The following is an 86,123-nucleotide window of genomic DNA, read 5'->3' as shown; positions in this document are numbered from 1 at the left end:
CCCGGTCCCGACTGCGGCGCTGAACGAAGGCAACAACGATGTGCAGGTGATGGTCACCGGCGTGGATGCCGCTGGTAACACGGCGATTGCGGTGGAGCATAAAAATGTGGTGCTCGACACCCATGCCGATGCCAACATCTCCATTGACGCAGTCACCAAAGATAACGTCCTGAATCACGATGAGCTGGCGGCTAAAACCCAGTTTATTCACGGTGTTGTGGATGGCGATGCGAAACTTCACGACCGTGTGGATATAGAAATTAAAGGCAATCATTTCAACGGCGAAGTGATTGATCTTGGCAACGGGAAACTGGGTTACAACATTGCGGTCGATCCGCGCGTTTTCAGCAACAACAAAGGTGAGGTTGACGGCTCGGTCAATGTGCACGCTACCATTACCTCTCATGATGATGCGGGCAACGAAGTGATCGCGACTCAGGATCGCCTGGTAAAAATCGACAACCACGCCAATGCCACCATCTCCATTGACGCCGTCACCAAAGATAACATCCTGAATCACGATGAGCTGGCGGCTAAAACCCAGTTTGTTCACGGTAACGTTGGCGGCGACGCACGCGTGGGTGATGTGGTTGATCTTGAAATTCGCGGCAATCATTTCACCGGCAATGTCGTTGATTTCGGCAACGGCAACTTAGGCTACAACATCGAAGTGAACCCCGCGGCGTTTAGCCGCAACAAAGGCGAAATCGACGGTGACGTCAACATCCGCGCTACCATCAAATCCCACGATGGCGCGGGCAACGTGGTGGTGCAGACCGCTGACCATTCAGTTCATATTGATAACCACGCCGATGCCTCTATCACAGTTGATCGTGTCACCAAAGACAATGTTCTGAACCACAGCGAACTGGCTAATCCAACCGTTTCCATCCATGGAACCGTTGGCGGTGACGCCGCTATTGGCGATAAAGTTGATATCAACATTCACGATCAGCACTTCCTTGGCGAAGTGATTGATCTGGGCGGCGGCAACCTGGGTTACCGCATTGATGTTAATACCCGCGCATTCAGCAACAACAAAGGCGAGGTGGACAAAAATGTCGATTTCACCGCGTCAGTGACTTCCCATGACCATGTCGGAAACGTGGTGACGGTTACCACCGACCACACTGTGCATATTGATAACCACGCCAATAATGGCCTGACTATCGACACCGTTGCGGGCGAAGATTGGGTCAGTAATGCGGAATCCAAAAACCCGATCGTTATTCGCGGCGATGTCACAGGCAAAGATGCGCGCGAGCACGATCCGATAGTGGTTAATGTGAATAATCATAACTACACGGGGGAGGTTCATGCTGATGCCAGTGGGCATTTGTACTATGAAGTGTCACTTCCTGTTGGGGCGCTAAAAGAAGGTCAGAATGATGTGAAAGTGGCAGTGACCAGCCACGACAAAGCGGGGAACGTTGTCGAAAATTCACTCATTCACTATGTCGCGGTGGATACCCATGCAGACGCGACCATCAAAATTGAGCAAATGACCGATGACAATGTACTGAATCGTGATGAACTGGCTTCGCATGATCAAATCGTCACCGGCAAGGTGGGCGGCGATGCTCGTGTAGATGATGAGGTCGTCATTGAGATCAACAATCGCACGTACTCGGGTGTGGTCGAAGTTTTGAATGACGGATCCCTGGGCTACAAAATCCCTGTTCCTACCTGGGAATTCCATGATCCTAAGGTGGAACTTGACGACAAATTTGTCACCTTCCACGCGTCCGTGACGTCACATGACATCCTGGGTAACGAAGTCACGGAAACGACCGAACACACTGTTCATATTGATAACTTTGCCAGTAGTACCGTATCCATTGATAACAATCTTGCCGGTGGCGATAACACGGTTAACGCCGTTGAATCCGTTGCGCCTACGATGGTCACCGGAGATGTCGGTGGTGATGCGCGCGAAGGCGATCATGTTTTGGTTCTTGTTAACCAGCAGAAATTTGAAGGTAACGTCGTCAAGGACGCTGATGGCCATCTGCGCTATGAAGTCCCTTTACCGGCCGGAACCCTGCATTTAGGTAATAACTTCGTGCAGGTGTTGGTGACCAGTTTTGACAAAGCCGGGAATGACGTCACCTCGGTTGCGAACACCAACATCACGATGGATACCCAGGCTGATGCCAGCATCGCTATTAATAATGTCACTCCGGACAATATTCTGAGCCACGCAGAACTGGATCATGCGAAACAGGTTATCACTGGCACAGTAGGCGGCGATGCCAAACTTCATGATGTTGTAGACATTCTGATTAATAACCAACACTTCTATGGGGAAGTTATCGATCTTGGCCACGGGCAGCTCGGACATGGGCAGCTTGGCTATCGTATCCCTGTGGATTCTTCAATCTTTGGCAATAACCACGATAAGATCGACACTGATGTAACATTCACCGCTTCCGTCACCTCGCATGATGCTGCGGGCAACGAAGTTACCGTCACCACCGATCACAAGGTTGATATTGATAACTTTGCGGTCAACGATTTCACCATCGATACCGTTGCGGGCGAAGATTGGGTCAGCAAAATTGAGGCCCGTAGTAACACCATCATTCGTGGAGCCGTCACGGGGGATGATGCGAAAAATGGCGATGCAGTCACCGTACGTGTATCGGGAGTTGATGAACACGGCAATCCTGCACATGATGATTATCCAGGCGTGGTTCACACTGATTTAAATGGCCATCTATATTACGAAGTGCCGGTGCCACCGGGCGGGCTTTATGAAGGTCTGGACACGGTAGAAGTTTCTATCACCAGCCATGATGAAATCGGTAACGTCGTCACGACTTCTCATACGCATGATATTGCGGTCGATACCCATGCCGATGCCACTATTGGTATCGATAAAGTCACTGCTGACGACGTGCTTAACTACAATGACTTAGAACAGCCTAAAGTGACGATCACCGGTGACGTGGGTGGCGATGCTAAAGTTGGCGATCACGTAGTGATTACGATCAATGGGGCTGATTATCCAGGGAATGTGATAGTTCTGGATAACGGTCACTTAGGCTATAAGATCGATGTTGATTCTTATGCTTTCGGCAACAATCATCAGAAGGCTGATCATAAATCTGACGATTTAAGTGACCGCAATAAAATCGACACCGATGTGAAATTTACCGCCTCCGTCACCTCTCATGACGAACTGCACAACGTTGTTACTGTTACCACTGAACACACTGTTCATATTGATAACCACGCCGATGGCATTCTCACTGTGGGCCAGGTGACTGGCGATAACATCATTAACCACCACGAATCACGAGAGCACACCACCAAAGTCACCGGCACCGTGAGCGGCACATCGAGCGGTGAGATTAATGAAGGCGATAGAGTCACCATTACCGTTAATCATCACTCATATGAAACTACCGTTATCAAGCTGCCTTATCAGCATGGCGCTTTAGGTTATAGCGTAGATGTGTTGACCAAAGATCTGCTGGCCGACCCGGACCCGATTGCCCATGTTGTGGCGCACGACGCCGCCGGTAACGCAGATCATATCGATATCTCTCACCATATTGATATTGATCTGGAAGCGACGGCGAGCATCACTATCGATCCTGTCACCGGCGACGATATGATCAATGGTAAAGAGTCGGATAAAGAATTAACCACGGTTTCAGGCACCGTCGGCGGCGACGCGAAAGAAGGCGACGTTGTTCACCTGGTGATTAATGGCAATGAGCTGACGACAGAAGTCACTAAAGATTCTCAGGGCAACCTGGTCTGGAACAAACAGGTGAGTACCCACGACCTGATGGTCGACCATCACTTTACGGCAAGCGTGATCGCCACCGATAACGCCAACAACACGGCAACTGCTGAAGCAGACAGGACTGTTGTTGTTGATCTGAAAGTTGAAGCTGAAATTACGGTTGATTACGTTACGCCTGATAACGCCCTGAACGCCGATGAACTCAAGCAGGGGCATACTCTGGTTAGTGGCACGGTTAAAGGGGAAATGCATGCAGGCGACCCTCTGACGTTAACCATCAATGGTCATGACTATCAAGGGTTTGTAGAAGATCAGGGTAATGGAAAGATGGGGTACCATATTTCCGTCAGTACGGCAGATCTTCAGGCCAATCCGCATATTCATGCCAGCATCAGCGTCACGGATCAGGCACAAAATAGCACCGTAGCTACTGCCCATCACGACGTCATTATTGATGATCATGCTAATGCATCAGTGACGATCAACGTGGTTTCTGGCGACGATATCCTTAATCACCTTGATCAAAAGCACCCAACCACCAACATTAACGGCACCGTCGGTGGCGATGTTCATGAAGGGGATATCGTTCATGTTTGGGTCAATGGAATTGATTACCGTGCGACGGTAGAACCACTGGCATATCTCAAGGGTGGCCTGGGTTATTCCGTTGACGTGAGAACCGACGCGCTGTTAGCCAATCCATATATTCATGCCACTGTTACGGCTGTCGATCTGCATGGCAACAGCGTTTCGGTTTACGCGTCACACGATGTCTCCAGAGATGACAGCGCAAACGCGACGATTTCTATTGGTACTGTTTCGGGTGATGACTGGATCAATAATGTAGATGCTCATCAGGAACACACCACTATTACTGGAAAAGTCACCGGTGATGTTCATATCGGTGACACCGTTGATCTTGAGGTCAACAATCAGCATTACTTCGGAAAAGTCGTTTCTGAAGGCACGGGCCACGGCCTGGGTTACAGCATTGATGTGAGTACCACAGATCTGCTTTCCGGTGGCGATAAACCGATTCTTCATGCATCAGTAACCGGCTACGATGCGGCGGGGAACACCGTGCTGGCAACGGCCGATCACGCCGTGGGGATTGATACACGGGCCGATGCGCAATTAGACTTCAGCGTCGATATTGTAGGTGATCATTATCTGTTCATGGGGGCTGTTGGCGGTGATGTGAAAGCAGGAGATACCGTTACTTTCACTACTGAAGGTCATACCTACAGCACGACCGTTGAAATCCGCACTGACTCTTCCGATGGCAAGCCTTATCTAGGTTTTCGCACTGAGATTGTAAAAGACGTTAGTTCAGGGCTGGAGACTACGGTATTACGTGCTGATAAAAACCAGTATATTTTTGCTGAAGTCACAGGTACCGATCACTACGGTAATAGTCAGACGGCAATAGATCAAGTTGTTGCACCGGGTAAAAACGATAGCTCTGCGCAGACGCCATATGTAGATCCATCGAACGCTGGTCAAACCCCACATGCCGAAATCACCATCAGCCCGGTTGCGGGTAATGATGTGATCAATAAAGCCGAATCAGAAGCGGGCAAGACCTTAATTCGCGGTACGGTTTCAGGGGATGTTCTTCCTGGTGATGAAGTGACGCTACATATCGGTAGAGATTCCTATACCGGTAAAGTCGTTGAATTGCCAAATCTCCCAGGTGAGTACGGATATGAAATTCCGGTTGATACAGCAAGCCTGATGAACAGTCCGGCTGTGACAGCACTCGTCACGTCGCACAACGGCAACCAAGTGTTTACGGCATCTCAAGAACTGAGCGTAGATACTGAGGCTAAGGCCGAAATTCACCTCGATAATATTGCTGGCGATAATGTGATCAACATTGCCGAAGCGGGTGCGGGAACGACCGCCATCAGCGGCATCGTCAAAGGTGATGGTATTCATGACGGCAGTAACGTCACCATCATGGTGAATGGAAATCCTGTTACCACTCAGGTCTTTACCGATTCCGAAGGTGTGATGCGTTTTAGCAAAGACGTCAGCGTTGACGATCTGCGCCATACCCCCACCATCACCGTGAGCGTGACCGGGCAAGACGATCAGGGGAATACATTTACGGCAACGGACGGTAAAAATATTACTGTTGATACGGACATTAGCGCTGGTATCACTATTAACACTGTCGCGGGCGATAACATTATCAATTCGAATGAAAGTACAGCGGCTACCACGCAAATCACCGGTAAGGTATCGGGTGACGTGCAGCCAGGCGATCACGTAACGCTGACCGCCAATGGCCATGAATATCGCGATGTAGAAGTGGCTCAAGACGGGACTTACAAAGTTGATGTACAAATCAGTGATTTAGTTGACGGCAAACCGATCATCGTAGCAGTGACTGGGCATGATGAGCATGGTAATACCCTCGTAGCCCAAGCGACTCAGAATATTACCGTTGATACCGAGGCCCATGCGGGTATCAAAATGAATATCGTGTCCGGTGATGACATCCTTTCGGCGAAAGATCTCAGCGCAGAACACACGAAGATCACCGGCACGGTAGATGGCGATGCAGCGGTCGGCGACAAAGTTACGATCATGCTCAATGGCGTTGTGAAGAGCGGGCTTGTTGAAGTGGATGCTGTGACCGGGAAGCTGGTCTATACGGTGAACGTTGACTCCGCCGATCTCAAAGCTGAAGCGCAATACCAGCACACCGATAAACCAACGATCGTCGTGACGGTAAATGGCGAAGACAGCTCCGGTAACCACTTTACTCAAAGTCAGAGCAGAGTTGTGACCATTGACGATCATGCCGATGTGAAGCTGACGTTTGATCCGGTGGCAAAAGACAACATCCTGAACATCGAAGAAAGTCAGCATTCAACCACGCAGATTAGCGGCACAGTGACCGGCGATGTGAAAGACGGTAGCACTGTTATTCTTACCATTAATGGCAATGAGCGCCCTGTAACCATCCATGGCGATGATACACATGGGTACACCTTTAAACTGGATGTCCCGACTTCCGATCTGCTTGCCGATCAGACGATTACCTATAAAGTGACCGGCGTCGATGCTGTCGGCAACACCTTAACCGTCACCGAAACAAACACCATTACCATCGACCACGATGCAGCAAACACGGTGAAAATTGATACTGTTGCTGGTGATAATCGAGTGAATATTAATGAATCCCACAATGCCAATACTATTGTGCATGGCGTCATTACGGGTGATGTTGTCAACGGCAAGATAACCATCGATTTGAACGGCACGAATATCACTGTTGATATTAAAGACGTTGTCGTCGCTGATGACGGTGTGCATAAGACTTTTGCTATTCCGGTTTCAACCGATGCGTTAATTGAAGGCGATAACACGGTCACTATCACCATCAATGGGGAAGACAACGCTGGCAACCCTGCAACCTCTACCGATACTCATCACATTAAGCTCGATACCACAATTGATGCGTCGATTAATATCGACCCAGTGGCGGTAGGAAATGTGGTTAACGGCAAGGCACCCGCACAAATTCATGTTACAGGAATGGTTGATGGGGACGCTCGTGATGGTGACATCGTGACGCTGAACGTTAACAACCATGAAATCCGGACCAAAGTTGTCCCCGTTGGCGACCATCTTGGTTACGACGTTCGGATGGATAAAACCTGGCTGCATGAAGGTGATAACAACGTCACCGTTAATGTGCAGGTAACCGATGATGCTGGAAATAGACTGATACCTGCTTATAACCAGGTTGTTACGCTGGACTCCCATGCTGATGCGACGATTACCGTCAATTCGCTGACAGCTGATAACACGATTAATGCGCTCGAATCGAAACGTATTTCTGTGACGGGCCAGGTTGATGGCGATGCGAAAGCGGGCGATACGGTGACACTGGAAGTTAATGGTCATACCGCGACGGCTGAAGTAAAAATGATGGGGAACCATCTTGGCTATGAGTTTGATGTTAAAAAGGATTGGGTGCAGGAAGGCCACAACGATCTGAGTGTAAGCGTCAGCGTTACTGATAATGCAGGTAACCACTTAACGACTCCACCAGTCATCCATCCGGTTTACGTTGATACAAAAATTGATGCGACGATCGCCCTCGATCCAGTCACACCAAATCACGTGATCAATGCCAGCGCGCCTGAGACTATTTCTGTCACCGGCCAGGTGGGTGGTGATGTGCAAGAGGGTGATCATGTGGAATTTGAAATCAATCACCACACCTTCTCTGCTGATGTTGAATTGCTCAATGGCCAGTTAGTTTATAAGGCTGATATTGAGAAAAAATGGTTGAACGACGGTGACAATATCCTGAAAGCCAAAGTGACCACTCAGGATCATGCAGGGAATGTCATCACTAAAGAGACCACCCAGCATATCCAGTTGGACACCCATGCCGATGCCAAAATCACTATCAATAATGTCACCGACGATAACCACATCGACTCGCAGGAAGCACGTCACCATCTGACTCATATCACCGGCCAGATTGACAGCGCCGATGTGCATGACAATGAACATATCAATGTCACCATCAACCACAAGCATTATGACGTGGTACTGCACGAAGAGAATGGCCATCTGACATATGACGTTCCGGTTAATACCCATGAACTGAATGTCGGTAAAAATAGCGTGAATGTTTCAGTGATTGCTCACGACGATCATGGCAACAGCAACGTTATCCATCAACAGTCAGATTTCACAATGGATGATCTATCCCATCGTGGTAAGCATGACGTTGATACTTCGGGTAAAACACATCACGCGACGCACGGCCATGATCATGGTTTAAGTAACCTGTTCGATGACAGCCATGAAACCTTGTCGTTTAATCTTCACCCTGATGCCAAAGCTCATTCGGGCCGTGACGACGCTAAAGTCTTTACCGGAAAAGATGACAGCAACGAAGCGAAACACGATCTCAGCAGCCTGGCGAAAGAACTGCACGAGAACCCGGACATTACGCACCACATCAGAGGCGGTGATGATCACGGCCAAGGCAAAGGCCTGGCGTCTGCAGCGACACACTTACCGGGTGCTCCGCACGCGGGTGACGCTGGAACGATGCACGACTCAGGTGGTTCATCGCACTACTCGCTGGATCACTTGATTGCCAAGCCAGAACATTACTCACACTAAATGATAATCACCGCCCTTCACCGGGCGGTGATTTCACATGCCGTACTGGCAATAAAAGAAAGGTACTGGAAATGTATTACGTTCAACGTAATGAAGAAGGGCAACTGACACGGGTTGAGAACGAGCCGTTTACCGGAATGACAGGTGAAGTCTTCACGCAGACGCCTGAAATCACCGCCTGGAATAACGCCCGCAACGTGGTGGATGAAAGCCTGCAACATAAAGAATTACTGCAACGCAGTGACCTTGAAATGGTCCGCGTTCTGGACGACCTGATTTTCCTGCTGATTCAAAAAGGGGTGATTACGATCACCGACCTGCCGCCAATGGCGCAGGTGAAGCTGATGAATCGTGCGCAGGCGCGCCAGGGGTTGGGTGGGTTAGAGGATTTATTGAACAGCGACGATCAAGGGATCTTCTGAGTCGGATGACGCTGCCGCTTATCCGATCTACGAAACACGAGTAGGGTGGATAAGCGGCAGCGTCATCCACCATTTTTCATCAATCAGAACGGTGCTGGCTCACCCAACAACTGCCCCATCGCGCCATAAATCCCCACTTCTTGCAGCACGCGCAGCTCCCCTTCGGTTTCAACACGCTCGGCAATCAGCGGCAGGTCAATATTGTTGGTTGCGCTGTGTAACACGTCGATAAACAAGCGTTTATCGCTCTCAATATCAATGTGGCGGATATAGCTGGAATCAATTTTCAGGTACGCCAGGCCCCATTGCGACAGGTGCCCAATCATATCGAAGCGGCTACCGAAGTGTTGCAGGCCAAGGCGGCAACCAAATTGGTTCAGCGATTTGATAAACACTTCCATTTGCTCAGGTTCCGGCAGTTGGTTCTCATCCAGCTCCAGAATTAAACGACCGGCAAGCTGCGGGTTCGTCTTCAGTGGGTTAAGCAACTGCTTGATAGTGGCGTCATTTGCCAGAGAACTTCCTGACAGGCTGAGCGCCAGATAACCCGGATAGTTTTTCAACTGCTTCAACGTCAGACTCAACATCACCTGATCAAGGCGCTGGCTCCAGCCAAACCGGTGGATCCACGGCAGGAAACGACCGGCAGGAATGCTGTTGCCTTTTTCATCAATGATGCGCGACAGCACTTTGTAATGAATCACTTTTTGTATGTTTTTGCAGTCCACAACCGGCTGGAAGAACAACTGGAACTGCTCTTTGCTCAGTGCATTCTCAAGGCGCGTAAACCACAGATGCTGGTCTTCATTGGCTGCATCAGTTTGAACCACAGGGAACAGGTTGGTCTGATGCGTGGTATGGGTTTCGGCTTCCATCAATGCGCGGTCGGCCTGAACAATCAGCGACTGCGGGGAATCCCCATAACTAAACGGCACCATTCCCGTATGCGCGACCGGGTTAATGTCAGACATGCCGGTTGCGTAGAAGGCGGCAAGTTGCTGATTGAGCGAGTTCTGCAAAGTCAGCATTTCATTGTGCGTTACGCCTGGGCAAAGCAGGGCAAATTCGCCACCGCGAATACGGGCAAGAATGCTGTCGGCATTGGCATGTTGGTTCTTCACGACATTCATCATATCGGCAACATGCTTCAGCAAGTTATCGGTATGCGGGCCGCCAAAACGCTGGTTCAGGCCACCGAGATCCTGAATGCGCAATAACAGCAAATAGCCAGATGCCGATTCTTCATCGCTTAAGCGGGTCTGCATCTGCAAGTCGAAAGCGCGACGGTTAGCGATACCGGTTTGGCTATCGAGATAGGCCTCATTGTGCAGACGTTCGCTGTGCTCGGCCTGATCTTCAAACAGGGATTTAAGTTTAGCGACCATCAGGTTCATGGCCTCCACAACGCGGCGCAACTCCGGCGTTTTCGGTAAGTCGAGCTGAGTGAGATATTCGCGGCGGGTAATCGCCTGGGATTGTTTCACCATATAATTGAGCGGGCGTAACTGGCGGCGCAAAAGTGCGGCACCCGCCAGAATACAAACCACGGAACAGGCCAGCATCCACAGCAGGTTTGCCAGCGTGCTTTCCCATAAGCGCTTGATAGCAAACACCGGGTTGCTCAGGACTTCGACGCGCGCCGCCTGCTGCCAGCCCCGCATAATCGTCGCTTCACCGGCTTGCGGTTTCACATTGACCAGGGCGACAAACCAGCCCGGCACTTCGGGAATAGACAACGACGCGCTGCGCTCAAGAATCGTTTTGCCGCTCGACTGATCGATGACACGGATGGCATCGTAGTAGCCGCTATCGAAAATTGAACTGACCATTAACTCGATCATCGCGGGATCGTCAACGTGCGGGGTGAGCGAAAGGCCCAATGCGGTCGCGGCATCCTGCGCGTGAGAAAGCAGCTGGTTATTGTATTGCTCCCGGGAACTTTCGAGATTCACAATAAAACTACCGCTGAAGATGATCAGCATAAATAGAAAGATAGCTATTAGAAGCTGTTTGAAAAGTGACACAGGTTTATCCTATTCATCAATCGGGAATCCTTCTTCCCGCATTTTTTTCAACACATCCTGCCATCGAGAAAGACGCTTACTATCCCCGACACGTTTATTATTCTGACTTCCTGGCAACCACAACCCGCTATCATTAAAGGAATAAACAGGCAATAAATCCGAGCGCTGTGTTGCAGGTAAAATGTTATCCGTCAGACTATCAAGAACGATGGGAATCGCATCCGGTGACGAGTACCAGGTTAATACCATATGCGCCCGATTCAGACGTAATGCTTTAACGTAGGTAATACGTAACTTTTCTCCTGAAACACCTAAGTGACGTAATGTGAAATATTTAGCGATAGCATAATCTTCGCAATCTGCTTCGCCTTTGCGCAGCGATTCTACGGGCGTTGCCCAATAATCAGTGCTATTCCAGATTTCAATATCTTCACGGTAATGCAATTGCTGGTTAAAAAAACGATTCACCGCATTTAATTGTGCGAGTTCAGTTTGGCTCCGTTGGTTCAATAACAGTTGCTGCCACGCATTTATACGCAGCTCGCCATCCTTTGTTGCCTGGCCATAGAGTTGATCGGCACGTTGTTGAATGGTCGTGAAATCCCAGGCTGCACGTAAAGAGCCTCCCGCCAATAGTAACAACAGCACACCAGAAAAAATCAGAGGCGCTAATAACCTGGTGCGAAAAAATAACCTGACTGAGTTCAATTACACATCCGAATAGAGCCAATAACTGTTTAGTTTCGCTGTAGGTTTTTCGGCATCACTTTTTGTGTCAGCCACTTGTGAGTCAACTGAGTATTGACGGGTGATTCAAAGATGCGCCCAAGTGTCTTATCTACAAAAGCAACAAACTGTGGGTCTTCCTTCCTCATCATAATGGCATATTTCATTTTTTCACCCACAACGTCCTGGGAAACAGAGAAATCTTCAGGATGCTCATTTTGATTGATAATAGGATACGCCAGGATGTCATCGAGAATGATCGCGGCAGTACGTTTTTGCGCCATCATATCAAACGCATCTTGCACGGTATCTGAAGTGATTATCGAGATACTCAGATGTTTCTCACGGTTCACTCGATTGAACTCTAACAAATCTTTAGAACCGCGTGGCACGCTGACGGTACGGCCTTTTAAGTCTTCAAGCGTATGGATATTATTCTGGCGCAGCGAAATAATACGCATATGGGCGACAAAATAATCAACAGAGAAGGAGACGCTTTTCTTCCGCTCTGGCGCATCGGTGTTAACGCTGCAATCCAAATCTATTTTACCAGAGTTAAGTGAGTTCACGCGTTCGGTAAATAGAGTAGGAATGTAATGAACGGCGAGATTCTTTTTACCCAGAGAAATACGCAATTCATCAGCAATCATATTGCATAGGGAGATGGTGTACCCGGTCACTTTGCCGCTCACATCCCGAAAAGAGAAAGGCTCAAGTTGACGATAACCAATGTTTAACGCATTACTTTCTTTAATATGATCAAGCGTGGCAGAAGTGCCATCGGCCCTGAGATAATTGGGAGCCATTATCAGAGGTAACAATGCCAACGCCCTCAGAAGAACCTTGAGCCCGGTGTTAAATGACTTTTTCATGTTAGTACGCATAGAGTGTTGTAGATGTTGTGAGTTTTTTAAGTTCCGCCGACATTGGAATATTTAGATTAATAGCGTTCGGTGGAATAGGAGACTGGAACCATCGTTGGTACAGTTTCTGAAAATCTTTGCCGGTAATAAGTGTTTTGAGCGTGTTATCGAGAAAATTTTTGAATTCACTGTCATCAAGCGGCAGCAACAAGCCTGCGGGAATCGGTGGGCTTAACGTCTGATCTGATATTTCAAACTCATCAGGCGTCGGGGACATCGCGATCATACCTTTCAGAATCGCCGTACTTGAAATCAAAGCCGGTAACTCACCGCTTTGAAGTTCCTGGAATGCACCTTTGTTATTGTTATCAAGCTCAATATTTAAATTGAGATCGTTCGTTCTATTGATGGTGTGGATTTGCTCGACATAAATAGTGCCGCTTTTAACCAGGACACTGTGCCCGGCTAAGTCGTCAATGGTATCGGTATGGTTATTTTTGCGAGTAATGAAACGCGTGCTGGAGAAGAAAAATGGGAATGAGAATTCGGCTTTTTGATGACGCAATTCAGAATAAAAACCAGGGATGCACATGATATCAGTAGCATGATTTTTAATGAGCACGAACTGTGACGCGGTACTGCTTTTTATCCAGCGAACTTTAAGGTCTTTTAGCTTCAGTTTTACTTTGATTGCATCAACGAGTTTATTGCATATATCAATGGAGTAACCCGTCGGTCGCTGCCCCTCAATGTATGAAAAGGGAAATGCATCATCTTGATAACCCAGCGTAATTGTCTTTGTCTCGGCTATCTTATCCAGTGTGTTTTTACTGTGTACGCCATGTGCGTGGCATACCGGACTACTGAGCAAAAATAGTGCCAAAAACCAGATGACTGACAGGTTTGTAGGGTGGATAAGCGTATGCGTCATCCACCATTTCGGTGAATGGTGTCGGATGGCGTTACACTTATCCGACCGACGAAATAGCCCAGCAAATAGGGTTTTAGCAGACATCGCAGATTTCCCCGTCGATGACTTTATTGCCAAACGTCGGCTCCAGATCTTTCTCAGGCAATGGGCGGCTGTAATAGTAACCCTGTACATTCTGGCAAGAAATTCGGCGCAAAATGGTCCGCTGCTGCTCCGTTTCAACCCCTTCTGCCGTCACGCTCATGCCATATTTCTGGGCAAATTGAATCAGCATCACGACCAGGTACTGGCTCGCACTTTCTTGCTCCAGTTTCATAATCAGGGTACGGGCGATTTTAATGCGAGTGAACGGATAAATAAGCAGGTAATCCAACGCCGCATATCCGGTTCCCAAATCATCCATCGCAATAGAAATACCCATTTCACGAATTTTTCTGAATACCGGCAACGCAATAGACTGATCCAGCTTTTCTGATTCAGTGACTTCAATTTCCAGACGGTTAGCCGCCAGGCCACTTTGTTTTAACGCATCAACAATAATGTCTATCAGGCCAGGGCCATGTAATTGATAGGCCGAAATATTCACCGCGACTTTAGTGGACTCAGGCCACTTCGCCGCAGCCATACAGGATTGTCGGATAATCCATTCGCCCAAACGAATAATCAGGCCGGATTCTTCCGCAATATTAATGAAGTAATCCGGGAATATCAGTCCCTTAGTAGGATGATTCCACCGGATAAGCGATTCATAACCACAAACCGTTTCATTTTCCAGATCGATAATCGGCTGGTAGTGCAGCACGAACTCATTATTATCAATGCCGTTAATGATTTCCTGATTCACGAACACACTGTTGGTGTGCTTCATCATCATGCCGTCTTCAAAGAAGTGGTAGCAACCGCGTCCGCTATGTTTTGACGCGTACAATGCCAGGTCAGCATTGATCATCAGCGTCGTGGCACTGTTGCCCTGAGAAGGGGCGGTGACAATACCCACGCTACAACTGATGGCGAAAGAGTGGCTGCCGTAGGTAAACGGAATACTCAAAGCACGAACGATTTTTTGCGACAGTGCTCCAGCTTCCTGGCAATTGTCTTCCCGCACACTCTGCAAAATAGCAAATTCATCGCCGCCTAACCGCGCAGCAAAGTCCATCGGGCCGAGCAACAATGACAGGCGCTGTGCGACACCGATCAGAACTTCATCGCCCGCCGAGTGGCCGAAGGTGTCGTTGACCGGTTTAAAGTTATCAAGATCGATCAGCAACAAGTTGAAAGACTGCCCGTTTTGATTCATTTCGCGAATACATTTATCCAGTGCCTGGCTAAAAGAAGCGCGGTTCGGGAAGCCGGTCAGCGAATCATGGTGAGCCATGTACTCCATTTTTTGCGACATATCCTGCATTCTTTGCAGGTAATCGCGTTCAACCATCGCAATACGGAGTTTTTCAATCGCTGCTGCTAATTTGCCGATTTCGTCATCCTGATCTAAATAAGGGGTAATAAGGTCGGTTTGCTCGTGGGCAATGCGGGTCAGGGAGTTGATGAGCAACGGTACCGGGCGGAACAGGCGGCGCATAAACAGCGTCACCAGAGCCAGCGTACCTAACAAAATTAGCGCCAGAATGATCAGTGTTTTCTTCAGCATCGCGTCATAGGCGGCATAGAGCTGTTTTTTATTGCCGATGCTGCTGACTAAACTACCCAGAATTTCGCCTGATGGAGTCAGAATAGGCACGGCGCTGATAAAGCAATCCTGGCCGTTAATCGAGGCAAAACCAATGTAGTAATTCCCCAGGGCGTCAGTGGCTCTTTGTCCTTTGAAGCTGATTTTTTCTTCTGTTGATTCTGAATTATTGCTGATGCCCTGGAAGCCTTTTTCTGGCGTATAAAGGAAAAGCCACGTCGGGTTACGGGTTTGCACCGCGGCCAGAGCTAATACATCGACAGGGTTATAACCGGTTTGAATCACTGAGTCCGGGTCGCCGATTTTGTGCTCCGACACAATGCGTGTGATTTGGCCGGTCGAACTGGTTCCCACCGCGACGTTGGTATAAACATTGCGGACGATATAGGTAATGATTTGCGCATTCGCTTCAGCCTGATGTACCCACTGTTGGTACGAAAAGCTATCAATCAGACCCCAACCCGCGCAAGCACCTGCCCCGAAAGCAATAAGGATACCCGCCAGCAAAAACTGGGTTATTTTCCCGGCGATAGAATGGTGCCAACCTTTTACGCTTTTAAGCGAGAAAAAACTTTTAGCCACAGATTGTCGGTTTCCTAATGAATACGAATTGCTCATGCATTAATGATTTGAAATTAATGCATTGAAATATATTGTCTGGCTGTTGCTGTTATGTGAGTTTTTTATGAAGAGTGTCAGACGTTGCGTCACCAATAACAAACTATTATGTAACATTAATGATGAGGAAATAAATAAAGGCAAAACACGCGGCGGGACTATAGATAACCTGGATAACCAAGTCAATCACAAAAAATAGTGATTAAACGCTAATTTCGCGATTCATTGATTCTCTTTAAGCTTTTCATCAAATAAAGACGTTAGTGACACAGCGACTTTATCTTTCAATTACCATTTTAACGCAATATTATACAATTCTTTATTGATTTTATTTCGATGTTAATCAGTAGGTTATGTGTATTTTTCGTTTGTTGTTGAACAGGCTTTTATTATTAACTAATGTCCATTTTTACCTATAAGTAGCAGTTCTTTTTTGAGTGCAAAATGAATACAATTAAAAAGGATTTGAGAATGCCAGCGCGATTTCTTGTTTGTTAATAATTTAAATCATTTAAAATAACCAATGGCGCTTGTTAATTAATTGTTCGTATTTGTTTTGATTTTAATACGTGCGGGATCTTCTTAATATCGTTGTAAATGTTAATTAATTATAACGTTTTTTCTATTCCATTATGTCTTCTGCAAGAATTTTTCCATTAATCAATATACTCACCATGCTACCTAAATAGCACACTAAGCATAAGCAACGGGTTAAATACTTGGACTCTACAGCCAGCAACAGCACAGCGTATACCAATAAACGGTGGGTTTTCCCGCTGGTTCTCCCGTTCCTGCTTTACTCACTGGCCCAATTGCTCAGTAGCCACCTTATTGTCGATGGACGAGTTCTGGTGGTTTATGACCTGGAACTGGCGGCTATCTCTGCGGTATTGGTGCTATTTGGTTACAGAGCCGTACCCGGCCTGATTCTTCTCTCTGTATTTTCCCTGCTGTTCCGTTCTTCAACCGAATCCTACGAGCTGCTTGGTTACCTGATTGCCGCATTCATCAGTTACTTCTTCTACACCAGGTATACAGGCTGGCGCAGTGCATCAAGTTTTGGGCGGATTTCACTCACGACCCAGCGAATTATCTGGCTCTGTCTGTGCAATGCGGTGCTCAATACGCTTTTTAGTGAAGTGATTTGCCTGCTGACCACGCCGCATACGGGTTCAGGAATGGTCTGCGATTACATTTTTAACGCGGAAACCCTGGTCAGAATCCAGGGGGTGATGAATGGCTGTATCACGGGCATTCCTTTGTTTTACACCGCGTTAAGGATTATCTGCCGCCCGAAATACGCCGCAGTCTGCCAGAAGTCAGTTTTGGCCCAGCTATCAGAAAACGTCGGTTACACTCGCTTTTCCGCATGGGCCTTATCGCTACTCATCCTGATGGTTTGTCTGAATATTCCCTTCAAAGACAATATCTTCTTCACCTTCTACAGCCTGGTACTGATATTCCCGCTGATGCTGTGGAGCTCGGTGCGCATTGGCTATATTTTCACGGCTCCCGTCTGGACCGTGATGATGATTGTGCTGGCGAAGAATAATGTGAATTACATCGCAGTCAATGATGACTTCATGTTGCATCAGGTGCTGGTCTCGACGGCTATTTTTATCTTCACGCTCACCATCGTGATCATGGGCGTGCTTGCCCGTTTCAACACCCTACGCATTGAGCAATTGCTGAATATGGGTCTGACGGACCCGATGACCAATATGCCCAATTTGCGGGCATTGAAAGCGGATATTCAGGCGTCTCCAGACTCCACGGTATGCCTGATTCAGGTGCCGGAAATGGAGCTTTTTTCGCGTCGCTACGGGCTGCACTTTCGCGCCAGATACCAGAAAAAACTGGCCGAGCATCTGCGCCTTAAGCTCAATGTTGATGAGAAAGTCTATTACCACGCGGGCTATGGGCTGCTGCTCAAGCTGGAGCAACCTAGCTGGGGAAGACTGAGCATTTTGTACAAATCGGCGAATACCTTTCGCTATTCTCATAACAATCAGCAGCTCGGGTTTCGCAGTGGTCTGGGATATTGCCGGGCCACGCAGTTCTGTAACGATGTCTACAGCCTGACCGGGAAACTGGGCATTGTTTCCGGGCTTTCGCTGGTCAACGGTAAGCCGGAAAACCTCGAGGCGCAGTCCAGCCGTATTCATGAAAGCTATATTGTTGGGCGCACTGATATTCGTACCGTATTGCAGAAAACGCTGGATAACGACGCATTTGTATTAATGGCGCAGCCGATCGTCAGCACCTGTGGCGAGCCGCGTTACCACGAAATTCTGCTGCGTATGTTAGATGAAGAAGGTCGGTTTATTCCGCCGGATCGTTTCTTACCGGTGGCAACCGAAGCGGGGCTTGCGCCTGATATCGACTTATGGGTGATCAGAAATACGCTGAAAACCATGCAGTTGCATCCGGAACACTGTTTTTCTATCAATCTGGCTCCGGTTACTGTGTGTCGCGCCAGTTTCGTTCATCACGTTCAGTTACTGCTGACGGAGTTCGGCGTCGATCCGCATCGCATTATCTTTGAAATCACGGAAGCGGATGCGCTGTCAGATACCGAACAGTCACAAAATACGGTGCGTTCGCTCAAAAGCCTGGGTTGCCGTGTGGCGATTGATGACTTCGGCACGGGCTTTTCGAGCCATGCTCGCCTGATGGATGTCAGCGCCGATATTCTGAAAATAGACGGCTCGTTTATTCGTGAAATTACCGATAACGAAGTCAGTCATTACATTGTTGAGTCATTTTGCCATGTTGCAAAAATGAAAAATATGCAGGTCGTCGCTGAATATGTTGAGAATGAAAAAATTCAACGCTGCCTGGAAAATATGAATGTTGACTGGCTTCAGGGATATCACATTGGTAAGCCAGTGCCGTTGCTGACGTTGATATAACGACACGCATAAACAAATTCTTTAATTAAGCATTCATTTCACATTATTTAGATAACTGGAAACCCATGCGTAAATTTTTAACAATACAGCGCCCCTCAGATGTGGAAGAAACCAAGGGCAGCGAAAATTTTCTGACATCCTGGCTGCATAAATTACATGTGGGGGTGGCGATGAAGCTAGGGCTGATGCTGGTTGCCTGCATCGCCGTGCTGCTGATTGGCGCATCGTTCCTGTTGTCATCGTATTTAGCTAAACAACTGCAGGATAACGCCCTGGAAGTTTTGCGTTCAAATACGCGTATCTTCCATAACAATATTATTACTGAATATAAACGAGTTACCCGAGACGCTGAACGTTACAGCAATGTTTATATTAATAACTACCAGAATATGTCTCCGGTGCCGCTGCGTTCATTAGGGACTGAAGAGTTAAAAGCCTTATTAAGCGATACGCGTATTAATGCGCATTTCACCGAATTAACCAGCGTATTTGCCTCGACCTTTATTCGTGAAGGCGAGCAATTTGTTCGTGTCTCCACCACTCTCCAGGGCAAAGAAGGCAAAATAGCGACATCCACCGTTCTGAGCCATGACAACCCGGCGTTAGCGGGGCTGATTAAAAATAAACCTTATTCAGGTGTGGTGACGATATATGGCAAACAATTCATCAGCCACTACGAACCTATTACCGATAAATTCGGCCAGGTGGTGGGGGCTGTTGCGATTGGTTTTGACGTTAAACTGGCGCTGCAGCCAGTTATTAAAGAGTTACTAGCGGTTCACATTGGCGAAGGCGGCTATGCGTACGTGCTGGATGCGGGGTTCAGCCCCGGCATGATGGTGGCGCACCCAACGCTTGCTAACCAGCATGTAGAAAACATTACCGACGCCCATGGCTACAAGCGTTATGCCGATATTATGGCGCTTAAAAATGGCACGGTTTATTACGAAACCGTGAGCGGTTACGGTGCGGCACCGCGCAAACGTGTTGCGGTATTTGAATATATAGATGGCATTAACTGGATTATTTCCACCACCAGTTATGTCGACGATGTTGCCCGCAGCAGCAATCTGGTGCGTAACAGTTTGCTGATGTTCAGCGTGCTGTTAATGCCGGTGATTTTGATTTTGATTGCCGCCACCAGCCGTATTCTGATTTCACGCCGTTTAAATAAAGTGCTGCGAATTTCGCAATCTATTGCTCAGGGCGACCTGACCGTGAATGTGCAGGTCGATCACAACGATGAAATCGGTGATTTGCTCAGTGCGAACGAAAAGATGCGTCAGTCGTTGCACGCGTTGGTGGGCGGAGTGGTTTCACATGCCCGCCGCGTTCATGAAGCGGCTTTAAATATCACCGAAGCGGTGGATGGCCAGGCCTCGACCAGCGTGGAAACTTCATCTTCAGTGGCAGAAATCACCTCGACGATGGAAGAACTTTCGGCCTCCTCAACGCAAATTGCCGAGCATTCTCGTGCGGTGGTGGATATCGCCAATGTCACGCTTGATGACTGCAACAAAGGCTCTGATTCGATGGGCGAACTGCTCACTCGTATGGCTGATATCGACAGTGACAACCAGCAAAGCATGCGTGAAATCATGATGCTGGGTAACAAGTCCAAAGAGATTAGCCGCGTGATGATTATCATCAATAACGTTGCGGACCAAACCAAACTCATCGCGTTTAACGCAGCCCTTGAAGCGGCAAGTGCGGGTGAATCGGGTAAACGTTTCTCGGTGGTTGCCGCAGAAATCCGTCGCCTCGCGGACTCCGTAACGGAATCGACTTTCGAGATTGAGAACAAAATCAGCGAAATTCAGAACTCGATTAACCGCCTGGTGCTCAATGCCGAGAAAGGCAGTAACAGCATTAAAGCGGGTACTAAAGCCTGCAAAGTCAGCGCCGATCGCCTGCATGATATCGTTGCGACCGCCGAGCAAACTTCTACCGCCGCCATGCAGATTTCACTCTCTACGCAGCAGCAGAAAACGGCAAGCAATCAGGTGGTTATGGCGCTGCGTGAGATCGTGGTGGCCAGTAATTACACCTCGCAATCGATTAAAGACATTCTGTCTATCAGCCAGGATATGACTCAGCTTTCCAATGAGCTAAATCAGGCCTCACAGTCTTTCAAACTGACGGACGGCTCTGATGTGCAGGCCTAAAATCCGCGTGCTGATCGTCGATCATGGCGGCTCGTCGCGCAATGATTTGATTCGACAGCTTGAGATTAATAAAAGCATTGAAGTGGTGGGGCAATCCGTTCATCGCGAACAAGCGGCGAGCCTGGTGCAAAAGATGGCTCCGCAGCTTCTGGTGCTGACGTTAGGTGCGCCGGGTCGTGAAAATGTCGAAACCGTGGAAACGATTATGGCGACCTGCGCCATTCCAATCATGGTGATGCGTTATTACGCCGATGCGCAGTGGGATGCGGAATTTATCACCCGCGGCGCGTTGGCGGTGGTCTGCAACCCTGGCGAGTCGGTGCAGGCGACGAAAGCGTTACATCGTCAGGTGGAAATGCTGGTGGAAGTGAAGGTGATACGCCACATTCAGGGGCTACGGCATCATGCAGAAGGGGCGGTGAAAACCGCGCCGATCCCTGAAATCGCTCAACCGCAGCATCACGAATGGCCGTTTGTGCTGGCGATTGCCTGTTCCACGGGCGGCCCGCAGGCACTGAGCAAATTGTTACAGGCGCTACCGGGCATTTTCCCATGCCCGATTATTATCGCGCAGCATATTGCCGACGGTTTCGCCACCAGCATGGTGCAATGGCTGGATGGCATTACCGAGCTGCAAGTGCAACTGGCGCAAGTGAATGACGTTTTAACCGCAGGACGGGTCTACATTCTGCCGCCTGAGCAGCATCTGGTGGTGAAAAAAAACCATCGTCTAGCGGCTGTCGCACGCCAGGCCAGCGACGTGTACCACCCAAGCTGCAACCTGCTGCTGGAGTCCGTGGCTGAGGTTTATCGTGAAAAAGCGGTCGGCCTCATTATGACGGGCATGGGCAGTGATGGTTGCCGGGGAATCGAAGCGATTTTCCACAAAGGCGGTAAAACGCTGGCTCAGGACGAGGTGACGTCGGTGGTGTTTGGTATGAATAAATTCGCCATTGATAAGAACGTTATCCACAAAATCTTACCGCTGGAGCAGCTCGCCGCGACGTTACTGGCGATGACCCATCCCCGGTATTTTGAAGGTAAACGCTTATGATCCCCAATATTGCAGCCTTTAAAGATCTTATTAAAGACCGTGTCGGCCTGCATTTTTACAACGGCATGGAAGGGTTGCTGAATGCCGCTTTGCATCAGCGCATCTCCGAGCGGGGAAAAGAAAGTAGCGCTGAATATTACGAGAAACTTTGCGTCTCGAGCGTCGAATTCGACAAGCTGTTAAGTCTGCTCACCATCAATGAAACTTACTTTTTCCGCGAGCCGGAAGTGTTGGATATCGTCTGTGAAAAGCTGGTGCCGCGCATGCTTGAGCAGAAGGGCGGCCCGGTACGCATTCTGAGTGCAGGCTGTTCATCTGGCGAAGAAGCCTACTCGTTGGCAATAAAGCTCCACCAGAAATATCACGATAAATTTGCCAGAAGCGTGGAAATTCACGGCTGCGATATCGACGTTAAAATTCTCGAGAAAGCCCGCGCGGCGAGTTATTCCAGCTACTCGTTTCGCGGCGTTGACCCGCTATTGCAGCAAACGTATTTCACGCGCCACGGGAATCAATTTCAGTTACACGATGTGATCCGCGAAAAAGTGACGTTCCATCGCTCGAATATTGTTAAAGAACAACTCCAACCCCAATTCGACATTATCTTGCTGCGCAACGTCTCCATTTACTTTGATGTCGAAACGCGGCGACTGCTGCATTTTAATTTGCTGAACATTCTGCAACCCGATGGCGCGCTGTTCTTTGGGAATGCGGAAACGCTAGCCAATAATTTTGGCATCTTAAAACTCAAACAAGAGAGCGGGCATTTCTATTTCTGCCAGCCGAAAACATCGCGCCTTCAGCCTCCGGCGGCAAGCGTCGCACCCAGGATCATCACTCCGGTGATTCCGGCCCAGGCCCCTTTTGTGGCCGCATCGGTTCCCTCCGTGCAGCAGTGCGATAGCTGGATTAAAAAGGCGCTCGCGTGTGTGGCTGACAAACGTTTTGTCGAAGCAGAAGAGTGGATTAGCCAGGTGCTCGATAGCGATATTGATAACCAGGAAGCCTTGGTGATTAAAGGCGCGATTGCGCTGGAAAAATGCGAGTTCGAACAAACCGCGCTCAGTGCGCAGCATGTCCTCGAACTTGATGAATGGTCAGCGGAAGCGAAGATGCTGCTGGGGTTGGCCATGATGTGGCAGCACCACACACAACAGGCGATTGCCTGGTTTAAACAGGTGGTTTATCAACAGCCTGGGTATTGGCCCGCGCATTACTACCTGGCGGAAATGTATCGGCAAAGTGAACTGCATCGCCCCGCGCAGCGAACCTACCGCATCACACTGCAATTACTCAACGCGGAAATGAACAATACGACGGCCAACGCCAGTTCGTTGCGGCTGCCCTTGTCGTTCCCGAGTAATTCGTTTCGTTTTCTTTGTGAACATCAGTTGGCGCAGTTCACCAGTCAGGATGGGATTTAGAGAACCGTATGGCAATCGATCTTAAAAAATTTGTGCTGCGCTTTATTGATGAAGCAAACGGCCATTTGCAGACCGTGAAAGAAGGGGCGTTTTCGCTCTCATCGGGTGAAAATGTTGATGCACAAATCGGTGAGATGTTCCGTGCAGCCCATACCCTGAAAGGGGGCGCGCGTATGCTGAAACTGCAAAGCATCGCCGATGTCACCCATCAGCTTGAAGAGATCTTAAGTGAGCTGCGCGATAAGAAACTCGAACCCGACCAAAACCTCGGCACGCTGATTCTGCAGGCCACGGATGACATCTCCAGGCAACTCGACCAGTTGACCGCCAGCGAAGGCACTAACAACTTGCCCCCGGCAGACGCACAATTATGCGAGCGTCTGGCGCGTGCCAGCCGTGGCGAAATGGGCGACGAACCGGTGCAGGCAAAAGTCGTACCGGCGGAGAAACCCGTTGTGGCGCTCGATATCGCAGAAAGCGGACTCAAACAAGCCGGTTCGGTGCGCGTCAAACTCGAAAAACTCGATGACCTGATTAATATTCTCGGCGAAGTGGTTGCCAGCCATGACCGCCTGGAGCAGCAGGTTCAAAGCCTGTCGAACATTGGGCCGCGCCTGGCCCATATGGATGCCGACCAACTCCGCCAGGAAATCCTGCAATTTAGCCGCCAGCTAAAAGAAGATTTCCAGGTTCAGCATCTCCAGATGTACGAACTGTATGACGTCGCCACCACGATTCGCATGCTCCCGGTTTCCATGCTGTTCGAGCCTGTTTCACAGCAGGTGCGTGAACTTGCGGCTTCGCTCAATAAGCAGGTGGACTGCCGGATTCTGGGCGGCGAAGTAGAAATTGACCGGCAATTAATCGACCGACTTTCTGAGCCGTTAACGCATCTGCTGCGCAACGCAGTCGATCACGGGCTTTGCGAAGCGCCAGAGCGGCTGGCTGCCGGGAAATCGGCGCGCGGCACTATCACATTGACCACGCAGCAAGACGGACGCGGTATTTTGTTGCGCGTCGAAGATGACGGGCGCGGCCTGGATTACCCGGCGATTCGTGCCAAGGCGGTTGCTCGCGGCCTGGTGAGCGCCGATGTGGTTGACCAGCTTTCAGAGCTGGAATGTAACGAGCTGATTTTCCACCCCGGTTTTTCGACCAGCAAAATTGTCACGGAGCTTTCGGGACGCGGCGTAGGGCTGGATATCGTTCGCAAAACTATCGTCACCGATTTGCAAGGCACGCTTCAGGTTCACAGCCGCCCAGGCCAGGGCACCACCTTTATTATCAGGTTGCCGATTTCACTGGCGATGATGCGCATTTTGCAGTTTGAACAGCAAAACCACCTGTTTGGCCTTGCGGCGCAATATGTGGTCGAAGTGGTGAAATGTTCTCGCGAAGAGATTCGCGATATTGCTGACCGCCCGGCCATCATTCTGCATAACGAGTTTATTCCGGTGATTTCCGCCGCCGAGATCCTGCGTATTAATGACCGACACGGCAGCCAGACCCCTACGCCCGTGGCGACCAGTTTGCTGCTGATCATTATTCAGAATCAGTTCGGCAAGATGGCGATGCTGGTGGATAACCTGCTCGACGAACGCAACATGATGATAAAACCCCTGCCGAAACACATGCAGCACCAGGCTCTGGTTTCCGGCATGGTGCTCACCGCGGATAACCAACTGGTGAGCGTTTTGCAGGTACCGGTGCTGATGGAAATGGCGCAAAAGCAGGGGCAACCAAGGGCGGCCGCGCATAAGCCAGAGGTTCGACAAAACTCCTGGCATGTGTTGATCGTCGATGACTCCCTGAACACCCGTGAAATTGAGAAAAACGTGCTGGAAGCGCACGGTTATCAAGTCACGCTCGCTGAAGATGGATTCTCAGGTTTACAAAAAGCGCGCTTAACGCAATTTGACGCCGTTCTGACGGATGTCGAAATGCCAGTAATGGATGGATTCTCACTGACTAAAGCACTTCGCGCTGAAGAAAATTATCAACATATTCCGATAATTATCGTCACCTCCAGGGCAAAAGAAGAAGACCGCCGCCGGGGCATTCAGGTCGGCGCGGATGCTTACATCGCCAAGGGTGATTTTGAGCAAGATAGTCTTATAGAAACATTAAAGATGCTGTTGTGCTGACGGCGCTAAGTGAGAAAAAAATGCGTGTTTTATTAGTAGATGACGATTTGTTTTCGGCGGAGTTGGCTTCGGTATTTCTGGAAATGAGCGGTTATGAAGTGATTATTGCCGAAAGTGCGATGACGGCGTTAGCCAATCTGGACTCAGACAGCGAAATCAGTCTGATCATAAGCGATTTCCATATGCCGGATATTACCGGCCTGGACTTGTTAGAGATGCTGCGTGCCAACGGCTGGAAAAAACCGTTCATTTTACTCAGCGCCAGCGAGATGACCGACATTACTATCATCCCTGATTGCTGGGTGAAGAAAGACGAGAATATGGCAGAAAGATTAGTGGCCGTAGTGAATGAAATTCTCAACCCAGACGTAGCTGCTCAATAAATTAAAAAATCATGATGAATCAACAATTGACGCAAAATACGATGAACACCGCGCAGGATAAAATCGCTCGTTTACGCCAGCGATTTTTGCAGCGCATTCCCGAAATGCTGAAACAAGCGGACGCTCTGCTGGCGAAGTTGACGGCTGCACCTGTGGATGCGGACAATAAACAATTACACCTTTTACTGCACAGCATCCACGGCACCAGCGCTTCGTTTGGCTTCACCAAAATAGCCAGTCTTGCGGCGGAAGGTGAGCATATGTTGGTGAGCAATACGCTTCCCGACTCGCTTTACCACAAGCTAAAAGAGCTGGTTCAGCAGCTCTACGCCTTAACCGAAGAGCAGGCGGAAAGCGCACGGCGCGGCGGGGATTCACTTGTGAAATTCCCGATAGCCGCTTCAAGCCAGGACGAAGTGGCGATTAACCGCACCATTAAGCCGGTTTACCTGTGTGACGATGAAAGCGAGCAGGCCGAGCTGCTGGCGACGCAACTGCGCTGCTTTGGCTTTATTTGTTATGTGTTTACCAACACCGCTGATTTCACCAAGGCCGTTATCTCGCAGCCGCCTTCGGTGGTGATTATGGATGTGAGTTTCCCGGAACACGCCTACGGTGGCCCGCTGGCGATGTCAGATTTAAAAAAGAAAGTCGGCACACCGTTTCCGGTGCTTTATCTTTCCTGCCACAGCCATTTCCATGCCCGCATCAATGCCATTAAAGCCGGGTGCGACGGCTATTATGTTAAGCCCGCCTCCACCACCGATTTAGTCCAGGAACTGCATCGATTAACGCAGCCTTCGCTGAAAAAACCGTATCAGGTTTTGTTGATTGATGACGAGCCGGAAGTCGCGCAATACAACGCTGAAATGCTGCGCATGGCTGGCATGGAAGTGCATGTTCTGACACAAATCCCTCATTTGCTGAACGTGCTGAACACCCATCCGATTGATATCGTGCTGATGGATTTCCACATGCCGGATTACAGCGGCGAAGAGTTGACGAAACTTATCCGTCAAATCCCGCAGCATATCGGTTTGCCGATTGCGTATTTGTCGAGCGAAACCAATAAAACGACTCAGTTCGGGGCGATGAGCACCGGCGCTGAAGATTTTATTATCAAGCAGGCCGACCCGCAGGAGTTGATAAATGCGGTGTCGATTCGTGCGGAAAGAATGCGTACCCTGCGGGCGCGTATGTCGCAGGACAGCCTGACCGGGTTGTATAACCACTCGACCACCACGCATTATCTTGAAAGCGCTATTACCGAGTCTAATTACAGCGGTATTCCCTTTAGCCTGGTGATGGTCGATTTGGATCACTTCAAAAATATCAATGACACTTACGGCCACGTGGCGGGCGATCAGGTTATTTTGGGGATTTCGCAGCTGTTTTCTCATCGCTTACGCAGCACGGATATTGTCGGGCGTTACGGCGGGGAAGAGTTCGCGATAATTATGCCTGCGACCACCAAAGAGCAAGCGGCGGCAGTTGTTGAAAGACTGCGTCAGGGCTTTGAAAAAATACACTTCTCGGTGAACCAGACCCGTTTTAGCAATACCTTCAGCGCAGGCATTGCCTCCTGGCAGCCGGGCGACAAAATCGAAAGTATCCGTGAGCGTGCCGACCAGGCTCTGTATTGCGCGAAGCAGCATGGGCGCAATCGCTATTGCCTCGCCAATGATAAGGACGTCGCATGAGCGAGCAATTGGAACACATTTTAAGTCACTATCAAGACGAAAACCGCGAAATCACCAACGTTGATGAACCGCAATGCAGCCTGGTGTTATTCAAACTGGCGGAGAAGAAATTCGCGTTTTACGGCTCGCAAATCAAAGAAATTATGGCAGAACGCCCGGTTTCGTGGGTGCCTGGTTGCCCGCCTTCTCTGGAAGGGGTGATTAATTACCGGGGACGCGTTGAATCTGTGATTAATATTAATCAGCTGCTCGACACACCTGCAACGGACGCGGGTAAACGCACCATTCTGATTGGCCGTGGCCAGAAAATGCAAAGCGGTATTCTGGTCGATAAGTTAATTGATGTGCTGGAAGTTGCCGAGAGCCAGATTCACCCGGCAGCGGATAACTTATCGGCCACTATGCAGAAAATCGTGGTCGGCATTGTGCCTGTCGGTTCCGAATATTTTGCGTTACTGGATCTGGATTTAGTCTTCGCACGTTACCTGGAAACCAGCGGCTATGACTCAAGGGCTTAGTCTTGCGGCGGTGCGCATCACGCTGGGAAACCAGCGCTTCTATATTCCTGCTACTCAGGTGCAGCGCTGTTCATTGGTTGTTTATGAAGCCGAAGACATTCCGCGCTTAAGCCAATGGTTAGGGTTGCCTGACGAACCCGAAGAAGGGATGCATCTGCATCTGATTGTTCCAGCAAGCAATGTGGAGCAGGGGTGGTATTTGTGGGGGAAACTGGAGAATGTGCAGTTATCGCCGGGAGATATTTATCCTTTGCCTGAATTATTAAAGCCGTGCTGCCAGCTACCGGCGCTCAGGGCTTTGGTGTGGGATGAGGGATTTAGTGGGTTATTGAGTTGGCCTGTGGGATCGTCCCTGGGGAATCTATAAGTCTTGTTGTTTTCCGTCCACCTGTACGTTATTCGATCCCACATAAATCTGCGAACGGTGAACGTGCCAGGTGGATAACGACATCCCCCTGGCGACCCCGTCGCCCGGTGATTAAATTGCCGCTGCGCGGTAAACCCCAGCTTACCCCCAACGTTCAGGGTTGTTCGCGAATGTTGGGTGAAAAACGGTGTTTACCGCTTGCGGCGATTGATTTGCCGGGAGTCCGGGTTCTTAGGGTGGCGACGGTGGCCACCCTAAGTCGTTCACCGTTCATTGATCTATATAGGATCTGAGAACTTTCGGGTGAACGGAATATCACCATACCGCCATAGTTGCCCCCTCAAATGCCATAAATGGCAGCGGAACTCACATCCAAAATATGTTAAAAGTGCACATCTAAGATCGCCTCCCTGGGTTAACGAAAAATGTCTGACAATCTTATCGAGCGCATTTCCACCGCGTTAGAATCTGAATATACGCTTGAAGGACTTGTCCGACAGTTGCTTGAGATGCTCGAATTGGTGACCAATATGGAGTCCACTTACCTGACTCGTATTGAACCGGATGGCAGTTTTCAGCACATTCTTTTTGCCCGAAATACCCGCCAGATGCAGATTCCTGAAGGCCTTTCAGTGCCGTGGGGCGATACGCTTTGCAAGCGTGCATTGGATGAAGGCAAGCGTTATACCAGCGATGTGGCAAAAGTCTGGGGGGATTCGCAGGCGGCGAAAGCATTGGGGATCACGACGTATGTCAGCACCCCGGTGACGCTCGCGGATGGATCTTTATATGGCACGCTGTGCGCGGCCAGTTCTGAGCATCGTATTTTGACTGACCGCAGTGAGCAAGTGTTGCAACTCTTTGCGCAGCTGATTGCGCAACAGATTCAGAATGAACAGCTTTTGCAGCAGTTACAGCAGGCCAATGCCGCGCTCACGACCGCCAGTTACACGGATGAGCTGACCGGTTTGCCCAACCGCCGCGCGGTGTTTGAACAGTTACCCAAACTCTTTTCACAGGCCCGCGACGACGCCCGATTTGTGCTGCTGGCATTTGCTGATCTGGATGATTTTAAAGAGATTAACGATATCCACGGCCATGAAGCTGGGGACGACTTCTTGTGTGAAATAGGCCAGCGTTTGCAAAAGGGAACGCGCCCTGACGAGATCATCGGACGCGTCGGCGGTGATGAATTTATCGTGGCGGGATTTGGGCCGTCAAATACTGACGAAGCACAACATGCTGCGCAGGCATTCAAAATTCGCCTCTCGAACTTGCTGACCGGCGAGTTTCAGCTACATTCCAGTGTGATTAATTATGCAGGCCCGAGTATCGGTGTCGTCGCGGTCAATCCGGCTGAGACTGACCACGATACGGCTTTGCGTGAAGCCGATACGGCGATGTATGTCGAAAAGGCGCATCGTCGGGGCTTTTAAACATTCCTGGTTAGCAGTCAAACGTTGCGGAGAAAACAATGAAAGATGTCGTCATCGTGGGAGCGGCACGCACGCCCATCGGCTGCTTTCAGGGGGCGCTTTCCCCGCGCAGCGCCTCGGAGCTGGGAAGTGCAGTAGTGAAAGCCTTGCTTGAACGCAGCGGTGTGAGCGAGCAGGAAGTCGATGAAGTTATTCTTGGGCAGGTTTTGACGGCAGGCGCCGGGCAAAATCCGGCACGACAGACCGCACTGAACAGCGGTTTACCCTGGTCTGTTTCCGCCATCACCATCAATGACGTGTGCGGATCTGGCCTGAAAGCGCTGCATCTTGCGACGCAGGCTATTCAATGCGGTGAGGCGGATGTAGTGATTGCGGGCGGGCAGGAAAACATGAGCCGCGCGCCACATGTTTTGGCCGATAGCCGAAACGGCGCGGGGTTAGGCAATTCCCAACTCATCGACAGCCTGGTTCACGATGGCTTGTGGGACGCGTTCAATGATTACCACATGGGCGTCACCGCTGAAAACCTCGCTCGCGAATACGGTATTAGCCGTGAAAGCCAGGATGCTTACGCGTTGGCATCACAACACAAAGCGCGGGCGGCAATTGATGCCGGGCGTTTTAAAGATGAAATCGTCCCGGTGGCGTTTGAGTCGAATAGCGGAAAACTGGTGATTGTTGATACTGACGAACAGCCACGTACCGATGCCAGTGCCGAAGCCCTGGCGCAATTACGACCAACCTTCGATATTCAGGGAAGCGTGACAGCAGGAAATGCCTCTTCAATTAATGACGGCGCCGCAGCGGTGTTAATGATGAGTGCCAGCAAAGCCGAAGAGCTGAATTTACCGGTTCTGGCACGCATTCGGGCTTTCGCCAGCGTTGGAGTGGATCCCGCCTATATGGGGATTGCGCCAGTGACGGCGACTCAGCGTTGCCTTGAGCGAGCAGGCTGGACGCTGGAAGAGCTTGATCTTATTGAAGCCAACGAAGCCTTTGCGGCCCAGGCGCTTTCAGTAGGTAAAATGCTGGAATGGGACGAGCGCAAAGTGAATGTTAACGGTGGTGCGCTAGCCCTGGGGCACCCAATCGGTGCGTCGGGCTGCCGAATCCTGGTGTCTCTGGTGCATGAAATGATCAAGCGAGACGCCAAAAAAGGACTGGCGACGTTGTGTATTGGCGGCGGGCAGGGTGTTGCCCTGGCAATTGAACGAGATTAACAGTACCCATCATTCTTAAAGCGCAAGCGTAGGTCGTACAGCAGCGTCATCCGACAAAACTAACCAGCGTAAATTAAAGCCTTCCCAGCGGAAGGCTTTTTTCTTGTATATAGATCACACTCTCACCCCTTTTTATTTAACTGCGTCACATATTTTTATTCATTTCTTAATTTTATTATTAAGAAATCCGGCGATTTAATTTTATTTAAGTCTGGTTGTATTGCTGTGTAAATAAACTTAAACATCGTTGAAATGCTTTTTTAAAAGTGTTTTTGGCACTTTTAATGTGATGCCTGTCGTCAAATGTCAGGCTTTGATGTTTGTTTTGTTGATAGTCGTCACGAATATTGCCATGTGTGTATTTTGACATAAACATTTACGATCCCGATCACTAAAATATTGTTCATTTAAAAATAAAATCCAGTTTCATAATAATGAAACGATATTTCAATGAGGGATTAGAAACATGTTGAAGAAAACTCTGGGTCTGGCAATGTTGATTGGTGCTTCTTTTGCAGCACAGGCTGTAACCGTCGACTTACGCCATGAATACATTGACGGTGGTAAGACGGATAAAACCAACGCTGACCGCGTCTCAGTTTCGCATCGTTTTGCAAATGGTTTTGGTTTCTCTGTTGAAGCGAAATGGAAATCAGGCGGTGATAATACCGATCAGCCATTTGCTGATTTCATCGGTAATGGACATGAAGAAGCGATTAGCTGGCAATGGAAAGCCAATAAAAACTTCTCGTTAACACCAGGTTTTAATATTGAAAGTAACGACAGTCGTACTATTTATAAGCCAAACTTGCGCGCACAATATAGCTTCGACAATGGTTTCTATGTCGCAGTCCGCTACCGTTATGACTACACCCGTTACCCGGCAAGCGCGAATAAAGAAGATGATAAAGTGAACCGTGGTGATGCGTGGGCTGGTTTTGTGATGGGTGACTGGCGTACAGAGCTGAACTACGTTTATGCGCGTAGTGAAGAAGGTAACGCACGTAATAATAACAAACCTTATTCTCAAGAATATAATGTGAAGTTAGCTTACAAACTGGATAAAAATTGGGCTCCATATGGTGAAGTCGGCAACGTCGGTGTGAATGACCGTGACGATCGCCAGACCCGTTTACGTGTCGGTGTGGCATACAGCTTCTAATAGTGCATTAATAACTTCATTCATTAATACCCTTTCAAACAGCCTCCGCCTTTGCGGGGGCTTTTTTATATCTTAATTATGTTGGGTGTTAATTGAAGTACAAATAATATAAAAAAGCCCTCTCTTTATGAGAGGGCAAGGCCTACACAGGACACACTATATTTCTATCAGGCGGGAATTAATTCTGGGTTCGCAGGCATTTTTGCAATATACAGTGCCGGTTTACCGTCTTTATCTGAGCTAAACAATATTGCGCTGTCGTCTGGTGTAAAGGAAGGATGCGGGTGCGTTACCTGGCGGCTATTAGCAAATGTCGCCCAGGATGTATCGTGGCGAGCAACGCGGAAATAAGCTTTCTTCGCCACGTCGAATGCATACAAATAAGGATCGTTATCAATGGTATAACCGCTGGTATCTTTAACATCGACCGGCGTACCTGAGCCATCGCCTACCAGTAGCGTGCCGTCAAAGTTGCTCATCAAATGAGAACATGCAGGCATCTGCATCACTTCTTCGTTAATTCCGTTGTCCGGGTTGTAGCTATAAATAGTTCGGCCTTGCTGGCCTTTCAAATAAGAAACGTACATCAGCGATGAGCCGTTTGGTACCCAGAATTCATGGGTGCAGCTTTCGCCTTCTGCGTGTTCTTTAACTTTACGCACATTGCTGCCGTCTTCGTTGACCATCCACATCCGCGCATCGACCAAATCATGCGGGCCTTCGTGGCAGAACGCGACAGTGTTGTCATCGAACGGGCGATAAATCGGGTGACCGAGCCAGTTTTTTTCCTGATGAATAACGGCGCTTTCGCCGGTTTGCAAATCAACGCGCAGTAAGCGGCAATTTGGGCCTTTGTGGAAGAAGTCATGGAAGATTTTCCAGTCGTTCAACGGAACCCAATCGTCTTTGGAAATTTCGATACCGACTAATTTGGTGCAATCGCTGTTTGCCACCCAGGTGCCGTAACCCACCCAATCTTCCGGTACGCGATACACTTCGCGTTCAACCAATGTTTCAAGATTGACTTCCAGTAGCGTGCGCTCGTTCTTCACATAATAGAGGGATTTGTCATCCGGAGAGAGGAAGCCACCAAACGTGTTGTCGCCCATTCCTTCAGTCAGTTGCACCGCTTCGGCGGCTGCGATATCCAGCAGATAGTAGTTCCAGTTGCCGTCAAATTCGCCAGCAAACAGGAGTTTACTGCCATCCTGAGTAAAGCATTTTTGATAGAAGTAATTACGATGACACGTTACTTCCGGTGGCGTTAAGCGGGTGACTTCGACGCCTGTGTCTGGGTCCTGGCTCACTTCATAAACCAGTTTAACCCGCATACCTTTAGCCATGATGCTCTCCTTTAAATGGCAATTCATATCTGCCGAAAATTTATGTTCGAACTTCTGGTGTTAATTTATCAAAACATTGTTTCAATATGTGTGATTGCATTCACTAAACGGTGACAACATTCACAATACTTTTATCAGACTGATGGATCAGGCGGGAAAAATGGCGGGTAACCGTGATCGGAATATCAAATTTGAAAACTATCTCTCAAAAGTTGAAACATCGTTTCATTTATAATTGAAAAGAGGTTTCAACAAGATTAGTATTACTCCATCAAAGATTACGGAACACTGTTTTTACCGTAAGTGATTTATGAATGGCGCAGTTAGCGCAGACAAATTTTCCCCGAGATGCTTGCGCTAACAGCAAGCCCGTATAAAAAAGGAAACCTACATGATTTTGGATTCGTTCTCCCTGGAAGGTAAAGTTGCTGTTGTGACAGGTTGTGATACTGGCCTGGGCCAGGGTATGGCTATCGGTCTGGCAGAAGCGGGCTGTGACATCGTGGGTATCAACATTGTTGAGCCAACTGAAACCATCGAGCGCGTGACCGCGATGGGCCGTCGCTTCCTGAGCCTGACTGCTGACCTGCGTCAGATTGATGGTATTCCGTCGCTGCTGGAGCGTGCGGTTGCTGAGTTCGGCCAAATCGACATCCTGGTGAACAATGCGGGTCTTATTCGTCGCGAAGACGCGATCAACTTCAGCGAAAAAGACTGGGACGACGTGATGAACCTGAACATCAAGAGCGTGTTCTTTATGTCTCAGGCTGTGGCTCGCCAGTTCATTGCTCAGGGCAAAGGCGGCAAAATCATCAACATCGCTTCTATGCTTTCTTACCAGGGCGGTATCCGCGTTCCTTCTTACACCGCATCTAAGAGCGCGGTGATGGGCGTGACCCGTCTGCTGGCGAACGAGTGGGCGCAACACGGTATCAACGTGAATGCTATCGCCCCGGGTTATATGGCGACCAACAATACTCAGCAACTGCGTGCTGACGAAGAGCGTAGCGCGGCAATCCTTGAGCGTATCCCAGCGGGTCGTTGGGGTCTGCCAGAAGATCTGAAAGGTCCAATCGTGTTCCTGGCATCAACCGCTTCTGATTACATCAACGGTTACACCGTTGCGGTTGATGGCGGCTGGTTAGCGCGTTAATTTAGGATTGATGTAAACGGTGGATGGCGCTGGCGCTTATCCACCCTACAAAATCCAATCCTTTCGGTAGGTCGGGCAAGCGTAGCGCCCCCGACAAACGCAAGCGAAGTAGAAACCTCCTGATTTTCAGGAGGTTTTTTTATATCTATACCCTCGCTAAATACAACGCAGGCATGCCTTCTTCGTCGGAGGTGTAGAGCACCCATTGGTTATCCGGGCTAAATGACGGATGTGGATGCGTCACCTGACGGTCGCCATCCAACACTTTCCAGGAGGTGTTGTGGCTACAAACCGCTTTCTGCGTTCCTTTCTTAAGATCGAACACCCAAATGAAGGGATCGTTAAGATCGATATTTCCCGTTTTATGCGGTGCGCCGTCTCCGACAACCAGCGAGCCGTCGTGGTTGCTCATTAAATGTGAGCATGGCGGAATGGTACGCAGTTGACGATTCTCCAGCGTTTGCGGGTCGGCGCTGCACAAATAGCGGTGCGCGTCGCCTTCTTTATGCGCGACGTAATAGAGAGCAGACCCGTCCGGTACCCAGAATTCATGAGTAAAACTCTCACCTTCCTGATGCTGGCGAACTTTACGCAGATTGCTGCCATCCTGGTTAATCAGCCACATGCGGGCATCAATAGCATCGCGCGGACCTTCATGACAAAACGCGACGGTTTCGTCGTCGAACGGACGGTAAATCGGATGGCCCAGCCAGCGTTTTTCTTGCAGGATGACTTGCTGCTCGCCGCTGTTTAAATCAATACGAATCAAACGGCATTCCGGATTCGTGAAATAGAAATCACGGAATTTTTGCCAGGTGGTGAGCGGTGACCAGTCGCTCTTTTTGATTTCAATCCCCACCAGTTGGCTGCAATCAGAATTCGCCACCCAGGTGCCGTAAGCCACCCATTCGTCATCGACTTCATACACGACGTATTCTTCGAGCGACTCCAGATCGACGCGGCGTAGTTCGCGGGTGTTTTTCACATACCACAGTGACCGGTCGTCAGCCGACAAAAATCCGCCGAAGGTGTTGTCGCCTTCGCCTTCCGTTAGCTGCGTGGCAATTTGTTTCTCTAAATCCAGCGCATAATAATTCCAGTGCCCTTCGAACGCGCCGCCGAAAATCAGCCGCTGCCCGTCGTGACTAAAACATTTTTGATAGAAATAATTGCGGTGACAAATGATGTGCGGGGGCGTTAAACGAAGCACTTCCGTACCGGTTTCCTTGTCGCGTCGGGCGCGGAAGGAAAGTTGAATTTTCTTACCCTTAGCCATAACGATTCTCCTGAGAATCTAAAAAAAATGCCCCGCCACGCGATGAAACGGGCAGGGCATGAATTTCAATACTTAGGCTGAATAATTAGCGCATTGCGCGTTTCAGAATACGATTACCCTGGCGTTCAAATTCAGCAGCCGTTTCTTCTACGGATTTCTGGCCATAGTCGATGTACTGCAAAGAAGTCCCGAACAGCGAAACAATCTGCGGATCGTCAAAGTATGGCGATGTCGACAGTTTGTTTGGCAGCGATTGTGCCAGTTTCAGGCCCGCAACCGCCGGGTCGTTATCTTTGATCACGCCATCGGCCGTTAATTGTGTCACTGCTGCTTTGCTCAATGGAACACCACGCTCCAGACCCAGCGCTTCAACGCCTGCTTTTTCGTTCAGCAGGAAGTTGATCAGCATCGCGGCTTCTTTTGGATGCTTAGTCGTTTTGCTGATTGAGAACATCTGCGCAGGTTTGAAGAACAGACCGGCATCAGTTGCACCTGGCAACATTGGGTAAGAACCCAGCTCAAGTTTTGCTGGTGGTTTCAGGTTGTCGGAATACTTGTTAATGGTGGAGTTCCACATGTAAGTCCCCGCCCATTCGCCTTCAATCCACGGCTTCATTTCGTACATGTTGCTCTTACCAAATGACGCATAGTATTTGGTGTCAGGCATCACGTGGCTATCAATGAGTTTTTTGTACATGCCAAAGAACTCGACCCACTGTTCTTTGCTGTAGCCAAACTGCTTTTTCGCCGTGTCGATTTCAGGAATGTTGTATTTCTGGACCATGTAAGAGCGCAGCAGAGAAAGCGTATCCTGGTGTTCTAACACCACCGGGAAGTACTGTTTGCCCAGTTTGCTTTCAAAAGTTTTGCCCGCAGCCATCAACTCTTCCCAGGTTTTAGGGTATGAGATGCCGGCCTTTTTCCAGGTTTCGTCGTTGAAATAGAACACGCGCGCGGTCACGGAAATTGGGATCCCGTTCAGCTTGCCGTCAACCGTGGTGGATTGCAGTTCTTTCGGATCAAATTGCGCCAGATCCAAATCGCCCTTCACGGTATTCAGGTCGTAGAAGCCGGTGCCGGTTTTAGAGAAAATGGGCAGCCAGTTCCAGTTCGTTTGCATGACGTCAGGCTCGGTACCGCCAGCAATCTGAGTAGTCAGACGCGAAAGGTGGCCGTCCCAACCGGTGTATTCCGATTTCACTTTAATATTCGGATGTTGTTTCTGGAACTCTTCCACCGCTTTCAGTGTGACCTGATGGCGGCCATTACCGCCCCACCAGGACATACGTAAATCAACATCATCTGCCGCGAATGCAGAGCCGGCAGCCATTGCTAAGGTAGAGGTAATCAGGGTACTTAACAGCACTTTTTTCATTATCATAGACTCCTGTCAGAGTGAGATGTTTTGTTCTGTTTTAGCGTCGAAAATATGACATTTTTCCATGTCAAACTTGAAATACACCTTGCGGTGAAGGCCTTTCTCAATCATTGGCTTAGCTTCATCGGAAGGGATGCGGCAGGTCATTTCAAAATCAGCTACTTTCAGGTAGATGAAGAATTCGTGGCCCATATTCTCTACACGCACCATTTCACCGCTTGAATGGCTTTCAGCGAACGGTTCATCAGAGATTGAAATAAACTCAGGACGGATGCCGAAGAAAATGTCCTGATCTTTGTACTCCGCACAGCGCTTCTGCTGGCGCTCGTTCAATGCCAGCGTATCGTTGCCGACGCTAATTTGCAGACGGCCTTCTTTCTCGATCAGTTTGCTCGGGCGAATGTTCATTTCTGGCGCACCGATAAAGCCTGCCACGAACATGTTTTTCGGGTAGTGATAAAGATTATCTGGCGTATCCACCTGCATGATGTGGCCCAGTTTCATCACGCAGATACGGTCGCCCATGGTCATCGCTTCGGTCTGATCGTGGGTAACGTAAACGGTGGTCGCGGGTTTGCCGCTCTTCTTGAGCTGTTTGTGCAGGTCGGAGATACGAATACGCATCGACGCACGCAGCTTGGCATCCAGGTTGGATAACGGTTCGTCAAATAAGAACACATCCGGTTTTTTCACAATCGCACGGCCAACGGCCACACGTTGTGCCTGGCCGCCAGAAAGCTGACGCGGCAGGCGGTCCATCAGCTCATCCAGCTCAAGGATTTTCGCTGCTTCATTTACCTGGGACTCGATTTGCTGTTTTGGCAGCTTGCTCAGTTTCAGGCCGAACGCCAGGTTTTCGCGCACCGTCATGTGTGGATAGAGCGCGTAGTTCTGGAACACCATCGCAATCCCACGAGATTTAGGAGCCAGGTTGTTCACCACGCGGTCGCCGATTCTGACTTCACCGCCGCTGATGGTTTCAAGACCCGCCAGCATACGCAGGGTGGTTGATTTCGCGCAGCCAGATGGGCCGACGATAACCATAAATTCACCGTCTTCAATTTTCAGGTCGATACCATGAACCGCCTGGAAGCCGTTGGAGTAAACTTTTTGCAATTTGTTGAAAATAACTTCAGCCATGATATTCCCTCACTTAACCTTTAATTCCGCTGCTGGTCACGCCTTGTACGAAGTAGCGTTGAGCCAGGAAGAAGATGATGATCGATGGCAGAATGGAGATGCTCGCCATTGCCAGAATTTCGTTCCATGGAGCGCCTTCAGTCACGTCGATAGACATTTTGAGCGCCAGTGCAATTGGGTATTTGTCTACGCTGTACACATAAATCAGCGGCCCGATAAAGTCGTTCATTGACCACATGAACTGGAACAGGGCGACAGAGATAATGGCCGGTTTCAGAATCGGCACTACCACATACCACAGCACCTGGAAGGAGTTACAGCCGTCAATTTGCGCGGCTTCTTCCATATCACGTGGCACGCCACGCAGGAACTGGATCAACATGAAGACAAAGAATCCCTGGGTTGCGAATGCCATTGGCAGCCACAGCGGCAGATAGCTATTCAACATGCCCATTTCACGGAACATCAGGTATTGCGGGATTAACAGCACGGTGCTTGGCAGCAGCATGGTGGTAATCAACGTTGCAAACCAAAACTTCTTAAACGGGATATCAAAACGGGCGAAGCCGTAAGCGACAATCGTTGAAGAGATAATGGTCAGCAGCACTTTGGGAATCACATACTGCATGGTGTTCCACATGTAGTGGCCAAAGGTGTACTCAGTACCGGTTTTCCAGCCGTTGACGAAGCCGTCGCTGGTTGGGTTTGACGGCCACAGACCGAGCGTGGTGAAGATCTCATGGTTCGGTTTAAACGCCGCAGAGAACATCCACACCAACGGGTAGAGCATCAACAGACCGACAATAATCAGCACGATATAACGGATGGTGCGGCTGATTTTTTCACGGCGCAAAGTCTGCGCGATCTCTTCTTCTGCAAGGTCCGTCGCATTTTTAGCCGCTAGCTGGCTTGGTTGGATATCAGCCATTTTTGCCTCCCTTATCTGCGGAGTAGAACACCCAGTATTTCGATGACTTAAAGGCGATGGAGGCAAAGACCGCCACGACCAGGAACAGTACCCACGCCAGTGCTGCGCCATAACCCATATCGAAGTATTTGAACGCTGTGTCGTAGATGTAGAGCGAGAACAAGTAGGTGTAGTGAGTCGGGCCGCCACCGGTGATGATGTACGGTGCGGTAAACTCCTGGAACGCCTGCGTGGTCTGCATGATGAAGTTGAAGAAGATGACTGGCGTAATCAAAGGCACGGTCACTTTCATGAACATCTGCCATTTAGACGCACCGTCGATCATCGCGGCTTCATACTGTGATTGCGGAACGTTTTGCAGTGCCGCCAGGAAGATAACCATCGCAGAACCGAACTGCCAGACACGCAGCAGCGTAACGGACATCAGCGCCAGTGAAGGTTCACCCAGCCAATTCACCGGGTCCAGACCGAACACACCAATAAAGCTGTTCAGCAAGCCGTCGATAGCAAACAGTGCGCGCCACAAAACAGCAATGGCGACAGAGCTACCAAGAATTGACGGAATGTAATACGCAGTACGGAAGAAACCGATGCCGCGCAGTTTAAAGTTCAGAACAAATGCGATGCCGAGTGCGAATGCGAGTTTTAACGGAATGGTTAAAAACACATACGCAAAAGTCACACCCATGGATTTCCAGAAGAGCGAATCTTCGGTCAACATGTAGCGATAGTTCTCGATACCGTTAAATACCGGCGGGTTCATCAAATCGTACTCAGTAAAACTGAGGAAGAAAGATGAAACAAACGGGAAGGCAGTAAAGACTAACAACCCTATTATGTAGGGTGAAATCCATGCCAATCCCAGCATTCTGTTTTCATTCATACATATTCATTCCCTGGTAATTGATTGATATTAAAATATTAAATCACCGTTACAGTTGCTCATTATCCATATCGTTTTATAGATTTCATAAACATCCGAACCGTGGTTCCTGATTTGTAAAACAGCGTTTTAAATAATCTTATTACGATTTGTAACTGAGTCATTCGATTCATGAAGGAAATGTGATCAAAGTCGAAACACTGTTTTGAATATGTGAAGGGAACGAGGTTTTGCAGCGGAACGGTAAAAGAGAACACGATTTTTGCGAATTTAAAAACTGCAAGAGTTGGTGGTTGTCTTTCAGACAATTCTTGTTAATAATGGCGCTTCAAAGAAGGGCTTCATATTTGGGTGTGAATTTGTTTCTTTGTTATCTGAATGTTACGTATTAGTCGGGTTGTTGTCTGCTGTGGGTATTCGCCCCGACAATGACACGAATAAGGAACAGAAATACCTACTTTCTCGCCGTTTAAATCTTACTTGCTTACCAAAAATATGACGTAGGTAATGCACTCACTGGTGTGAGTATCGAAAGCGGGTCTTTTTCTTAATATTTTAAAAACTGGCTAGTTATGTCTTCCATAGAAATGAAATCCAATCTTTTAGAAAATACGTCATCTTATCCACTCGTGGCACCACAGCATGAAGAGATAGACTTATTGAGCCTATTATCGACTCTTTACGCCGCGAAAAAGCAGATAGTCACGATTACGCTTCTGTTCGCATTGTGCGGATTGGCCGCCAGTTTCCTGCTTCCACAAAAATGGACCAGCGAGGCGGTTATCACGCCACCTGAAAATAGCAATATTATTGAATTACGCCGTGCGGTGGTTGATTTGACAGTGCTTGGTGTCGAAACCAATCTTGATGCTAGTCGCCTCTATAATAAATTTTTAAAGAAATTTGATTCTCAGGAAGTGCGCGAAAAATTCCTTGCTCAATCTCCTTATGTACAGACTCTGCTGAAAAACCCAAATGTAGATAAGAGCGACTTGTACCGTGCGATCGTCAATGTTTCAGCAAAATTTAAGGCGCTCGACAACAGTGACCCTAAAAAAAGCGAAAATCTTCCCTACACTTCATGGACTCTCAGCTTTACCGCGCCTGACGCAGATGATGCCCAGCAATTGCTGAAAAGTTATATTGATTTTGTTTCTGCTGAAGTGAATAAAGACGTTATTACCAATGTGAAAAATGCAATCGAACTCAAAGTTGCATTTGAAAAAAATAAGTTGGCTCTCGACCGTGTTAACCTCCAGAACCAACATAACGTTAACCTGGAGCGCCTGGGATACTCATTGCAGGTGGCGAACGCTGCGGGCCTGGAAAAACCGGTATACAGCAACGGTCAGGCGGTAAAAGATGATCCTGATTACTCTGTTTCCCTTGGTTCTAAAGGGCTGACCGAGAAGTTGAAGATTGAGCAGTCGATTAAAGATGTTGCGCAGATGAATGCATCACTACAAAACCGTGAGCATGCACTGAGCCAATTAGAATCCATTAATCTTGGCAATGTTGATTTCACGCCTTATCAATTGCAAATGCAGCCATCATATCCACTCAAAAAAGACGGGCCGGGTAAAGCACTCATTATTATACTGGCGGGATTGGTGGGGGTGATTGTTGCATCTGGTTTGGTTTTGGTGCGTGGGGCTTTGGCATCACGTATGCGTATTGAAGAAATCTAATCGCGTATTTCGCTTCACAAAAACGGCTTCCTGAAAAGAAGCCGTTTTTGTTTGTCCGTTACTTCAGAAAATCTTCGCGCATTGGGGTGAAGGTATCAAGCAGAGTACCCGCTTCCAGGCAAACGCAGCCGTGCATCACATGCGGTTCTTTATACAGTGTGTCGCCTGCGGTAACGCGATGAGTTTCTTCGCCAATGGTGAATTCAAATTCACCTGACAGCACATAAGTTAGCTGTTCATGCGGGTGGTTGTGCATCGGGCCGATAGCGCCTTTTTCAAAATTAACCTGTACCGCCATCATTTTACCGTCATGCGCCAGAATACGGCGGCTCACGCCCGCACCTAAATCTTCCAGTTGAGTATCTTTAATAAAGGTGAACATTTCTTGATCCTTAGTTATGTGAAACATTGTTTCATTTAAATAATCGTATCCTGAAAAGTTCAATTGCGATAGTTCACCCCCGTGTTTTGTAAGGCCGATCACGCTTTCACGTTTTGTCGTCTCTCTGATATAACCAATGGAATAAATACGAACAGGTGAAACGTGATGAAAACAATTGGCTTGCTGGGAGGGATGAGTTGGGAATCGACTATCCCTTATTATCGTCTGATTAATGAAGGGGTTAAAAACCGTTTAGGGGGCTTACACTCCGCAAAGATCGTGCTGCACAGCGTTGATTTTCATGAAATCGAAGCCTGCCAGGCCAGTGGTGAATGGGATCGGGCGGGGGATATGCTGGCGCAAGCGGCACTGGGCCTGCAAAAAGCGGGTGCTGAAGGCATCGTGCTGTGTACCAACACCATGCACAAGGTGGCGCATCATATTGAATCACAGTGTGCGCTGCCGTTTTTACATATCGCAGATGCGACGGGCCGTGCCATTACGGCACAAGGCGTGAATCGGGTTGCGCTACTCGGCACGAAATACACCATGGAGCAGGATTTCTACCGGGGTCGCCTGACGGCTGAGTTTGGTATCGAATCCTTAATCCCTGATGAACCGCAGCGTTTGCGTATTAACCAGATAATTTTTGAAGAGCTGTGCCTGGGCAAAATCACCGCCGAGTCGAAGCAGTATTATCAGCAAGTTATTACCCAACTTCAGGAACAGGGCGCGCAGGGCGTGATTTTCGGTTGCACTGAAATCGGCTTGTTGCTTAATCAACAAGATTGCCCGCTCCCTGTATTCGATACCGCGGCTATTCACGCCGCTGATGCGGTCAATTTCATGTTGGCTGAGTAATATTTTTTTAGTTCATATTTCAAGTAATCTGGCGGCTGAGTTCACTCTCCCGCCTTTTGTTATTTCTGCAATCTGGAGTCAATCCCATGCCTGTTTCCTTACTCGCGCTGGCGATGAGTGCGTTTGCCATCGGCACGACGGAGTTCGTTATTATGGGCCTGTTGCCCGACGTAGCGGGGGATCTGTCGATTTCTATTCCTGCGGCGGGATGGCTGATTAGTGGCTATGCGCTTGGCGTGGCAATTGGCGCACCGATCATGGCGCTGCTCACGGCAAAATTACCGCGCAAACTCTCACTCATCTTGCTGATGGTGATTTTCATCGTCGGTAACATTCTGTGCGCGCTGGCGCTGAATTATCACTTCCTGATGCTGGCTCGCATTATTACCGCCCTTTGTCACGGTGCTTTCTTTGGCATCGGCGCAGTTGTGGCAGCAAGCCTGGTGGCACCAAATCGCAAAGCCTCGGCGGTGGCACTGATGTTCACAGGCCTGACGTTGGCCAACGTGCTGGGCGTGCCGATTGGCACATGGTTTGGGCAATTGTACGGCTGGCGCTCAACGTTCTGGGGCGTGGCTATCATTGGCGTGGTGGCGTTTATTGCGCTGATTGTCAGTTTGCCATCGCAAAAGGAGGAAACTCCGCCAAACCTGAAACGCGAAGTCAGCGCGCTGGTGAACGGCAAACTGTGGCTTTCACTGGCAATGACGGTCTTTTTTGCCGCCGCGATGTTTGCTCTGTTTAGTTACATTGCGCCAATGCTTTTGCAGGTGACGGGCGTGACTCATCAAGGCGTAAGCTGGACGCTTTTCCTGATAGGTGCGGGTCTGACGGTGGGGAATATTTTGGGCGGGCGCCTGGCAGACTGGAAAGTTTCTTTCAGTTTGATCCTGAGTTTCAGCCTGATTGCTATTTTCTCACTGCTGTTCCGCTGGACCAGCCACGGCCTGTGGTTGGCTGAAATTACGCTGTTTCTCTGGGCGATGGCGGCATTTGCGACGGTTCCCGCGCTGCAAATCAACGTGGTTCTGCACGGCAAAGATGCGCCAAATTTAGTTTCGACGCTCAATATTGCCGCATTTAACGTTGGCAACGCATTCGGTGCCTGGGTTGGCGGCTCGGTTATTGCGCACGGTTTTGGGCTGACGGCGGTTCCTGTCGCGGCAGCAGGGCTTGCGGTAATTGGCCTGGTTATCTGCTTGATTAACTTCAGCAATGGCACCGGGCATCAGCACCCGGCGACAGAACACTAAATCAGGCATCCAGCAGCGCATTTAGCGGTTCGATATAAATCTGCATATTGGTTTGTAAGTGCTCGCTAAAAGCGCTGACCAGCGCGGAAGCAGGGCGGTGCAGGGGGCGAATCAGGCTCACGGTAAACGGCACCGCCACGCTAAAACGTCGCGCAACAACGCCGCTTGAGGCGTAATCCAGAGCCGTCAACGGATTGACGATCGACACGCCCACTCCGGCCCGCACCATCGCACAAACCGAGGCTGCGCTGTGTGTCTCCATCACCATACGCCGCTTGACGTCGTGTTCCTGAAACAGTGAATCCAGCAATTGGCGATAGCTGTCAGTGCGCGAAAGGCTGATGTAGTTTTCCCCGGCAAAATCTTGCGGCGTGAGCACTTTTTTATGGGCGAGGGGATGGCTTGCGGGCAACACGCAGACTTCGTTTAGCGTCAGTAACGTCTGGCGTTCGGTTCCAGCGGGCGTCACGGTATTTTCGGTCAACCCTAAATCGTGGCGCTGGGCAGAAAGCCACTCTTCTAACAGCGGTGATTCCTGCGGCACGATATTGAGACTCAACTCAGGGTAACGCGCCAGAAACGGCTGCACTAACACCGGCAGAAAAGATTGTGAAAACACCGGCAGGCAGGCAATCGACAATTCGCCCTGGCGGAATTCACGCAGGCTTTCGGCGGCATTCAGAATTCTGTCCAGGCCATACCAGGAGCGCTGCACTTCTTCAAACAAGCGTAAGCCCTGCACGGTGGGATGTAACCGCCCGCGGCTACGTTCAAATAATTGCAGGCCAATCAGCTTTTCAAACCGCGCCAGCTCACGGCTGACGGTCGGCTGCGACGTATGCAGCAGCCCTGCCGCTTCAGTCAGATTGCCGGCTGTCATCACCGCGTGGAAAATTTCGATATGGCGTAAGGTTATTGAGGGCATAACGTTCTCCTGTTTCCATATCAGTTTTGCATAGACTCCAGAGAAAACGATATTTTTTCTTCACTTCGCGGTATGGCGTAATACAAAAAAATGAAATGTTGCCGGAGCCACCATGCCACGCCCACTCAATAACACCGACACCGCGCTGAATGCGCAAAACCTGCTGGCATTGCCCGCGGAATTTGGCTGCCCGGTCTGGGTTTATGATGCTGAGATTATTCGCCAGCAGATTGCCCAATTGCGCCAGTTTGATGTGATCCGTTTTGCGCAAAAAGCGTGTTCTAACATTCACATTCTGCGTCTGATGCGCGAGCAGGGCGTGAAAGTGGATTCGGTTTCAGAGGGTGAAATTGTCCGCGCTTTGGCGGCGGGCTATAACCCGGTTGAAAACAAAGACGATATCGTATTCACCGCCGATATGATTGACCTATCGACGCTGGCGCTGGTGGCTGAACAGCAGATTCCGGTGAACGCGGGTTCCGTGGATATGCTGCAACAGCTTGGTGAAGTGTCGCCGGGCCATCGCGTCTGGCTGCGCGTTAATCCTGGTTTCGGTCACGGCCACAGCCAGAAAACCAACACCGGGGGGGAAAACAGTAAGCACGGCATCTGGCATGCAGATTTGCCGCAGGCGTTAGAGGTTATCCAGCGCTACAAACTGCACCTGGTGGGCATTCACATGCACATTGGTTCTGGTGTGGATTATGGTCACCTCGAACGCGTTTGTGGCGCGATGGTGCAGCAGGTGATTGATTTTGGTCAGGATCTGGAAGCGATCTCCGCAGGTGGTGGTTTGTCCATTCCGTATCGTGAAGGCGAAGAAACCATCGACACTAATCACTATTACGGCTTGTGGAATGCGGCGCGTGAGAAAATCGCCCAGCGTCTGGGACACCCGGTGAAACTGGAAATCGAACCAGGCCGTTTCCTGGTGGCAGAATCCGGCGTTCTGGTCGCGCAGGTGCGCTCGGTTAAAAATATGGGTTCGCGCCACTTCGTGCTGATTGACGCCGGGTTTAACGATTTGATGCGTCCGTCAATGTACGGCAGCTATCACCATATTTCCGCTCTGGCAGGAGACGGACGTGAACTCGCTTCACTTCCAACAGTAGAAACCGTCGTGGCCGGGCCATTGTGCGAATCGGGCGATGTGTTTACTCAGCAAGAGGGCGGCAAAGTGGAAACGCGTGCGCTGCCGCCGGTGCAGGTCGGTGACTATTTAGTGCTGCATGACACCGGCGCGTATGGCGCTTCGATGTCATCTAATTACAATAGCCGCCCATTGTTGCCTGAAGTGTTATTTGATAATGGTGTGGCGCGACTGATTCGCCGCCGTCAGACCATTCAGGAATTGCTGGCGTTGGAAATGTAATACGGGCCAGGGCCGACTGACTCGCGTAACACCAGTTTGCCGACAAACGGCGGGATAGCTTTAAGCGGCTCGCCGTTTGCCAGTTTTATCGCCTGATCGATTGCCGTGGTGATCATGCTGTCGATAGGCAGATAAACGCTGGATAACGCGGGTTCAAGCCACTGCGCGCTCGGCGCATCATCAAATCCAAACAACGAAATATCCTGCGGAATCCGCACTCCAGCCTGATGCAGCGCCTTTGAAGCGCCCAGCGCCATATCATCGTTACAGGCAAACAGGGCGCTAAATGGCACCTGGCTTTCCAGTAATTCCTGACACAATTTATGGCCAAGCACCATGCTTGAATCGCCATATTTCACTCGGTCTTCGTTAAAAGCGATGCCATGTTTTTGCAATGCTTTTCTGTAACCCATCAGACGTGCCTGGCCGGTTGGCGTAGAAATAGGCACGGTAATGCAGGCGATATCTCGATGACCTTGCTCAATGAGATAATCGGTCGCCTGAAACGCAGCATCTTGCTGTTCAAAGAAAACGCAGCGATCGCGCGCCTGGCTAACATCGCGGTTAATCACGACCAGCGGGACTTTAATGCTGTTCATTAGCGACAATAAAGTCCGCTCGTTCATAAAACGGGTGTACAGCACGATGGCATCACAATGGCGATCGACCAGCATTTGCACGGCTTCCAGTTCTTTTTGCGGCGTATCGTGTCCATCGGTGACAATCAATTGCTTGCCCCAGACTTCCGTTTGCCGTGAGGCTTGTTGTAACAGGCGGCCAAAGTAGAACCCGTCAAAAGTCGACACCACCAAACCGACGCTATTACTGCTACGGTTCGCCAGCGATCGCGCCAGAAAATTAGGGCGATAGCCCAGTTCTTCCATGGCGGTAAACACCTGCTCGCGGGTGCTCTCTTTGACTTGCCCAATTCCGTTAAGCACGCGTGATACCGTTGCTTTGGAAACGCCTGCGCGTAGCGCGACATCCAGCATTGTTACCATCAATTCATTCCTGATTAAGACGCTTGCCGCGTGGTCGCATAATGGCGCTAGTTTATCACGCTGTGATGATGAAACATGGCGCTAGCAGCAATTGTCGTGCCGGATCACGCTTTTGAATGATTCATGCAACTTATATTTATTTGGTATACCAGATTATTCACATTGGAATTCCAATATAACAATGTGGGACGTTTATCACGGAAATGTTAATGAGTTGGTTCTATTTTTGGTATACCAAATCGGTCGTCTTCCATCGCTTTGAATAATAAAAAAACGACAACACTGAGGTATACCCTATGGCTTTGCAGGAAAAGTTAATCGACTCTCTGGGAAGTTTTGCCACTAAATTCAATAGCTACCGCTATATTATGGCGATCAAAGCTTCCTTCATTACACTAATGCCGGTGATTATCGTCGGGGCATTCTCGGTCCTCATCTCGAATATGGTGTTGGATCCTAAAAACGGCCTCGCCAGTTTTTCTGCACTGTCATTTCTCGCCCAACTCAAGCCGATTACCGCGGCGATTAACTACGCCACGCTTAACTTTTTAAACATTGGCGCGGTGTTCCTGATTGGTATCGAATTAGGCAGAATCAACGGCATCAAAAGTCTGTTCCCTGGCTTGCTGGCGGTTATCTGCTTTATTTGCGTGACGCCAACCACCATCGAAATGATGGTCGATGGGCAAATGCATATGGTGAAAGACATTCTGGCGCGCCAATTTTCTGACACCCGCAGCCTGTTCCTTGGCATGTTTATCGCTATTTTGTCGGTGGAAATTTACTGCTGGCTGGAAAAGCGCGAAGGGCTGAAGATCAAAATGCCTGATACCGTTCCGCCTAATGTTTCTGCCTCTTTCTCAGCACTGCTCCCTTCGATCATTACCGTTACCGCCATCGCGACCTTCGGTTTTGTTTTCCACCAAACTACCGGCATGTACCTGTATGACGCTGTGTATCAGGTGGTGCAGCAACCGCTGGAAAAAGTGGTGCAAAGCCTGCCGGGGATTTTGCTGCTGATGTTTGTCGCACAGCTGTTTTGGGTTATCGGTATTCACGGTAATCAGATGATCAAACCTATCCGTGAGCCGCTGCTGCTCGGGGCGATTACCGTCAACATGAGCGCGTTTGAGCAAGGTAAAGAGATCCCTAACATCATCACCATGCCGTTCTGGGATGTGTATATGAGTATTGGCGGTTCCGGTTTAACGATTGGGCTGCTGATTGCGGTGATGATTGCGACGAAGCGCAAAGAGATGAAAGAAATCGCCAAACTCTCTTTCGGCCCTGGGATCTTCAACATTAATGAGCCAGTGATTTTTGGTATGCCGATTATGCTCAACCCTATTCTGGCTATTCCTTTCATTATTACGCCGCTGGTTACCGGCACTATTGGCTACTTCGCAACGGCAATGGGTTTTGCCGGTAAAGCCGTTGTGATGGTGCCATGGACCACGCCGCCGCTGATTAACGCCTGGCTTTCTACCGCCGGTTCGATGGGCGCGGTCGTCACGCAACTGGGCTGTATTCTGGTTTCGGTTCTGATTTACCTGCCGTTTGTGAAAATAGCCTCTCGCCGTGCTGAACAAGCGCAGTTACAGGCCGAACAGCAACAACTTGCCAAAAACGTGTGAGGAAGGCATGAGCAACGTAAAAATCACTATTCCAGCAGATTTTATACTCGGTGCTGCGGCATCGGCCTGGCAAACCGAAGGCTGGAGCGGCAAAAAAGAAGGGCAGGATTCCTGGCTTGACGCCTGGTACAAAAACGACAGACATGTATGGCATGAAGGCTACGGCCCGGCGGTCGCGACGGATTTTATCAATCGCTATCGCGAAGATGTGGCGTTGATGAAACAGGCGGGATTAACGCACTACCGCACCTCTATCAACTGGTCGCGCTTTTTCACAGACTATGAAAAGGGCGTAATTGACGAGGAATATGCGCAGTATTACGACAACTTAATCGACGAAATGCGCCGCAACGGCATCGAACCGATGATTTGTCTTGAGCACTATGAATTGCCAGCCGTTTTATTTGAAACCTACGGCGGCTGGGCATCGAAGAAAGTGGTCGAGCTTTTTGTCTTGTACGCTGAAAAAGTGTTTGCCCGTTATGCGCATAAAGTGAATCGTTGGTTTACGTTCAACGAGCCGATTGTGGTGCAAACCCGCGTTTATCTTGATGCGTTGCGCTGGCCGTATGAGCAAAACACCCATAAATGGATGCAGTGGAACCACCACAAAAACCTCGCCACGGCGAAAGTGGTGAAGCTTTTCCGCGAAAAAGGCTATAGCGGAACCGTCGGCTGTATTCTTAATCCAGAAGTGACTTATGCGCGCTCCAGTGCTGCTCATGACCAGCAAGCGGCGCAGATATACGATCTGTTTTACAACCGCGTATTTTTAGACCCGCTGGTGCACGGCGAGTATCCGCAGCAGCTTATCGAACTACTGAAAAAACATGATATTAAGTGGGATTACACCGAACAAGAGCTGGCGATTATCCGGGAAAATACCGTCGATGAACTGGGTATCAACTTATATTATCCACATCGCGTAAAAGCGCCGTCCCGAGCCTGGAATCCGGAGACGCCATTCCATCCAGCATATTATTACGAGCCGTTTGAGTTGCCAGGGCGGCGAATGAATAAGTCACGGGGTTGGGAAATCTACCCCCGTATCGTTTATGACATGGCGATGCGGATAAAAACGGAGTATCGCAATATTGCGTGGTTTGTCGCAGAAAGCGGGATGGGAACAGAAAACGAGGCGCAATTCCGCAATGCTGACGGCGTGATTGAAGATGATTATCGTATCGCGTTTATCAGCGAGCATTTGTACCAGACGCTGCGCGCTCGCGAAGATGGCGCTAACTGCCAGGGTTATATGCTTTGGGCGTTTACCGACAACGTATCGCCGATGAACGCCTTCAAAAATCGCTATGGATTGATTGAAATTAACCTGCAAAACAATCGTGAGCGACGGGCGAAAAAATCTGCGCATTGGTATCGGACGCTGGGTGAAACTCACACGTTGCAGCTCAACGTTGATGATGAATGGAAATAATTGGGTACAGAATTTGATAAGCTAGCGGGCATAAATCAGCGTCAGAACATAATGGCGCTGAGAATCAACAAATGCGGGTGATATCGTGGACAAGGTAGTGCTTTCGACAGAAAAAAAACAATACCAGGAAATTGGTGAGGATCTGCGCGCGCAAATAATGCAGGGATTGTACCCAGTCGGTTCACGTTTGCCGCCTGAACGTAATATTGCTGAAACCTATGGCGTCAGCCGCACGATTGTTCGTGAAGCGTTGCTGATGCTCGAACTGCAAGGCACAGTCGATATTCGCCAGGGTTCCGGTGTTTATGTCATGCGCGTTCCGGCAGAAAATGAAGCGGAAGAAGAAGCCTTTTTCAGCAGCGATATTGGCCCGTTTGAAATGCTCCAGGCGCGTCAGTTGCTGGAAAGTAATATTGCGGCATTCGCCGCAAAAATGGCGACCAAAGCGGACATCGACAACCTTAAGCGAATTCTCGAGCAAGAGCAGCGCGCGATCGCGATAAACGATCTGAGTCAGGATAACTGCAAGATGTTCCACCTGGTTCTGGCGGGCGCTTCGCAAAACCAGATGTTGCTGGCGACGGTGGAAAGTATCTGGCGCCATTTAGACAGCAGCCCAATGTGGCAGCAATTGCGGGCGCATATTGATACACGCAGCTATCGCCTGAAGTGGCTCGGCGACCTGCAAACTATTCTGGCGGCACTGCGCCGCCGCGATGTCATGGGTTCATGGCAGGCGATGTGGCAGCATTTAGAAAACGTTAAAAATAGCCTGCTCGAGCAATCTGATTCCGATGCGCCCGATTTCGACGGCTATCTTTTCGAGTCCGTTCCCATCTTTCAGGGGAAGCTGATGTGAAAATTCTCCCGCTGTATGCGATGCCGCAATATGCCGGGCAGGTTACAGACTGGATATGGCAGGCATTTGGCACTTCTGACAGCCGGGACTTTTTCGCTTCAATTGTGGTGACCAGCCAGCGGGAAGGGCAGTTGCCTTTAACTTTTGTGGCGGTTGAAGGTGAGAAACTGGTTGGAACGGTTGGGTTATGGCGCTGCGATTTAATTAGCCGCCAGGATCTTTATCCGTGGTTAGCAGCGTTATATATCGATGAAAACCAGCGCGGACGTGGGCTTGGGGCAAAGCTGCAACAGCACGTTATTGAACACGCTCGCGCGCTGGGTTATCCGCAGCTTTATCTCTATTCAGCGTGCAAAGATTATTACGAGCGTTTTGGCTGGGAATATATCGGCGACGGGCTGGATTACCCGGATAAGGTGGTTCATCTTTATAAATACGTGCTTTAAACATTTACCACACACTAATTAAGGTTTAGAAACAATAGTTTTGCAGATTTCTGGCTTACTGGCGTAATACAGTCCAGGAACGTCCCCTTCCTCGTCACATAACGTGTAATCTAACGCCATTAATCCCAGAGGGATTATCCATGATATGACCATGAAAAACACGAAACATGCAAGGCTAAACAATCCCCAGATATTACCAATGAGCGTTCCTTTTTTTAGTCGCTCAACGCCTTTTTGCAAAATTGTGCGGAATGAGAAAAAGAATACGTAAATGTAAGTTGGTATCCCTCCAATGGCGGTAATTATTCTTCCGTCATAAATAATAGTATTATCCAGCGTAATAAGGGAGTAGAGTCGATACTCCTCAATAAAAAACATAGAGTAATATACCATAATCAAAGATACGGCCATCAAAAAAATACCAGCAAATTTAAAGCCTACCCATTGTAATTTGGTATATGGTCGCATTTTAGAAACCTCTTTCATGTAGTGGTTTTGAAAATGGAGCCAAATGTTGATAATCCCATTCGCTCATTTTTTGCTGCTCAATGATAGCGTCACGAATTTTGTTTTTTAGATCTGTAGATAGCCCCATTTCGTTATCAAGATGATTTAATTGATTATTTAATATAATGCCTATTCCAATGATAAACCCAGCAATAATTACAACTGGAAAGCTGAAAAATGTCATCACCCCACCGACAATCCCGATCGCTACGCTTGACACAATTATTTTTGCTATATCCATTGGAATATCAACCAAAAAATCAACAAGGTGATAATCAGACTTAAATATCAGTTCAACACCTCGCAACGCTAACGAGGCATAAATACAAAATTTCATTCCTTTTATAAGGGCGGTTCCAAAACCGCGCATCCCAATAGCCATTTCAAGCATTTGTGGGTTTGTTGCCCCGTAACGGGTGCCTGTAAGTATGCGGCGCACGCCAGCATAACCAGTGATTTTTATATATGCCTTGCCATTAATTACGTACTCTACGGCTTTTATTTTTAGATAATTAAAGTTAAAAACTAATTTTCCCGTAGGGCTGTAGTAAGTTGTTAATTTGCTGAGGGTGCGAAATCCATCCAGGCCATCTTTGATGTTTCCTGGCCCTAGTTTGTATGAAAAGAAATAATCTAAATTACCAAGTAATTCATCTGATACCCCCTGCGCTTCCTCAATAGTTAGCAACATGATGTATCGGCTTTCAGTAATAAAATCACCATTGATAGCCGCCATATCACGCAACACTGGATTCATACTTGGATAGGTTTGAAATTGATGTTCGTCGCGCAAGTAATCATGTGGCTTATTCTTTGAATTTCTTAATTCAGACATGACAACCTCCTTATTTATCAAAACTAATATTTAAAATACGCGATCATTCCACAGACTATACGCACTGGTCCCTGCATCACAATGTTCCCAGGTTATCGTTTCATAGCTGAAGGTGATTTTTTCCTGGGGTTCGGCTCCGTTATCCAGAAGATTGTGAGGTACAATGAATTCATTATGCGAAATTCGAGCTCCGGTAAGTTTGACTTTATAATAAAGGTTATTCATCCCAACCCGGTTGGTACGGTATAAATCCAGATCGCAGACTAGCATTTCATTATCATTAATCGCTTTGGCTAATAAAGGTGAAGCTTTATCAATCGGCTTAATGATCACCATTTCATGATGATTGACGTTTTGTGCACGGGACATTGAATGAGTGACGGCATAAACCATAATCTGGTCAATGTGAGCGATTTGTGCTTTGTTACCAATAGAATTTAATGATGAGCATCCAGCAGAGATCAGGCCCTGTGTTTGACCATTTATGGTTAAATAGGCTAAGTTTGACATATCATTCCATTAATATCATTGATGTGATTTATATGATAAAGATTTGCAAGTTTATTAACCTGAAATCCTGGTCTCAATATAAATAAAATGCAATCATAATATTTTGGAAGGTTTTTCTACTTTATTTCGCTTTGTTATATATTTTATTAATTAATAATTAATCTGGTATTTAAAGTGCGAATGGATAAGGTTGCTTGTTATTTGCAGCCAGATTTTTTTATCTGGCTGATTTCATTTTCTTTACTCGCCCGAATAGGCAATCACCGAATGCCGCCGCACAAGTGTTGGGCTAAACATATGCGTGATTTCGGGTAATTCACGTTTTTCAGCAAGTGCCAAAGCCAGTTCCGCGGCCTGTTCTGCCATGGTAATGATCGGGTAACGCACCGTTGTCAGACGTGGGCGAACGTAGCGTGAAATCAACACGTCATCAAAGCCAATCAGTGAAATCTCTTTCGGGACATCAATGCCGTTATCATTAAGAACACCCATTGCACCTGCGGCCATGGAATCGTTGTAACAGGCAATCGCGCTAAAGTTCTTTCCGCGCCCCAGCAGTTCCGTCATTGCCTGCTCACCACCGCTTTCATCCGGTTCACCATAAGTCACTAAGCGATCATTAATCGGCAAGCCGTGTTCGGTTAGCGCGTCGTAATAACCTTGCAAACGATCTTCGGCATCGGAAATTTGATGGTTGGAACACAAGTAGCCAATTTTAGTATGGCCTTGTTGAATCAGGTGGCGGGTTGCAAGCCACGCGCCATAGCGGTCATCGAGCGCCACACAGCGCTGCTCAAAACCCGGCAAAATTCGGTTGATTACCACCATGCCGGGCATTTGTTTCATTAAAGAAATGAGTTCTTCGTCAGGTATTTTTTTCGCATGAACGACCAGGGCCGCGCAGCGGTGGCGAATAAGTTGTTCAATCGCCTGTCGCTCTTTTTGTTCGTTGTGATAACCGTTACCGATCAGCAAAAAATTGCCGGTGCGATAGGCGACTTGTTCTACGGCTTTTACCATCGCGCCAAAAAATGGATCGGAGACATCGCCCACAATCAGGCCAATGGTTTCAGTGGTTTGCTGCGCAAGTGCGCGCGCATTCGCATTAGGATGGTAATTCAGCTCTTCCATCGCGCTGCTTACCGCCAGGCGTGATGCATCACTGGCTTTGGGGGAATCATTTATGACACGTGATACTGTGGCGACAGAAACGCCTGCCAGTTTTGCTACATCCTTAATTGTCGCCATCGAAGATTTTCCTGAGTGGGTAAGCGTTTACACAGTTTTAAGTGTTACGGAAAAGCCGCGTTACTTCAAGGGCGCAACTGTCGTCAGCGTCGCAAACCTCTCTAAAAAGAAACCAAATTCAGTGTAATCGTTACACATACCAGCACCACGAAAATCAAGCGTAGCGGTAGAAGGTGGCATGTTATGGATTTTTAAAGATTTCAGAGTAAATTTTTGCTTACAGTTTGCATCGCGCTGTTGCTATTTCGCCATGGCGAAAAGTGACCAGGCACTGCTACATTTGAAGTCCCAGAGGTATTGATAGGTGATGTCAGCATCTAATGCTGATCACATGAATTACACCAACCTGCGCGGATGCGCAGGTTTTTTTTGTCCAAAAAATGGCAGCCTGTAACAAGACGCGATGTTTTAAACAACTGGTTGCACTTTCCGCTAATTCCCTTGCTTTTTCTCACTGGTAGCCTTGCGCTGACTGCGCCACAATTCAAGTCCCAGAGGTATTGATTGGTGAGAATTCTAGTTACGTTGTTAAGTAAATTCTTTGCACCGACCTGCGCAGATGCGCAGGTTTTTTTTGCCTTTTTTTCAGACTTTGCATTCACCCAAACTATCGCTCCTTTTCATTTAGTCATGTAATCTCCCACTACACTTAAGTACCTGCGGCTTATTCATGACAAAGGGAGTTGCTATGCTATTTGGTTTTTTCCGTGCACTTTTTCGTATTCTGTTCAGAGTGCGGCTATATGGCTCGCAGCAATCTCTTTCTCAGCCGCGCGTCCTGATTGTTCCAAACCACGTTTCCTTTATTGACGGTATTTTGCTGGCGCTGTTTTTACCTGGCCGGCCAGTGTTTGCTGTCTATTCATCTATTAGTCAGCAGTGGTACATGCGCTGGTTAAAATCGTTGATAGATTTCGTGCCGCTTGACCCAACCAAACCGATGTCGATTAAACATCTGGTGCGGCTGGTGGAGCAGGGCCGTCCGGTGGTTATTTTCCCTGAAGGGCGAATTTCTGTGACTGGCTCATTGATGAAAATTTATGAAGGTGCCGGGTTTGTTGCCGCAAAATCAAACGCGACCGTTATTCCCATCCGTATTGATGGCGCTGAGCTGACATTTTTCAGCCGCCTGAAAGGCCTGGTAAAGCGGCGTTTGTTCCCGCGTATCAGCCTGCATATTCTGCCGCCGACATCCGTTCCGATGCCAGAAGCTCCACGCGCGCGTGAACGCCGGAAAATGGCAGGGGAAATGCTGCATCAGATAATGATGGAAGCACGAATGGCAGTACGCCCGCGTGAAACATTGTATGAGGCATTGCTTGCTGCGCAATATCGTTACGGTGAGCGAAAAAACTGTATCGAAGATATCAATTTCAAACCGGATACTTATCGCAGTCTGCTGACCAAGACCTTGTTTGTCGGGCGTATTTTGAATAAATACAGTGCGCCGGGCGAAACAATTGGCCTGATGCTGCCCAATGCGGCTATCAGCGCGGCGGTGATTTTTGGTGCGTCGTCCCGTGGGCGAATTCCGGCGATGATGAACTACACCGCGGGCGTGAAAGGGCTGACCAGTGCGATTACAGCCGCACAGCTCAAGACGATATTTACTTCGCGTCAGTTCCTCGACAAAGGCAAATTATGGCATCTTCCCGAGCAGCTCACGCAGGTTCGTTGGGTCTTTCTGGAAGACTTAAAAGCCGATGTCACGTTGGCAGATAAGCTCTGGATCTTCGCTCATTTACTGATGCCGCATCTGGCCCAGGTAAAACAACAGCCAGACGACGCCGCAATGGTGCTGTTTACTTCCGGCTCAGAAGGCAATCCAAAAGGTGTGGTCCACAGCCATAAAAGTTTGCTGGCGAACGTGGAGCAAATTCGCACGATTGCTGATTTTACGGCGAACGATCGCTTTATGTCGGCGCTGCCGTTGTTCCACTCTTTCGGCCTGACTGTGGGGTTATTTACGCCGCTGCTGACGGGTGCCGAAGTGTTTCTCTACCCAAGTCCGTTGCACTATCGCATTGTGCCTGAGCTGGTTTACGACCGTAATTGCACCGTGTTGTTTGGCACCTCGACATTTCTTGGCAACTATGCGCGTTTTGCAAATCCTTACGACTTCTTCCGCCTGCGTTATGTGGTGGCGGGTGCGGAAAAACTTCAGGAAAGCACCAAACAACTTTGGCAGGATAAATTTGGACTGCGCGTGCTGGAAGGCTACGGCGTGACTGAGTGCGCGCCCGTGGTTTCTATCAACGTTCCTATGGCCGCAAAAGTCGGCACCGTCGGGCGCATTCTGCCAGCGATGGATGCCAGATTGTTGTCAGTACCGGGAATTGAAGAAGGTGGGCGGTTGCAACTGAAAGGGCCGAACATCATGAAGGGCTACTTGCGAGTGGAAAACCCGGGTGTTCTGGAAGCACCGAGCGCCGAAAATGAACAAGGCGAGGTGGAGCAGGGCTGGTACGACACGGGCGATATCGTCAGTTTCGATGAGCACGGTTTTTGTGTGATTCAGGGGCGCGCAAAACGCTTTGCCAAAATTGCCGGTGAGATGGTTTCGCTGGAAATGGTAGAGCAACTGGCGCTCGGCGTTTCACCAGAGAAAATGCACGCTACGGTCATTAAAAGCGATGTGGCAAAAGGTGAGGCGCTGGTGATGTTCACCACGGACAGCGAACTGAATCGTGAAAAACTGCTGCAATATGCGCGCGCGAATGGGATCCCAGAACTGGCGGTGCCGCGTGATATTCGTTTCATGAAACAGTTGCCGGTTCTTGGGAGCGGCAAACCTGATTTTGTCAGTCTGAAAACGCTGGTAGACCAGCCGGAGACAGAGCATGCGTGATAATGCCGTAAACGATACCTCCATTTGGTCCAGAGGTATGATGGCAGTAACCTGCGCGCAATTTTTATCAGCGTTTGGTGATAACGCGTTGCTGTTTGCCACGTTGGCAGTGCTGAAACAGCAGTTTTACCCCGACTGGAGCCAGCCTGTTTTGCAGATGGTTTTTGTTGGCGCTTATATTTTATTTGCCCCGTTTGTCGGACAGGTCGCAGACAGTTTTTCCAAAGGGCGAGTGATGATGTTTGCCAACAGTCTCAAACTGGCTGGCGCAGCGTTGATCTGTTTTGGCTTTAATCCCTTCGTCGGCTATACGCTGGTGGGGATTGGCGCAGCATCCTATTCGCCAGCTAAATACGGGATTTTAGGTGAACTCACCACGGGCGATCGTCTGGTGAAGGCGAATGGACTGATGGAAGCCTCGACCATTGCCGCGATTTTGCTGGGCTCAATGGCAGGTGGCGTGCTGGCCGACTGGCATATTGTGGCTGCGCTTGGCATTTGTGTGTTGGTGTATGCCGGGGCGGTTGTCGCCAACATATTTATTCCAAAACTTGCTCCTGCTCGCCCTGGTCAGTCATGGCGCTTTACCCCGATGACGCGCAGTTTTTTCACGGCTTGCCGCACGCTTTGGCAAAACGGTGAAACTCGCTTCTCGTTAGTCGGCACCAGCTTGTTTTGGGGGGCGGGCGTCACGCTGCGCTTCTTGTTAGTGTTGTGGGTACCGGTTGCGCTGGGTATTACTGACAACGCGACGCCAACGTATCTGAATGCCATGGTTGCGGTAGGGATTGTGGTGGGGGCAGGGGCTGCAGCGAAACTTGTGACGCTCAAAACCGTCGCACGTTGTATGCCTGCCGGGATCTTAATTGGTGTCGGCGTGTTGTTCTTCTCGCTGCAACACGCACTGCTGCCGTCTTATATGTTGTTGGTGCTGATTGGTGTTCTGGGCGGGTTCTTTGTGGTTCCGCTCAATGCGCTGCTTCAGGAACGCGGCAAACATTCCGTCGGCGCAGGGAATGCGATTGCGGTGCAGAATCTCGGCGAAAATACCGCGATGTTGCTGATGCTTGGGCTTTACTCGCTGGCGGTAAAAACCGGCGCGCCGATAGTCGGAATTGGCATTGGTTTTGGCGCAGTGTTTGCGCTGGCGATTGGCTGGCTGTGGGTTTGGCAGATTCGGCAGAAATAGTTTTCTCCTCTCCCAAAGGAGAGGAGATTTCCACATCACGGTGCCGGATAAGTATAAATCCGGTTCACCGCTTCTAACTCTTCAAGAACATCTTCACTCAAGTCCAGATGCAGGCTTTCAAGGTTGGTTTTTAACTGCTCAAGCGTGGTCGCGCCTAAAAGCGTGCTGGCAACAAACGGCTGACGGCGTACAAACGCCAGCGCCATTTGCGCCGGGTCGAGATTGTGACGCTTAGCGACATCGACATAAGCTGCAACCGCATGCTGAGTTTGCTCGCCGCTGTAGCGCGTGAAACGGCTAAACAGCGTGTTGCGTGCGCCAGCAGGTTTCGCCCCATTCAGGTACTTCCCGGTCAGCGTACCGAACCCCAGGCAGGAATAAGCCAGCAATTCGACACCTTCGCGCTGGGTAATTTCAGCCAGTCCCACTTCAAAGCTGCGATTCACCAGACTGTACGGGTTCTGGATGGTAACGATGCGTGGTAAATCATGCTTTTCAGCCAGTTGCAGGTAGCGCATCACACCCCACGGCGTTTCATTGGAAACACCGATATAGCGGATTTTCCCGGCACGCTGGAATTCGGTCAGTGCTTCGAGTGTTTCCAGCAGAGTGACCGGGACGGCGTTATCTGTCCAGGTGTAGCCCAGTTTGCCAAAGCAATTGGTGGCGCGTTGTGGCCAGTGAACCTGATAAAGATCGATATAGTCGGTTTGCAAACGCTTCAGGCTGGCATCCAGCGCATCACGGATATTGCGGCGATCCAGAATTTGGTTTGGGCGAATGCCGGCATCATTGTTGCGGCTCGGGCCGCTGACTTTGGTGGCGATAACCAGCTTTTCACGATTAGCGCGCTGCTTTAACCAGTTACCGACGTAGGTTTCTGTTAGCCCCTGGGTTTCCGGGCGAGGTGGCACCGGGTACATTTCTGCCACATCAATGAGGTTTACGCCCTGATGGACGGCGTAATCAAGCTGTGCATGAGCGTCGGCTTCGCTATTTTGCTCACCAAACGTCATGGTTCCCAGCCCTAGCGTACTTATTTCAAGAGAGCTGTGGGGGATACGGTGATATTGCATAGCCGCTTTCCTTATTCTTCTGACTTATCAGCCAGGCACGCGCCCGACAAAAAATGGACTATAAACATGGCAGAGGGAAAGCAAAAGCGGAAGGGGGTAAGCGAAGAAAAAGTGTGACAGGCCAGCGAGGCGCTGACCTTTATATGCTGGATTTATTAACGTTCGATAATTTGTGAAACATCATCGCGGTTGATCTGCATTTCATTGCCTTGCTGATCGCGATAACTCACTAAACCCGTGTCATCATCGACCTGCGGTTTTCCGTCAGTCAGAATCATACGGCCATCTTTGGTTGCCATCACGTAATCGCTGCTACAACCTGAAACCGCAAATGCCAGACCGACAGCGGAAATTAGAACTGCCCATTTTTTCATCATTATTCGCCTCGTGTGGTATGGAATGACATATATAGTCTAGTAATAACTCGACAAAGCGCAGAAGGTAAGCAGTAAATTCTTAAAAGAAACAGAGGGGAAGCGAGAGCGCCTCCCCTGAGACGGTTAAAGCGGGTTCTTTTTGTTGCGGATAAGATTCAGTGTTTCTACGGCAATTGAGAAGAACATCGCAAAATAGATGTAGCCTTTCGGCACATGAATATCGAAGCCTTCCAGAATCAGCGTAAAGCCGACCAGCAACAAGAATGACAGCGCCAGCATTTTCACCGAAGGGTGGCGTTCTACAAAATCACCAATCGATTTAGCAGCAAACATCATGACCATCACCGCAATCACAACCGCTGCCATCATAATAAACAGATGATCGGACAGGCCTACTGCGGTAATCACCGAGTCCAGGCTGAAAATAATATCCAGCAGCATGATTTGCACGATAGCGCCGAAGAAAGAGTGAACGTTTGTTTTTAGGCTCTCTTCTTCACCTTCAATGGACTCGTGAATCTCTTTGCTCGCCTTCCAGATTAAGAACAACCCACCCAATGCCAAAATAAGATCGCGTGCCGAGAATTCATGGCCCATTACGGAAAACAGCGGGTGAATTAAGTGCGTCATCCAGGCGATAGACGCCAGCAAGACCAGACGCATTATCATCGCCGCGCCGAGCCCAAGACGGCGTGCTTTAGCCTGCTGCGCTTTAGGCAGCTTCGCCACAACAAGGGAGAGGAAGATGATATTGTCGATACCCAGTACGATTTCGAGAATCGTCAGAGTGCCTAGCGCCATCCACGCGTTAGGATCGGTAACCCATGCAAACAACATTAAAAAAATCCTGCCTGAAAATTTAAAACGCCAATTATAAACGCCAGCTTAGAACTGGGTGCAAGTTAAATGAATCTACAACGAGAAATGATTAGCCAGCAAAGCGGCGGTAAAGTTCTTTTTCAGGTAAAAACCGCGAGGTAACGTCAGAATCGGTGCGCCATCTGCCCCGATGGCATCGGTTAGCGCCTTGCTGTTAGCCGCTTTTGGGCGCAACTGTAGCACTTCACCATGACGGGCCGTAATGCGCTCAACTTGCCCGAGCACAATCAAATCCATCAACTCTTCCCAATCCATGCGTAACTGTTGCTCTTCTTCTTCGGACGGCGCCCACAGCAACGGTGTGCCGATATGCCGCTCAGCAAGCGGGATTTGCCGTTCACCTTCGACAGGGATCCACAATACGCGTTTCAATTTGTGGCGCACATGGCTGGTTTCCCAAACCACTCCGGTGTTACCGGTGAGTGGCGCAACACAGACAAACGTGGTTTCCAGCGGGCGACCGAACCTATCCACCGGGATAGTTTTAAGCTCAATCCCCAATGCGGCGAAATCTTGCTCAGGTTTGCTTCCGGCGCTGGCACCCAGCCAAAGTTCAAGCAAGACGCCGATCCAACCTTTGTCGCGCTTAAGATCGTTTGGGATCGACAAGTTGGCCAAAGCCGCTAACTCACCCAGCGTAAAGCCGGCCAGCTTCTGGGCTTGGGCCAGTAAAATCTGTTCATTTTCTGGAGGGTTAAGTAATGGACGTAGAGCTTGCATTGTGCCTGGCTGTTGATCGGTTAAAAAATAAGCGTGGTTTACCCACAGTGTGGAAATAGTTTAGCGTGTCGGGGATAAGAATGACAATCTACTGATTTTGAATCATTTTTATCGATTAAAATTGTCATATCCGAATCCTGCAAAAACCTTTTCCCATTCTGGTCACCGGGAATGAACAGGATCTTACACCGGGTTATCCACAGAAAAGTGGGATAACTGGTAAAAAAGCTCACTACTGGTTCGATTTACAGCCTTGACTGGGGGGTAAAACCCATTTTTTCACCAGATTGTGACTAACTTGTTGGCACATTCTGTGGATAAAAACGTCATTGGTCGATCTTTCATCAATGGAAGATCTTCACATGTGATGATCATCACACTACTGGGCTGTGAGAGAATTAATGTTTATTTATTTCATTGAAATTAATGAATATTTTATTTGTGCTTTGAAAGCGTATTTTAGAGTTATCCTAAGTTGTCCCGAGAGTATTAGGTAGTTCTTCACAGTTATATCCACAGAAAAAGTGAATAAACTGCCGGTTCCAAATCCACTAATGTTTATAACTCGGTCAAATTTTGTGAGTTATTCAAATGTTATTCCTTCAGGCAACCGTTACACAGTGGTTTACCGTCTAGCGCTTGTATGAAACAATCGCCCTAATCTAAGTTTGTTTTGAGGTAGTCCGGTGATCGATGATGATGGCTACCGCCCGAATGTTGGTATCGTAATCTGTAATCGGCAGGGTCAAGTGATGTGGGCCAGGCGTTTTGGTCAACATTCCTGGCAGTTTCCGCAAGGTGGCATCAATCCTGGCGAATCCCCGGAACAGGCAATGTACCGGGAACTTTTCGAGGAAGTGGGGTTACAGCGAAAAGATGTCCGAATACTCGCCTCGACCCGAAACTGGTTACGTTACAAGTTACCTAAACGTTTGGTGCGTTGGGACACAAAGCCGGTTTGTATCGGCCAGAAACAAAAATGGTTTCTCTTGCAGTTGATAAGCAGCGATAACGATATCAATATGCAAACCAGCAGCACTCCAGAGTTTGATGGCTGGCGCTGGGTCAGCTATTGGTATCCGGTTCGTCAGGTCGTCTCGTTTAAACGCGATGTGTATCGTCGGGTGATGAAAGAGTTTGCAAGCGTCGTAATGCCGCTACAGGAAGTTACGCCACCACGTAATAACGCGCCTGCATGGCGACGTAAAAGAGGTTAATTCACGCGAAAAATGCTCACCCGTTTGCGAGAAATAGTCGAGAAGGTTGCCAGCGCCCCGCGCCTCAATGAGGCGCTGGATATTCTGGTTACAGATATCTGCCTTGCGATGGACACCGAGGTATGCTCGGTTTATCTCGCAGATCATGACCGGCGTTGCTTTTACCTGATGGCGACGCGTGGCCTTAAAAAGCCGCGCGGTCGAACCATCACCCTCGCATTTGATGAAGGCATTGTCGGGCTGGTAGGGCGCCTTGCAGAGCCGATAAACCTTGCCGATGCGCAAAAACACCCAAGTTTTAAATATGTTCCCGCTGTAAAAGAGGAGCGTTTCCGCGCGTTTCTCGGGGTTCCTATTATTCAGCGACGCCAGTTGTTGGGCGTGCTGGTGGTTCAACAGCGTGAACATCGTCAATTCGATGAAAGCGAGGAGTCCTTCCTCGTCACACTCGCCACTCAAATGGCCGCCATTCTTTCTCAATCACAGTTAGCCGCGTTGTTTGGCCAATATCGTCAGACACGAATTCGGGCATTACCTGCATCGCCAGGGGTGGCGATTGCCGAAGGTTGGATGGACTCGACGCTCCCATTAATGGAGCAGGTATCTGAAGCGTCAACGCTTGATACCATACTTGAGCGTGAGCGCCTGACCGCTGCCCTTGAAGAGGCTTCCAATGAATTTCGTCGCTACAGCAAACGCTTTGCGGCGGGAGCGCAGAAAGAAACGGCAGCAATTTTTGACCTCTATTCACACCTGTTAACCGATGCCCGCCTTCGCCGTGAATTGTTCGACGAAGTCGATAAAGGCTCGGTTGCAGAATGGGCGGTTAAAAAAGTCATCGAAAAGTTTGCGGAACAGTTCGCAAGTTTAAGTGACAGCTACCTGAAAGAACGAGCGGGCGATTTACGCACGCTGGGTCAGCGTTTGTTATTCCATCTCGATGACACCATTCAAAGTCCCAATACCTGGCCTGAACGTTTTGTATTGGTGGCGGACGAGTTATCCGCAACGACACTTGCCGAACTTCCGCAAAATCGCCTTGTTGGGGTGGTGGTGCGCGATGGTGCGGCCAACTCCCATGCTGCAATTATGGTGCGGGCGCTCGGCATTCCAACCGTTATGGGCGCTGATATTCAGCCTTCAGTGCTGCATCGCCGCACATTGGTTGTCGATGGTTATCGTGGTGAATTGCTCGTTGACCCGGAAACGGTGTTGTTGCAGGAATACCAGCGTCTCATCACCGAAGAGAACGAACTGACTCGTCTGGTTGAAGACGACGTTGATAGCCCTGCCGCGCTGAAAAGCGGCGAGCGCGTCCAGGTCATGCTGAATGCAGGTCTTAGCCCAGAGCATGAGCAGCAGCTTGGCGGCCGTATCGATGGAATTGGTCTGTATCGCACCGAAATTCCCTTTATGCTGCAGAGTGGTTTTCCGTCAGAAGAAGAACAGGTCGCCCAATATCAGGGCATGTTGCAGATGTTTAACGAAAAACCGGTCACGCTGCGAACGCTTGATGTCGGTGCTGATAAACAACTGCCGTACATGCCTATCAGTGAAGAAAACCCGTGTCTGGGCTGGCGAGGCATTCGCATCACGCTGGACCAACCGGAGATTTTCCTGGTGCAAGTGCGCGCCATGCTGCGTGCCAATGCTGCGACCGGCAACCTGAGCATTCTTCTGCCGATGATCACCAGCATTGACGAAATTGATGAAGCGCGTCGCTTGATTGACCGTGCGGGGCGTGAAGTGGAAGAGGTGCTCGGTTATGAACTGCCTAAACCGCGTATTGGTGTGATGGTTGAAGTTCCTTCCATGGTCTTTATGCTGGGGCATCTTGCCAGCCGCGTTGATTTCATCTCGGTTGGCACCAATGACCTTACGCAATATTTGCTGGCAGTTGATCGTAATAACACTCGCGTGGCAAGCCTGTACGATTCTCTGCATCCGGCAATGCTACGAGCGTTGAACCATATTGCCAAAGAAGCGGAACGTAACGGGATCGATCTTTGTTTATGTGGCGAAATGGCAGGTGACCCAATGTGTGTGGCACTGCTGGTTGGCATGGGCTATCGCCATTTATCGATGAACGGCCGTTCGGTGGCTCGCGTCAAATATCTGTTGCGCCACATTAGCCTCGAAGAAGCACAACTTCTCGCCCAGCGCAGCCTTGAGGCGCAGCTTGCGACAGAAGTGCGCCATCAGGTCGCGTCCTTCATGGAACGTAGAGGCATGGGGGGTTTGATTCGCGGCGGGCGCTAGGTACCTGGCCCATCAGGCATTACACATCTTTTACAAGATCCTCGACTTAACCCTTGAGCCCTTTGTGCTATGATCCGCTCCCTTCGGAGCGCATCTGCACAGATGCGTACTTGCAACCCATCGTCTATTTTCGATGGGGTAACAATGGTTTGTGGTGACAGATGAATAGTGGCTATCTGCATTTTCCTGAATTTGACCCGGTGATTTTCTCCATCGGGCCAGTCTCTTTGCACTGGTATGGTGTGATGTACCTGGTCGGCTTCGTGTTCGCCATGTGGCTTGCAGGTCGTCGTGCTAATAAGCCAGGCAGTGGCTGGACGAAAAACGAAGTCGAAAACCTGCTGTATGCGGGCTTCCTTGGGGTATTCCTCGGTGGGCGTCTTGGTTATGTCTTCTTCTACAATCTGCCATCTTTCCTGGCCGATCCACTCTACCTGTTTAAAGTGTGGGACGGCGGCATGTCCTTCCACGGCGGCCTGGTCGGTGTCATCTGCGTAATGATATGGTTTGCGCGCCGAACCCATCGCTCCTTCTTCCAGGTTTCTGATTTCATAGCGCCACTGATTCCATTTGGCCTGGGCGCGGGTCGCCTTGGTAACTTTATCAATGGCGAGCTGTGGGGTCGTGTTGACCCGAACTTCCAGTGGGCGATGCTGTTCCCTGGTTCCCGCAGCGAAGATATCGGTCTGCTGGCGACTCACCCTGAATGGCAGTCGCTCTTTAACACCTACGGTGTTTTGCCGCGCCACCCATCTCAGTTGTATGAAATGGTTCTGGAAGGCATCGTGCTGTTCATCATTCTGAATCTGTTTATCCGTAAACCACGTCCGATGGGGTCTGTATCTGGCCTGTTCCTGATTGGTTACGGTGCGTTCCGTATCATCGTCGAATTCTTCCGCCAGCCAGATGCGCAGTTTACCGGTGAGTGGGTGCAGTACATCAGCATGGGGCAAATCCTTTCGATTCCGATGATTGTCGCTGGTGTGGCAATGATGGTTTGGGCATATCGCCGTCGCCCCCAGCAACAGCTTTCGTGAGGAAACATGAAACAGTATCTTGATTTGATGAAACATGTGCTGGAAAACGGCACGCCAAAAGATGACCGTACCGGTACCGGCACATTGTCGATTTTCGGTCATCAGATGCGCTTCAATCTGCAAGATGGCTTCCCACTGGTTACCACTAAGCGTTGCCATTTACGTTCCATCATTCATGAGCTGCTGTGGTTCCTGAAAGGTGAGACTAACGTTGCTTATCTGCATGAAAATAATGTCTCCATCTGGGACGAATGGGCGGATGAAAACGGCGATTTGGGGCCTGTGTACGGTAAACAGTGGCGCTCATGGGCAACACCTGATGGCCGCTATATTGATCAGCTGACCACCGTAATTAACCAACTGAAAAACGATCCCGACTCACGCCGTATTATTGTTTCGGCGTGGAACGTGGGTGAGCTGGATAAAATGGCATTGGCTCCTTGCCATGCGTTTTTCCAGTTCTACGTAGCGGATGGCAAGCTTTCCTGCCAGCTTTATCAGCGTTCATGCGATATCTTCCTCGGCCTACCGTTTAATATCGCCAGCTACGCTTTACTGGTGCATATGATGGCGCAGCAATGCGAGCTGGAAGTGGGTGATTTTGTCTGGACAGGTGGTGATACTCACTTGTATAGCAATCACCTTGAGCAGACTCGTTTGCAATTAACTCGTGAGCCACGCGCATTGCCGAAGCTAGTAATCAAGCGCAAACCAGAATCACTGTTTGATTATCGTTTCGAAGATTTTGAAATTGAGGGTTACGATCCTCATCCGGCAATCAAAGCTCCAGTCGCTATCTAACGGTTAATAACCTGCCATAACCGGTGCCCTATGTGCGCCGGTTTTTTTTACCTCAATTTCGGCTTTGCGAGCCTGTTTCCAGTAGTTCTGCAATTCTACGCAACAATAAAACTTCCCTTCGAGAAGCCTCGAGAAACGAGTTATTGCTGCTGGCGCGTAATTTCGCAGCTGGCACACTCCCACCATGAAAACAAAACAGTCTGGCTTCAGCCTGATAGAAATGATGGTAGTCATTGTCATTGTCGCAATGCTCAGTGCTGGCGGCGTCTACGGCTGGCAACAATGGCAGCAACAGCAGCGCTTGCGGATAACCACTCAGCAGATTCGACATTTACTTGAACAGTTACGCAGCGATGCAAACTGGAACAATCGCGACCATTTGCTTGCGGTGAAGCGCTCAGGAAAATCGTGGTGTCTGGCAAGCAAACTCAATGCAGGGAGTATCTGTAACGCAAGTCAACGCTGGTCATTGCTACAACCATTTGCTGATGTCGATATTGCAGATACCACGCCGGGGATGGGGTTTTACGGGCTTAGGGACACAGCGTGGCCGGGTCATATCACGTTACAAAGCTCTGCCGGAAAGTGGCGAGTTATTCTTTCAACGCAGGGAAGAATTCGCGTCTGCGAAGTTAAAGGGAACAACAAATGCAGCTAAACCAACAGGGCTTCACAATACTTGAAACGCTTATTGCCATGGCCTTGAGCAGTCTTGTTTTGCTTGGGGCCGGGAGGCTATTTCCAGTGCTCCAGCAGGCGGTATTACTACAGTATCAGAAAGAGACACTGCAAGAATCGCTCTGGCAACTGGCATTTAGTGTAGGCAAACAGCTTCAACGCGCGGGCTATTGTCATGGAAGTTGCCAGGGTGAGGGGCTGGTTATACGTAAAGAGGGCGAGTGTGTCTTGTTGCAATGGGACAATAACAGCAACGGACGCTGGGAACCGTCTGGCCATAATGAAACTGAATTAACCGGTTTTAGACTTAATGGTAACAACCTCGAAGCTTTGCGCGGTGCTTCCAGTTGTGAAGGCAGTGGTTGGGAAAAAATCTCCGATCCCGCATCAATGATGATACAAAAATTCTCTGTAACCCGACTGGCTCGCCACTCACTGCCACCGTTGCTAGCTATCGAGCTGGTTGCCGCTTTTAAAAAAGAGCAAATCCCTGTGTCTTTGCGCCATATCGTTGTCGGTTATAACCTGTGAATGGGCAATCAGAGAAAGGTAACGCTACCCTGGGCTTTGTGCTGCTGTTGTTTGCCTTAGGAATATTAATGCTAAGCGGGTTGCAGCAGCAGCTAAATCAACAGCGCTACCTGGTTGCAAGCGAAATAGGGTTTCTTAAACAATATGCTGCCGCTGTGTCAGCACAGGCCTGGGGTAGTCAGCTATCCTGGACGTCGACACCAACCTGGGAGTGCCAGCACCAGTCACACCAGGGCTGGAATGCTTGCATACTAACTGTGGGGAAAAATGAATTTCTGATGGCGGCTTACGGGAATTTTCCGGGGCAACAATCACCAGTAACTCTTTGGCTGTGGGGTTCGTTGGAGAACTCACGTTGGATATCAACTCCCCATGGTTGGCTCGACTTTTGCCCTTTAACGGATGCTTCCCGATGCCAGTTACCCCAATGAAATCAAGACAGCGCGGCTTTAGTCTGATTGAAGTGCTGTGTGCTATGGCGCTGTTTTCGGTCGTTATGCTGGCATTAATGGGCTACCACCGTGTTCTCCAGCAGGGTTTTCAGTCGCAATGGCAATTCCGCCAGCTCTGGCGCTTAGCTGTAGAAATGGGGGAACCTGAATCGCCTCTGCCCACAAATGAATGGAGAGTCAGCCAGCAGCAGACATCGACGGCAGGATGTGTCAGCATCAATGTTATTATTACCAGCCCTGTCGGGCGTACCGGGCAGTTGTCGCGGTTGCATTGCTCGCAGAAAGAGAAAAGTCAGGAGTAGCGTTTCTATGTTGCGTGTTTACCATTCCAATCGACTGGATGTGCTGGAAGCAATTATGGAGTTTATTGTGGAAAGGCAACCGCTGCCTGACCCTTTTGAACCCGAGGTTGTCCTAGTGCAAAGTACCGGTATGGCGCAATGGCTGCAAATGACGCTGGCCCATAAATTTGGTATCGCGGCTAACATCAGTTTCCCACTTCCGGCGAGCTTTATCTGGGACATGTTTGTGCGCGTACTGCCAAATATTCCTGAGCAAAGTGCTTTCAACAAGCAAAGCATGAGCTGGAAGTTAATGACGCTCATCCCGACGATGCTGGATCAGCCTGAATTCGCTTTGTTAAACCAATATCTGGCAGAAGATGAAAATGGCCGAAAACTCTCTCAGTTAGCCTCAAGAATTGCAGACCTTTATGACCAATACCTGGTTTACCGCCCAGGTTGGTTAAGCCAGTGGGAGAAAGGCGAACTGGTTGATAACGTGGGCGAGGCCCAGTTATGGCAGGCTCCGCTGTGGGCTGCTTTGGTTCGCCACACGCAAGAGCTTCGGCAACCTGAATGGCACCGTGCAAACCTGTACCAACGTTTTATTAACGCTCTGGAATCAAGTAACGAATGCCCGCAAGGTTTGCCTGCCCGAGTCTTTATTTGTGGTATTTCAGCCCTGCCTCCGGTTTATCTTCAGGCATTACAAGCACTGGGTAAGCATATTGACGTGCATTTGCTGTTTACTAACCCGTGCCGCTACTACTGGGGTGATATTAAAGACCCTGCTTATCTTGCGCGCTTAATTAGCCGCCGGCGTCGTAGCCATGGGCATCAAGGTATTACTCTTCCGTTGTTTAAAGATAGCGACACGGCGTCTTCATTGTTTAATGAAGACGGTGAGCAAGATATTGGCAACCCGTTGCTGGCCTCGTGGGGAAAATTAGGACGCGATTACACGTTCATGCTTGCTGAGATGCAACGCTTTGAAGAAATTGATGTTTTCGTTGATATCGAACCAGACTGTTTATTGCGCAGTTTGCAGTACGATTTACTTGAGCTGCAAAACAATGCGGTGACAGGTTTGACGCAGGAAGAGTTCGAGCATAGCCACAGCAAAAGAATCCTTTCACTGGATGATAATTCCGTCGCTTTCCATCAATGCCATAGCCCTCAACGTGAAGTCGAAGTGTTGCACGACCAGTTGCTGGCGATGCTTGATGCTGACCCAACCCTTACCCCGCGCGATATCATCGTGATGGTGGCGGATATTGACAGCTACAGTCCGTTTATCCAGGCGGTATTTGGCAATGCAGTAGCGGAGCGTCGGTTACCATTTGCGATTTCCGATCGCCGGGCAAGACAAGCGCACCCGGCCCTACAGGCATTTATCTCCCTGCTTTCACTTCCTGATAGCCGTTTTGCTGCGCAGGATGTTTTGGCTTTGCTTGAAGTTCCCGCACTGGCTGCTCGCTTCTCAATCAATGAAGAAGGGCTACGCTACTTGCGCCAGTGGGTGAATGAATCCGGAATTCGTTGGGGTATTGATGACGACAATGTCCGTGAATGGGATCTCCCGGCAACCGGGCAACATACCTGGCGCTTTGGTTTAACGCGCATGCTGTTAGGTTATGCAATGGATAGCCAGGCTGGTGAATGGCAGTCAGTTCTTCCATACGATGAATCAAACGGTTTAATTGCCGAGCTCGTTGGGCAACTGGCAGATCTTTTAATGCAGCTTAATAAATGGCGGCATGAACTTACCGTTGCGCGACCGCTGGCTGAGTGGACTTCCGTTTGCCGTGACATGCTAGCCAGCTTCTTCCTGCCTGATACCGAAACTGAAGGCGCACTGGCGCTGATTGAGCAGCAGTGGCAAGAAATCATTAAATACGGTCTGGAGTCGTGTTATCAGGAAAATGTTTCCCTGATGCTGTTACGTGATGAACTGGCACTGCGCCTCGACCAGGAGCGCATCAGTCAGCGATTCCTGGCAGGGCCGATAAACTTCTGCACCTTAATGCCCATGCGTTCTATCCCGTTCAAAGTGGTTTGTTTGCTGGGGATGAATGATGGCGTTTATCCACGCACGCTGGCTCCGCTCGGGTTTGATCTTATGAGCCAGAAGCCGCAGCGCGGCGACCGTAGCCGCCGTGACGATGACCGTTACTTGTTCCTCGAAGCGCTCAACTCCGCGCAAGCGCGTTTCTATATCAGCTATATCGGACGTTCCATTCAGGATAACAGCCAGCGTTACCCTTCAGTGCTGGTAGATGAGTTATTAGATTACATCGCCCAAAGCCATTGCCTGGCGCAGGACACAGAACAAACCTGCGACGAAAGCAGCGAGCGTGTAAAAAGGCATCTGGTGCAACTGCATCACCGCACTCCATTTGAAGCCGGGAATTTTGTCTCTGGCGCATCTGTGCAAAGTTATGCCTATGAATGGCTACCTGCCGCAAGCGAGCAAGGCCAAGCACAAACCCCGTTTATTCAGCCACTTGAAGACAAAACACATGACGTTATCACGTTGGATCAATTGCAACGTTTCTGGCGCCATCCTGTCCGCGCTTTTTTCCAGATGCGTCTGGGCATTAACTTCCGTCTTGAAGAAACCGAACTGCCTGATGCGGAACCTTTCACCTTAGATAGCCTTGAACGTTTCCAGATGAACCAGGAATTGCTCAATACGCTAGTTCAGGAAGGCGACACGCAGCTGCTATTCAGCCGCTATCGGGCTGCGGGGATATTACCGTTTGGCGCATTCGGTGAAATTTTATGGGAAACCCAGTTAACAGAAATGGAAGAACTGGCGCAAAAAGTGAGAGCCGAGCGACAAAATGGCACCAGCCAGGAAGTCTCGCTCCAGATAGACGGAACAAGTCTGGAAGGTTGGTTGTCGGATGTGCAGGCCGATGGTTTGCTGCGCTGGCGACCGTCGATCCTCAATTCGGCGCATGGATTACAACTGTGGATTGAGCATGTTGTGTGGTGTGCAATGGGAGGAGAAGGAGAGAGCCGTCTGTATGGGCGCGATTCTACTGAGTGGAAATTCCCGCCGATGGATGTTGAACAGGCGAAAAGCTATCTCCAGCAACTTATTGATGGTTATCGGAAAGGATTAGTACAGCCATTGCTATTGCTACCAATAAGTGGAGGGGCATGGATAAAAGCTTGTTACGAACCCGCGAATGATGCCATTTTATGGGATGAGCAAACGCAACAGAAAGCCAAAAGTAAGCTATTGGCGGCCTGGGAAGGGAATCAGCGAGTCGACGGGGAAGGCGCCGACATGTGGCTGCAACGCCTGTATCGAACGCTCGAGCCTGACTACTACGACGCGATAATCAGTGAAGCCGAGCGCTATTTACTGCCCCTGTTTCGCTTCAATAAAGCTTAAAAGAATTGTATAAAAATTGCACAATCCGGCAGGTTCATCTAATATGCGCAGCTTGCTCAGGATTGGCGAAAAAAGAAACAACGACAATGACAGATTGTTTTAAAAGTTGTTAATGATGAGTAAGTTAGTGAATGAGGTTCGTTAATGCCTAAATGCAGCACTTGGTTAAAACCGCTTTTCTTGTTAGTCGCTCTTTGGGCACCATTAAGTCAGGCAGATACGGGTTGGCAGCCTATCCAGGAAACAATCCGTAAAAGCGAAAAAGACAATCGCCAGTACCAGGCAGTACGCCTTGATAATGGTATGACGGTTCTGCTGGTTTCTGACCCGCAAGCTGTTAAGTCATTGTCTGCACTGGTTGTTCCTGTGGGGTCGTTAGAGGATCCGAACGACCATCTCGGCCTTGCTCACTATCTTGAACACATGACACTGATGGGTTCTAAAAAGTATCCAGAGCCTGACAGCCTGTCGGAGTTTCTCAAAAAGCACGGTGGCAGCCACAATGCCAGCACTGCAACCTACCGCACTGCGTTTTACCTCGAAGTGGAAAACGATGCGCTGGAAGGGGCGGTAGATCGCTTGTCGGATGCTATCGCTGAGCCGAACCTTGCGCCTGAGTACGCTGAACGTGAACGTAATGCGGTCAACGCAGAGCTGACGCTGGCGCGTGCTCGTGACGGTATGCGCATGGCGCAAGTCAGTGCCGAAACCATCAACCCAGCTCACCCTGGTTCACGTTTTTCTGGCGGCAATCTGGAAACACTGCGTGACAAACCGGGCAGCAAACTGCTGGATGCGCTGGTGGCTTTCCGCGATACATACTATTCCGCAAACCTAATGAAAGCGGTTATCTACAGTAATAAGCCATTGCCTGAACTGGCAAAAATTGCGGTAGAAACCTACGGCCGGGTGCCCAATAAAAACATTGAACGTCCGGTGATTGATGTACCAGTAGTGACCGATGCGCAAAAAGGCATTGTGATTCACTACGTGCCAGCATTACCGCGCAAGGTCGTGCGTGTTGAATTCCGCATCGACAACAATAGCGATAAATTCCGCAGTAAAACGGATGAGTTAATTGGCTATTTGATTAGTAATCGCAGCAATAATACTCTTTCAGATTGGCTGCAAAAACAGGGGCTTGCTGACAGCATTCGCGCTGATTCCGATCCGTTAGTCAACGGTAATAGCGGCGTATTTGCTATTTCGGTGTCGTTAACAGACAAAGGCCTTGCACAGCGTGATGAAGTGGTTGCGGCAATCTTCAGTTACTTGAATAAGCTGCGCGAAAATGGTGTTGATAAAAGCTATTTCGATGAGCTTGCCCATGTTCTGGATCTCGATTTCCGTTACCCATCAATTACACGCGATATGGATTATGTCGAATGGCTGGCAGACACCATGTTACGTGTACCGGTCGAACATACGCTGGATGCGGTTAATATCGCCGATCAATACGATCCCGCGGCGATTAAATCTCGGCTAGATATGATGACCCCGCAGAACGCGCGAGTCTGGTATATCAGCCCGAAAGAACCGCACAACAAGACGGCATATTTTGTTGAGGCCCCTTATCAGGTCGACAAAATTACACCACAAGTCTTTGATGTCTGGAAGCAAAAAGCGGCGGCCATCAAGCTGGAATTGCCACAATTAAACCCGTACATTCCTGACAATTTTACGTTGGTTAAACCTGATAAAACTTACGCGCATCCTGAACTGTTGGTAAAAGAACCAGGGTTACGCGTGTTGTATATGCCAAGCCATTACTTCGCGAGCGAGCCTAAAGCTGACGTGACCATGGTGCTGCGTAATCCGCAAGCGATGGATAGTGCTAAAAACCAGGTGCTGTTTGCTCTCAATGATTATCTGGCTGGAATTGCGTTGGATGAATTAAGCAATCAGGCCTCAATCGGCGGAATTGGTTTCTCGACTAATGCTAATAGCGGGTTGATGGTTAACGCCAACGGTTACACACAACGTTTGCCGCAGCTTTTTGAAGCGTTATTAAAGGGCTACTTCTCTTACACGCCAACGCAAGAACAGTTGGATCAAGCGAAGTCCTGGTATGCCCAGATGATGGACTCGGCAGATAAAGGAAAGGCTTACGATCAGGCGATTATGCCGGTGCAAATGATCTCACAGGTGCCGTATTTCCAGCGTGAAACTCGCCGCGCATTGTTACCTGCACTGACGTTAAAAGACGTGCTCGATTACCGCGAGGTTTTAAAAACCAATGCTAAACCTGAGTTTTTAGCCCTTGGTAATATCACCCCACAGCAAGCTACAGACCTGGCGCATGGGGTGCAAAGCCTGCTCGGGACTAAAGGCAATGAATGGTGCCGCAACAAAGACGTGCTGGTGGATAAACAACATTTATCCATGTTTGAAAAAACCGGCAGCAGCACCGATTCTGCATTAGCCGCAGTCTACGTGCCGAAAGGGTTCGATGAAACCGTGAGTACCGCTTACAGCTCAATGCTGGGGCAAATTATTCAACCGTGGTTCTACAACCAGTTGCGGACTCAGGAACAGTTAGGGTACGCGGTGTTCGCATTCCCGATGTCTGTGGGACGCCAGTGGGGCATTGGTTTCTTGTTGCAAAGTAATGACAAGCAACCGGCCTATTTGTATGAACGATTCAAAGCGTTTTACCCAACAGCCGAGAAAAAGCTGCGTAGCATGAGCGTGGAAGATTTCGCGCAAATGCAGCAGGGAATGATCAGTGAAATTATGCAGGCTCCGCAGACCTTGTCCCAGGAAGCTTCGCAGCTGAGCAAAGATTTTGATCGTGGAAACATGGACTTTGATTCGCGTGATAAAGTAGTCGCCGAAATTAAAAAGCTGACTCCACAAAAACTGGCTGATTTCTTCCATCAGGCTGTTATCGAACAACAGGGAATGGCGGTACTGTCGCAAGTTTCTGGTAGCCACAATGGTAAAGCAGACTATGCCGCTCCGGATGGTTGGAAAACCTGGAAGGAGGTCAGCGCTCTGCAACAATCACTGCCGCTCGTAGATTCAAAGTGATAGCAGCTAAAACACCTGCAACTTGAAAGACAAAGGGTAAAAAATGACCGGAACCACGCAGCCTCTTGATCCTCTTAGCTTGCCTCTTAAGGGGGAGCGGCTGATAGAAGCCTCTGCGGGGACCGGAAAGACCTTTACCATTGCGGCACTGTATTTACGCCTGTTGTTAGGCCTGGGAGGTAAAAATGCTCATCCCAGGCCGCTTTCTGTCGAAGAGTTGCTGGTCGTAACCTTTACGCAGGCGGCGACGGAAGAGCTTCGTGGCCGCATTCGAGCCAATATCCATGAGCTACGCATCGCCTGCGTACGCAATCGTACCGACAATCCTCTGTTCCAGAGCCTGATGGCTGAAATTCCTGACCTGCATCAGGCGGCGCAGGTTCTGCGCCTGGCCGAACAGCAAATGGATGAAGCGGCGATATTCACCATTCACGGCTTCTGCCAAAGAATGCTGAGTCTGAATGCCTTTGAATCAGGCATGTTGTTTGAACAACAACTCATCGAAGATGAATCGCTGCTACGTCGCCATGCTTGTGCTGATTTCTGGCGCCGCCATTGTTATCCGTTGCCTAAACCTGTCGCCCAGGTGATGGCAGAAGAGTGGGCTGGCCCGGAAGAACTGCTCAGAGATATCAATAGCTGGCTGCAAGGTGAACAACCCATTCTGAAACAGCCTCCAGCCGATGATGAAACGCTGCTTGCTCGTCATCAAAAAATCATTAATGCCATTGAAGATGTAAAAGCACAATGGCGAGACTGTGCGGATGACATCGCGCAGATCCTGAGTGTGGCGAAGATTGACCGCCGCAGCTATAGCAGTAAAAACTTACCGAACTGGCTGAATATTGTTGGTGTGTGGGCGCAGACAGAAACCACGACCTATAAATTACCCGATCAGCTAGAGCGTTTTTCTCAGTCGATGCTTGATGAGAAAACCAAAGAAGGCCAACCGCCGCAGCATCCTGTTTTCAGGGCGATTAACGATCTGCTGGGCGAACCGCTGACGCTGCGTGATTTAGTCATTGCCCGCGCGATGGCTGAAATCCGCTACACCGTGCAGCAGGAAAAACGCCGCCGTGGCGAACTCGGGTTTGACGATATGTTAACCCGCCTTGATGAAGCGTTGCATAAACCCGGCGGGGATGCGCTGGCAGCGGCGATCCGCAGCCGTTTCCCGGCTGCAATGATAGATGAGTTTCAGGATACCGACCCGCAGCAATATCGTATTTTCAGACGCTTGTATATCAATCAGCCTGATACTGCATTGTTGCTTATCGGTGACCCAAAACAGGCGATTTACGCTTTCCGTGGTGCGGATATTTTTACCTACATGAAAGCCCGGCATGAGGTAAGCGCCCACTACACGCTGGACACCAACTGGCGTTCATCACCGGGGATGATAAACAGCGTAAATACCCTTTTCCAGCAGTTGGATAACCCCTTCTTATTCGCGCAAATTCCATTCTTAGCGGTGAAGGCCGCCCAGAAGAACAATGGCTTACGTTTTACCCTCAAAGGGAAAAACCAGGCGGCGATGTCGTTTTGGGCGCAATCAGGCGATGGCTGCGGTGTGAGTGATTACCAACAAACTATGGCCATGCAGTGCGCACAACAAATTCGGGAATGGTTGAGTGCTGGGCAGCGTGGCGAAGCATTGCTGTGGAAAGGGGAAGAGTCACGCCCGGTACAGTCGTCTGACATCACCATTCTGGTTCGTAGTCGCGGCGAAGCATCGATTGTGCGTGAAGCGTTGAGCGCCCTGAATATCCCTTCGGTTTATCTTTCAAACCGTGACTCAGTATTCGCAACGCCAGAATCTCGAGAGATTCTGTGGATTTTGCAGGCGGTACTGGCCCCAGAAATAGAAACGGCGCTGCGTAGCGCCGTCGCCACTAGCATGTTGGGGCTGGATGCCCGAATGATAGAAGCGCTGAACAATGACGAAAATGCCTGGGACTGCCTGGTTGAAGAGTTTTCCGAGTATCGGCAAATTTGGTTACGCCGAGGCGTGATGCCGATGTTACGCGCGCTTATCGCACGACGTCAGGTTGCCGAAAACTTGCTGGCAACACCGGGTGGCGAGCGGCGTCTGACCGATATTTTGCATATCAGCGAGCTGTTGCAAGAAGAAGCCGCGCAAACTGACAGTGAACATGCGCTGGTGCGCTGGCTGGCTCAGCAGGTTACGGAACCTGACAGTAACGCCTATAGCCAACAACTGCGTCTCGAAAGCGACCGACACCTGGTTCAGGTGGTCACTATCCATAAATCAAAAGGGCTGGAATACCCGCTGGTTTGGTTGCCATTCATCGCCAATTATCGGGCGCAAAACAGCGGCCTGTACCATGACCGTTCCACGTTTTCACCTTTGCTGGATTTAAGTGATGACGCGGAAAGCCTGAGTCTGGCAGAAGAAGAGCGCCTGGCGGAAGACTTACGCCTGTTGTACGTCGCGTTGACACGCTCAATCTGGCATTGCAGTCTCGGCGTCGCACCGTTGTTTAAAGGTAATCGCGCTAAAAAAGGGAACAGCGATTTGCACCTCGGGGCGTTGGGTTATCTTTTACAAAAAGGCGAAGCGAAAGATGCTGCGGGATTACAAGTTTGCTTGCAGGAACTGGCGAGCGAGTCGATTAGCGTCGAAGATCCTAAGTCAGATGATTACACTCCGTGGCAGCCAGTGAGTGAAGCGTTGCCCGAACTTAGCGCACGCATCATGACAAGGCAGGTGGTTGATAACTGGCGAGTCACCAGTTATTCAGGTTTACAGCAGCATGGTAGCAGCCAGGCTCTGGATTTATTGCCGCGCCTGGATGTCGATGCCGCAGGTGCTGCGCCGACTCAAAGTGAGCCATTACTTACTCCGCACACCTTTCCACGTGGGGCAGGGCCGGGCACATTTTTGCATAGCTTGTTCGAAGGCATTGATTTTACTCAGCCAATAGATGAAGCGTGGATTGCAAAGCAGTTAAGCGAACAAGGTTTTGGTGAGCAGTGGCAGCCGATTGTCGCCGAGTGGTTGCACACTATTTTGCAGGCACCGTTGAATGACGCGGGCGTGTCGCTTAGCCAGTTAACTCCGCAAGACAGGCAGGTCGAAATGGAGTTCTATTTGCCGATAAAGAGTGATTTGCAGGCAGCACATTTAGATGCCCTCGTGCGGGAATATGACCCGTTATCAAAAGGTTGTCCGCCGTTAAACTTCAAGCAAGTGCGTGGCATGCTGAAAGGGTTTATTGACCTGGTGTTCCGCTGGAAGGGGCGCTACTACCTGCTGGATTACAAATCGAACTGGCTGGGCGAAGACAGCAGCGCTTACACCGGGGAAGCGATGGCGGCGGCGATGCAATCTCATCGGTATGATCTGCAATATCAACTGTATACGCTGGCTTTGCACCGTTATTTACGGCACAGAATTCCTGATTATGACTACCAGACTCACTTCGGCGGCGTTATCTACCTCTTCTTACGTGGCATCGAAAGTAACGGCTCCTCACAAGGAATATTTTCAACGTGCCCGGATGAGCAACTGATTGCGAAGATGGATGCACTATTCGCGGCGCAAAAGGACGAGGTGACGCCATGAAAATGTCTGAGCTTTTACAGCAGGCGGTGGAGCAAAAGTTATTGCGTGCGCTGGATGCACAGTTTGCCATGATGATTGCCAGTGATGATCAGCCCGCGGTGATGCTCGCGGCGGCATTGGTCAGCCACGATGCGGGTGAAGGGCATGTCTGCATTCCGCTTTCACGTTTAGTCCCGGAGTTCTTTTTTTCCGGGCGTCAGCCAGATTTAGCAGAACAACTTTTTGCGCTTGCCGACCTGAAAAGCGGCTGGCGCGAGATATTGTTGGCTTCCAATGCGGTGAGTGAATACGAAGGGGCGACCCCGCTAAAGCTGATTAGCGAGCGTTTATATCTCAACCGAATGTGGCAAAACGAGCAGTCCATTGCGCAGTTTTTTGTGCAGGAAAATCGGCCCATTACGCTTAATGAATCGCAGGTCATTAACGTACTCAATCAGCTTTTTGAGCCGTTGCCCGAGACTGACTGGCAAAAAGTGGCCGCAGCCGTGGCATTAACCCGTCGTATATCGGTGATTTCAGGTGGGCCGGGTACCGGTAAAACCACCACGGTGGCGAAATTACTCGCCGCGTTAGTCCAGCTTTCGGATGCCCCGTCTTTGCGGATTCAACTCGCCGCGCCGACGGGGAAAGCCGCAGCCCGCTTGACGGAATCATTGGGTTCGGCGTTGCGCCGCTTGCCGTTAGATGAAGCGCAAAAAGCCTCATTACCCAACGATGCCTGCACATTGCACCGTTTGTTAGGTGCGCAACCGAACAGCCAACGCTTGCGCTACCACGCCGGAAATCCTTTGCACCTTGATGTGCTGGTGGTGGATGAAGCCTCGATGGTGGATTTGCCGATGATGGCAAAACTGATCAATGCGATGCCTCCTCATGCGCGAGTGATTTTCTTAGGCGACCGCGACCAGTTGGCGTCGGTTGAAGCAGGGGCCGTGCTCGGGGATATTTGCCACTATGTTACGCATGGATATTCATCTGAGCGTGCAGCAGAGCTGAGTCTACTCACCGGTTATACGCTTCCTGCTGGAGAAGGTAACGGCGCGAGCGCGTTGCGTGATGGTTTGTGTTTACTGCAAAAAAGCTACCGCTTTGACAGTAAATCCGGCATCGGGCAACTGGCCTTTGCGGTCAATGCCAGCGATGTTAAACGCGTGAAAACCATATTTAGCGAAGGTTTTAGCGATATTACTAAACAACCACTGCGTGAAACGGCGGACTACGCCATGATGATTGACGATGCGGTGGAAGGGTATCGACCATACCTGGACTTGATTCGCAATCAGGCAGAGCCCGCTTCTATTCTTGAAGCTTTTGGGCGTTATCAAATGCTCTGTGCTTTGCGTGAAGGCCCGTTTGGCGTCAGCGGTTTGAATAGCCGCATCGAGCTGGCACTGATTCAAAAACGGTTAATTGAGCGGCCAAATCAGGCGACATCGCGCTGGTATAACGGCAGGCCGATTATGGTTTCTCGTAATGACAGTTCGTTGGGGCTGTTTAACGGGGATATCGGTATCGCGCTGGATAGAGGCGAGGGGTTAAGGGTCTGGTTCCCGATGCCGGATGGCACCATTAAATCCGTACAGCCAAGTCGTTTACCGGGCCACGATACGGCATACGCCATGACGGTGCATAAATCGCAAGGTTCTGAATTTGAACATGCCGCGCTGGTGCTGCCAAACCAGTACACCGCTGTGGTGACGCGTGAACTGGTGTATACGGCGATTACCCGCGCTCGAAATAAGCTGTCGCTGTATGCCGATGATCGGGTGTTAGAAAAGGCAATTGTGACCAGGACTGAACGGCGTAGCGGGTTGATGGAGAGTTTTAGCTAGCCCAGAAGGGCTAGCTTTTTAATTATGCTAAATCTGCCATCAACACTTTTGAACGGCGCTGATAGTTGTACATCTCTTTTTTGCTTTCCGGCAGCAGTTCGACATCCACCGGCATAAACCCGCGTTCCTGGAACCAGTGAATACTGCGGGTTGTCAGCACGAACAACTTGCTTAACCCCATTTGCCGCGCTTGCGTGGCAATGCGTTGCAGCAATACTTCACCGCGTGATGAACTGCGGTAATCCGGATGAACCGCAACACACGCCATTTCACCAATCCCTTCCTCCTGGAATGGATAAAGCGCCGCGCAAGCGATAGTCAGGTTATCGCGTTGGATGATGGTGAACTTGTCGATCTCCATTTCCAGTTGTTCACGCGAGCGGCGCACCAGAATCCCTTGCTGCTCCAGCGGGCGAATCAGCTCCAGAATGCCGCCGATATCGTTAATAGTGGCGCGGCGAATTTGCTCCGCACTTTCCATCACGATTTGTGTCCCGATACCGTCGCGTGAGAAGAGTTCTTGCAACAGCGCCCCGTCTTCCTGATAGCTAATTAAGTGGCTGCGGCGCACGCCGCTGCGGCAGGCTTTCACCGCGCCACGCAGAAAACGCACGGTGCCAGAGTGGTAATCACCCGCTTCTTCCAGCTCTTCAATACGTTTTTGCGCATCGTTGGGGAACAGTTCTGAAACGATATTGCCGTTGTCATCGATAACGCCCTGAGAAGAACAGAAGCCGATCATTTTCTCGGCTTTCAGTTTGACCGCCAACTGCGTGGCAATCTCTTCAGACGTGAGGTTGAAGCTTTCGCCAGTGACAGAAACCGCCACCGGGCCCATCAATACAATTGCACCGTTATCAAGCTGACGATGAATGGCTTCTTCGTCGATGCGACGCACGCGCCCGCTGTGGCAATAATCCACGCCATCATCCACGCCAAGAGGCTGAGCAATAATAAAATTACCGCTAACGACATTGATGTGTGCACCTTGCAACGGCGTGTTGCCGAGGCTCATGGACAAACGCGCAGTGATATCCAACTGCAACAAACCGGCGGCCTGTTTGACCAGTTCCAGCGTTTTGGCATCGGTGACGCGCGTGTGTTTATGATAGATAGGCTCATGATTATGCGAAGCCAGATTAGTATCAATCTGTGGACGCGCGCCGTAGACCACCACCAGACGAATTCCCAGGCTGTGCAACAGCCCAATATCGTTAACGATACTGGAAAAGTTCTCGTGTTCAATGGCTTCGCCGCCCAGCATAATGACAAACGTTTTTCCCCGATGGGCATTTATATAGGGGACAGTATGGCGGAATCCCTGTACCAGTTCGGTTCTACGTTCCTTCACCACGGCAAGCCCTCGATGCATGATTATTCGTAATTTCTGTATTTTTATTCTTTTATTGCCTCTGGCGCAAGCAGCAATTTCCTCAAAGCAGAAATTTCTGCATCCGCGCAGCCAGGTGCTTGATTGCGAATGTTTACCCTTTAAAGGGTGACAGCCCGAGCGTGTTTCGCTAAAGTTTTCGGCTCAAAAAATAAAATTGGTTATTTGTTTCACGGAAACACACCGCTCAGGAGAGCTATGTCAGATTCCCGTTCGTTAATTAGTCGTCGCCGCTTATTGCAGGGCGCAGGCGCTATGTGGCTACTGAGTGTCAGCCAGGTTGGCTTTGCTGCCTCAAGCCTGGTGGTTGCGGTGCGTGTGTGGCCCGCATCGTCATACACTCGTGTAACGCTGGAATCGAACAAGCAGCTTAAGTATAAGCAGTTTGCATTGAGCAACCCCGATCGCGTGGTTGTCGACATAGAAGGTGTGAATTTAAATTCAGTTTTGAAAGGAATTGGTGGCCAGATTCGCGGCGACGATCCTTTCATCAAGTCAGCACGTGTTGGGCAGTTTGATCCACAAACGGTGCGTATGGTTTTTGAACTCAAGCAGAATGTCACCCCGCATCTTTTTGCGCTGGCACCGGTTGCTGAATTTAAAGAACGCCTGGTCATGGATTTGTATCCGGCCAATATGAACAGCGAGCAGGATCCTCTGTTGGCGCTGCTCGAAGATTACAATAACGGCAAGCTGGATAAAGATACCCCTCCGTCTCCGGAGCAAGGCCCGCAGCCCGGCAAGGCAGGGCGTGACAGGCCAATTGTTATCATGCTCGATCCCGGCCATGGCGGGGAAGATCCCGGAGCCATTGGGCCGAACAAAACGCGTGAAAAAGACATCGTGCTCAAAATTGCGCGCCGGCTTAAAGCTTTGATTGATAAAGAAGCGAATATGAAAGCCTACATGACGCGCAACGAGGATGTGTTTATCCCGTTAAAAGTCAGGGTGGCAAAAGCGCAGAAGCAGCGTGCGGATCTTTTTGTTTCCATTCATGCGGATGCGTTTACGTCTGGAGCCGCTCGCGGATCGTCAGTATTTGCACTCTCAACCAAAGGTGCCACCAGTACGGCAGCAAAATTCCTCGCCCAAACGCAGAACGCCGCCGACTTAATTGGTGGGGTGAGTAAGAGTGGCGACAGATATCTCGACCATACGATGTTCGATATGGTGCAATCGCTGACGATTAACGACAGTCTTAAATTCGGTAAAGAAGTGCTGGCCAGATTAGGCAAAGTGAACAAGCTGCATAAAAACAGCGTCGATCAGGCTGGATTCGCCGTGCTGAAAGCCCCGGACATTCCATCCATTCTGGTCGAAACCGCGTTTCTGAGTAATGTTGAGGAAGAGCGCAAGCTGCGTACTGCGACATTCCAGCAGGAAGTGGCGGAATCAATTCTTGCAGGGATTAAGGCGTATTTTGCGGATAGCTCGCGATTAGCGCGGCGCGGCTAATACTTTGTCGGATGACGCTTGCGTTTATCCGACCAACAACGGCATTTCGTCGGGTGGATAAGCGTCATCCACCAAATAACACGAATTTCAGATACAAAAAAAGCACTCCTGAGAGTGCTTTAAATGTTGGTTGCGGGGGCCAGATTTGAACTGACGACCTTCGGGTTATGAGCCCGACGAGCTACCAGGCTGCTCCACCCCGCGTCCGTAAACTTCTTTGTTACCCAAATGATTTTCATCATTGCGCGAATACTCAGCGACTTAGTTGGTTGCGGGGGCCAGATTTGAACTGACGACCTTCGGGTTATGAGCCCGACGAGCTACCAGGCTGCTCCACCCCGCGTCCGTATAACTATTTGCTACTCACTGCTAGTGATTTTCATCACCGCGCTAAACTCAGCGACTTTTTAATTGGTTGCGGGGGCCAGATTTGAACTGACGACCTTCGGGTTATGAGCCCGACGAGCTACCAGGCTGCTCCACCCCGCGTCCGTGGAAGCGCACTATACTCTGCTCGGCTTTTGATGCAACCCTTTTTTTAAAAAATACCCGATTTGTCTCATCTAACTGATAATAATTTAATTTAAGTACAAATAACGAACACATCTGGGCTGTGCGAGGCGCAACACGTTTAAATCTTGCAGCGTGTTTGCTATCTTCGCGTGGGATAAAGCGGCGTAACCGGGCGAGGAAGTAATGATAGGACGTTGGACGAAGTACATTGTAACTGGGGTAGTGGTGGCCATTCTGGCGGGCTGCTCCTCAAAACCGACAGATAAAGGTCAGCAATATAAAGACGGGAAGTTTACCCAGCCTTTTTCCCTCGTAAACCAACCGGATGCGGTGGGAGCACCAATAAACGGTGGTGACTTTGCTGAGCAAGTTAACCAGATTCGTTCTGCTTCTCCTCGCCTCTATAATAGCAAGAGCGATGTTTACGGTGCCGTTCAACAGTGGCTGCGTGCCGGTGGCGATACCAGCAAGCTGAGCCAGTACGGTCTTGATGCCTGGCAAATGGAAGGTGCTGACAACTACGGCAACGTGCAATTCACCGGCTACTACACGCCAGTTGTACAGGCGCGTTATACCCGCCAGGGCGAGTTCCAGTATCCAATCTACCGTATGCCACCAAAACGCGGTCGCCTGCCGTCTCGTGCGGAGATTTACCGGGGTGGGTTGAGCGACAGCTACATTATTGCTTACAGCAATTCCTTAATGGATAACTTCATTATGGATGTGCAGGGCAGCGGCTATATTGATTTCGGCGACGGGCAGCCATTAACCTTCTTCGGCTATTCGGGCAAAAATGGCCACGCTTACCGCAGTATCGGCAAAGTGCTTATCGACCGTGGCGAAGT

Annotated in this window: 62 protein-coding genes, 3 tRNA genes and 1 pseudogene (1 of these 66 only partly in view); 39 read left to right on the top strand and 27 right to left on the bottom strand. The window is 49.6% G+C overall.

The genetic code is table 11. From position 1 onward, the window contains the following. The first annotated feature begins 49 nt into the window (after positions 1 to 49). Positions 50 to 8,911, top strand: a complete 8,862-nt coding sequence (locus tag GBAG_RS22810; RefSeq protein WP_246864888.1) for an Ig-like domain-containing protein — start codon at positions 50 to 52, stop codon at positions 8,909 to 8,911. Between the two features lie 71 nt (positions 8,912 to 8,982). Then, positions 8,983 to 9,333, top strand: a complete 351-nt coding sequence (locus GBAG_RS16445; protein WP_034498144.1) for a hypothetical protein — start codon at positions 8,983 to 8,985, stop codon at positions 9,331 to 9,333. A gap of 83 nt (positions 9,334 to 9,416) precedes the next feature. On the opposite strand, the gene lapD is transcribed toward GBAG_RS16445, so the two are convergent. The 5 genes from lapD to GBAG_RS16420 all read right to left on the bottom strand — a co-directional run bounded on the left by lapD (position 9,417) and on the right by GBAG_RS16420 (position 16,146). Continuing rightward, complete coding sequence (lapD, locus tag GBAG_RS16440; RefSeq protein WP_034498142.1) at positions 9,417 to 11,357, bottom strand: cyclic di-GMP receptor LapD; 1,941 nt, start codon at positions 11,355 to 11,357, stop codon at positions 9,417 to 9,419. 9 nt (positions 11,358 to 11,366) lie between these two features. Next, positions 11,367 to 12,005, bottom strand: a complete 639-nt coding sequence (lapG, locus tag GBAG_RS16435; RefSeq protein ID WP_156104904.1) for a cysteine protease LapG — start codon at positions 12,003 to 12,005, stop codon at positions 11,367 to 11,369. A gap of 89 nt (positions 12,006 to 12,094) precedes the next feature. Beyond that, positions 12,095 to 12,955 carry a transporter substrate-binding domain-containing protein gene (locus GBAG_RS16430; protein ID WP_051873741.1) on the bottom strand — a complete coding sequence of 287 codons (861 nt, stop codon included), beginning with the start codon at positions 12,953 to 12,955 and terminating at the stop codon, positions 12,095 to 12,097. Between the two features lies 1 nt (position 12,956). Continuing rightward, positions 12,957 to 13,961, bottom strand: a complete 1,005-nt coding sequence (locus GBAG_RS16425) for a transporter substrate-binding domain-containing protein (protein ID WP_246864887.1) — start codon at positions 13,959 to 13,961, stop codon at positions 12,957 to 12,959. Beyond that, the gene (locus GBAG_RS16420; RefSeq protein WP_034498141.1) at positions 13,951 to 16,146 is read right to left on the bottom strand and encodes a putative bifunctional diguanylate cyclase/phosphodiesterase; all 2,196 of its coding nucleotides are present in this window, start codon (positions 16,144 to 16,146) and stop codon (positions 13,951 to 13,953) included. The genes GBAG_RS16425 and GBAG_RS16420 overlap by 11 nt, the downstream gene beginning before the upstream one ends. 755 nt (positions 16,147 to 16,901) lie before the next feature. Between GBAG_RS16420 and GBAG_RS16415 the strand changes: the two genes are divergently transcribed. From GBAG_RS16415 to GBAG_RS16360, 12 genes are all read left to right on the top strand, one after another. After that, entirely contained in the window at positions 16,902 to 19,094 is a 2,193-nt protein-coding gene (locus tag GBAG_RS16415) for a sensor domain-containing phosphodiesterase (RefSeq protein WP_034498139.1), read from the top strand. 65 nt (positions 19,095 to 19,159) lie between these two features. Beyond that, positions 19,160 to 21,259 (top strand): methyl-accepting chemotaxis protein, encoded by a 2,100-nt coding sequence (locus GBAG_RS16410; RefSeq protein ID WP_034498138.1) that lies wholly within the window; start codon positions 19,160 to 19,162, stop codon positions 21,257 to 21,259. Beyond that, on the top strand, positions 21,246 to 22,313 hold the full coding sequence (locus tag GBAG_RS16405) for a chemotaxis protein CheB (RefSeq protein WP_034498137.1): 1,068 nt from the start codon (positions 21,246 to 21,248) through the stop codon (positions 22,311 to 22,313). The genes GBAG_RS16410 and GBAG_RS16405 overlap by 14 nt, the downstream gene beginning before the upstream one ends. Beyond that, complete coding sequence (locus GBAG_RS16400) at positions 22,310 to 23,737, top strand: CheR family methyltransferase (RefSeq protein ID WP_034498135.1); 1,428 nt, start codon at positions 22,310 to 22,312, stop codon at positions 23,735 to 23,737. The genes GBAG_RS16405 and GBAG_RS16400 overlap by 4 nt, the downstream gene beginning before the upstream one ends. An 8-nt stretch (positions 23,738 to 23,745) precedes the next feature. Next, positions 23,746 to 25,881, top strand: coding sequence for a hybrid sensor histidine kinase/response regulator (locus GBAG_RS16395; protein WP_034498133.1), 2,136 nt, complete (start codon positions 23,746 to 23,748; stop codon positions 25,879 to 25,881). Between the two features lie 20 nt (positions 25,882 to 25,901). Continuing rightward, positions 25,902 to 26,264 carry a response regulator gene (locus tag GBAG_RS16390; protein ID WP_034498154.1) on the top strand — a complete coding sequence of 121 codons (363 nt, stop codon included), beginning with the start codon at positions 25,902 to 25,904 and terminating at the stop codon, positions 26,262 to 26,264. Positions 26,265 to 26,278: 14 nt separating this feature from the next. After that, complete coding sequence (locus tag GBAG_RS16385) at positions 26,279 to 27,964, top strand: diguanylate cyclase (protein ID WP_034498152.1); 1,686 nt, start codon at positions 26,279 to 26,281, stop codon at positions 27,962 to 27,964. Then, positions 27,961 to 28,482, top strand: coding sequence for a chemotaxis protein CheW (locus GBAG_RS16380; RefSeq protein ID WP_034498131.1), 522 nt, complete (start codon positions 27,961 to 27,963; stop codon positions 28,480 to 28,482). Before GBAG_RS16385 ends, GBAG_RS16380 begins: the two co-directional genes overlap by 4 nt. After that, positions 28,466 to 28,849: a hypothetical protein gene (locus GBAG_RS16375; protein ID WP_034498129.1), complete on the top strand. Its 384-nt coding sequence runs from the start codon at positions 28,466 to 28,468 to the stop codon at positions 28,847 to 28,849. The genes GBAG_RS16380 and GBAG_RS16375 overlap by 17 nt, the downstream gene beginning before the upstream one ends. Positions 28,850 to 29,274: 425 nt before the next feature. Continuing rightward, positions 29,275 to 30,285, top strand: coding sequence for a sensor domain-containing diguanylate cyclase (locus GBAG_RS16370; RefSeq protein WP_034498128.1), 1,011 nt, complete (start codon positions 29,275 to 29,277; stop codon positions 30,283 to 30,285). Between the two features lie 38 nt (positions 30,286 to 30,323). Continuing rightward, complete coding sequence (locus tag GBAG_RS16365) at positions 30,324 to 31,505, top strand: acetyl-CoA C-acetyltransferase (RefSeq protein ID WP_034498126.1); 1,182 nt, start codon at positions 30,324 to 30,326, stop codon at positions 31,503 to 31,505. Positions 31,506 to 31,971: 466 nt separating this feature from the next. After that, complete coding sequence (locus tag GBAG_RS16360; protein WP_034498124.1) at positions 31,972 to 32,667, top strand: oligogalacturonate-specific porin KdgM family protein; 696 nt, start codon at positions 31,972 to 31,974, stop codon at positions 32,665 to 32,667. A 167-nt stretch (positions 32,668 to 32,834) separates the two neighbouring features. On the opposite strand, the gene GBAG_RS16355 is transcribed toward GBAG_RS16360, so the two are convergent. Next, positions 32,835 to 34,010, bottom strand: coding sequence for an oligogalacturonate lyase family protein (locus GBAG_RS16355; protein ID WP_034498122.1), 1,176 nt, complete (start codon positions 34,008 to 34,010; stop codon positions 32,835 to 32,837). A gap of 391 nt (positions 34,011 to 34,401) precedes the next feature. Between GBAG_RS16355 and kduD the strand changes: the two genes are divergently transcribed. After that, complete coding sequence (gene kduD / locus GBAG_RS16350) at positions 34,402 to 35,163, top strand: 2-dehydro-3-deoxy-D-gluconate 5-dehydrogenase KduD (RefSeq protein WP_034498120.1); 762 nt, start codon at positions 34,402 to 34,404, stop codon at positions 35,161 to 35,163. Positions 35,164 to 35,308: 145 nt separating this feature from the next. On the opposite strand, the gene GBAG_RS16345 is transcribed toward kduD, so the two are convergent. The 5 genes from GBAG_RS16345 to GBAG_RS16325 all read right to left on the bottom strand — a co-directional run bounded on the left by GBAG_RS16345 (position 35,309) and on the right by GBAG_RS16325 (position 40,768). After that, on the bottom strand, positions 35,309 to 36,439 hold the full coding sequence (locus tag GBAG_RS16345; RefSeq protein WP_034498118.1) for an oligogalacturonate lyase family protein: 1,131 nt from the start codon (positions 36,437 to 36,439) through the stop codon (positions 35,309 to 35,311). A gap of 85 nt (positions 36,440 to 36,524) precedes the next feature. Continuing rightward, positions 36,525 to 37,814: an ABC transporter substrate-binding protein gene (locus GBAG_RS16340; RefSeq protein ID WP_034498117.1), complete on the bottom strand. Its 1,290-nt coding sequence runs from the start codon at positions 37,812 to 37,814 to the stop codon at positions 36,525 to 36,527. Positions 37,815 to 37,829: 15 nt separating this feature from the next. Continuing rightward, entirely contained in the window at positions 37,830 to 38,957 is a 1,128-nt protein-coding gene (locus tag GBAG_RS16335) for an ABC transporter ATP-binding protein (RefSeq protein WP_034498115.1), read from the bottom strand. A 13-nt stretch (positions 38,958 to 38,970) separates the two neighbouring features. Beyond that, a complete protein-coding gene (locus GBAG_RS16330) occupies positions 38,971 to 39,885 on the bottom strand; it encodes a carbohydrate ABC transporter permease (RefSeq protein WP_034498113.1) in 915 nt (304 codons plus the stop codon). After that, the gene (locus tag GBAG_RS16325; RefSeq protein WP_034498111.1) at positions 39,878 to 40,768 is read right to left on the bottom strand and encodes a carbohydrate ABC transporter permease; all 891 of its coding nucleotides are present in this window, start codon (positions 40,766 to 40,768) and stop codon (positions 39,878 to 39,880) included. The genes GBAG_RS16330 and GBAG_RS16325 overlap by 8 nt, the downstream gene beginning before the upstream one ends. Positions 40,769 to 41,340: 572 nt before the next feature. Here GBAG_RS16325 and wzz(fepE) point away from each other — a divergent pair. Continuing rightward, positions 41,341 to 42,456 carry an LPS O-antigen length regulator Wzz(fepE) gene (wzz(fepE), locus tag GBAG_RS16320; RefSeq protein WP_034498109.1) on the top strand — a complete coding sequence of 372 codons (1,116 nt, stop codon included), beginning with the start codon at positions 41,341 to 41,343 and terminating at the stop codon, positions 42,454 to 42,456. A 58-nt stretch (positions 42,457 to 42,514) separates the two neighbouring features. Here the strand turns inward: wzz(fepE) and GBAG_RS16315 are convergent, their stop codons facing one another. Further along, positions 42,515 to 42,838: a cupin domain-containing protein gene (locus tag GBAG_RS16315; protein ID WP_034498106.1), complete on the bottom strand. Its 324-nt coding sequence runs from the start codon at positions 42,836 to 42,838 to the stop codon at positions 42,515 to 42,517. A 165-nt stretch (positions 42,839 to 43,003) separates the two neighbouring features. Between GBAG_RS16315 and GBAG_RS16310 the strand changes: the two genes are divergently transcribed. After that, on the top strand, positions 43,004 to 43,699 hold the full coding sequence (locus GBAG_RS16310) for an aspartate/glutamate racemase (RefSeq protein ID WP_034498104.1): 696 nt from the start codon (positions 43,004 to 43,006) through the stop codon (positions 43,697 to 43,699). 86 nt (positions 43,700 to 43,785) lie between these two features. Beyond that, positions 43,786 to 44,952: an MFS transporter gene (locus GBAG_RS16305; RefSeq protein WP_034498103.1), complete on the top strand. Its 1,167-nt coding sequence runs from the start codon at positions 43,786 to 43,788 to the stop codon at positions 44,950 to 44,952. Between the two features lies 1 nt (position 44,953). Here the strand turns inward: GBAG_RS16305 and GBAG_RS16300 are convergent, their stop codons facing one another. Further along, complete coding sequence (locus tag GBAG_RS16300; RefSeq protein WP_034498101.1) at positions 44,954 to 45,877, bottom strand: LysR family transcriptional regulator; 924 nt, start codon at positions 45,875 to 45,877, stop codon at positions 44,954 to 44,956. 112 nt (positions 45,878 to 45,989) lie between these two features. Here GBAG_RS16300 and lysA point away from each other — a divergent pair, with 112 nt between their 5' ends. Further along, the gene (gene lysA / locus GBAG_RS16295; RefSeq protein WP_034498099.1) at positions 45,990 to 47,249 is read left to right on the top strand and encodes a diaminopimelate decarboxylase; all 1,260 of its coding nucleotides are present in this window, start codon (positions 45,990 to 45,992) and stop codon (positions 47,247 to 47,249) included. On the opposite strand, the gene GBAG_RS16290 is transcribed toward lysA, so the two are convergent. After that, on the bottom strand, positions 47,222 to 48,250 hold the full coding sequence (locus tag GBAG_RS16290; protein ID WP_034498097.1) for a LacI family DNA-binding transcriptional regulator: 1,029 nt from the start codon (positions 48,248 to 48,250) through the stop codon (positions 47,222 to 47,224). The two genes, lysA and GBAG_RS16290, sit on opposite strands and share 28 nt — an antisense overlap. 296 nt (positions 48,251 to 48,546) lie before the next feature. Between GBAG_RS16290 and GBAG_RS16285 the strand changes: the two genes are divergently transcribed. From GBAG_RS16285 to GBAG_RS16270, 4 genes are all read left to right on the top strand, one after another. Then, the gene (locus GBAG_RS16285; protein WP_034498095.1) at positions 48,547 to 49,884 is read left to right on the top strand and encodes a PTS sugar transporter subunit IIC; all 1,338 of its coding nucleotides are present in this window, start codon (positions 48,547 to 48,549) and stop codon (positions 49,882 to 49,884) included. Between the two features lie 7 nt (positions 49,885 to 49,891). Beyond that, positions 49,892 to 51,319, top strand: coding sequence for a glycoside hydrolase family 1 protein (locus GBAG_RS16280; protein ID WP_034498092.1), 1,428 nt, complete (start codon positions 49,892 to 49,894; stop codon positions 51,317 to 51,319). An 85-nt stretch (positions 51,320 to 51,404) separates the two neighbouring features. Beyond that, the gene (locus GBAG_RS16275) at positions 51,405 to 52,178 is read left to right on the top strand and encodes a GntR family transcriptional regulator (RefSeq protein ID WP_034498089.1); all 774 of its coding nucleotides are present in this window, start codon (positions 51,405 to 51,407) and stop codon (positions 52,176 to 52,178) included. Beyond that, positions 52,175 to 52,624, top strand: coding sequence for a GNAT family N-acetyltransferase (locus GBAG_RS16270; protein WP_034498087.1), 450 nt, complete (start codon positions 52,175 to 52,177; stop codon positions 52,622 to 52,624). The genes GBAG_RS16275 and GBAG_RS16270 overlap by 4 nt, the downstream gene beginning before the upstream one ends. Positions 52,625 to 52,642: 18 nt before the next feature. On the opposite strand, the gene GBAG_RS16265 is transcribed toward GBAG_RS16270, so the two are convergent. The 4 genes from GBAG_RS16265 to galR form a co-directional block, all read right to left on the bottom strand. Continuing rightward, the gene (locus tag GBAG_RS16265) at positions 52,643 to 53,092 is read right to left on the bottom strand and encodes a hypothetical protein (protein ID WP_034498085.1); all 450 of its coding nucleotides are present in this window, start codon (positions 53,090 to 53,092) and stop codon (positions 52,643 to 52,645) included. A 1-nt stretch (position 53,093) separates the two neighbouring features. Continuing rightward, positions 53,094 to 53,966, bottom strand: coding sequence for a hypothetical protein (locus GBAG_RS16260; RefSeq protein ID WP_034498083.1), 873 nt, complete (start codon positions 53,964 to 53,966; stop codon positions 53,094 to 53,096). A 30-nt stretch (positions 53,967 to 53,996) separates the two neighbouring features. Then, entirely contained in the window at positions 53,997 to 54,476 is a 480-nt protein-coding gene (locus tag GBAG_RS16255) for an Hcp family type VI secretion system effector (protein WP_034498082.1), read from the bottom strand. Positions 54,477 to 54,716: 240 nt separating this feature from the next. After that, positions 54,717 to 55,724: an HTH-type transcriptional regulator GalR gene (gene galR, locus GBAG_RS16250; RefSeq protein WP_034498080.1), complete on the bottom strand. Its 1,008-nt coding sequence runs from the start codon at positions 55,722 to 55,724 to the stop codon at positions 54,717 to 54,719. Between the two features lie 688 nt (positions 55,725 to 56,412). On the opposite strand from galR, the gene aas reads away from it, so the two are divergent. Further along, a complete protein-coding gene (gene aas / locus GBAG_RS16245; RefSeq protein ID WP_034498077.1) occupies positions 56,413 to 58,572 on the top strand; it encodes a bifunctional acyl-ACP--phospholipid O-acyltransferase/long-chain-fatty-acid--ACP ligase in 2,160 nt (719 codons plus the stop codon). Then, positions 58,565 to 59,761, top strand: coding sequence for a lysophospholipid transporter LplT (gene lplT / locus GBAG_RS16240; protein WP_034498076.1), 1,197 nt, complete (start codon positions 58,565 to 58,567; stop codon positions 59,759 to 59,761). Before aas ends, lplT begins: the two co-directional genes overlap by 8 nt. 35 nt (positions 59,762 to 59,796) lie before the next feature. Here the strand turns inward: lplT and GBAG_RS16235 are convergent, their stop codons facing one another. From GBAG_RS16235 to GBAG_RS23130, 5 genes and pseudogenes are all read right to left on the bottom strand, one after another. Continuing rightward, complete coding sequence (locus tag GBAG_RS16235; RefSeq protein WP_034498074.1) at positions 59,797 to 60,837, bottom strand: NADP(H)-dependent aldo-keto reductase; 1,041 nt, start codon at positions 60,835 to 60,837, stop codon at positions 59,797 to 59,799. Positions 60,838 to 60,992: 155 nt separating this feature from the next. Next, positions 60,993 to 61,211, bottom strand: coding sequence for a YgdI/YgdR family lipoprotein (locus GBAG_RS16230; RefSeq protein ID WP_034498072.1), 219 nt, complete (start codon positions 61,209 to 61,211; stop codon positions 60,993 to 60,995). A gap of 126 nt (positions 61,212 to 61,337) precedes the next feature. Then, positions 61,338 to 62,051 carry a TerC family protein gene (locus tag GBAG_RS16225; protein ID WP_034498070.1) on the bottom strand — a complete coding sequence of 238 codons (714 nt, stop codon included), beginning with the start codon at positions 62,049 to 62,051 and terminating at the stop codon, positions 61,338 to 61,340. 75 nt (positions 62,052 to 62,126) lie between these two features. Next, positions 62,127 to 62,813: a DNA mismatch repair endonuclease MutH gene (mutH, locus tag GBAG_RS16220; RefSeq protein ID WP_034498068.1), complete on the bottom strand. Its 687-nt coding sequence runs from the start codon at positions 62,811 to 62,813 to the stop codon at positions 62,127 to 62,129. Between the two features lie 158 nt (positions 62,814 to 62,971). Next, a pseudogene (locus GBAG_RS23130) lies at positions 62,972 to 63,046 on the bottom strand (hypothetical protein); the annotation flags it as partial. Positions 63,047 to 63,499: 453 nt separating this feature from the next. On the opposite strand from GBAG_RS23130, the gene rppH reads away from it, so the two are divergent. The 12 genes from rppH (at position 63,500) to recD (ending at position 81,920) form a co-directional block, all read left to right on the top strand. After that, positions 63,500 to 64,030, top strand: a complete 531-nt coding sequence (gene rppH, locus GBAG_RS16215) for an RNA pyrophosphohydrolase (RefSeq protein WP_034498067.1) — start codon at positions 63,500 to 63,502, stop codon at positions 64,028 to 64,030. A gap of 12 nt (positions 64,031 to 64,042) precedes the next feature. Continuing rightward, positions 64,043 to 66,289 (top strand): phosphoenolpyruvate--protein phosphotransferase, encoded by a 2,247-nt coding sequence (gene ptsP, locus GBAG_RS16210; protein ID WP_034498065.1) that lies wholly within the window; start codon positions 64,043 to 64,045, stop codon positions 66,287 to 66,289. A 161-nt stretch (positions 66,290 to 66,450) separates the two neighbouring features. Beyond that, positions 66,451 to 67,326 carry a prolipoprotein diacylglyceryl transferase gene (lgt, locus tag GBAG_RS16205; RefSeq protein ID WP_034498063.1) on the top strand — a complete coding sequence of 292 codons (876 nt, stop codon included), beginning with the start codon at positions 66,451 to 66,453 and terminating at the stop codon, positions 67,324 to 67,326. A 6-nt stretch (positions 67,327 to 67,332) separates the two neighbouring features. Further along, entirely contained in the window at positions 67,333 to 68,127 is a 795-nt protein-coding gene (gene thyA / locus GBAG_RS16200; RefSeq protein WP_034498061.1) for a thymidylate synthase, read from the top strand. A 184-nt stretch (positions 68,128 to 68,311) separates the two neighbouring features. Continuing rightward, positions 68,312 to 68,785, top strand: a complete 474-nt coding sequence (locus GBAG_RS16195; protein WP_034498059.1) for a prepilin peptidase-dependent protein — start codon at positions 68,312 to 68,314, stop codon at positions 68,783 to 68,785. Then, entirely contained in the window at positions 68,776 to 69,336 is a 561-nt protein-coding gene (locus tag GBAG_RS16190; protein ID WP_034498056.1) for a prepilin peptidase-dependent protein, read from the top strand. The genes GBAG_RS16195 and GBAG_RS16190 overlap by 10 nt, the downstream gene beginning before the upstream one ends. A gap of 68 nt (positions 69,337 to 69,404) precedes the next feature. Beyond that, positions 69,405 to 69,767, top strand: coding sequence for a DUF2509 family protein (locus GBAG_RS23290; RefSeq protein ID WP_081908423.1), 363 nt, complete (start codon positions 69,405 to 69,407; stop codon positions 69,765 to 69,767). Further along, entirely contained in the window at positions 69,749 to 70,090 is a 342-nt protein-coding gene (locus GBAG_RS16185) for a prepilin-type N-terminal cleavage/methylation domain-containing protein (RefSeq protein WP_034498054.1), read from the top strand. The genes GBAG_RS23290 and GBAG_RS16185 overlap by 19 nt, the downstream gene beginning before the upstream one ends. A gap of 7 nt (positions 70,091 to 70,097) precedes the next feature. Continuing rightward, positions 70,098 to 73,472: an exodeoxyribonuclease V subunit gamma gene (gene recC / locus GBAG_RS16180; RefSeq protein WP_034498052.1), complete on the top strand. Its 3,375-nt coding sequence runs from the start codon at positions 70,098 to 70,100 to the stop codon at positions 73,470 to 73,472. Positions 73,473 to 73,616: 144 nt separating this feature from the next. Next, on the top strand, positions 73,617 to 76,502 hold the full coding sequence (gene ptrA / locus GBAG_RS16175) for a pitrilysin (protein ID WP_034498050.1): 2,886 nt from the start codon (positions 73,617 to 73,619) through the stop codon (positions 76,500 to 76,502). Between the two features lie 43 nt (positions 76,503 to 76,545). After that, the gene (gene recB / locus GBAG_RS16170; RefSeq protein WP_034498048.1) at positions 76,546 to 80,088 is read left to right on the top strand and encodes an exodeoxyribonuclease V subunit beta; all 3,543 of its coding nucleotides are present in this window, start codon (positions 76,546 to 76,548) and stop codon (positions 80,086 to 80,088) included. After that, positions 80,085 to 81,920 carry an exodeoxyribonuclease V subunit alpha gene (recD, locus tag GBAG_RS16165; RefSeq protein WP_034498047.1) on the top strand — a complete coding sequence of 612 codons (1,836 nt, stop codon included), beginning with the start codon at positions 80,085 to 80,087 and terminating at the stop codon, positions 81,918 to 81,920. Before recB ends, recD begins: the two co-directional genes overlap by 4 nt. A gap of 22 nt (positions 81,921 to 81,942) precedes the next feature. Here the strand turns inward: recD and argA are convergent, their stop codons facing one another. Next, positions 81,943 to 83,274, bottom strand: a complete 1,332-nt coding sequence (argA, locus tag GBAG_RS16160; protein ID WP_034498150.1) for an amino-acid N-acetyltransferase — start codon at positions 83,272 to 83,274, stop codon at positions 81,943 to 81,945. A gap of 234 nt (positions 83,275 to 83,508) precedes the next feature. Between argA and amiC the strand changes: the two genes are divergently transcribed. Further along, entirely contained in the window at positions 83,509 to 84,765 is a 1,257-nt protein-coding gene (amiC, locus tag GBAG_RS16155) for an N-acetylmuramoyl-L-alanine amidase AmiC (protein WP_034498045.1), read from the top strand. Between the two features lie 127 nt (positions 84,766 to 84,892). On the opposite strand, the gene GBAG_RS16150 is transcribed toward amiC, so the two are convergent. The 3 genes from GBAG_RS16150 to GBAG_RS16140 form a co-directional block, all read right to left on the bottom strand. After that, positions 84,893 to 84,969: transfer RNA gene (locus GBAG_RS16150), tRNA-Met, on the bottom strand. A 62-nt stretch (positions 84,970 to 85,031) separates the two neighbouring features. After that, positions 85,032 to 85,108 (bottom strand) — tRNA-Met (locus GBAG_RS16145). A 69-nt stretch (positions 85,109 to 85,177) separates the two neighbouring features. Then, positions 85,178 to 85,254: transfer RNA gene (locus GBAG_RS16140), tRNA-Met, on the bottom strand. 207 nt (positions 85,255 to 85,461) lie between these two features. Between GBAG_RS16140 and mltA the strand changes: the two genes are divergently transcribed. Beyond that, positions 85,462 to 86,123: the 5' portion of a murein transglycosylase A gene (mltA, locus tag GBAG_RS16135; RefSeq protein WP_034498043.1), read on the top strand. Its footprint extends 439 nt past the window's final position; 662 of the gene's 1,101 nt are visible here — the first part of the coding sequence; the start codon lies at positions 85,462 to 85,464; its stop codon lies off the right edge, out of view.

This window comes from Buttiauxella agrestis ATCC 33320 (assembly GCF_000735355.1).
GTDB lineage: Bacteria > Pseudomonadota > Gammaproteobacteria > Enterobacterales > Enterobacteriaceae > Buttiauxella > Buttiauxella agrestis.
This window is presented reverse-complemented; position numbering and strand designations above follow the sequence as displayed.

Bases quoted from the DNA above. Each gene is read 5' to 3' on its own strand.
- GBAG_RS16400 (WP_034498135.1), top strand. From the start codon at position 22,310: ATGATCCCCAATATTGCAGCCTTTAAAGATCTTATTAAAGACCGTGTC.
- GBAG_RS16300 (WP_034498101.1), bottom strand. From the start codon at position 45,877: ATGCCCTCAATAACCTTACGCCATATCGAAATTTTCCACGCGGTGATG.
- GBAG_RS16370 (WP_034498128.1), top strand. From the start codon at position 29,275: ATGTCTGACAATCTTATCGAGCGCATTTCCACCGCGTTAGAATCTGAA.
- GBAG_RS16355 (WP_034498122.1), bottom strand. From the start codon at position 34,010: ATGGCTAAAGGTATGCGGGTTAAACTGGTTTATGAAGTGAGCCAGGAC.
- GBAG_RS16280 (WP_034498092.1), top strand. From the start codon at position 49,892: ATGAGCAACGTAAAAATCACTATTCCAGCAGATTTTATACTCGGTGCT.
- GBAG_RS16310 (WP_034498104.1), top strand. From the start codon at position 43,004: ATGAAAACAATTGGCTTGCTGGGAGGGATGAGTTGGGAATCGACTATC.
- recB (WP_034498048.1), top strand. From the start codon at position 76,546: ATGACCGGAACCACGCAGCCTCTTGATCCTCTTAGCTTGCCTCTTAAG.
- GBAG_RS16345 (WP_034498118.1), bottom strand. From the start codon at position 36,439: ATGGCTAAGGGTAAGAAAATTCAACTTTCCTTCCGCGCCCGACGCGAC.
- GBAG_RS16235 (WP_034498074.1), bottom strand. From the start codon at position 60,837: ATGCAATATCACCGTATCCCCCACAGCTCTCTTGAAATAAGTACGCTA.
- GBAG_RS16430 (WP_051873741.1), bottom strand. From the start codon at position 12,955: ATGAAAAAGTCATTTAACACCGGGCTCAAGGTTCTTCTGAGGGCGTTG.
- GBAG_RS16330 (WP_034498113.1), bottom strand. From the start codon at position 39,885: ATGGCTGATATCCAACCAAGCCAGCTAGCGGCTAAAAATGCGACGGAC.
- lgt (WP_034498063.1), top strand. From the start codon at position 66,451: ATGAATAGTGGCTATCTGCATTTTCCTGAATTTGACCCGGTGATTTTC.
- GBAG_RS16360 (WP_034498124.1), top strand. From the start codon at position 31,972: ATGTTGAAGAAAACTCTGGGTCTGGCAATGTTGATTGGTGCTTCTTTT.
- GBAG_RS16315 (WP_034498106.1), bottom strand. From the start codon at position 42,838: ATGTTCACCTTTATTAAAGATACTCAACTGGAAGATTTAGGTGCGGGC.
- GBAG_RS16405 (WP_034498137.1), top strand. From the start codon at position 21,246: ATGTGCAGGCCTAAAATCCGCGTGCTGATCGTCGATCATGGCGGCTCG.
- GBAG_RS16425 (WP_246864887.1), bottom strand. From the start codon at position 13,961: ATGTCTGCTAAAACCCTATTTGCTGGGCTATTTCGTCGGTCGGATAAG.
- lysA (WP_034498099.1), top strand. From the start codon at position 45,990: ATGCCACGCCCACTCAATAACACCGACACCGCGCTGAATGCGCAAAAC.
- GBAG_RS16190 (WP_034498056.1), top strand. From the start codon at position 68,776: ATGCAGCTAAACCAACAGGGCTTCACAATACTTGAAACGCTTATTGCC.
- GBAG_RS16225 (WP_034498070.1), bottom strand. From the start codon at position 62,051: ATGTTGTTTGCATGGGTTACCGATCCTAACGCGTGGATGGCGCTAGGC.
- GBAG_RS16390 (WP_034498154.1), top strand. From the start codon at position 25,902: ATGCGTGTTTTATTAGTAGATGACGATTTGTTTTCGGCGGAGTTGGCT.
- GBAG_RS16410 (WP_034498138.1), top strand. From the start codon at position 19,160: ATGCGTAAATTTTTAACAATACAGCGCCCCTCAGATGTGGAAGAAACC.
- GBAG_RS16365 (WP_034498126.1), top strand. From the start codon at position 30,324: ATGAAAGATGTCGTCATCGTGGGAGCGGCACGCACGCCCATCGGCTGC.
- GBAG_RS16285 (WP_034498095.1), top strand. From the start codon at position 48,547: ATGGCTTTGCAGGAAAAGTTAATCGACTCTCTGGGAAGTTTTGCCACT.
- aas (WP_034498077.1), top strand. From the start codon at position 56,413: ATGCTATTTGGTTTTTTCCGTGCACTTTTTCGTATTCTGTTCAGAGTG.
- GBAG_RS16260 (WP_034498083.1), bottom strand. From the start codon at position 53,966: ATGTCTGAATTAAGAAATTCAAAGAATAAGCCACATGATTACTTGCGC.
- amiC (WP_034498045.1), top strand. From the start codon at position 83,509: ATGTCAGATTCCCGTTCGTTAATTAGTCGTCGCCGCTTATTGCAGGGC.
- GBAG_RS16335 (WP_034498115.1), bottom strand. From the start codon at position 38,957: ATGGCTGAAGTTATTTTCAACAAATTGCAAAAAGTTTACTCCAACGGC.
- GBAG_RS16385 (WP_034498152.1), top strand. From the start codon at position 26,279: ATGAATCAACAATTGACGCAAAATACGATGAACACCGCGCAGGATAAA.
- GBAG_RS16265 (WP_034498085.1), bottom strand. From the start codon at position 53,092: ATGCGACCATATACCAAATTACAATGGGTAGGCTTTAAATTTGCTGGT.
- galR (WP_034498080.1), bottom strand. From the start codon at position 55,724: ATGGCGACAATTAAGGATGTAGCAAAACTGGCAGGCGTTTCTGTCGCC.
- GBAG_RS16375 (WP_034498129.1), top strand. From the start codon at position 28,466: ATGACTCAAGGGCTTAGTCTTGCGGCGGTGCGCATCACGCTGGGAAAC.
- GBAG_RS16230 (WP_034498072.1), bottom strand. From the start codon at position 61,211: ATGAAAAAATGGGCAGTTCTAATTTCCGCTGTCGGTCTGGCATTTGCG.
- GBAG_RS16340 (WP_034498117.1), bottom strand. From the start codon at position 37,814: ATGAAAAAAGTGCTGTTAAGTACCCTGATTACCTCTACCTTAGCAATG.
- thyA (WP_034498061.1), top strand. From the start codon at position 67,333: ATGAAACAGTATCTTGATTTGATGAAACATGTGCTGGAAAACGGCACG.
- GBAG_RS22810 (WP_246864888.1), top strand. From the start codon at position 50: ATGGTCACCGGCGTGGATGCCGCTGGTAACACGGCGATTGCGGTGGAG.
- lplT (WP_034498076.1), top strand. From the start codon at position 58,565: ATGCGTGATAATGCCGTAAACGATACCTCCATTTGGTCCAGAGGTATG.
- recD (WP_034498047.1), top strand. From the start codon at position 80,085: ATGAAAATGTCTGAGCTTTTACAGCAGGCGGTGGAGCAAAAGTTATTG.
- GBAG_RS16255 (WP_034498082.1), bottom strand. From the start codon at position 54,476: ATGTCAAACTTAGCCTATTTAACCATAAATGGTCAAACACAGGGCCTG.
- ptsP (WP_034498065.1), top strand. From the start codon at position 64,043: ATGCTCACCCGTTTGCGAGAAATAGTCGAGAAGGTTGCCAGCGCCCCG.
- GBAG_RS16445 (WP_034498144.1), top strand. From the start codon at position 8,983: ATGTATTACGTTCAACGTAATGAAGAAGGGCAACTGACACGGGTTGAG.
- GBAG_RS16325 (WP_034498111.1), bottom strand. From the start codon at position 40,768: ATGAATGAAAACAGAATGCTGGGATTGGCATGGATTTCACCCTACATA.
- GBAG_RS16195 (WP_034498059.1), top strand. From the start codon at position 68,312: ATGAAAACAAAACAGTCTGGCTTCAGCCTGATAGAAATGATGGTAGTC.
- ptrA (WP_034498050.1), top strand. From the start codon at position 73,617: ATGCCTAAATGCAGCACTTGGTTAAAACCGCTTTTCTTGTTAGTCGCT.
- kduD (WP_034498120.1), top strand. From the start codon at position 34,402: ATGATTTTGGATTCGTTCTCCCTGGAAGGTAAAGTTGCTGTTGTGACA.
- recC (WP_034498052.1), top strand. From the start codon at position 70,098: ATGTTGCGTGTTTACCATTCCAATCGACTGGATGTGCTGGAAGCAATT.
- GBAG_RS16305 (WP_034498103.1), top strand. From the start codon at position 43,786: ATGCCTGTTTCCTTACTCGCGCTGGCGATGAGTGCGTTTGCCATCGGC.
- GBAG_RS23290 (WP_081908423.1), top strand. From the start codon at position 69,405: ATGCTAAGCGGGTTGCAGCAGCAGCTAAATCAACAGCGCTACCTGGTT.
- GBAG_RS16290 (WP_034498097.1), bottom strand. From the start codon at position 48,250: ATGGTAACAATGCTGGATGTCGCGCTACGCGCAGGCGTTTCCAAAGCA.
- GBAG_RS16185 (WP_034498054.1), top strand. From the start codon at position 69,749: ATGCCAGTTACCCCAATGAAATCAAGACAGCGCGGCTTTAGTCTGATT.
- mutH (WP_034498068.1), bottom strand. From the start codon at position 62,813: ATGCAAGCTCTACGTCCATTACTTAACCCTCCAGAAAATGAACAGATT.
- GBAG_RS16380 (WP_034498131.1), top strand. From the start codon at position 27,961: ATGAGCGAGCAATTGGAACACATTTTAAGTCACTATCAAGACGAAAAC.
- GBAG_RS16395 (WP_034498133.1), top strand. From the start codon at position 23,746: ATGGCAATCGATCTTAAAAAATTTGTGCTGCGCTTTATTGATGAAGCA.